The sequence below is a fragment of the Pseudomyxococcus flavus genome (assembly GCF_050038885.1).
GTDB lineage: Bacteria > Myxococcota > Myxococcia > Myxococcales > Myxococcaceae > Myxococcus > Myxococcus flavus.
In genome coordinates, this window is sequence record NZ_CP143624.1 from 6,095,853 (window position 1) to 6,211,195 (window position 115,343).

At 69.3% G+C, this 115,343-nt stretch carries 86 protein-coding genes and 1 pseudogene (1 of these 87 only partly in view); 42 read left to right on the forward strand and 45 right to left on the reverse strand.

Annotation, left to right across the window (positions count from 1 at the left end):
• The first annotated feature begins 165 nt into the window (after positions 1 to 165).
• Both VZL07_RS25745 and VZL07_RS25750 read left to right on the forward strand, forming a co-directional pair.
• Positions 166 to 465 (forward strand): hypothetical protein, encoded by a 300-nt coding sequence (locus tag VZL07_RS25745; RefSeq protein ID WP_426750326.1) that lies wholly within the window; start codon positions 166 to 168, stop codon positions 463 to 465.
• 69 nt (positions 466 to 534) lie between these two features.
• Positions 535 to 1,664, forward strand: a protein-coding gene (locus tag VZL07_RS25750) for an IS3 family transposase (RefSeq protein WP_426749735.1) whose coding sequence is annotated in 2 segments (ribosomal slippage) — positions 535 to 817 and positions 817 to 1,664 — 1,131 coding nt in all. Because the reading frame shifts where the segments join, the coding sequence is not laid out codon by codon here.
• A gap of 542 nt (positions 1,665 to 2,206) precedes the next feature.
• Here VZL07_RS25750 and VZL07_RS25755 read toward each other — a convergent pair.
• Positions 2,207 to 3,031, reverse strand: a complete 825-nt coding sequence (locus tag VZL07_RS25755) for a VWD domain-containing protein (protein WP_426750327.1) — start codon at positions 3,029 to 3,031, stop codon at positions 2,207 to 2,209.
• A 272-nt stretch (positions 3,032 to 3,303) separates the two neighbouring features.
• Between VZL07_RS25755 and VZL07_RS25760 the strand changes: the two genes are divergently transcribed.
• The 4 genes from VZL07_RS25760 (at position 3,304) to VZL07_RS25775 (ending at position 6,394) form a co-directional block, all read left to right on the forward strand.
• Complete coding sequence (locus tag VZL07_RS25760) at positions 3,304 to 3,480, forward strand: hypothetical protein (RefSeq protein ID WP_426750328.1); 177 nt, start codon at positions 3,304 to 3,306, stop codon at positions 3,478 to 3,480.
• Between the two features lie 533 nt (positions 3,481 to 4,013).
• Entirely contained in the window at positions 4,014 to 5,492 is a 1,479-nt protein-coding gene (locus VZL07_RS25765) for a PQQ-dependent sugar dehydrogenase (RefSeq protein ID WP_426750330.1), read from the forward strand.
• Complete coding sequence (locus tag VZL07_RS25770; RefSeq protein WP_426750332.1) at positions 5,489 to 5,821, forward strand: c-type cytochrome; 333 nt, start codon at positions 5,489 to 5,491, stop codon at positions 5,819 to 5,821. Before VZL07_RS25765 ends, VZL07_RS25770 begins: the two co-directional genes overlap by 4 nt.
• Before the next feature lie 168 nt (positions 5,822 to 5,989).
• Complete coding sequence (locus tag VZL07_RS25775) at positions 5,990 to 6,394, forward strand: hypothetical protein (RefSeq protein ID WP_426750333.1); 405 nt, start codon at positions 5,990 to 5,992, stop codon at positions 6,392 to 6,394.
• A 547-nt stretch (positions 6,395 to 6,941) separates the two neighbouring features.
• Here the strand turns inward: VZL07_RS25775 and VZL07_RS25780 are convergent.
• The 4 genes from VZL07_RS25780 to VZL07_RS25795 all read right to left on the reverse strand — a co-directional run bounded on the left by VZL07_RS25780 (position 6,942) and on the right by VZL07_RS25795 (position 10,764).
• Positions 6,942 to 8,984: a S9 family peptidase gene (locus VZL07_RS25780; protein WP_426750334.1), complete on the reverse strand. Its 2,043-nt coding sequence runs from the start codon at positions 8,982 to 8,984 to the stop codon at positions 6,942 to 6,944.
• 244 nt (positions 8,985 to 9,228) lie between these two features.
• Positions 9,229 to 9,750, reverse strand: coding sequence for a biotin transporter BioY (locus tag VZL07_RS25785; protein ID WP_426750335.1), 522 nt, complete (start codon positions 9,748 to 9,750; stop codon positions 9,229 to 9,231).
• A 252-nt stretch (positions 9,751 to 10,002) separates the two neighbouring features.
• The gene (locus tag VZL07_RS25790; protein ID WP_426750336.1) at positions 10,003 to 10,518 is read right to left on the reverse strand and encodes a hypothetical protein; all 516 of its coding nucleotides are present in this window, start codon (positions 10,516 to 10,518) and stop codon (positions 10,003 to 10,005) included.
• Positions 10,519 to 10,764, reverse strand: coding sequence for a hypothetical protein (locus tag VZL07_RS25795; protein WP_426750337.1), 246 nt, complete (start codon positions 10,762 to 10,764; stop codon positions 10,519 to 10,521).
• 172 nt (positions 10,765 to 10,936) lie between these two features.
• Here VZL07_RS25795 and VZL07_RS25800 point away from each other — a divergent pair, with 172 nt between their 5' ends.
• The 3 genes from VZL07_RS25800 to VZL07_RS25810 are packed head-to-tail and all read left to right on the forward strand — an operon-like array spanning position 10,937 to position 13,389.
• A complete protein-coding gene (locus VZL07_RS25800; protein WP_426750338.1) occupies positions 10,937 to 11,488 on the forward strand; it encodes a GNAT family N-acetyltransferase in 552 nt (183 codons plus the stop codon).
• Positions 11,472 to 11,861, forward strand: a complete 390-nt coding sequence (locus VZL07_RS25805) for a hypothetical protein (RefSeq protein ID WP_426750339.1) — start codon at positions 11,472 to 11,474, stop codon at positions 11,859 to 11,861. The genes VZL07_RS25800 and VZL07_RS25805 overlap by 17 nt, the downstream gene beginning before the upstream one ends.
• Position 11,862: 1 nt before the next feature.
• Positions 11,863 to 13,389 carry a hypothetical protein gene (locus VZL07_RS25810; protein ID WP_426750340.1) on the forward strand — a complete coding sequence of 509 codons (1,527 nt, stop codon included), beginning with the start codon at positions 11,863 to 11,865 and terminating at the stop codon, positions 13,387 to 13,389.
• 60 nt (positions 13,390 to 13,449) lie between these two features.
• Here the strand turns inward: VZL07_RS25810 and VZL07_RS25815 are convergent, their stop codons facing one another.
• On the reverse strand, positions 13,450 to 15,192 hold the full coding sequence (locus tag VZL07_RS25815; RefSeq protein WP_426750341.1) for an N-acyl-D-amino-acid deacylase family protein: 1,743 nt from the start codon (positions 15,190 to 15,192) through the stop codon (positions 13,450 to 13,452).
• A 211-nt stretch (positions 15,193 to 15,403) separates the two neighbouring features.
• On the opposite strand from VZL07_RS25815, the gene VZL07_RS25820 reads away from it, so the two are divergent.
• Positions 15,404 to 15,691 carry a hypothetical protein gene (locus tag VZL07_RS25820; protein ID WP_426750342.1) on the forward strand — a complete coding sequence of 96 codons (288 nt, stop codon included), beginning with the start codon at positions 15,404 to 15,406 and terminating at the stop codon, positions 15,689 to 15,691.
• Between the two features lie 53 nt (positions 15,692 to 15,744).
• Here the strand turns inward: VZL07_RS25820 and VZL07_RS25825 are convergent, their stop codons facing one another.
• The 4 genes from VZL07_RS25825 to VZL07_RS25840 form a co-directional block, all read right to left on the reverse strand.
• A complete protein-coding gene (locus tag VZL07_RS25825; protein WP_426750344.1) occupies positions 15,745 to 17,214 on the reverse strand; it encodes a S41 family peptidase in 1,470 nt (489 codons plus the stop codon).
• 82 nt (positions 17,215 to 17,296) lie between these two features.
• Positions 17,297 to 18,028 (reverse strand): glyoxalase, encoded by a 732-nt coding sequence (locus tag VZL07_RS25830; protein WP_426750345.1) that lies wholly within the window; start codon positions 18,026 to 18,028, stop codon positions 17,297 to 17,299.
• Between the two features lie 179 nt (positions 18,029 to 18,207).
• Positions 18,208 to 18,831 (reverse strand): TetR/AcrR family transcriptional regulator, encoded by a 624-nt coding sequence (locus VZL07_RS25835; RefSeq protein WP_426750346.1) that lies wholly within the window; start codon positions 18,829 to 18,831, stop codon positions 18,208 to 18,210.
• A complete protein-coding gene (locus VZL07_RS25840; protein ID WP_426750347.1) occupies positions 18,831 to 20,246 on the reverse strand; it encodes an amidase in 1,416 nt (471 codons plus the stop codon). The genes VZL07_RS25835 and VZL07_RS25840 overlap by 1 nt, the downstream gene beginning before the upstream one ends.
• 161 nt (positions 20,247 to 20,407) lie before the next feature.
• Here VZL07_RS25840 and VZL07_RS25845 point away from each other — a divergent pair, with 161 nt between their 5' ends.
• Complete coding sequence (locus tag VZL07_RS25845) at positions 20,408 to 23,095, forward strand: ADOP family duplicated permease (protein WP_426750348.1); 2,688 nt, start codon at positions 20,408 to 20,410, stop codon at positions 23,093 to 23,095.
• 44 nt (positions 23,096 to 23,139) lie between these two features.
• Positions 23,140 to 23,502 carry a PadR family transcriptional regulator gene (locus tag VZL07_RS25850; protein WP_426750349.1) on the forward strand — a complete coding sequence of 121 codons (363 nt, stop codon included), beginning with the start codon at positions 23,140 to 23,142 and terminating at the stop codon, positions 23,500 to 23,502.
• Positions 23,503 to 23,621: 119 nt separating this feature from the next.
• Here VZL07_RS25850 and VZL07_RS25855 read toward each other — a convergent pair whose 3' ends face one another.
• Together VZL07_RS25855 and folD are read right to left on the reverse strand one after the other, a co-directional pair.
• Positions 23,622 to 24,701, reverse strand: a complete 1,080-nt coding sequence (locus tag VZL07_RS25855) for an SGNH/GDSL hydrolase family protein (protein WP_426750350.1) — start codon at positions 24,699 to 24,701, stop codon at positions 23,622 to 23,624.
• A gap of 270 nt (positions 24,702 to 24,971) precedes the next feature.
• On the reverse strand, positions 24,972 to 25,856 hold the full coding sequence (gene folD / locus VZL07_RS25860; protein WP_426750351.1) for a bifunctional methylenetetrahydrofolate dehydrogenase/methenyltetrahydrofolate cyclohydrolase FolD: 885 nt from the start codon (positions 25,854 to 25,856) through the stop codon (positions 24,972 to 24,974).
• A gap of 218 nt (positions 25,857 to 26,074) precedes the next feature.
• Between folD and VZL07_RS25865 the strand changes: the two genes are divergently transcribed.
• The 3 genes from VZL07_RS25865 to VZL07_RS25875 all read left to right on the forward strand — a co-directional run bounded on the left by VZL07_RS25865 (position 26,075) and on the right by VZL07_RS25875 (position 27,998).
• Positions 26,075 to 26,881, forward strand: a complete 807-nt coding sequence (locus VZL07_RS25865) for a GNAT family N-acetyltransferase (RefSeq protein WP_426750352.1) — start codon at positions 26,075 to 26,077, stop codon at positions 26,879 to 26,881.
• Between the two features lie 79 nt (positions 26,882 to 26,960).
• A complete protein-coding gene (locus tag VZL07_RS25870) occupies positions 26,961 to 27,644 on the forward strand; it encodes an iron-containing redox enzyme family protein (protein ID WP_426750354.1) in 684 nt (227 codons plus the stop codon).
• A gap of 57 nt (positions 27,645 to 27,701) precedes the next feature.
• Positions 27,702 to 27,998, forward strand: a complete 297-nt coding sequence (locus VZL07_RS25875; protein ID WP_426750355.1) for a DUF3892 domain-containing protein — start codon at positions 27,702 to 27,704, stop codon at positions 27,996 to 27,998.
• A gap of 69 nt (positions 27,999 to 28,067) precedes the next feature.
• Here VZL07_RS25875 and VZL07_RS25880 read toward each other — a convergent pair whose 3' ends face one another.
• From VZL07_RS25880 to VZL07_RS25890, 3 genes are all read right to left on the reverse strand, one after another.
• Positions 28,068 to 29,150, reverse strand: a complete 1,083-nt coding sequence (locus VZL07_RS25880) for a response regulator transcription factor (protein WP_426750356.1) — start codon at positions 29,148 to 29,150, stop codon at positions 28,068 to 28,070.
• A gap of 177 nt (positions 29,151 to 29,327) precedes the next feature.
• Positions 29,328 to 31,220: a methyl-accepting chemotaxis protein gene (locus VZL07_RS25885; RefSeq protein WP_426750358.1), complete on the reverse strand. Its 1,893-nt coding sequence runs from the start codon at positions 31,218 to 31,220 to the stop codon at positions 29,328 to 29,330.
• 23 nt (positions 31,221 to 31,243) lie between these two features.
• A complete protein-coding gene (locus VZL07_RS25890) occupies positions 31,244 to 31,780 on the reverse strand; it encodes a PDC sensor domain-containing protein (protein WP_426750359.1) in 537 nt (178 codons plus the stop codon).
• 540 nt (positions 31,781 to 32,320) lie between these two features.
• On the opposite strand from VZL07_RS25890, the gene VZL07_RS25895 reads away from it, so the two are divergent.
• The gene (locus VZL07_RS25895) at positions 32,321 to 33,013 is read left to right on the forward strand and encodes a hypothetical protein (RefSeq protein WP_426750360.1); all 693 of its coding nucleotides are present in this window, start codon (positions 32,321 to 32,323) and stop codon (positions 33,011 to 33,013) included.
• 188 nt (positions 33,014 to 33,201) lie between these two features.
• Positions 33,202 to 34,230 carry a pirin family protein gene (locus tag VZL07_RS25900; protein WP_426750361.1) on the forward strand — a complete coding sequence of 343 codons (1,029 nt, stop codon included), beginning with the start codon at positions 33,202 to 33,204 and terminating at the stop codon, positions 34,228 to 34,230.
• Positions 34,231 to 34,482: 252 nt separating this feature from the next.
• On the opposite strand, the gene VZL07_RS25905 is transcribed toward VZL07_RS25900, so the two are convergent.
• The 3 genes from VZL07_RS25905 to VZL07_RS25915 form a co-directional block, all read right to left on the reverse strand.
• Positions 34,483 to 35,715, reverse strand: a complete 1,233-nt coding sequence (locus VZL07_RS25905) for an MFS transporter (protein ID WP_426750362.1) — start codon at positions 35,713 to 35,715, stop codon at positions 34,483 to 34,485.
• Between the two features lie 12 nt (positions 35,716 to 35,727).
• Entirely contained in the window at positions 35,728 to 36,267 is a 540-nt protein-coding gene (locus VZL07_RS25910; RefSeq protein WP_426750363.1) for a TetR/AcrR family transcriptional regulator, read from the reverse strand.
• Positions 36,268 to 36,366: 99 nt separating this feature from the next.
• Positions 36,367 to 37,179, reverse strand: a complete 813-nt coding sequence (locus tag VZL07_RS25915) for a DNA alkylation repair protein (protein WP_426750364.1) — start codon at positions 37,177 to 37,179, stop codon at positions 36,367 to 36,369.
• 141 nt (positions 37,180 to 37,320) lie between these two features.
• Between VZL07_RS25915 and VZL07_RS25920 the strand changes: the two genes are divergently transcribed.
• The 6 genes and pseudogenes from VZL07_RS25920 (at position 37,321) to VZL07_RS25945 (ending at position 45,624) form a co-directional block, all read left to right on the forward strand.
• A complete protein-coding gene (locus tag VZL07_RS25920; protein ID WP_426750365.1) occupies positions 37,321 to 38,094 on the forward strand; it encodes a sulfite exporter TauE/SafE family protein in 774 nt (257 codons plus the stop codon).
• Positions 38,095 to 38,220: 126 nt separating this feature from the next.
• Complete coding sequence (locus VZL07_RS25925; RefSeq protein ID WP_426750366.1) at positions 38,221 to 40,161, forward strand: bifunctional metallophosphatase/5'-nucleotidase; 1,941 nt, start codon at positions 38,221 to 38,223, stop codon at positions 40,159 to 40,161.
• A gap of 323 nt (positions 40,162 to 40,484) precedes the next feature.
• A complete protein-coding gene (locus VZL07_RS25930) occupies positions 40,485 to 41,465 on the forward strand; it encodes an NADP-dependent oxidoreductase (RefSeq protein ID WP_426750367.1) in 981 nt (326 codons plus the stop codon).
• Between the two features lie 139 nt (positions 41,466 to 41,604).
• The gene (locus VZL07_RS25935) at positions 41,605 to 44,070 is read left to right on the forward strand and encodes a helicase-related protein (protein ID WP_426750368.1); all 2,466 of its coding nucleotides are present in this window, start codon (positions 41,605 to 41,607) and stop codon (positions 44,068 to 44,070) included.
• 181 nt (positions 44,071 to 44,251) lie between these two features.
• A pseudogene (locus VZL07_RS25940) lies at positions 44,252 to 44,500 on the forward strand (nucleoside hydrolase-like domain-containing protein); the annotation flags it as partial.
• 119 nt (positions 44,501 to 44,619) lie between these two features.
• Positions 44,620 to 45,624: a LamG-like jellyroll fold domain-containing protein gene (locus VZL07_RS25945; RefSeq protein WP_426750370.1), complete on the forward strand. Its 1,005-nt coding sequence runs from the start codon at positions 44,620 to 44,622 to the stop codon at positions 45,622 to 45,624.
• 63 nt (positions 45,625 to 45,687) lie between these two features.
• On the opposite strand, the gene VZL07_RS25950 is transcribed toward VZL07_RS25945, so the two are convergent.
• Entirely contained in the window at positions 45,688 to 46,545 is an 858-nt protein-coding gene (locus VZL07_RS25950) for an SDR family oxidoreductase (RefSeq protein ID WP_426750371.1), read from the reverse strand.
• A 76-nt stretch (positions 46,546 to 46,621) separates the two neighbouring features.
• Here VZL07_RS25950 and VZL07_RS25955 point away from each other — a divergent pair, with 76 nt between their 5' ends.
• A complete protein-coding gene (locus tag VZL07_RS25955) occupies positions 46,622 to 47,476 on the forward strand; it encodes a LysR family transcriptional regulator (protein ID WP_426750372.1) in 855 nt (284 codons plus the stop codon).
• A gap of 98 nt (positions 47,477 to 47,574) precedes the next feature.
• Positions 47,575 to 49,002 carry an ISKra4 family transposase gene (locus VZL07_RS25960; RefSeq protein ID WP_426750373.1) on the forward strand — a complete coding sequence of 476 codons (1,428 nt, stop codon included), beginning with the start codon at positions 47,575 to 47,577 and terminating at the stop codon, positions 49,000 to 49,002.
• Positions 49,003 to 49,200: 198 nt separating this feature from the next.
• On the opposite strand, the gene VZL07_RS25965 is transcribed toward VZL07_RS25960, so the two are convergent.
• Positions 49,201 to 49,506 carry a hypothetical protein gene (locus tag VZL07_RS25965; protein ID WP_426750374.1) on the reverse strand — a complete coding sequence of 102 codons (306 nt, stop codon included), beginning with the start codon at positions 49,504 to 49,506 and terminating at the stop codon, positions 49,201 to 49,203.
• A 247-nt stretch (positions 49,507 to 49,753) separates the two neighbouring features.
• Positions 49,754 to 50,146 (reverse strand): peptidase inhibitor family I36 protein, encoded by a 393-nt coding sequence (locus tag VZL07_RS25970; RefSeq protein WP_426750376.1) that lies wholly within the window; start codon positions 50,144 to 50,146, stop codon positions 49,754 to 49,756.
• A gap of 375 nt (positions 50,147 to 50,521) precedes the next feature.
• Here VZL07_RS25970 and VZL07_RS25975 point away from each other — a divergent pair, with 375 nt between their 5' ends.
• Positions 50,522 to 51,196: an outer membrane beta-barrel protein gene (locus tag VZL07_RS25975; RefSeq protein WP_426750377.1), complete on the forward strand. Its 675-nt coding sequence runs from the start codon at positions 50,522 to 50,524 to the stop codon at positions 51,194 to 51,196.
• 11 nt (positions 51,197 to 51,207) lie between these two features.
• On the opposite strand, the gene VZL07_RS25980 is transcribed toward VZL07_RS25975, so the two are convergent.
• The 3 genes from VZL07_RS25980 to VZL07_RS25990 form a co-directional block, all read right to left on the reverse strand.
• On the reverse strand, positions 51,208 to 53,358 hold the full coding sequence (locus tag VZL07_RS25980; protein WP_426750378.1) for a methyl-accepting chemotaxis protein: 2,151 nt from the start codon (positions 53,356 to 53,358) through the stop codon (positions 51,208 to 51,210).
• Positions 53,359 to 53,605: 247 nt separating this feature from the next.
• Positions 53,606 to 54,769, reverse strand: coding sequence for a class I SAM-dependent methyltransferase (locus VZL07_RS25985; RefSeq protein ID WP_426750379.1), 1,164 nt, complete (start codon positions 54,767 to 54,769; stop codon positions 53,606 to 53,608).
• 96 nt (positions 54,770 to 54,865) lie between these two features.
• Positions 54,866 to 56,314 carry an FAD-binding oxidoreductase gene (locus VZL07_RS25990; protein ID WP_426750380.1) on the reverse strand — a complete coding sequence of 483 codons (1,449 nt, stop codon included), beginning with the start codon at positions 56,312 to 56,314 and terminating at the stop codon, positions 54,866 to 54,868.
• A 287-nt stretch (positions 56,315 to 56,601) separates the two neighbouring features.
• Here VZL07_RS25990 and VZL07_RS25995 point away from each other — a divergent pair, with 287 nt between their 5' ends.
• Positions 56,602 to 58,932: a TonB-dependent receptor domain-containing protein gene (locus tag VZL07_RS25995; protein ID WP_426750381.1), complete on the forward strand. Its 2,331-nt coding sequence runs from the start codon at positions 56,602 to 56,604 to the stop codon at positions 58,930 to 58,932.
• A gap of 266 nt (positions 58,933 to 59,198) precedes the next feature.
• Here the strand turns inward: VZL07_RS25995 and VZL07_RS26000 are convergent, their stop codons facing one another.
• Positions 59,199 to 59,531, reverse strand: coding sequence for a hypothetical protein (locus VZL07_RS26000; protein ID WP_426750382.1), 333 nt, complete (start codon positions 59,529 to 59,531; stop codon positions 59,199 to 59,201).
• 184 nt (positions 59,532 to 59,715) lie between these two features.
• Complete coding sequence (locus VZL07_RS26005; RefSeq protein ID WP_426750383.1) at positions 59,716 to 61,242, reverse strand: fibronectin type III domain-containing protein; 1,527 nt, start codon at positions 61,240 to 61,242, stop codon at positions 59,716 to 59,718.
• Between the two features lie 279 nt (positions 61,243 to 61,521).
• On the opposite strand from VZL07_RS26005, the gene VZL07_RS26010 reads away from it, so the two are divergent.
• Positions 61,522 to 63,516: a WD40 repeat domain-containing protein gene (locus VZL07_RS26010; RefSeq protein ID WP_426750384.1), complete on the forward strand. Its 1,995-nt coding sequence runs from the start codon at positions 61,522 to 61,524 to the stop codon at positions 63,514 to 63,516.
• A gap of 88 nt (positions 63,517 to 63,604) precedes the next feature.
• Complete coding sequence (locus VZL07_RS26015; RefSeq protein ID WP_426750385.1) at positions 63,605 to 64,207, forward strand: hypothetical protein; 603 nt, start codon at positions 63,605 to 63,607, stop codon at positions 64,205 to 64,207.
• 104 nt (positions 64,208 to 64,311) lie between these two features.
• Here VZL07_RS26015 and VZL07_RS26020 read toward each other — a convergent pair whose 3' ends face one another.
• The 3 genes from VZL07_RS26020 to VZL07_RS26030 all read right to left on the reverse strand — a co-directional run bounded on the left by VZL07_RS26020 (position 64,312) and on the right by VZL07_RS26030 (position 66,900).
• Positions 64,312 to 64,833, reverse strand: coding sequence for a hypothetical protein (locus tag VZL07_RS26020; RefSeq protein ID WP_426750386.1), 522 nt, complete (start codon positions 64,831 to 64,833; stop codon positions 64,312 to 64,314).
• 170 nt (positions 64,834 to 65,003) lie between these two features.
• Positions 65,004 to 65,924 (reverse strand): TolB family protein, encoded by a 921-nt coding sequence (locus tag VZL07_RS26025; protein WP_426750387.1) that lies wholly within the window; start codon positions 65,922 to 65,924, stop codon positions 65,004 to 65,006.
• 187 nt (positions 65,925 to 66,111) lie between these two features.
• The gene (locus VZL07_RS26030; RefSeq protein ID WP_426750389.1) at positions 66,112 to 66,900 is read right to left on the reverse strand and encodes a hypothetical protein; all 789 of its coding nucleotides are present in this window, start codon (positions 66,898 to 66,900) and stop codon (positions 66,112 to 66,114) included.
• A 399-nt stretch (positions 66,901 to 67,299) separates the two neighbouring features.
• Between VZL07_RS26030 and VZL07_RS26035 the strand changes: the two genes are divergently transcribed.
• The 5 genes from VZL07_RS26035 (at position 67,300) to VZL07_RS26055 (ending at position 74,406) form a co-directional block, all read left to right on the forward strand.
• On the forward strand, positions 67,300 to 69,978 hold the full coding sequence (locus VZL07_RS26035; protein WP_426750390.1) for a carboxypeptidase regulatory-like domain-containing protein: 2,679 nt from the start codon (positions 67,300 to 67,302) through the stop codon (positions 69,976 to 69,978).
• A 380-nt stretch (positions 69,979 to 70,358) separates the two neighbouring features.
• The gene (locus VZL07_RS26040) at positions 70,359 to 71,453 is read left to right on the forward strand and encodes a hypothetical protein (RefSeq protein WP_426757378.1); all 1,095 of its coding nucleotides are present in this window, start codon (positions 70,359 to 70,361) and stop codon (positions 71,451 to 71,453) included.
• A gap of 7 nt (positions 71,454 to 71,460) precedes the next feature.
• Positions 71,461 to 72,645 (forward strand): quaternary amine ABC transporter ATP-binding protein, encoded by a 1,185-nt coding sequence (locus VZL07_RS26045; RefSeq protein WP_426750391.1) that lies wholly within the window; start codon positions 71,461 to 71,463, stop codon positions 72,643 to 72,645.
• Between the two features lies 1 nt (position 72,646).
• Positions 72,647 to 73,480, forward strand: coding sequence for an ABC transporter permease (locus tag VZL07_RS26050; protein WP_426750392.1), 834 nt, complete (start codon positions 72,647 to 72,649; stop codon positions 73,478 to 73,480).
• Between the two features lie 14 nt (positions 73,481 to 73,494).
• The gene (locus VZL07_RS26055; RefSeq protein ID WP_426750394.1) at positions 73,495 to 74,406 is read left to right on the forward strand and encodes a glycine betaine ABC transporter substrate-binding protein; all 912 of its coding nucleotides are present in this window, start codon (positions 73,495 to 73,497) and stop codon (positions 74,404 to 74,406) included.
• 53 nt (positions 74,407 to 74,459) lie between these two features.
• On the opposite strand, the gene VZL07_RS26060 is transcribed toward VZL07_RS26055, so the two are convergent.
• From VZL07_RS26060 to VZL07_RS26070, 3 genes are all read right to left on the reverse strand, one after another.
• The gene (locus tag VZL07_RS26060; RefSeq protein WP_426750395.1) at positions 74,460 to 74,714 is read right to left on the reverse strand and encodes a hypothetical protein; all 255 of its coding nucleotides are present in this window, start codon (positions 74,712 to 74,714) and stop codon (positions 74,460 to 74,462) included.
• A gap of 90 nt (positions 74,715 to 74,804) precedes the next feature.
• Positions 74,805 to 75,872, reverse strand: a complete 1,068-nt coding sequence (locus VZL07_RS26065) for a phosphagen kinase (protein ID WP_426750397.1) — start codon at positions 75,870 to 75,872, stop codon at positions 74,805 to 74,807.
• A 121-nt stretch (positions 75,873 to 75,993) separates the two neighbouring features.
• On the reverse strand, positions 75,994 to 77,499 hold the full coding sequence (locus tag VZL07_RS26070; protein WP_426750399.1) for a poly-gamma-glutamate hydrolase family protein: 1,506 nt from the start codon (positions 77,497 to 77,499) through the stop codon (positions 75,994 to 75,996).
• Between the two features lie 284 nt (positions 77,500 to 77,783).
• Here VZL07_RS26070 and VZL07_RS26075 point away from each other — a divergent pair, with 284 nt between their 5' ends.
• A complete protein-coding gene (locus VZL07_RS26075) occupies positions 77,784 to 78,194 on the forward strand; it encodes a hypothetical protein (protein ID WP_426750400.1) in 411 nt (136 codons plus the stop codon).
• A gap of 57 nt (positions 78,195 to 78,251) precedes the next feature.
• On the opposite strand, the gene VZL07_RS26080 is transcribed toward VZL07_RS26075, so the two are convergent.
• The gene (locus VZL07_RS26080; protein ID WP_426750401.1) at positions 78,252 to 80,108 is read right to left on the reverse strand and encodes a S28 family serine protease; all 1,857 of its coding nucleotides are present in this window, start codon (positions 80,106 to 80,108) and stop codon (positions 78,252 to 78,254) included.
• A gap of 157 nt (positions 80,109 to 80,265) precedes the next feature.
• Here VZL07_RS26080 and VZL07_RS26085 point away from each other — a divergent pair, with 157 nt between their 5' ends.
• Positions 80,266 to 81,840: a DUF4419 domain-containing protein gene (locus VZL07_RS26085; protein WP_426750403.1), complete on the forward strand. Its 1,575-nt coding sequence runs from the start codon at positions 80,266 to 80,268 to the stop codon at positions 81,838 to 81,840.
• Positions 81,841 to 81,854: 14 nt separating this feature from the next.
• On the opposite strand, the gene VZL07_RS26090 is transcribed toward VZL07_RS26085, so the two are convergent.
• A complete protein-coding gene (locus tag VZL07_RS26090; RefSeq protein ID WP_426750404.1) occupies positions 81,855 to 83,264 on the reverse strand; it encodes a serine/threonine-protein kinase in 1,410 nt (469 codons plus the stop codon).
• 381 nt (positions 83,265 to 83,645) lie between these two features.
• On the opposite strand from VZL07_RS26090, the gene VZL07_RS26095 reads away from it, so the two are divergent.
• Together VZL07_RS26095 and VZL07_RS26100 are read left to right on the forward strand one after the other, a co-directional pair.
• Complete coding sequence (locus VZL07_RS26095; protein ID WP_426750405.1) at positions 83,646 to 85,943, forward strand: thioredoxin domain-containing protein; 2,298 nt, start codon at positions 83,646 to 83,648, stop codon at positions 85,941 to 85,943.
• Between the two features lie 2 nt (positions 85,944 to 85,945).
• A complete protein-coding gene (locus tag VZL07_RS26100) occupies positions 85,946 to 87,442 on the forward strand; it encodes an FHA domain-containing protein (RefSeq protein WP_426750406.1) in 1,497 nt (498 codons plus the stop codon).
• A gap of 817 nt (positions 87,443 to 88,259) precedes the next feature.
• Here the strand turns inward: VZL07_RS26100 and VZL07_RS26105 are convergent.
• Both VZL07_RS26105 and VZL07_RS26110 read right to left on the reverse strand, forming a co-directional pair.
• Positions 88,260 to 91,277, reverse strand: coding sequence for a DEAD/DEAH box helicase (locus VZL07_RS26105; RefSeq protein ID WP_426750408.1), 3,018 nt, complete (start codon positions 91,275 to 91,277; stop codon positions 88,260 to 88,262).
• A 92-nt stretch (positions 91,278 to 91,369) separates the two neighbouring features.
• Positions 91,370 to 93,031 carry a hypothetical protein gene (locus VZL07_RS26110; protein WP_426750409.1) on the reverse strand — a complete coding sequence of 554 codons (1,662 nt, stop codon included), beginning with the start codon at positions 93,029 to 93,031 and terminating at the stop codon, positions 91,370 to 91,372.
• 346 nt (positions 93,032 to 93,377) lie between these two features.
• On the opposite strand from VZL07_RS26110, the gene ybaL reads away from it, so the two are divergent.
• Together ybaL and VZL07_RS26120 are read left to right on the forward strand one after the other, a co-directional pair.
• Positions 93,378 to 95,126, forward strand: coding sequence for a YbaL family putative K(+) efflux transporter (gene ybaL / locus VZL07_RS26115; RefSeq protein WP_426750411.1), 1,749 nt, complete (start codon positions 93,378 to 93,380; stop codon positions 95,124 to 95,126).
• A 145-nt stretch (positions 95,127 to 95,271) separates the two neighbouring features.
• Positions 95,272 to 97,002: a DUF4215 domain-containing protein gene (locus VZL07_RS26120; RefSeq protein ID WP_426750412.1), complete on the forward strand. Its 1,731-nt coding sequence runs from the start codon at positions 95,272 to 95,274 to the stop codon at positions 97,000 to 97,002.
• A gap of 91 nt (positions 97,003 to 97,093) precedes the next feature.
• Here VZL07_RS26120 and VZL07_RS26125 read toward each other — a convergent pair whose 3' ends face one another.
• The 7 genes from VZL07_RS26125 to VZL07_RS26155 form a co-directional block, all read right to left on the reverse strand.
• Positions 97,094 to 100,561 carry a methylmalonyl-CoA mutase family protein gene (locus VZL07_RS26125; protein ID WP_426750413.1) on the reverse strand — a complete coding sequence of 1,156 codons (3,468 nt, stop codon included), beginning with the start codon at positions 100,559 to 100,561 and terminating at the stop codon, positions 97,094 to 97,096.
• A 76-nt stretch (positions 100,562 to 100,637) separates the two neighbouring features.
• Positions 100,638 to 101,621: a methylmalonyl Co-A mutase-associated GTPase MeaB gene (meaB, locus tag VZL07_RS26130; RefSeq protein WP_426750414.1), complete on the reverse strand. Its 984-nt coding sequence runs from the start codon at positions 101,619 to 101,621 to the stop codon at positions 100,638 to 100,640.
• On the reverse strand, positions 101,618 to 103,810 hold the full coding sequence (gene scpA, locus VZL07_RS26135; protein ID WP_426750416.1) for a methylmalonyl-CoA mutase: 2,193 nt from the start codon (positions 103,808 to 103,810) through the stop codon (positions 101,618 to 101,620). Before scpA ends, meaB begins: the two co-directional genes overlap by 4 nt.
• Positions 103,810 to 105,696 (reverse strand): methylmalonyl-CoA mutase family protein, encoded by a 1,887-nt coding sequence (locus VZL07_RS26140; protein ID WP_426750417.1) that lies wholly within the window; start codon positions 105,694 to 105,696, stop codon positions 103,810 to 103,812. Before VZL07_RS26140 ends, scpA begins: the two co-directional genes overlap by 1 nt.
• Positions 105,697 to 105,776: 80 nt before the next feature.
• Entirely contained in the window at positions 105,777 to 106,544 is a 768-nt protein-coding gene (locus VZL07_RS26145) for an RNase H family protein (RefSeq protein ID WP_426750418.1), read from the reverse strand.
• A 55-nt stretch (positions 106,545 to 106,599) separates the two neighbouring features.
• Entirely contained in the window at positions 106,600 to 107,241 is a 642-nt protein-coding gene (locus VZL07_RS26150) for a DsbA family oxidoreductase (RefSeq protein WP_426750419.1), read from the reverse strand.
• Between the two features lie 181 nt (positions 107,242 to 107,422).
• Positions 107,423 to 108,496 carry an NAD(P)H-dependent flavin oxidoreductase gene (locus tag VZL07_RS26155; protein ID WP_426750420.1) on the reverse strand — a complete coding sequence of 358 codons (1,074 nt, stop codon included), beginning with the start codon at positions 108,494 to 108,496 and terminating at the stop codon, positions 107,423 to 107,425.
• 194 nt (positions 108,497 to 108,690) lie between these two features.
• Between VZL07_RS26155 and VZL07_RS26160 the strand changes: the two genes are divergently transcribed.
• Positions 108,691 to 111,132, forward strand: a complete 2,442-nt coding sequence (locus VZL07_RS26160; RefSeq protein WP_426750422.1) for an ABC transporter permease — start codon at positions 108,691 to 108,693, stop codon at positions 111,130 to 111,132.
• Between the two features lie 186 nt (positions 111,133 to 111,318).
• Positions 111,319 to 111,771 (forward strand): hypothetical protein, encoded by a 453-nt coding sequence (locus VZL07_RS26165; protein WP_426750423.1) that lies wholly within the window; start codon positions 111,319 to 111,321, stop codon positions 111,769 to 111,771.
• Positions 111,772 to 111,881: 110 nt separating this feature from the next.
• On the opposite strand, the gene VZL07_RS26170 is transcribed toward VZL07_RS26165, so the two are convergent.
• Positions 111,882 to 112,262 (reverse strand): DUF488 domain-containing protein, encoded by a 381-nt coding sequence (locus VZL07_RS26170; RefSeq protein WP_426750424.1) that lies wholly within the window; start codon positions 112,260 to 112,262, stop codon positions 111,882 to 111,884.
• 1,172 nt (positions 112,263 to 113,434) lie between these two features.
• Positions 113,435 to 115,343, reverse strand: partial view of a hypothetical protein gene (locus tag VZL07_RS26175; protein WP_426750425.1) — the 3' portion only. It continues 395 nt past the right edge of the window; only the last 1,909 of its 2,304 coding nucleotides appear in the window; its start codon lies off the right edge, out of view; it ends in the stop codon at positions 113,435 to 113,437.

The window sequence follows — 115,343 nt, forward strand, 5'->3', positions numbered from 1 at the left end:
GTTCGATTCCCGCCGCCTCTACATTCTGTAGCCCAGTAATCTCAAGGGGTTGCTGAGCATGTGCCCGCAGTGTGCCCCTCCGGCATCTCCAGTCGGGAGGGTCGCGGTCGATTTCATGCAACGGTGTCGCCCGGCCTGTCTCTTCCCGTCAGGAGGGGGGCGTTCATGTCCCCCATATTTCTTCGGGAGGACGACATGAAGGCGACGACGCGGTACCTGGTGCTTCTCTCCATGCTGGTGGTGGGCTGTGGTGGCTCGAGCGAAGACGATGCGGACGGGGACACCAACTCGTTCCCGGAGACCCTTGAGTGTGGCGACATCAGCTGCAAGCGCGCCACTCAATACTGCGCGACCATCGTCACCGATGTGACGAGCCATCTATGTCTAGATAGGAAGGCGAGCTGCAAGGGTTGCGACTGCGTGAATCTGGACACAGACCTCACCGCCCAGACCGGACGCCAGTGAAGTGGACCCCGTTTTTTGGACCACCCCCATCTTTGCGTTTTGAGCCGACTCCCACGTAGGAGAACGGCCATGAAGCAGAGGAACAAGAAGCGGTTCGACCCGGAGTTCAAGGCGCGCGTAGCGCTGGAGGCGCTGCAGGAGAAGGAGAGCCTGGCGCAGCTGGGGCGCCGGCACGGGGTGCACCCGGTGCTGGTGGGCCAGTGGAAGAAGCAGCTGCTGGAGAAGGCGGCCACGGCCTTCACCACCGAGGCCGCGGGGCGGGACGCCGAGAAGGTGCAGGACGAACTGCTGCGGAAAATCGGCGAGCTGACGGTGGAGCGCGATTTTTTAGCGCGCGGGCTGCAGCGCTCCCGCTGAGCGAGAGGCGAGCGATGGTGCAGCCCGGACTCGACACGCTCTCGGTGCGCAAGCAGTGCGACCTGCTCCAGGTCTCGCGCTCGGGGCTCTACTACCAGCCCATCGAAGTGAACGCCGAGGAGCTCCAGCTCATGCGCCGCATCGACGAGCTGTACCTGGCGCGGCCCTTCTACGGCAGCCGCCGCATGACGGTGGTGCTCCAGCACGAGGGGTACGAGGTGAACCGCAAGCGCGTGCAGCGGCTCATGCGCCTCATGGGCCTGGAGGGGATGGCACCTGGGCCGCATACCAGCCGGCCCCACCCGGAGCATCCCGTCTACCCGTACCTGCTTCGAGGGCTGGCTATCGTGAAGCCGAACCAGGCCTGGGCGGCCGACATCACGTACGTGCCGCTGGCGTACGGGTGGGCGTACCTGGTGGCCATCATGGACTGGTTCAGCCGGGTGGTGCTGGCCTGGCGCGTGTCCAACACGCTCTCGACGGACTTCTGCATCGAGGCTCTCGAAGAGGCCCTGCGCCACCATGGACCTCCCAGCATCTTCAACACCGACCAGGGGGCGCAGTTCACGGACAAGGACTGGCTCGCGGTGCTCAAGGGGCAGCAGGTGCGCATCAGCATGGACGGCAAGGGCCGGTGCGTGGACAACATCTTCGTCGAGCGGCTCTGGCGCAGCCTCAAGTACGAGGAGGTCTATCTCAACGCCTACGCCGACGTGCGCCAGGCCTGGGCGGGCGTGGGCCGCTGGCTGCGCTTCTACAACCTTGAGCGCCCGCACCAGGCGCTCGGGTACCGCACGCCCATGCATGTCTACCGCACCGGCCTCATCGAGCACGCGGCGTGACTCCACAGGCCTCCACAGCTATCCACAGGTTACGAGTCTCCCCCCGCGCCCCCCTCGACACGACCACGACGACGACGTATCAACACACTCTCACCGTCGGCTCAGGCGCAAAGATGGATTGCCCCAAAGTGGTCCAGCCGATGGGGTCCACCTCACAGGACTGCACCGAAACCGCAGACGTCAATGTGTATTTCACATGCGCCTATTACGACGATGTGGACTACATCAAGACCTCCTGCACAGTACGCCCTCGCTGAGCGCATCAGACGGATAGGGGCTCTGAGTCTCCCCCCCGTTTTGGGGCTCTCCCTCAATTGCGGGGGGCAGAGGGCGCGAGGGGAAAGCTCGGCCGATGGCTGCTCCACCGTTCGATCTCCAAGGAGAGGTTTCTCGGGGTGGGGCGTAGGTGACGATGGGGGAGTAGGGCCAGATTCTCCTGCCGGAGGTGTCCTGCTGGCAGCTCGCCGTGCCTTCCTTTCGTCTTCGAGGGGCATCCCGTAAAGTGCGGGAGAGGCACCGAAGCGGGCGGCGCTCACACTTCCCTAGTTCGGATTGAACGTCGATACAGGCAGCTTGGTGGCATCTATCTGCGTAAATCCCTGCTGAAGCGCCTTGACCGGTGGACTTGCCAACTTGTCAGCAGCGGTCAACGGCACGAACTGGCAGCTGCCAGAGGCACATGTAAGCAGGTTGCTCGTCGACGAAATCTTGAATCGGCGACCAGCCTCGGCGGCATTGGTCACATCATCCGCTGGGTTTCCATTGCCATTCCCCAAGAGTCCGTCAACACCCTGCTTCTTGATGAGGGGCGTAATCGCAACGTTCACTTCGAGATGCTTTCCGTGCTGCCCAGTCCTCACGGTGACATCAACATAGGATTTGCGATCGGGCGTCAGGAACAGCCGATAGGAATTTTGATTTGCCGTGGCCTTGAACACCACGAGCGAGCTCACGTCGGAGGAGCCCCTCGCGACGACCAGCCTGTTCGTCTGAATGAAAAGGCGCACCAATGAAGTTCCATATGCTATGGCCACGCCATTGATGCATGACTCGGTTGGCTCCTGGCATAGAAACATCGAGGTTTGAATTTGAAGGCGTCCTGATTTTAGATGTGAAAAGGTTCCGGGAGTCTGCAGGTCGAATCGCGCACCATCGAGGGTCTTGATGTGTGCCGCATGCCCAGACGTTGACACCGCAGCGACGAGCAACGCCAGCAGAAGCGGCAGCGAAGCACTTCGGCGAGAGATGCTCGATCCATACCTCCACCCAGTGCCAAGTGCATGAGGAATGGAAGAGACAATGCTGATGGGGCGCCAGGAGGCACGTCGAGGCATCACTTCATGCGGATCCTGCTCCGTCGACACCATGCTGAATCCTTCCGTATTGATGAGGTGAAACAGGGCGGGTGCTGACAACTTGCACAGGCCGCGCCAACATGCCTCTGGCGGCATCAAGAGTGAGGGCACTTACGGAGTGTGGATGTTGACGTGTCAGCCGCAGAAACTGACGCGTCAACCGGCCTCGCTACACAGCAACACCCGGACTTAAACGGTTGAGCCTCGCCCAGAATCCGCACGCATCTACGTGGGGGCGCGCACTTCGCCGCTGGGCGTAACCCAAGCCGAAGGACCCTGGTAGCGTGAACAACGCACTGACGACGCTTGCCGGTGGGGGCGGGCACTATCCGCGCTTCGGTCGCTACCTGCTCGAAATTGACGTCATCCGAATGAAGGAGAGCGTCAAGGGTGACCTGGCCATCGCGGAGCTGAAGGCTCGCGAGCCCGCGCCTCTCGCGTGTGGAGAGCCTCCGACCTGACCGGGAAACACCGTCGGTTACGTCGAGAGCTCGGCCTCGGCATCAGTGAGGGCACGAAGACGCCGAAGGGGCTGCGCCTGGGGTACGGAGAGCTCGACGTCATCCTTGTTGCGCGCTGGCCGACGGGCGCCGCTGCGCACCCGGAGCAAGATGACCGCTGCACGCTCGATGTCTTTCTCCGTCAGGAGTCCGAAGCCTGCGGGATTCCGCGCCTGATTCTCCGGATGCTCGTCTCGAACGGGCGACGGCCGGGGGGGCCCTGGATGGTGCCACGAGGATGCCTTTGCTCTCGGCGGGGGGCAGGAAGCCAGGCTCCGCGCTGGCACCGCCCCGGGCCGTTGCTGCGGCACGAGGGCGCGGCCCTGGATGGCCCGCAGTGGCCCCTCGCGCCGGGAGAGTGACGGTCCGCGGACACTCCGCTCCGCGAGGTCGTCGCGAAAGCAACCGTCGCCACGCCCCCGCGTTGTCGCCGGGGCAGGCGACTCGTAGCGTCGAGCGCCTCGCCTTTCCCCTCTCGAGGCTCCTCGCCGCGTATGCGAATCCCGCTCCTCGCGCGTCCCCTGCTGGTGGCGTGCGCACCGCTGCTGCTCTCTGGCTGCTTCCACCTCTTCGGAGGCGGAGGCGGCGGAACGACGGACTTCAAGCCGCCCCGCCGCGTGGACCCGCTCGACGTGGCGGTGCCGGAGGGCTACCGCATCGAAGTCGTGGCCACCGGTCTGACGTACCCCACTGGCGTCACCTTCGACGGAGAGGGCACGCCCTACGTCACCGAGTCCGGCTACAGCTACGGCGAGGACTTCGCTCCGGGCCGGCTGCTTCGGGTGGAGAAGGACGGCCGCCTCACCGAGGTGGCGAAGGGCGAGCACCAGCCGTGGACGGGCGTCGTCTGGCACCAGGGCGCGTTCTATGTCGCCCAGGGAGGTGAACAGGGCGGTGGCCGCATCGTCCGCGTCACCCCGGAGGGGCCGATGACGCCGCTCGTCTCCGGTCTGCCCAGCCTCGGGGACCATCACACCAACGGCCCCGCTGTTGGGCCTGACGGCGCGCTCTACTTCGGGGTGGGCACGGCGACGAACTCCGGCGTGGTGGGCCCGGACAACGCGAGCATGGGCTGGCTGAAGCGCAACCCGGACTTCCACGACGTGCCCTGTCGCGACGTCACGCTGGCCGGCGTCAACTACCCCAGCGCCAACCCGCTCGCCGCGCAGTCGGGCCAGGTGCTCACGGGCGCCTTCGTTCCGTTCGGCACGGTGACGGAGCCGGGGCAGGTCATCAAGGGCGCTATGCCGTGCAGCGGAGCGGTGTTCCGGCTCGCCCCCGGGTCCACCACACCGGAGCTGGTGGCCTGGGGGTTCCGCAACCCGTTCGGCCTGGCCTTCGCGCCCAACGGCCGGCTGTACGTCACCGAGAATGGCTACGACGTGCGCGGCAGCCGGCCGCTCTTCGGCGTCGCGGACTGGCTGTGGGAGGTGGAGCCGGGCGGCTGGTATGGCTTCCCGGACTTCGCCGGTGGCAAGCCCGTGGACCAGGAGTGGTTCAAGGTGCCGGGGGGCGAGGTGCCCAAGCGCGTGCTGCAAGCGCCTCCAGGAACGCCGCCCCAGCCGGTGGCCGTCTTCGGCGTGCACTCGTCGTCCAACCGCTTCGACTTCTCGCGCAACCCGGACTTCGGCCACGTGGGCGAGGCCTTCGTCGCGCAGTTCGGAGACCAGGCCCCGGACACGGGCAAAACCATGGCGCCCGTGGGCTTCAAGGTCGTCCGGGTGGACGTGTCCAATGGCGTCATCGAGGACTTCGTCGCCAACAAGGACAAGGGCAGCGGAGGGCCGGCCTCGCGGCTGCGGAAGGCGGGCCTGGAGCGCCCCATCGACGCGCGCTTCGACCCCAGCGGCAGGGCGCTCTACATCGTCGATTTCGGCGTCATGCTGGTGAAGGGCAAGGGCGACTTCCGTCCCTTCCGGCAGACGGGCGTGCTGTGGCGCGTGACGCGCGTGGCCCCGGAGGCGAAGCCATGAGGACCACCATGCTCGCCGTGCTCGCCTTCACCACCCTGGCCTGTGGCCCCGCGCGCCGGGGGCCGCCCTTCGGCGCTCCCCGGCAGTTCACCGAGCAGGAGCAGGAGGGCCGGGTCCTCTTCATGCGCCACTGCAACCAGTGTCACCCCGGCGGCGCGGCCGGGCTGGGGCCGGCCATCAACAACAAGCCCCTGCCGTCGGTGGCCATGCGCACGCAGATACGCCAGGGTGTGGGCGCCATGCCTGCCTTCACCGATGAGATGCTCGACGACGCGCAGGTAGACGCCATCGTCGCGTTCCTCAACGAGCTGCAGGAGGAGAAGGACTGATGCGCTTCAGGGAGTGAGGTTGGGCGCGAGGCTGTTGCGTTCGCGAGGAGTCGTACTACCGCGCGAACTCCCGTGCCCTGGCTCATGCCTTCTTCGGTGACGCGGCCTCAGCGCGCCGGGAGCTGGCGAGCGTCGATTGGGCGGCGCTTCCCCCCCGTCATCCGAGCGATGGAGCGCGCAAGTGAGGCGAGCATCCTCATGCTGTGCGCGGACGTGCCCGCGCAGGGCCTCACGCTCGCGAAGGAGGCCCTTTCCATGATCGACCTTCCCAGTCCGGTCGTGGGTTCGGCTCAGGGGCGCGCCTATTTCGAGGTGTGCGTGAGCATTGGCGAGGTCCTCACCGGCACGGCCGCTCCTGCCTCGCTCCAGGTGCTGGAGCAGCATCATCAGAAGACGCCACTGGCCATGGTCCGGCTGCTGAGCGCCTGGGGGCTCCTGGTTGCGTATACGCGGGCAGGTGACACGGCGCGCGCCGAGGCGATGCGTGAGCTGCTCCAGCGCGAAGCCCCCCCACTGCGCTCCACTCCATCGAATCCCAGCAGGCTGCGAATGAGGGTCTGTGGCGCTTGGTGAAGGACCATGGAATTGAGCCAGATGCTACGAGTCACGCGTTGAGGTGGCCCAAAGGCTGACCTGGATGCGTTGGGGACCAGGCCTCTGTGGCATTCGCCCTGCCTTGTCAGGAGGGGGGAGGGGGCGTGATGCACGCTGCGTTAGGCGCATTGCCCGGTTCCCATGTCCTCCACAAAAAAGTTCCCTCGGTTTCGTCCGCAGCTACGTGCTGCCTGCCCTCTGGCTCTTTGCCCTGCCGCGGGTCGGGTTCTGGTCCTCCGGGCATGCCGCCGGCCGCTACGACGCGCAGGTGCTCGAGGCCGTCGAGCAACAGAGCTCGTCCCGCTCCGGCCCGCGCTCCTCAAAGGGCTGGGGTTCACGCTGTCTCAAATACCGACAGTGACGAGTACCTGGAGCTCAGCGACGCCTACAGCCAGAGGGCCAGCCCCGTGAGGGCCCGCCAGACGGTAGCGAGCCCCCATGCACCGCGCCGACATGACTGCCTGCGCGGTGCCTTTACACCTACCTCGCTGGCCGGGACCCGCGCGCGTCCGGGAGCCTGCCGCGGCTACTTCGCGCCCAGGCCGCCGTTCGGGGCGGGCGGCGTGCCCAGGTGCTTCTCGAAGAACATCAGCGCGGTCAACTGCGCGTAGTCGCGGTTGGCCTTCTTCTGGAAGCCGTGGCCCTCGTCGGTGGCCAGCATGTACCAGACGTCCGGGGCGCGCTGGCGCACCGCGCGGACAATCTGCTCGGCCTCCGATTGCGGCACGCGGGGGTCATTGGCGCCCTGCTGCACGTAGAGGGCGGCGCGAATCCGGTCCACCGCGCCCAGCGGGGAGATGCGCTCCTGCACCTGGCGCACCGCGGGGTCGCGCTCGTCGCCGTACTCGGCGCGGCGCAAATCTCTCCGGTAGGCCTGGGTGTTCTGCAGGAAGCTGGGCAGCGAGGAGATACCCACCACGTCCACAGCGGCGCGGACTCGCTCGGGGAAGAAGGCTACGGAGGCCAGCGTCATGTAGCCACCGTATGAGCCGCCGTAGACGCCCACGCGCGAGGCATCCAAATCCTTGCGCGAGGCGATGAAGTCCAGCGTGGCACCGATGTCCGCGAGGCTCTGCTCGCGCTTCACCCCGTCATCCATGGCGCGGTAGGTCTTGCCGTATCCGTCCGAGCCCCGCACGTTGGGGACCAACACCGCCATGCCCAGCTCGGTGACGAGGAACTGGGTGAAGTTGCTGAAGGTGGGCAGGCTCTGCGACTCCGGGCCGCCATGGAAGATGACGACGACGGGAACCTTCCCGGAGGCGCCCTTGGGCACGTAGAGGAAGGCGGGGACCTGGAGCCCGTCGGTGGACGGGTAGCGCACCAGCGTGGGCACCGTGAAGGTGTCCGTGTCCAGACCGCCCACCTCGGAGCGCGTCCAGCGCGTGGGCTTGCGCGTCTTCAGGTCCACCGTCCACACGTCCAGCGGGCTGCGCGCGTCGCCCCGCGTCAGGCCCAGCAGGTCCGGGCGCTTGAGCGGGAAGGTGAGCCCGAACGAGACGCCGCGAGGCAGCGTGTCCACCGCGGACAGGGCGCGCGTGCGCGGGTCCAGCAGGTAGAGCCGGGTGAAGCCGTCCTCGTTGACGGTCAGCGCGAGCTTGCGGCCATCCGGCGACAGCGCCAGGTCCGTGACATTCCACTTCACCGACTTCGTCAGCGACTCGGGAGGCTGGGTGGTGGGGGCCTTCTCCACGTCGAGCTTGTAGAGCTCGGCGAAGTCCGAGTACCGGTCCGTCACCAGGTAGACGCCCTTGCCGTCCTGGGTGAAGACGGCGCCATCGACGCTGCCCTTGCCCTCCTGGGGCGTGAGCTGACGGCGCGCGCCGGAGGCCACGTCCACGATGAACAGGTCCGAGTCATCCGCGGCGCGGAAGCGCATGACGAGCAGCTTGGTGCCGTCGCGGGAGAACTCGAGGGGATGCCACATGCCCTCCTCCTCCGTGAGGCGGCGAGCCTGGCGCGGCGCGGCGGTAGAGGCCAGGTGCACGTCGGTGTCCCTGCCGTTGCGGCCCGTTCCCGCATACGCAAGCCAGCGGCCATCCGGCGAGACGAGCAGGCCCTCGTGGCGGCTCTTGCCGTCCGTGAGCAGCTCCGAGCGGCCCGTGCGCCGGTCCAGCCGGAACACCTGGAAGAACTCACCGCCGCCCTTGTCCTGGAGGTAGTAGATGATTCGCGAGTCCCCGGGCTGGAAGCGCGCCTCGTTGATGGGCTCCCGGGAGAAGGTGAGCTGGGTGCGCGCGCCCAGGGGCATCTCGACCAGGTGGAGCTGGTTGGTGTCCGCGAAGCGCGTGGAGATGAGCATCTGCTTACCGTCGTCGCTGGTATCGACGAGCATGGCGCTGCGGGCCTCCAGATACTGGTCCATGCGCTGGCGCAGCGAGGCGGGTACCGGGGGCACGTTACTGACCCACATGTTGGGCTGGCCGGGCAGGGGCGCGATGCCGGGCACCTGCGAGGGCGCCGCGGAGCTCGCCGCGGCCACGGGCTTCGAGGTCTTCGGAGCGGAGGCCGCCACGGGCGCCTGCGCGGCGAGCAGCGACACGACGAGGGGAATCAGTCCTGGGTTCATGGTAGGCGCACGCTAGCAGCAGTGCTCGGGCGCCGCCCGCGCGTCCTGTGCCGCAGTGTCCACCGCCCAGGGACGTTGACGCTCAGCGTTGCCCGGGACCTCGCGGACTCGCGGTATCCGTCAGGGCGCCTCGCTTCATCATGCACGCGCGGACGCATTGCGCAGCCGCTCCTCAGCCCGGGAGGCGCTCTTGGCCCTGGCGGCTCACAGGGAAGGCGCTTCTACCTTTCCCCCTCCATATGGTTCACGCCTGGCGAGGGCCCACGAGTCGCCATGCCAGGGGCAACAGCACGCCGGCGATGGCGGCCTTGATGATGCCGCCGGGCACGAAGGGGATGAAGCCGACGCTCATGGCCTTGGCGACGTCAATCCGGGCCGCCAGGATGAGCCAGGGCACGCCCACGGCGAAGACCACCAGCTGCCCGGCGACGAAAAGGGGCAGCGCACTCCATGGCCTCCGGTCCAGGCCGCGCCGCGCCGCCAGTCCCACCAGGAATGCGGCTGGCACGAAGCCCACCAGGTAGCCGCCGGTCGCCCCGAGGATGCGGTCGAATCCGCTGGCGCCCTCCGAGAAGAACGGCAGGCCCACCGCGCCCAGGAGGAGATAGAGAGTCTGCGAGGCCATGCCTCGTAGGGGCCCCAGCGCCGCGGCTGCGACGATGACGCCCAGGGACTGGCTGGTGATGGGCACCGGGGAGCCGGGCACCGAGATGGAGACCTGCGCCAGCAGCGCGGTGAGGAGCGCGGCCCCGAGAACGAGCGCCACGTCGTGGAGCCGGGTGCGTGCGACCCTATCGGCCAGCACGAGCGGCCTGGGGTGGGTAACGGTGGCGGGCGTCAGACAGGGCCTCCGGAATCAGGCGCCGCCATGACACGGCGCGCTGCCGGGGTACACGCTTGCGTCACGTGGCGCAACGCTGACGGGGCGTCCGCGCTCCGGATGAAGGGGGAGGGGGCTCGAGCCTTCCGGGGCCTTTGTTTCAGAGCGCCTCCATGAGCCAGGGCCCCGTCACGGAAATCACGATGGTGCCCTGGTGCTCGCCTTCGCGAAGGCGGCGGCCCACTCCGCGATGGCCGCGTCCACGTCCGCGTAGGAGACCACGTGGATGAAGATGGCGAACGGGGAATAGGACCTGGAATGGGAGAGGAGCGCCGTGGCCCGGTCTCCCGACTTCCCAATCAGCACGGCGGTATTGCCGCGCTGCTCATAGGCCTCGGGTTGCCCCTCCGACAGCGGAGGAAAGAGGCGCGTGCCGTGGCCCGTGAGCGCAACGGCGCTTCGCTCGAGGACGTCAGGCCCTCGGGCCCAGTCCACGGTGAAGCCGTCATGTGGACCGGATCGCGTGCGGCTCTCCTCCGGGCTGCCTTTCGGACGCCACACGCTGATGGAGAGCGAGCCGTCGTAGTCACCCTCCTTCAGCCAGCGGCCCAGGTACTCGATGAGCGGATTCACGGATTTGAGGCTCGCGGTGATGACCTCGGGGCCGGCGCGGCGACACGACCAGCTGTCGTCGGAGGCCTCGCAGGGAAACAATCACCCTTGTTGCCTCATGAACTCGTAGTTGAGTCCCTTGATGCGGCCCTCGGAGAAGTCGGGGCTCCGAGGGTCCTCGGGGCGCATCATGATGGGGGCGATGCGCAGCCCCGGCGCGCCGGACAGGGGCACCCCATCCGCACGTCGCGTTCGTTGCGCCACGACGATGGGGCGACTGCCTTTTCCCTGCAGCACGATAAAGCCGTAGGCCCCCTGCTCCCGGAAGAGGTAATTCCCAGGACGCACCCAAGGCGCCTCATGGGCGCGAATCCTGTCGCGCTGACCCGCTCCGGCACAAATCATGGAGTCATCATGACGTCAGGAGGTGTCGCCAGCCCCCGGCAGGGGAGTGCGCGCCGTGTCGAATCCTGATGCGAATTCGCGAACGGCATCTGCAATAATTCTCGGGATGCCCGGCGTGGACCCGAGCGACGACATCCTGGTGGAGCCGGTGATGCCCCAGCACGCGGCGGCACTCCAGGTACTTGCGTCGGACCCCGCGGTCAGCGCGACCACCCACCTCCCGTCGCCCTATCCTCCTGGCCATGCGGAGGCGTGGATTCGTGGCGCGATGGAGGCACGCGCGAGGGGCACCGAGTTCCACTTCGCCGTCGTCCACCCCCTGGACGGAGTCGTGGGCTGCTGTTCCCTGGTGGCGCTGTCCCCGCGTGACCGGTCCGCGCAGCTCTCCTACTGGATTGGCCAGTCCTACTGGGGCCGCGGCCATGCGACGCGCGCCGCCCAGCGGGTGCTCGACTTCGCCTTCGGAACGCTGGCGCTCGAACGGGTGCGCACCTGCGTCCTGGAGAGCAACCCCGCGTCATTGCGGGTGCTCGAGAAGCTCGGCTTCCGACAGCTCTTGCGAGCGCCGAACCGCAACCCGAAGTTCTCGCTCGACGACTCGCTCTTGTTCTTCGAGCGAGCCCCTACCTCCCAGGCTTCGAGGAGTCCCGATGCTCAAGATTCGTGATGCCCAGATGCACGCACTCGCGGCGGCCCGCGACGAAAGCCGGGTCTCGGCCATCGTCGACCGGCTCTATCTGGAGCATCCAGGGCACGTCGTGGGGCAGGAGCGGTCGCTGGTGCGGCGCCGTGTTGCCTCGGCGCTCCGAAGGGCCAGGGGATTTGGCCTGCACGACGACCGTGACCTGCTCGCCTTCGCCTTTCTCTGCATCGTCATCTCGGACGTGTTCGACACCCATCCACCGTTTCAACGGCTGCTTGCGGACCCCACGGTCCCCGCCGGGGAGAAGATGACGCGCCTCTTCCAGAGCGCCACGGATGCGGATTGGCAGGCCGCCGCGGCCCTCCCTCCCGACCACATGCCGCGCGAGACACGCTGACATGGACTATCAGACCTTCGTCGTCCAGGACGTGAAGTCCATCCAGGAATTGCACTCGCGCATCGCGCCGGGGACGGCGTCGCCCCAGGTTCAGGCGTGCGACCCGAGCGCACCGGACCTCGTCTTCGCGGTCGAGAGCCTCTGGTTCATGAATCACATCCCCGTGGAGCACTATGTCTTCCCGCTTCCGGGAGACCCCGTCTATTGCCTCCCAGGAAATGCCTCCGCGCCCAACAACCTCCTGCCGCCCCAGGCTTTCCCCGCCAATGGAGAGCCGCACTGGCGTCCCGCGGACAACTCGCCACTTGGCCGGATACGCAGGCTCGTCGAGACGAGCTGGCCGGTGGCCTACGTGCGGACGGGCTCCTCGACGCCCACGCCGCCTCCCTGGCTGCGCGTCGAATTCAAGGCCAGTCCCGCGACGTCATCCGGGAAGATGTCGAAGCCGGGCAGCCGCTGGATGCGCGCGGTGGAGTACCGAGCCCATGGGATAGGGCTGTACACACCTCCCGTCCTGGTTCACTTCGACGAGTCGGGAAAAGGCGAGGCGGATTTCCCTCTCGTGGGCATTCCCAGCACGGTGACCATGCTCTCCGGGCTCGAGCTCACCTGGGAGCAGGCGGAGAGCGGCCGTGAGTTCACACCCATGGAGAAGAGGACGAAGCACACCCTCTTCATCGTGGATGCCGTGCCCAAACCGGGACGTTTCTACATGCATGCCTACCAAGGCGGCGCACTCCTGGATGCCTTGCACTTCGGCTGTACCTGGGCGGATGGCATGGCGGGCGCTCCCCAGGTGCTCGCAGCCATCTGGCGCCAGTTCGTTGGCACGCCGGATCCACATCCTTCGGGTCTGGGGTACTGGCTCACGACAAACCCGCTCCCAGAGGACGAGTTCTTCCGCGCCGCACGCCTGCGCCGGCTCGCCCTGAGCACGCCGCAAGCGGGGCAGAAGATCAACGCCAGCTGCACCTCCTTCGCGCAGCTCTTCATCAACTGCCTTGCCGTCCATGGCATCGAGAGCGCGGAGGTCAAGGTCTTTCCCGCGGTCAGCACGGCGTACTCGGCCAAGGCCCGCTTCGAATACAACGGCAAGGACTATGTGCTGGGCCCGACGTTTCTCGTGCCCCCCACGGCTCCCGCCCAGGGCAACAGGAACCTGCAACGCGTCGACTCTCCACATCATTGGGTGGTCTGCGTCCGGGAAGGCAACCAGTGGAGGCTCTACGAGACCTCCTTCGGCCTCGGCCCCTTCGCGCTCAAGCAAGCCCCCGGCTTCACCGAGCCCACGGACGGCTCGCCGAACTTCGCACCGCATCGGCAGACGTTCGTGCCAAAGAAGGACCACGAGTTCATCGCGCCCGCCGCCTACGAGCAGGCGACCGTGCTCGGCTACATGTGCACGTTCTTCGACCCCAGGGAGCCGGCCAATGTGCTCACCCAGATTCCCTCGGGCAATGACGACTTCCAGCCGAAGCGGCCCTATCTGCTCGCGAGAGTGCTGTGGACGAATGCCACGGGCACATGAGGCGCTGACTCCGGCGACTGTGGTGCGGACGCGGCGGACCGGGCCAGGGCTTCGTGCCGCTCAGGCGCGGGCGCGAAGCACGCTCCCGAAGCCGCGCTCACGTCCCAGCGCTGGGGATATGCCGCGCTCGGTCACGGCCTCGCGCCCGGAGATGAGCACCGCCTTCAACGCGGCGTCATTGCGGCGCACCAGCCGGACGAAGCCCCCGAAGTTCTCCATGGGCGCCTCCGCGATTTCATCGAGCTTCTCGTCCAGCCCGTCGGGCTGGATGACGACCAGGTCCGCGCGGCGACCTTCCGCGAGGACGCCCGCGTCCAATCCGAACCACCCGGCGAGCTCCCCGGTGAGGCGGTGGACCGCCCGTTCCACGCTCATGAAGGGCTCGCCGCGCTTCTCCGCCTCGCGGACCAGCCGCAGCAGGCGCAGCGGGAAGTTGTAGTGCGCCATGTTGCGCAGGTGCGCGCCCGCATCCGAGAAGCCCATCAGGATGTCCGGGTGCTGGCAGATGAACTCCAGCTCCTCTCGCCGGTCGTTGGCCATCACCGTGTACCAGCGCAGCGCGTCCCCGTGGGTGGAGACGAGGTCGAGGAATACGTCCACCGCGTCGCGTCCCTGCTCGCGCGCCACCTGGGCGAAGGACTTGCCCACCACGCTGGCGTCAGGGCACTCGAGGATGAGGGACTCGTTGAAGTCCCGGTGGAAGGCGCGGGGCAGGAAGCGGTTCGTCCATTCACGGCGGAAGCGCTCGCGGTACGCCGGGTCTCTCAGCAGTCCCGCGCGCGAGGCGGCGTCCTGGAGGTGGAGCGCCGCGGCGCCCGAGCCGAACTCCTCGAAGACGACCAGGTCGATGCCTTCCGCCCAGAGGTCGAAGACCTCGGGCAGGGCCTGCCACCGGAAGTCCGCGCCCAGCAACCGGTTGGCCACCTGGGACAACATCCCGATGAGACGATGGATGCCCCGGCTGGCACGCGGGTCCATCATCGAGATGACGGTCGTCTTGAGGGTGGGACGGAACAGTCCAATGCTCTCCAGGAAGAACAGCAGCACGTTCACCTTGGTGCTGATGTTGGGCACGCCCTGGAAGACGCGGCCCCGCTCACGCAGCAGCCGTGTGAGGCGGCGGTACTCGCTCCAGCGCGCGTAGGTGGACGGGAGGGGCCGGCTGCGGATGTCGCGCGTGCCTCCCATCTTGTCCCACTTGAGCGTCATCACCGACAGGCCCAGGTAGCCCAGCTCGAGCCCTTCACGGACGAGGCTCTCCATGCCACGCAGCTCGTCCTCGCGAGGACGCACGCCGGGCTCCAGGCTGCGGTGCAGGCCCATGGTGTGCGCGCGCAGGGCCGAGTGTCCCAGGAGCGAGGCGACGTTCGGTCCCAGGGGCAGTCCCTCCAGGTGCTCCAGGTAGCCGCCCAGCGTGTTCCACGTCTTGCGCTCTTCCAGCAGCGTCCGGACGGTGCCGTAGGGAATGGCCTCCACGCGGCAGAACATGTCCGCCAGGTCCTCGGGCGTGCCCACGGCGAGGCTGAGCGAGCAGCTCCCCATCAGCACGGTGGTGACGCCGTGGCGCACGGACTCGGACAGCGAGGGCGCCAGCTCGACCTCCGCGTCGTAGTGCGTGTGACAGTCGATGAAGCCGGGCGTCACCCAGTGGCCGGTGGCGTCGATGACGCGCGTATGGGGCGCTCGGGGAATTGGACCTTCGGAAAGCGACGCGACGGTATGGCCTTGAATGCCGACGTTCAGCTTGCGCGGCGGATTGCCCAGACCATCGAACACAAGCCCGTTCTCGACGATGAGGTCCATGGATAGAGCCTAGGTCTCGTCGATTGTCGGGTTCCATCCAGAAGCGGCAGCAACCGTTGTCTCCTTCACATGGCGATGCGCCGCGTCAGGGTGGATGCCATTGCCCGGGCGCGTCAGGGGAGCGCTCGGCCCCCGGGCAGCCTTGCCGCGGGTGCGTGACTACCTTCGCGTGTGGAGGGTGTGCACGCACAACGAGCCAGGGAGGCGCGCAATGCAAGGCAAGGGGTGGAAGTGGCTCACGCTGGTGGGGCTGGGGGCTGCGTTCGCGGCGTTCACGGGCTGCGACGAGCAGTCCGCTCGGGAGAACTCGCGGCAGGTGGGCCGTGAAGTCGGGGAGGCGACGAGGGAGGTCCAGGAGGGGGCCAAAGAGGCCGCGAAGAAAGCCGAGGACGCGGCGCGCGAGGCTGCCGAGGGCTTCAAGGATGGCAGAGGCGGCTCCGGGAATCCGGATGCGGGACTTCACCGTGACGAAGAGGGCCGGCCCGACGTCGACCGGTAGTGGAGGCTCCAGGCGGAGTGGCGGCGTCTCTCACTCGGCGCCTCCATTGCCGCTCAGGGGCACGCGCGGCGCGAAGGCTTCGTCCATGGCCGCTGGAGCGCCTGCACCGCGACGCGGTAGGCGGCATCGTTCTCGACCCGACGCTCGCCCACCGAGGGCTGGATGGGGCAGTGGGGCATGGCGCCACGGTGGGGCTGTGGTTCGGTCCAGACGAAGCGGAAGGCGAGGAGCGGAATGCCGAGCTCCATGCCCGAGTGGGGGAGGACCAGGTCCCACTTGTAGCCGCTGGTGTTTCCACCGTGGGTGCCACCCACCTCCTCTCCGACGAACAGCCCCCGCTCGGTGGCCCGGAGCATGGAAGCCAGCTCCGCGCCTCCCGAAAAGGTCGCGCCGCCAGCGAGGACCACCAGACGTCCGTTGAAGACGGGATGGGCGCGTGTCCACCGCGTCATCAGGCCCTCGGGCGGGGCATTGATGCGGAGCAGCTCGCCGTCAGGACCGGCCTGGACGGTGGCCAACTCCTCGGCGTCGTAGATTTCGTGCTCGAAGACGCGGCCCGTCGCGCTGGTCACGCGCAGCGTGTTGGGGCGCGAGCGGACCGAGGCGTACTTGCGAATCGGTTCGGCGACCAGGTGGGAGAAGAGGATGCTCTCATTGGGTTCCGAGCCGCCGCCGTTGTCACGCAGGTCCAGAATCAGGTCGCGTGCGCCTCGGGCTTCGAGCGTATGGAAGAGGGCTTTTATCGTTGGCTCGAACGCGGCGCCTGCCTCCCGGTATCGCCGGTTGCTGAAGGTCGGCACGTAGAGATAGGCCGTGTGGTCATCCACCCAGCTCAGCGTGGCGAGGGGGGACGGCTCGGGAGGGGGCGCCGGGCGCATGGCGGCGGGCACGGGCTCCAGGCGGCGGATTGTCTTGCCGTCCGGCAGTCGCAAGCGGACGTCGTAGCCGGATTCATCTCCGCGCATCCACCAGCGGACCCTGGCGTAGCCGGCGCCCCCACGGTCCCGCATCACCCCGGTCTCGATGGCTCCGTCGTGCGGGCTGGCCCCCATCATCTCCGCGAGGAGTGCCTTGCGTCCCTCTTCATTGATGGAGAGCAGCTGGGTCCCTGGAGGAATGTCGGAGGCGTCGCCGTGTCCGGCAGTGACGAACATGCCGTCGTCTCGCCAGAGGAGGTCCAGGGGAAAGAGCCGCGCGTTCTCGCGGTAGCGGCAGTTCATCCCCTCGCTGCGTGCGACAGAGAGGTGGCCTTCCCCGATTCCGGAGAGCAACGGGCGGAGGGCACGGAAGAGGGCCTCTTCCGTCCGTGCCCGCGAGGCGAGCGCGCGAGCCTTCGCCTTCCGCTGGGCCCAGTCCCGCGGGCTTTGCCGCCAGTAGAGGTCCGGCATGGCGGCTTCCACGGCGGAGATGGCCAGCTCCAGGTCCTCATGGGCCTGCTCCGGCTCCAGGCCACCGGAGGGGCAGGTCGCGGTGGGAGCCGCGCTCAAGATGGCGCAACAGGCGACGACGGCGGCGCTGAACATGCCGCCGACTCTAGCGCCGTCAACGTGACGGCCCCAGCGCCTGGAGCAGGAGCGCTGGCGTGGCCCCCAGGGGTTGGTTGGTTTACGCGCGCCGGCGCCGCTTCTTGGTAGGTTCCTGACCGGTGGTCGTGAGCCAATGTTCCAGTCGCTCCCCGGCCTTCAATTCATCGGCCAGGCGGGCGCGCTCCGCATCCGTGAGGGACACGGCTTGGAGTTGCTGCATCAGGGCTTGCGCTGACGTGGCCTCGTTCAGCGCAATCGCCAGCTCCAGGCGGGCGGCCAGTGCACGGGCCCGGTCCACAGCGGGCGCCTCTACTCCAAACTTGGCGAGCCCGATGTCGAGCGCGCGCGCAGCGGCTTTGTCGTCGTTCTTGAACTCCCTCAGGATGCGGGCGTTGTCGATGGCCTTCGCCAGTCCCGTGAGCTTCTTGGAGCCGCCATACTCGAGCTCTTCCGGCTCGTCTCGCTGGATGAAGATGATGTTGTTGCCACTGGGGTCCACCAGCGAGAAGCGGCTCTGGCCGGGGCGGAAGCGGGTGATACGAGGCCTTCCAGTGGCCAGCACCTTGCCGTACTTCGCTCGCAGCGCGTCGGTGAAGGCCCGGTGATAGGGCTCCACCGCGTCCACCATGACCAGGCAGCCCCCTGAGCTCTCTTCGCTCGGGTTCAAGCTCTTGGCGTTCATGCCGAAGTGCAGCTCGACGCTGCTCCAGCGAAACGCCAGATACAGGTACGGCCTGGTCATCTGGTAGGTCACCGCGAAGCCGAGTGCCTTGTAGAACTCCAGCGTCTCGTCAGGCGAAACGCAGGGCATCAATGGAATGGTCGTTTCCTTGCCATTGATGGCTGCTTGGTTCGATGCATGGGTTTGCATGCCGCGACGATAGGCGAACGGTGCATGCCTCGCTAGCGAGCTTCACGCTCTCGCTATCGCGGATGTGTCAGTAACGGCGTATGGCGGCGCTATCACGCGTACATGCGCCGGAATGGGAGTCAGGACTGTGAATTCACCCACGCGGCGAAGCCTTGGAGCCCCGGAATCTGATAGCTCCAGAATCCCTCGATGGCCGTTCGCAGTTCTCGCTCACGCGGGTGCTCAGCCAGGATGGAGGCCAGCATCCGCCGCGTGTTCTCGAAAATTTGCGTGAGCACGAAGCGTGCTGTCGTGCTGATGCGCACGCCCGGGTTGGCGGTGCGAATCTGCGCGAGCGAGGTGGAGACCAGCAGCTCGACGAAACGCTCGCCATAGTGGGCATAGGCCGTTCCGGCAGCACGGTCGAGCAGCACCACGACCGCGAGCCGGTGCTCCACCCAGAACCGGAGCATCTCGTCTCCGCGCTCGTCCACGCGCCCGGACGTCTCGCTCAGCGCCATGTGCGCGAGCGCACGCACGCGCTCCTCGAGCAACGCCTCGAAGCGCTCCGCCAGGGCCGGCGTCACCACGGCGTCGAACAACTCCTCCTTGCTCGCGTAGTAGCGATACAGGCTCGCCGTTCCCAATCCGGCACGCGAGGCGATGTCGCTCATCGTCGCGACGGCGTAACCACGGCTGGCGAACACCTCCAGCGCGGAGGTGAGGATTCGCTCACGGACTTCCTCTTTGAGTACCTGGGGCATCAGGCGTCGAACAGTCGGGGATACGAGTAGGGCGCCCACCGATGATGCCACGGGCGCGCCGCCTCGAGCTGATACGCGAGCCCGAGCAGCAGGGCCTCGGCCCCGGGCGCGGCGGCGAAGTGGGTGCCAATGGGGAGCCCGTCATCCGACCAATGGAGCGGGACCGACATCGCCGGACACCCCACGATGTTCTGGATGGGCGTGTAACCCACGGCGCGTGCCATGCGGCGCAGCAGCTCCTCTCGCGGGAGGACGGGAGAGAGATGCCCGATGCGCCACGGAGAGACAGCGAGCGTGGGCGTGAGCACGACGTCATATGCCCCCACGGCCGCGATGTAGCGCTCCGCGCTGTTCGCGAAGACCCGGCGCGCCTCGGCGAGTGCACCAGGCCCGCCGCGACGGAACACCTCCGCCAGGGCCCGGCTGAAGGGCTCCAGCTCGTCTGGCGCGACCGGTCTCCCGCGCAATTGCTCCATCAGCTGCGCGGCTCCGGCGACCGCGGAGCCTCCCATCAGGAAGAAGGCCTCTCCGAGCGTCACGCCATCCACGTCGGGAGGCGACATCGGCTCCACCGCGTGTCCGAGCTCCACGCAGAGCGCCACGGCCTCGTCATACGCGCGTCGCACGGCGGGCTCGGGCTCCTCGCCCGACATCGTGCGGGTCCATGTTCCGATGCGCAGGCGGCGGGAGAGGGCGGCCTGGACGTAGCCCACCGGCGGGAGCCCGGAGTCCCGGTCCTCGGTGAGGGAAAGCAGCAGCGCGCTGTCGCGCACCGAGCGGCTGATGCAGTGCTCGCTGACGAGCGCTCCAAACTCCGAGGGCCCCAGGTTGGCGGACACGCAGCGGCCGCGGCTCGGCTTGAACCCGAAGAGGCCACACACGGATGCGGGAATGCGCACGGAGCCACCGCCATCGCTGGCATGCGCGAGTGGCACGAGCCCGGCGGCCACCGCGGCCGCTGCGCCCCCGGACGAACCCGCCGCCGAGGTCGACAGCTCCCACGGGTTGTGCGTGATGCCATCCAGGAGTGTCTCGGTGCTGCCGAGCATGCCGAACTCGGAGGTCGCGCTCTTGCCCACCGTGACGAGCCCCGCCGCGTCCAGCCGCGCGCTGTAGGGCGTCCCCTGGTCGGTGATGTTGCCCGCGAAGAGCCGGGAGCCCAGCGACCAGCGCAGGCCCGGATAGGATGTGACGTCCTTGACCAGGAAGGGCACGCCCGCGAACGGGCCCGGAACGAGGGGGCGCGCTCGGGCGCGCTCGAAGTCCAGCACCGGCGCCGCATTCAGCAGCGGGTTCAGCGCCGCCATGCGCTCCGCACACGCGTCGAGCAGCTCCGCGGCGCTGACCTCGCCCCGTGCCACGAGTTCCGCCTGCGCCACGCCATCGAGGCGGGCGAGTGCAGCCAGCTTCGCCATGGGAACCTCCTCCTGCTGCGGGTTCAACCTGAATCGCGAATGGAGTATTCCCGTTTGAGGCGGGGGGCAAGCGGTGGCTATGGGCCGAGAGGGTGGGAAGGGGGTTCGGAGGCACACCCTCGCAATCGTCCTTTACCGGGGACGTATTCTACATTGTAGTAATGTCCCGGCAGTCAGACGAGGTGCGCGTGCCGCCGTTGGAGTCGGAGCGTGGTCGCTCCCAGGAGGTCCCGAGGCTGCCGCTGGCCCTGCTGCGGGCGTGGCTGCCCTACGCGGAGCGGGACGAGGTGATTGCCGAGCTCTCCGCCGAGTTCGTCTCCCGTACATCCCGTGAGGGGGACCGCGCCGCGCGTGCGTGGCTGTGGAGGCAGGTGCTCGGCTCGGTGCCGCCGCTGGTGCGGCGGACGTTCTCTCGCGGTTGGACGGGCTTCGAGCCGGCATCCAGCCGCCTACGCCCAGGAGGCCCCCCTTTGGAAACGCTCATCATGGACCTGCGGTACGCGGTCCGCCGCCTGCGCAAGCGGCCGGGATATGCACTGCTGGCCATCCTCACCCTGGCGCTGGGCGTGGGCGGGACAGCGGCGGCTTTCGGGCTCGTTCGTGGGTTGCTGCTGGCGCCGCTGCCCTATCCCGCGGAGGAGCGGCTCGGGCTGTTCTGGTCGCCGGGGGACTGGTCCGAGCGCGAGTTCCTCCACCTGTCATCCGACTGGTCCGGCTTCAGCGCCGTCGCGGCCTTCCGGACGAAGGAGCTGCCACTGCGCCGAGGCCCACAGGCTTCACCGGAGCTGGTGACGTCGGTGTCGACGACGGCCGCGCTGTTCGACGTCCTCGGCGTCCGCCCGGTGCTGGGCCGTGCCTTCGAGCCGGGAGAGGACCGTCCGGGCGCGGCTCCCGCGGTGGTCATCAGCGACGGCCTCTACACGGACCTCGGGGGACAGCCGACCCTGCTGGGGAGCACGGTGGAGCTCGACGGGACCCCGCACACGGTGGTGGGCGTCATGCCCACGGGCTTCTGGTTCCCCGACCCGACGGTGCGCGCGTGGGTGGTGGAGCCCCTGAACCCGGACGACGGCTCCGGCAACTACGCGCTGGTGGGGCGGCGCGCGCCTGGCGTGGACGGGCCCGCCGTCGATGTGGCGCTGAGGCGCTTCGGTGAGCGGCTCAAGGAGCGCTTCCAGTATCCGGCGGCCTGGGACAAGTCCCGCGCGCCCAGGCTGACGCCGCTGCGCGAGCACCTGCTGGGCCCGCTGGAGGCACCGCTGCTGGCGACGCTCGCGGCCATGGCGGTGTTGCTGCTCATGGCGTGCGCGAACGTCGCGGCGTTGATGCTCGGGCAGGTGGACAGCCGTGCGACAGAGCTGGCCGTGCGCGTGGCGCTGGGGGCGGACCGCCGGAGGATGATGCAGCAACTGCTCGTGGAGTCGCTCCTGCTGGGGATGGGGGCCGCGGGGGTCGGCGCCCTCATCGCGGCGCAGGGCTTCCGGCTGCTGAGCGAGGCCCTGCCGCTGGGGCCTCTCGCGCCACGAGGCGCCCTGGATTGGGGCCTGTTCTTCGCGGCGCTGGTGCTGGCGCTCGTGGCCGCCATGGGGGTGGCCCTGCTGCCGGCGCGCTCGCTGGGAAGGGCCGACCCGCAGCGGGCGCTCGTGAAGTCACGGACGGGCGGTGTGGGCGCGCGCGGCGGGCGGACGGAGGGAGCACTCGTCGTGGGGCAGGTGGCGCTCGCGGTGTTGCTCACCGCCGGAGCGGCGCTGCTGGTGCGCTCGGTCGCGAACCTGCGGGCCATCGACTCTGGCGTGGACACCGGGCGCGTGGCGGTGCTGGACGTGGTGATGGAGGGCAATGTCGAGCAGGAGGCCCGGCCACGGGTGCTGAAGGAGCTGGAGGCCGCCCTCGCGGTGCTTCCGGGTGTGCGCGCGGTGGGCAGCACGCAGAAGCTGCCGCTGCGAGGCGCGGGTGAGGATTGGGGCCTGGAGATCGAGGGCAAGCCGGACCTGCCCGCCTCGACCACCTACGTGCGGCTGGTCTCTCCCGGCTACTTCGAAGCCATTGGCATCCAGCTGGTCGAAGGGCGGCTGCTGCAGGAGAGCGACCGGGAGGACACCGAGCGCGCGGTGGTCATCAACCGTGCGCTCGCGCGGAAATACTTCGCCGGGGAGAACCCCATCGGCCAGCGTATCGACACGGGGCTGGGAGGACTGGAGCGCATCGTCGGCATCGTGGAGGACGTGGCGGAGGCGGGCCTCACCGATGGCGCCGTCCCCGCGCGCTACATGCTCCACGCGCAGGTCTCCAGCATGACGATGACGCGGCAGACCCTGGTGCTGCGCGCGCAGCCGGGGCATGACCCCGCGGCGCTGGTCGATGCGGCACGGAAGCAGATTGCCGTGGCCGCGCCGTCCGTGGCGGTCCAGCGCGGCACCACGCTGGAGGCCGTCTTCGCGCAGGCCATCGGCCCCGCGCGGCAGGTGATGTCGGTGCTCACGTTCCTCACGGCGCTCGCGGTGGTGCTGGGGGCGGTGGGCGTCTATGGCGTCACGTCCCACTTCGTCCGGCGGCGTCAGCGCGACCTGGGCATCTGCATCGCGCTGGGACTGAGGCCTTCGCGCGTGGTGGCGCAGGTGGTGGGGCGCGGCGGGAAGCTGGTGCTGCTCGGGAGCGGGGTGGGCATCCTCGCGGCGCTGGCGTTGGCGCGGCTGCTCTCGTCGTTCCTGTATGGCGTGAGCGCGGTGGACCCGCTGTCACTCGCCGCCGCCACCGTGGGGCTGCTGGCCGTGGGCGTCGTGGCGGCGCTGCTGCCCGCCTGGCGCGCCAGTCGATTGGACCCCGCCGTCGTGTTCCGCGAGGGATAGACTCTCACGCGTCCCCCTTCGTGACTTCGCAAGGAGCCGTGTTCGTGCCGTCCTCAGCCCGCTCGCCGTCCGATGCCCCCCTGGGGACCTTCGAGGAGCAGGTGCTGCTCGCCGTGGTGCGCACCGGGCGCGCTCCGGAGGCGGGAGGCGCCTACGGCATGGCCGTCCGCCGCGAGCTGGAGGAGGTCGCGGGCCGCGAAGTGGCGATTGGCGCGGTGTACGCCACGCTGGACCGGCTCGAAGCCAAGGGACTGGTCTCTTCCGAGCGGGGGCAGGGGGCCGCCAGCCCGTCACGGCGGCTCTTCGCCGTCACGCCCCAGGGCGCGCGCGCGTTGATGGACTCGCGCGAGATGCGCGAGCGGCTGTGGCGTGGCGTGGACCTGCGTCCGCTGCTCACAGGCCGGTGAGCGACGCCCACTCCACCCGAAAGAGCACAGCTTCGTCGGGGGGGGGCCGGGCTCCTGCTCCGTTGGGATGGGCACCTGGGCAAATGCCCGCGTGGGGCAGGGGGCGAATGGTCGCGCCCTCAGGGCTGCATGACGTCCCGGATGAACTGGCTCAGCGCATCGGCCATCTTCTGGTGCGTGGCGAAAGACGGGTGCCAGTCCTCACCGACGCCGTCGACCTCGGGAATCTGCACGGCCATCACGTGGCGGTAGACGCGGGCGTCTCCTTGCTGCTGGCGCTCCGTCACGAGCTCGGTGAGCCAGTCGCCGACATGGACCGAGGTCACCGTGCCGTTCTGCTCGAGCGCCTTGTAGCCGTCCGTCATGCTGCCCATCGTGCAGACAATGTGGGCGCGAGGATGCAGGGCCCGCAGGCGCAAAAGGAACGCACGGTAGGCGGACTTGAACGCCGCTTCATCCGGCAGGTAGGCGTCGGTGCCGCTGCCGGCGAAGGTGTCGTTGGTGCCGGCATTGACGACAATCACGTCGGGCGATTCCTGCGAGAAATCCCAGCTCACGGGATGGTCGGGGACCGCGCGCTCGTAGATCGCGGGGATGAGCCCGGACGTGCCCATGTCCAGGTTGCGGTACACGCCATGGCCCGAATAGCAGATGAGCGAGGGCTCCGCGCCCAGCTGCGCGGCCGTGAGCCAGCCGTAGCTCCGCCGGGGATTCTGGTTCTTCGACGTGTAGGTCGGCGCCACCCACGAGGGCGAGTCGGGGACGAGGGCGACGTCCGTTCCATAGGCGCAGGTGATGGAGTCGCCGACGAACTCCATCCGGAGTCCGGCACGTGCCGGCGGTTCCCGGAGCTCGCCATGGACCTCCAGCGCGACGAGCTCGCTGTGGCCCACCAGGGACTCGGTGCGCCGGGTGAGCTCCACCGTGTGAAGTCCCACTTCGAGCCCGGTGGCGAGCACCTGGGTGGACCGGCCGGCAGGCACGGCGAGCTGCCGCGGTGGCGCGCCGTCAATCACGACATCGAAGAAGTTGGTCCCGACCTCACCGCCCGAGCCCGCGTCGTGGAGCTGCACCCGCAGGGCGTCTCCCCAGAAGCGGGCGCGAATCGTCACGCCGGGATGGGAGAAGACGACGCCGGTGTCCGAGCGGTACGTCCGGCCGATGTACTGCACGCGCGCGTCCGTGGCGGGAACTGTCATCCAGGACAACGGCGCTTCACCGGGACCCGGGGAGGGGACGCCGCTGTCTCCCGCGGTGCCATCGGGTGTGTGTGAGGCTCCCTTGCATGCGCTCAGGGCCAGGCCCACTCCCAGGCAGGCCACCACGAGTCCTCGGCTCAAGACGGCCATGAATCCATGCGCGGCATGCAGGGGCGTCGTCATGGTTACCGTGGATATCGCAATTCGGTCGCCCTGGCTCCGGTGAAGCAAGCCTGTCGTTGGCGACGGACAGGCCCGGGGGGCACGGCCTCAGGGGCTGCGGGCGTGTGCCTGCCGCGCGGCCTGGAGCGTGTTCGCCAGCAGCATGGTGATGGTCATCGGTCCCACGCCGCCGGGCACCGGGGTGATGGCGCTGGCAATCGGCAGGAGGGCCTCGTAGTCCACGTCGCCGACCATCCGGTAGCCGCGCGGCGAGCGCTCGTCGGGGACGCGGTTCTGCCCCACGTCGATGACGACGACGCCCGGCTTCACCATGTCCGCGGTGATGAGGTTCTGCTTGCCCACCGCGACGATGAGGATGTCCGCCTGCCGGGTGAAGGAGGCCAGGTCCTGCGTGTGGCGGTGGGTGAGGGTGACGGTGGCGTCCGGGCCCGGGGCCATCAGCAGCGAGGCCAGCGGCTTGCTGACGATGAGGCTTCGCCCCACGATGACCACGTGCTTGCCGCGGGTGGCGATGCCCTCGCGCCGGAGCATCTCCATGATGCCGGCGGGCGTGCAGGGCACGAAGGCCCGCGGGTCGCCGACGAAGGCGAGCCCGGCGTTCACCGGGTGGAATCCGTCCACGTCCTTCTCGGGATGGATGTGCTCCAGCACGGCCTTGTACGGCAGGTGGGCGGGCAGCGGGAGCTGCACCAGGATGCCGTGGACGGACGGGTCGTTGTTCAGCCGGTCGATGACGGCGAACAGCTCCTCCTTCGAGACGTCCTCGGGCAGCGTCAGCGTCTGACCGCGCATCCCCAGGGCCTCGCACGCCCGCGTCTTGCTCGCGACATAGGCCTGGCTCGCGGGGTTGTTGCCCACCAGCACCACGGAGAGCCCCGGTGTCACGCCCTGGGCCTGGAGGGCCGCGACTTCCTGCGCCATCTCCGCCCGCATCACCCGGCTGATTTCGGTTCCATCAAGGGTCCGCGCCATGCGCGGCTTCTTACGCCAGATTCCCCAGGTTGGCGCACCGCTTCTTCAGGGCGCCCACCCAGGACGGGGGCTGGCCGCACGCTCCAGTCGTACCCCGGGGGCCCTGGATTCGCCGGGAGCGAAAATGCATGGGCGTGCGCGCACTCGGGGTTCCGGCGGCGAAAGAAAAGGCAAGGGACGGCGCAACGCCGCGCCTGCTTCGCATCCGGGAGAGACCCATGACGTCCATGCACTGTCGTGTTGCCACCACTCAGCGAGAGCTCGACGACGCGGTTCGCGTCCGCTGGGCCGTCTTCGGCGGAGAGCTGGGGTTGATGACCGGGTGGATTCCCCCGTCGCGGCGCGAGGTGAGCTGCTTCGACACGCTGGAGACCACCGTGCACCTCGTCGTCTACGCGGACCGGGAGCCGGTGGCCACCTTGCGGCTGCTGCTGCCGAACCCGGAGGTGGCGGACGCCATGGGCGGCCTTCTGGGCCTCGAGCTGGAGCAGAAGCTCGACCTGTCGGACGTGGTGCGCCCGGGCATGGTGCTCGCGGAGACGTCCCGCTTCTGTGTGCTGGACCGCTGGAGACACTCCGAGGCGGTGACCTGGCTGCACGCGGGCATCTACGAGGAGAGCCGTCGCCGCGGGGTGACGCACTGGATTGCCTCCGCGAACCTGGACACGGACTCGAAGGAGGACGCGCTCCTGTCGTGCCAGGTGGCGGCCTACCGGGGCTGGATGAGCACGCGCTGGCGCGTGGACGCACCCGACCCGGTGGAGGCGCCCGCCATCCCCAGCAGTCCTTTCTACACGCCCATGGAGCGGATGCGGGCGGAGCAGGGGCTGCTGGACGGGCTGCGGCTGCCGCGGGCGCCGACGCTCTTCGCCCGGAAGATGGGGGCCCGCTTCATCGCCGAGCCCCTCTACGACGCGAGCTTCCGCCGGTTCACCCTGCCGCTCATCGCCGCGCTGGATGAGATTCCCGCCAGCACCCTGGCCCGCTTCAACGCGCTGGCCACCCCCATGCGCTCCGCTGCCTAGGCCGCGAGCGCACCTTCCTTCCCTTCAACTTCAACTCGCAGCAACCGGGAACCGACAGGGCCCGGAACAGGAGACGTCCGTGTACACGCAAACGGAGCAGCAGGTGGGAATCGACTGGGTGTCGGTGCTAGAGCAGGAGGGCAAGGCGCTGGTGGCGGCGCTGGATGCACACCCCGACGCGAGGCGCCTCTTCGACGGCACCATCGACACCGAGGGCTATATCCACTACCTCATCCAGACCTACCACTACGCGCGCTGGAGCACCCCGATGCTGGCGGAGGCGGGGCACCGGCTGAAGCGGCAGGGGCGGCTCCCGCACCTGGCGGAGCTGCTCATCCAGAAGGCTGGCGAGGAGAAGGGCCACGAGAAGTGGCTGCTGTCGGACCTGAAGAACCTGGGCTGCTCCGAGGCGCGCGTCGAGGCCGCGGCGCGGACCCCCGCCGTGGATGCCTACACCGGTTGGAACTTCTTCACGTCCCGCTCCGGTGTGCCGACGGCCGTGCTCGGCACGGCGTACGTGCTGGAGTACCTGTCCCAGGCGCGCGCGAGCGGCGTGGTGGAGCGGCTGTTCGAGGTGGACGCCATTCCGAACATCCGCAAGTCCGTCACCTTCCTGCGCAGCCATGGCGCCCTGGATGGCGACCACGTGGCGGAGATGGAGAGCGTGCTGCGGACGCTGACGGACCGGGAGGACCAGGCGGCCGTCATCTTCTCCGCGCGGGCCACGCGCTGCATCTATCCGGGCATCTTCCGCGAGGCGTGAGCGACCGCATACCTCGCCGGTGGTAGAGACAGTCCCAAGCGCGCAGGCGATTCTCCCATGCGAACCAGGGGCCGCGAAGTGGGAGACGTCTTCATGCGCTACATCACCCAAATCCATCTCGAAGGCGGAGCGCTGCACGAACACATCGTCCGCCTTCGCTGGAAGGAGGGGAACACGGTGGGCGAAGCCAGCCGCGAGGAGCTGGTCCAGTGGGTCAGGAATGGCGGGGACGCACGGGTGGAGACCCGGCCGAGGGACGTGAAGGTCGAGGTCATCGACGCCCGGCCGCCGTACCTGCGGACGAAGGCCAACGGCATCCTCACGGACAACCTGCTGGAGCTGCCGCGCTTCTGAGCGGTGCGACGGGCTTCATCGGCGCGGATGGGCTCGCGGAGGTGGCGCACGAGCCCGTCCTGGCGCACGTCACACGGGCTTGTTGAGGTGGGCCGCCTGGTAGAGGAAGTCCGCTCGGCTATCGACCTTGAGCCGGGCGAAGATGTCCCGCACGTGGGTCTTCACCGTGTCCTCGGACAGCTTGAACTCGGCTGCGATGTCCTGGTTGGACCAGTTGCGGAGCATGCCCCGGGCGATCTCGACCTGACGCGGGGTGAGCTCGATGCGCATGACCTCGGGCAGGGGAATGGACACGGGAATCTCGTTCATCATGAGGGCCCACTGGCGTGGACCGTCCGCCTCGGGCAGCTCCACGAAGCGCACCACGCGGTAGGCGTCTCCATGGAGCGAAATCCAAGGGTTGAGCCCCAGCCTCGCGTCCTCGTTCCGGTGGAGCAGCTCCTCCAGGCGCTCGAGGAGCACGTTCGGGACGCCCGAGGAATGAAGGTCGCTGGGGGTGAACCACTGCTCCAGCAGGGTGGCGGCCCTCGGCGAGCGGAACACCTCGCGTGAGGGCGGAGTGAGGATGAGGAACGCGGAGCCGGGCCGGTTGTACAGCTCCTCCAGCAGGCGGGCCCCCGTCGACACCGTCTGCAGTTCTCGGCAGTTGCGGACCGCGTTGAGCAGGTGCGGCGTGAGGCTGGTCAGCAGGGCCGCGTCCTGCTCGGTGAAGGGCCGCCGGCGGTCCCGGTACAGCGTGAAGGCGCCGAAGTAGCCTGGCAGCACCGGCAGCAGGACGGCCATGACGTGCTCCAGGCTCAGGTCCAGCTCCTTGCTGCGCTGGTAGAGCGCGCTTTGCTCCAACTCCCGACGGGAGAGCATCTCCGAGTCACGGAGGACCACGTTGGGCCGGGCGAAGATGGGGGCCCGCACGAAGTCGGACTCGACCCATTTGGAATACTCATCCAGGAGGGCGAGGCGGTGACCGGGCACCAGCCATTGAAAGTCGACGATGGGGCCCAGGGTGATGAGACACAGGCCCACATAGTCCGCGGGGGTCAGCTCGAGCAGGGGCGCCCGGGCGGCTTCCAGGGCCTTGGGAAGGGACAAGGTGCTGTTGAGGGCCGCGATGACCCTGTCACGGAGGACGAATTCATGCGAGCTGAGGTTCATTGGCGCGAGCTTCCTTCCTGCCTGGTCAGGCAACCCTGCGGGTCCGTCTGTCTGTCAGGCCATTGAATAGGCTCGGGCTGAAAGTCTGTCCCTCACCCCCCGGTGGTAGGCCCCTCGCTTGACTCCAGGCTCCCTCTCCCGCCGGTTGTCTTGCAAGGGGTTGTCGCGAGGCGTTGGTCAGACGCGGTAGGTGCCCGCGGCGGCTTCCATATGCCGCGCCACGTCACGCAGCCTGTCGGTGCTCCGCTGTGTGCTCTGCATGCCCGCGAGCGTCTCTTCCATCATCCGGGACAGGTCCGTGACGGCGGTGAAGATCTGCGCCACGCCCGCGTTCTGCTGGGTCACTGCGGTGGCAATCTGCTGCGCGGCGTTGGCGTTGTCCTGGATGATGCTGGCCAGCTCGCGCAGGCTGTCGCCGCTGGCGCGCACCTGCGCCAGGCCCGACTCGGTGCGCCGCTGTCCCTCTTCCGACAAGGCGGCGGTGGCGCGGATGGCGCGCTGGACGTCCTCCAGGATTTCCCGGACGCGGCCGGTGGAGCTGATGGACTGGTCCGCCAGGCTGCGGATTTCACGGGCCACCACCCCGAAGCCCTTGCCGTGCTCCCCCGAGCGCGCCGACTCGATGGCCGCGTTGAGCGCCAGCATGTTGGACTGGTCCGCCAGGTCCTTCACCGTCTGCGTAATCCCGCCAATCTGGCGCGTGCGCTCCTCCAGCGCGGAGATGCTGGTGGCCACCCGCCCCACCTGCTCCCGGAGCTGCTCGAAGCCCTGGAGGCTGGCGCTGACCGTGGCCTCGCCCGCGGAGCCCACCTCGCGGGCGCGGGTGGTGACGCCGAGCACCTCCTGGGAGCGCTCCGCCGCCATCAGCGAGGTCTGCTTGATTTCCTGCGCCGTCACCTGCGTCTCCTGGAGGGCGGTGGCCTGGCGGGACAGGTTGCGCTCCTGCTGGGAGGTGGCCTGGGTCAGCTCCTCCACCGTCTGACCGAGCACGCGCGTTCCTTGCTGGAGGCTGGCGGTGGACTCCCTCAGGTGGCTCATCATGCTGGAGAAGGACGCGGCCAGCTTCCCGACCTCGTCCTGCCGGGCGGGCACCTCCACGTGCTGGGTCAGGTCGCCTTCGCGCACGATGCGGCCCACGACCTCGCTGAGCGTGGAGATGGGACGCGTCACGCTCCGGGCCAGCCACCAGGAGCCCACCATGCTCGCAAGGAGGGAGAGGGCCGTCAGGACGAAGGCGACGGTGGTCCCCCGGCGCAGCGGCGCGTAGGCCTCCTCGGGCGCGACGGTGGCCACGAAGCGCCAGCCGTCACCCACGTCGACCTCCGTCCTATCGTCCAGGGCCTCGATGCGCAGCGCGTTGGTGGCGCGCGGTGCGTTCTCCCCACGTGAGTCGAACAGCGGCGTGCCGTCCGCGGTGAGCACCTCCAGCGCGAAGCTCGGCTGGCCTCGGTTATGCGCGCGCGTCAGGGCGTCCGCGACCTCCGCGCCGACGTGGCCCCAGTCATAGGCGGCCAGCAGGACGCCGATGCGCGATTGGCTGATGGGGCTGATGACCGGCACCGCGAAGGGCAGCACCCGCTTCTGGAAGAAGGGGTCCACGCGCGCGAGGGAGTGTCCGTCCAGCCGATTCTCCAGCGCGCCCTGGAACCAGCTCGTCTCCCGCACCTCGGCGGCGCGGTCGAGGAAGGCCGCGCGCACCTCCGGGCTGCTGGCGGAGAGCACCCGCCCGTCCTCGGAGAAGAGCGCCAGTCCGGCGAAGGTCGCGTGCCGCTTCTGGAGCGAGGCCAGCACCGCGTCGCTCTTCTCGAAGGTGTCGAACAGCAGCGCGCCGCGCAGGATGGCGTCCTCCGCCCAGCTGCGCGCGTTGCCCTCGCGTTCGGTGAGCGCCGCCTCCACCAGCTCTCTCAGGCCCTCCGCCTCCGACCGGAGCGTGGCGTCAATCTGCTCGCGCAGGGCGTCTTCGGTGAAGACCTTCACGAAGAGGTTCATGGGCGCCAGGGCGCCGATGACCAGCAGGAACATGGCCAGGGTGAGGCGGGTGCGCAGCGTCATTCCGTCAAGGAAATGCATGGGAGATCGAGCCAGCAGGTGGTTCAGAGGGCCAGCAGGGAGACGCCGACGGAGAGCGCGCCAATGGTCCGGCCGCCGTCACGGACGGGGAAGGAAATCTGGAGGACGAAGGACTGCGAGGACTCGTCGAAGCTGGGCTTCTCTCGCAGCACCGTTCCGTTCTTGAAGGGCTCCGTGAACTTGGCCTCGTCACCTTGCCAGTAGTTGGACGTGCGGCGGGTGGAGCCCACCAGCGCTCCCTGGTTGTCCATCACGAAGGCCTCGGCGACGGCGCCCTTCAGTTCCTTCAGGTGTTGGTTCAGCACGCGGGAGCACGGGCTGCTCAGCACCTTCTCCTTGAAGGGGGTGAGGGCCGGGGTCGCCATCCAGGCCTTGTCCTGCTCCTCGATGGTGGCCCGGGACGCGCGGCGGGCGTTCTGCTCACGGACGGCCTGGATGACCCTGGGGTCCAGCGCCATCTGCTGGAGCTGGGGAATCAGCCGGTCCACCTTCTTCATCTGGGCGACGCCGTCCGCGGGCATCTGCGCCAGCAGCACGACCACCAATCCGAACCACGACATCCGCACCTCATCCCCCGACGCAGGGGCACCGGGCCGGGTGCCACCGCTTGCGCCGTGCTCGTGAAGGCACTGTGACACAGGCCTCGGCGTGAATACAAAACCGCTGATCCGTCTGGACCCGTCGACAGGACGCCTGGCCACACTCCCCGACGAAGTCAACGTTGACTCGCAAGGCAGCACATCGCCTTCTCAGGGCGGTGGGCATGCGGCATTGCCGAGTTGGAGTGTTTTCATTGTTTTGACTTGGAACGCCGCGAGGCGTGTCGCGCGACACGGATTCGCTGTGAGCCGCCCGTGACACCCTCAGGAATCTGAAAGGGTGGGGTGGCGAAGGCGGGGTTTTCAGGCATTTCGTTGGTGCTTCCCGGAACGCAGGGATTGGCATCCTCATTGCTCGAACGCGGAGCCTCATTCCAGGGGAACCGCTCATCGATGGATTCGAATCACTTGCGCCTGCTCTTCTCCCGGGCCCTGCGGGCCTCGCCCGGTGCGCCCCGCGCCCGTGTGAAGGGTTGTCTGTCTGTTGCGGAATTGTCACGCATGACGCCTCCGGGCCTCGTTCCGCCCGAGGCCGTCACCGGCCCCAACGACGTACCGTCGTCATCGCCGCTCTTCGCGCGAGGGGGCCACAATGCCTGTCAGCGCGCGCGCCGTGACGACCTCCTCGCCGCGACACGCGGTGATGCCGTGGAGGCCACGTCCATCCAGGCCCTGGTTCGGCTGCGTGACGCATTGGACCTGCACGGCGCGGACGCGTCGCTCGTGAGCGCGCTGGACGAGCTGATGCACACAGGCGGCAGTACCCGCCAGACGTGGCGGCACGGCGCGGCGCCCGGACTGCCGAAGGTGGAGCCGCTGCCGCCGCGCTCCCTGTTCGCGGTGGCGCTGGACAACGCCGTGGAGGGCTGCGTGCGCGAGACGTTCGGCGCGCTGGTGTCACGGCATCAGGCGCTTCATGCCCGGGATGGCGGGGTTCGCGCCTTCATGGCGCGCGTCGCCGAGGACGAGACGCGCCACGCGGAGCTGTTCTGGAAGGTGGACCACTGGGCGCAGGCGCGGCTCTCCGCGGGGGAGCGGGACGTGCTCCGGCTGGCGAAGCAGCGTGCGTCGGAGGCGCTGCGCGCGGAGGTCGCCGAGCCGGTGAGCCCCGTGTTCGTCTCCGAGGCGGGGCTGCCTCCACCCGAGGTCGCGGTGGCGCTGGTGGACACGCTTGCCCGCGAGCTGTGGGCCTGAGTCCCGGGCGGTGCGGGCCCCCTTGCGGAGCAGGCCGCCCGTCCGGCTGCCTGGAGTGACGGAGGCCCGGCTTCCGGGCATCCAGCCAACGGACCGGGCGAGGCCGTGGCCTCGCTGTTAGTGTCCGGGACGGGAGCGCCGCCGCGGTGAGATGAACACGGGGCTCCGGAAGGGAAGAAGAGCCGAAGATGAGTCAGCCGTCAGAAGCCGTCCTTCGCGTGGAGCCGCTCGGCGGAATGCCGTGGCGCACGCCAGACCCGTTCCTCTTCTGCGTCCACCACGACGACAAGTACCCCCTGGGGAACGAGCGGCTGGGGCCGGCCGCCTCGCTCGCGGGCCGCAACATCGGCCAGGACTTCGAGGGGCGGGACGGCTGGAACATGTACCACGGCTCCGTGGTGCCCGGCTTCCCGCAGCACCCGCATCGCGGGTTCGAGACCGTCACCGTGGTGCGCCGCGGGTTGCTGGACCACTCGGATTCCCTCGGCGCGGCGGCCCGCTTCGGCGGGGGCGACGTGCAGTGGCTGACCGCGGGCGCGGGCATCAATCACTCGGAGATGTTCCCGCTGCTGAAGCGTGACCAGCCCAACCCGGTGGAGCTGTTCCAGCTCTGGCTCAACCTGCCGCGAGCGAACAAGCTGGTGGAGCCGCACTTCTCCATGCTCTGGCGTCACGTCATCCCCCGGCACGTCGCGAAGGACGCGGAGGGCCGCACCACCGAGGTCACCGTGGTGGCGGGCGCGCTGGGGGACCTGAAGGCGCCTCCGCCTCCGCCGAAGTCCTGGGCGGCCCAGGCGGAGTCGGACGTGGCCATCTGGACGCTCAAGCTGGCCCCGGGCGCGCGGTGGACGCTGCCCGCGGCGGCGCATGGCAGCAACCGGATGCTGTACTTCTTCCTCGGCTCCGGCATTCGCGTGGCGGGCCACGCGATTCCGCCCTCGCACAGCATCGACCTGCGCGCGGACGTGGCGGTGGAGCTGGAGAACGGGGCGGACGAGGCGGAGCTGCTGCTCCTGCAAGGGCGGCCCATTGGCGAGCCCGTCGTCCAGTACGGCCCGTTCGTGATGAACTCACGGCAGGAAATCCAGCAGGCCTTCGCGGACTACCAGCGCACCGGCTTCGGTGGCTGGCCGTGGCCGAGCAACGACCCTGTCCACCCGCGCGAGGAGGGCCGCTTCGCCCGGCACGCGGATGGGCGCATCGAGCGGCCGGCCTGAACGCGGGTCCGGCCGCCCGGCCCATCAGGCGCCCCCGTCAGCGCAGTGGCCTGACGGGAGCGCGCCATGGGGGTCGCAGGCTCCGCCGTCCGCATCGAGCCAGGACGCGCACTGCAGCGCGGAGCCCGCCCCGCGGTAGGAGGTCTGCTTGACGTGGACGTGCGTGGCTGGCCGCGGGGCAGGCGCGCGGCTGGCTTGGGAGCCGCGTGGTTGAATGCGTGGGCCGTGTGGCACTCGCCGCCGTTGCTGACCTCAGAGGCGAGGCGGGCGGGCGCGGGCGGCGGACAACACCCCCGCCAGCAGCACCACGAGGGTGCCCGCGAGCGGCACCACGAGCAGTCCCACACGCAGGCCCAATGCATCAGCGACGAGCCCGACGATGGGTGGGGAGGCGAGGAACCCCAGGCGCATCAGCCAGCTGACCACGGTGAGGCCGGTGCCCGCGCGCAGGCCCGGTAGCTCGTCGGCGCCGTGCATGGCGGCGGGAACCAGGGTCGCCACGCCGAACCCGGCGCACGCGAAGCCGGCGATGGTTCCCGGCACTGACGGAAACAGCAGCGCCGCGCTCATGCCCAGCGCAGTGGTCGCCCCTCCGGCGCGGGCAACCGCCCGCTGGCCGAAGCGGTCGACGAGCCCATCGCCCAGCAGCCGCCCGATGAACTGCGCGCCCACCAGCGCCACGAAACCGAACGAGGCGACAGCGGCCTCCGCGCCCAGGGTGCCGGACAGGTAGACGGCGGCCCACGTCATCCCGGCGTCCTCGACCATGATCCCGCCACACGCAATCAGGACGAGCGCGCCGATGATGAGCCACACGTGCCCAGGGCCCGCCGCGCCTCGCTGGGCCGGCGTACGGTCCTTCTGCGCGTCAGCCTCGGCGGGCTCGCCCGGGGTGGTGGGCTCCGGCCCAGGAAGCGCGAAGCGCAGGGCCGTCAGCGCGACGGCGGCGAAGAGCAGGGCGGAGAGGCTCAGGTGGATGCCCCGTGGCAGGTCGAGCCCGGCGGCGAGTCCTCCCATGAGACCTCCCACGACGGCGCCGATGCTCCAGACGGCATGGAAGCCATTGAGGATGGACCGGCCATAGAGCCGCTGGACGCGCAGCCCGTGTGAGTTCTGCGCCACGTCGGTGATGGCGTCCAGGCCGCCCGCACAGAAGAGCGCGGCGGCGAGCATGCCCCAGGACTGCGCCAGCCCCGCGAGGAGCACGCCCAGGCTCGTGAGCAGCGTGCCGGCGACCGCGACGCGTGAGGAGCGGAACCGGCGGACGAGTGAGCCCGCGGAGAGCCCGGCCATCAGGGCCCCGCAGGGGAACGCCGCGACCGCGAGCCCGAACTCCGCATTGCTGAGGCCGAGGTCGGCCTTGAGCTGGGGGTAGCGTGGCAGCAGGTTGGCGAAGATGGCACCGTTGGTGAGGAACATCGCCGCGACGGCGGCGCGTGCCGCGCGGTACTGGGGGAGCACCTGCAGCGGGGAGGTGGTGGTCATCGGGGAGCTATGTCAGAGGGAGAGAAGGCGGCGTACGGCGTCGCGGGTGGCCGCGCGCCCGCGCGGGGTCGGGTCCAGGCTGACGTGAATGAACAGCCCTTCAATCAGGGCATCGAGCTCGTGCGCCATCCGGGCGCTCACGAGCCGTTCGAGCGCCGCGCGGCTCCGGTGCATCCAGTCGTGGGTGATGTGCCGGAACGCGGGCTGACGCGCGGCGAGCGTGTAGAGCTCCAGCGTGAGCACGAGGTCGTCCGGGCCGGCACTGAGGTCATCGTGCACGATGTGGACGACCGCGGAGACCAGCGCCTCGAGGTCGGCCGCCGCTTCGATTCGCGCGGTGAAGCGCTCGCTCATGCGCAGGGCGAAGCGGGTGAAGGCCTCACGCAGCAGCTCGTCCATGCTGGTGAAGTGATAGGTCATGGAGCCCAGCGGCACTCCGGCGCGCTCGGCGACGCGGCGGTGTGAGGTGCCAGCGACGCCGCCCTCGGCGATGACCGAGAGGGCCGCATCGATGATTCGGTCGCGTCGGTCGGGGTCGTGCCGGCGGGTCATGTGTACGAACGTACATATCGGCCGAACACAGGACAAGGCCCGGTCGATTCCCGTGGCCGTTGCCTCCTCGCCCGCTGGAACGGAGCGGCTGGTTGGGGCCTACGCGCGTTGCTTCGCCGCGGTGGCTCCGCCGCCGCGCGCCTTGGCGGGCTTCGGGGTGCTTGCCGCGGACGAGGAGGCTGCCCGTTTGACAGGTGCCCTGGCGTCCGCCTTCGCGAAGGCCCGAAGCGCATCCTTGCCGTTCCACCGGGCGGTGGCATCGCGGCTGTCGCCGAGCTTCGCCGCCAGCTCCCGGGCCGCGCCGCGCAGGGCGGGGCTGCGCCTGCTTCCAATGGCGCGCAGGGCCCAGTTCACCGCCTTCTTGGCGAAATTGCGCGCGTCGGTGGATTCGCGCTCGATGAGGGGAAGCGCCTCGAGGAAGCGCGCGTCCTCGGCTGCCTTGTCGTGCACCGCGAGCGAGGCGAGCAGCGCGAAGGCCGCGCGCTTGATGAACTCGTCGCGGTGGCTGGACCACGCGTGGACCCGGTTCCAGGCATGCGGGCTGCGGACCCAGAGCGCGAAGCAGAGCGTGTCGCAGACGGCCCAGTTGTCGAAGTCACGGCACCACCGGTTCATCTCGGTGAGGGTGACCTGGCTCGCCTCCCCGACATACGCGCAGAGCAGACGCGCCTCGTAGACGCCCGTCTTCCACAGGGCCGCGGTCAGCGGATGGTCTCTTCCGAGCTTGCGGGCGAGTGCCTGGACGTCCCGCATCGCCACGCCCAGCGCGTGGTCCGCTGGAATCCCGAACCGGGCGAGCCCCTGGCGCGTGGCGGGGTTCGCGAGGCGTCTGAGCTCCACCAGGGCCTCCTGCGCCCGGGCCTCGGCGTCCGCGGCAGGGGCACGGGGCGCGGCGGTCTTCTTCGTCGGCATGCGTATCTCCCACCGCGCGCCCTAACACACCTGGCCTCAGGCTGGGCCTGAGGCTGCACCGGACGATTCCGAATTTTCATTCACGTGTGTGCGCTCCACCATCGGCGCTTCGTTCCACACTTCGAATCCGGGCGCTGTCGCATGCCTACCGTCGACCTCGTCTCCTCCACCTCCATCCTGCTCTCGCTCCTGACCGCCGCCGTCTTCGTCCTGGCGGGAACCGTCAAAGGCGTGGTGGGGCTGGGACTGCCCACCATCGCCATGGCGCTGTTGGCCTTGCTGATGCCCCCAGCGGAGGCCGCGGCCTTGCTGGTCGTGCCCTCGCTGGCCACCAATGTCTGGCAGCTCCAGCCATGGCGGACACTGGGCCCGATGCTGCGGCGTCTGGCGCAGATGCAGTCCGGCACCTGCCTGGGCACGCTGGCGGGAGCATGGGCGCTGGGGGCGCCTGTCGGGGCATGGGCCATGGTGTCGCTCGGCGCGGCCCTGGTCGCCTACGCGGCCTGGGGACTCAGTGGGGCCCGGCTCGTGGTGGGCTCCCAGGCCGAGCGGCGCCTGGGGTTTCCAGTGGGCGTGGCCACGGGCTTCGTGACCGCGGCCACGGGCGTCTTCGTCGTCCCCGCGGTCCCGTATCTGCAAGCCCTGGGCTTCGAACGTGAGGAATTGCTCCAGGCCATGGGCATTTCGTTCACGGTGTCCACGGTGGCCCTGGCGGCGGGGCTCTACCTCAACGCTCGCTACTCTGGCGCCGCGCTGAGCCTGTCCTTCGTGATGCTGCTGCCGGCGTGGGGCGGGATGCAGTTGGGGCAGTGGCTTCGCCAGAAGCTCTCCCCCGTCGTGTTCCGCAGGTGCTTCCTGGCCAGCCTGGCCCTGCTCGGCGTCCACATGATGGCGCGTGAGCTCTTGCTGGGGTGAGGGCCCCCGTGCCACGGGCGCCGGGCAAACGCCATGAAAGTGTCACCGCCCGCACAGTGAGGCGTAACCGGGTTGTCATTCTCGGCCCACACCATGTCGGCTTCCGAGACACACCAGGGAGTGCTCATGCAATGGAAGTCCGAGAATGAAGTGCGCCGGGCGGGACGTTCGTGGCGGCGCGGGCGGTGGTTGCCGGTGGCGTGGCTTGCGGCCACCGCGCTGACCGCGTGCGGCGGGGACGACGACGAGGAAATCCCGGACCCGCCCGAGCAGGGGGCGCCGCTGGACCTGACCATCCTGCACATCAATGACCATCACTCCCACCTGGCGTCGGACAGCATCTCCCTGAACGTGACCAACGCCGCGGGTGAGACCGTGTCCGCCGACGTCGACGCCGCCGGGTTCGCGCGCGTCACCCGGGCGATGAGCGAGCTGGCCACCGGCAAGGCGAACGTCCTCAAGCTGCACGCGGGGGATGCCCTCACCGGCACGCTGTATTTCAACCGCGCGGGGGCGATTGGCGAGGCCGACGCCGCGATGATGAACACCGTGTGCTTCGACGCCTTCACGTTGGGCAACCACGAGTTCGACAAGGGCGACACCGAGCTGAAGAACTTCATCGACCGGCTGCACGCCGGCTCGTGCCAGACGCCCGTCATCAGCGCCAACGTCTCCTTCGGAGCGGACTCCGCGCTGAACCCCTCCCGGGCGCCGGGCTACGTCGAGCCCTTCACCGTGGTCGAGCGCGGGGGCCAGAAGATTGGAATCGTCGGGCTGACGATTGCCGGCAAGACGAAGGAGTCCTCCAGTCCCGACCCGGACACCACCTTCGAGGGCGAGGTCCCGGCCGCCCAGCGGGCCATCGACGCGCTGCGGGCCGAAGGCGTCAACAAGGTCATCGTGATGAGCCACATCGGCTACGAGCTCGACCGGACCATCATCCCGCAGCTGAGTGGCGTGGACGTGGTCATCGGCGGTGATTCTCACACCCTGCTGGGCCCGGCCGCCATGGAGGACCTCAACGTGGGTTCGCCCGCGGGGCCCTACGGCGAGCCGCTGCGCAACCGCGATGGCGAGACGGTCTGCATCGCCCAGGCGTGGCAGTACTCGCGGGTTGTCGGAGAGCTGAACGTCCGCTTCGATGCCGATGGCGTGGTGACGTCCTGCGGCGGTACGCCGCACGTGCTCATCGGCGACCAGTTCTCCATCGACGGTACTCCCGTCTCCGCCGAGGACAATGCCGCGATGCTCGCCAGCGCCACGGCCAGCGGCTTCCTGCGCGTGACTCAGCCCGATGCGACGGCTGCCCAGGTGCTGGCCCCGTTCCAGACGCGGGTCCAGGAGTACAGCCAGCAGGTCGTGGCGGTGGCCTCCGACGAGCTCTGCAACCGCCGCGTGCCCGGCAGTGTGGACCGCAGCCGTTCCAGTGTGAGCTGCAACGCCCTGGGCGAGGTCGATGCCCGCGGTGGTGACATCCAGCAGCTGGTCGCCCAGGCCTACCTGGAGGTGGCGAACGCGGACTACGGCGGTGCGGACATCACCCTCCAGAGCGGTGGTGGTGTGCGCCGTCCCCTGCATGGGCAGGTGACCGCGGCCGATGTCATCGAGGTGCTGCCCTTCGGCAACATGCTCTTCCGGCTGGACGTCACCGGAGCGGAGGTGAAGTCCATGATCGAGGACGGCCTGCACGCCACCTTCCGGGAAGGCGGGACCACGGGGCCCTATCCGTACACGGGCGGCCTGCGCTTCGACGTCAACGCGACCCAGCCTCGCGGCCAGCGCGCCAGCAACCTGGAGGTCCTGGACCAGACGACGGGCCAGTGGAACGCCGTCAACCCGACGGCGACCTACCGCCTGTTCGTGCTCAGCTTCAACGCCACGGGCGGTGACGGCTACGAGACGCTGGCCAATGTGCCGGCGGAGCGCCGCTCCGATATCGGCGTGCTCGATGCCGACGTCCTCCAGACGTACATCGACCGCGTGTCCGAGCGTGAGCCCGGCACGAACCTGCCCGTCCTCCGCAAGGTGGACGCGTCGCTCTACAGCACGAAGTCGTTCATCGAGTAGGACGCCACCCGTCTCCGCCGCGGCTACGTTGCCGCGGCGGCCGACGTTCGCGGAGCAACCAAGGTGCCGCGTCGTCACGGTGTGCTCGCCTGGTGCACGGGCGGGTGTCGCCGATGGCGCATGGCCCATTCACTTCGAGCGCTCCGCCGGTCTCTGGCTGGACATGCGGGCGCCATGACGGGGGACACGCTCGACCTGGCGGCGAGCATGAGGGCATGCCCTGGTCCGGGACTTCGAGCCCGCCTCTGCATTCTCGTTTCTGCGTGCTCAGCCTCCGGAGGAACCCTGTCCGGGCGGAGCCCACCGCCCGCGAGGAGCCCTCCATGAATACATCCATTCCATCGCAAATGAAGGCCGCCGCCATCGACCGTTTCGGTGGTCCCGAGGTCCTCGGCTTGAAGACGGTGACGGTGCCCCAGGTGGGGCCCGGCGAGGTCCTCATCAAGGTGGAGACGGCGGGCGTCGGCATCTGGGATTCCGCCGAGCGCGAGGGTGAGATGGAGGCGATGAAGCCACGCAAGTCGTCCTTCCCCTATGTGCTCGGCACGGATGGCGCGGGCACGGTGGTGGCCGTGGGGGAGGGCGTGAAGACGCGCAAGGTGGGCGACCGGGTCTATGCCTCCGGCTTCCTCAACGACAAAGGGGGCTTCTATGCCGAGTACGCCGTCGTGAAGGCGGAGGACACCGCGCCCGTCCCGAAGGGCCTGAGCGCGGAACAAGCGGGCGTCCTGGCCGCGGACGGCATCACGGCGCTCCAGGGCGTGGAGGACGCGCTCAAGGTCCGCGAGGGAATGACGCTGCTGGTGTACGGCGCGAGTGGTGGCGTGGGCCACCTGGCGGTGCAGCTCGCGCGGCGGCTGGGGGCTCGGGTGGTGGCGGTGGCCTCGGGCCCGGATGGCGTGGACCTGGTGAAGCGGCTAGGCGCGGAGAAGGTGGTGGACGGGCGTGGGGAGCCCAACGAGGTGGCGAAGGCCGTCCGGGACTTCGCGCCGGACGGGCTCGACGCGGCGCTCGTGCTGGCCGGGGGCGAGGGCGCCAACCAATCACTGGAGGCCGTGAAGAAGGGAGGCCACATCGCGTTCCCCAACGGGGTCGAGCCAGAGCCCCAGCGTCGGGATGGCGTCCAGGTGACGTCGTACAACGGCGAGTCGAGCGCAGACGTGCTGGCGCGCCTCAACACGCTCATCGAGGCGGGGCCCTTCCACGTCGAGGTGTTCCAGGTGTACCGGCTGGACGAGGCGCAACGCGCGCTGGAGGCCGTGAGCAAGCATCACCTCGGAAAGCTGGCGCTGCGCATCCATTGAGCCGCGGCGAGGTGCCGGGGGATGGGGCGCCCTGTCCAGTCCCGTTTCGGGCTGGACGGGAGCCGCCGGAGTTCGTGCCTGGCCTCCCGGCGGGCCATCCTTCCGGGCGCAGGGTGGGGTTCGGAGTTAGACTCCGCGGATGAACTCCAGCCCATCCAGCCGCTCGTCCGTCGTCGTGGCGGAGCTGGGGCCCACGAACACGGGAAAGACGTACCGGGCCATCGAACGCATGCTCGAGCACGGCTCGGGCATCATGGGGTTTCCACTTCGCCTGCTCGCCCGGGAAGTCTACGACCGGGTGACCGCACGGGTGGGCGAGGGCCGGGTCGCCTTGATGACGGGAGAGGAGAAGCGCCTCCCTCCGCGGCCCGACTACTGGATATGCACGGTCGAGGCGATGCCGACCGACCGCGTGGTCGACTTCGTGGCCGTGGACGAAATCCAGCTCGCCGCGCACCGCGAGCGGGGGCACGTCTTCACGGACCGGCTGCTCCACGCGCGGGGCCGCAAGGAGACCTGGTTCCTGGGCGCGGACACGATGCGGCCCATGGTCCAGTCGCTGATTCCCCACGCGACGGTGAAGCGCGCCACCCGCCTGTCCCAGCTCCGCTACGCCGGGCAGCGCTCGCTCAAGAGTCTGCCGCCGCGCTCGGCCGTGGTCGCCTTCTCCGCGGACCGCGTGTACGAGCTCGCGGAGTCGCTGCGCCGCCTTCGGGGCGGTGTCGCCGTTGTCCTCGGCGCGCTGTCACCCCGGACGCGCAACGCCCAGGTGGCGATGTACCAGTCCGGAGAGGTTCAGTACCTGGTGGCCACCGACGCCATTGGCATGGGGCTGAACCTGGACCTCAACCACGTGGCCTTCGCGGCGCTCTCCAAGTTCGACGGCGCGGAGCAGCGGGACCTCTTTCCGGACGAGCTGGCCCAGATTGCGGGCCGCGCCGGGCGTCACCTGAACGACGGCAGCTTCGGCACCCTGAACACGCTGCCGGAGTTGCCGCAGCGGGTCGTCTCCGCCATCGAGACGCACCGGTTTCCGGCGGTTCGCCGCCTCGTCTGGCGCAATGCCGCGCTCGACTTCTCCAGCCCCGAGGCCCTTCTGGATTCGCTGGTGCGTGCCCCGGGCCACGACGCCTTCAGCCGGGTGGAGCGCGCGGATGACTTCGACGCGCTCAAGGAGCTCTCGCGCGTTCCGGCCATCCAGGAACTGGCCACCGGACGGCCCATGGTCGAGCTGCTGTGGCAGGTCTGCCAGATTCCAGACTTCCGCAAGGGCCTCTTTGGCCAGCATGTCGCCTTGCTGCGCGAGACGTTCCTCCAGCTGACCGCGGGGGATGGGCGGCTGGACCCCGTCTGGCTCTCCCGGCAGGTCACTCCGCTCGATGACGTCTCGGGTGACATCCACACGTTGATGGACCGGCTGGCGGCCATCCGCATCTGGACGTACATCAGCCATCGACCGGGCTGGCTGCAGGACGCCGAGCACTGGCAGGAGCGGACCCGGAGCATCGAGGACGCGCTGGGGGATGCCCTGCACGAGCGGCTCGTCGAGCGCTTCGTGCAGCGGGCTGCGCGCAGGAGTGCGCGGCGCTTCGTGCGGGCCGTCGCGAAGTCGCCTTCCGGGTCGGACAGCCCCTTCGCCAAGCTGGGGCTCCTGCTGGGGGATGTGCCGGGCTCGGAGGGCGCCGCGCTGACGGAAGAGCAGTTCGTCCAGCAGGTGGTCGACGCGACACACGATGCCTTCGAGGTGGATGCGTTGGGAAACATCGCCTTCGATGGCCAACCCCTGGCCCGGCTCGTTCGCGGCAAGGACCGGCGCTCACCGCAGCTCGCGTTGGCGGAGCCAGAGGTCTGGACGGGCGGCGCCCGGCAGCGGCTCGAGCGGAGGTTGCTGGCGCTGGCGCGGGACCTCGTCGCCGAGGCGATGGGCGGCTTCCCCGCCGAGGCCGTGGCTGGCGCGGACCCCTCCGCGGCGACGCGTGGACTCGCCTACCGCCTGTCCGAGGGCCTGGGGGTGATTCCCCAGGGCGAGGCCCGTGAGCAGTGGCGGCTCCTGGGTGAGGAGGCGCGCGCGCGCATGAGCGCACAGGGGCTCTGTGAGGGGCACCGCTTCTTCTACGTCGCCGAGGCGCTCGCGCCGCAGGCCCTGGAGCGGCGCTGCATGCTGACGTCGTTGTTCCAGCAGCGTCCGGCCCCCAAGGGGGTACCTCGCGAGCCCGTCCTCCATGTGTCGGAGGTGGGGGGCCAGGATGCGCGGGCCTTTGGTTACGAGGTGCTCGGGAGCGTCGCCCTGCGCGCCGACATCGTGGAGCGGCTCTGTACCGCCTTGCATCACCCCCACGGAGCGCGGCAGGTGCACGCGCTGATGCAGGAGCTGCGGCTGGAGGGAGGCGTGCGCGCCAGGGTGCTGCGCGAGCTGGGCGGGCCAGCGGGCGGCGCCCCGCCGAAGCGGCGCAGGCGCCGTCGCGGCGGGAAGGCGACGGGCGCGGACAGGAACGCCTCCGGGAGGCCCGCGTCCCAGGCAGGCTCGCACCTGAACGCCCAGCGAAGCGCGGCGGCCGAGGGGGAGAGCCGCACTCCTGGCGGCGGGGCCGGACCGAGTCACTGAGCGCTCCGCATCTCGGGTGTGACGGTGAAGGAACGGAGGCGAAGCCGTATGCCATTGCGGACCAGGACAAGGGCACCAGTCCCCAGGGAACGGGCCAGTGGTTCCGCCAGAACTTCCCGACCCTGCGGTACGTGGAGGCGGGCCCCCGGAGACGAACAGCTTCACGTCGCTCTTCCGCGGGATGTATCAGAACGACTCGACGGGCGGCGGGCGTCCCGTCATCCAACTCGTCGAATCCGCCGTGGTGCCGCTGAACCAGTGGTCGTGGGTGAACACCCACGTGCGCACCAGTCACGGCGCACTGGGGGCTGGCTATCCCGTGGTGCCCCAGAACCCCTCCTCCACGCGCAATACGAGCGGGGTGAAGGAAGGCGACACCCCGAGCTGGTTCTACTTCCTGCCCAACGGCCTGCAGAACGCCGAGGAGCCGACCTGGGGGGCTGGGGCGGTCGCTTCCGACTGGACGCTGGCCAGCACTACATCGACGGGGAGGACACGCACTGGTCGTCGACGGGCAACTCCGACTTCAGCACGCGGCGCAAGTGGACGGTGGCTCGCTGGCGCGAGGCCTACCAGAACGACTTCGCGGCGCGCCTGGACTGGTGCGTGGCGACGACCTACGCCGCGGCGAACCACGCGCCGGTGGCTGCGTTCCGGAACGATACCAGCCGGCAGATGGTCCACCTCACCGCTGCGTCCGGCAGCACGGTGAGTCTGAGCGCCATTGGCTCTTCGGGCCCGGATGGTGACGTGCTGAGCTACCAGTGGTTCCAGTACCGCGAGGCGGGAACCCACGCAGGGGCGGTGAGCCTGAGCGGAAGCACGGCCCGGGATGCGAGCTTCGTCGCGCCAACGGTGAGTGCTCCGGCGACCGTGCACATCATCCTCGCCGTGCGAGACGACGGCAGCCCCCGGCTGACGAGCTACCGCCGCGTGGTGGTGACCGTCACGCCTTCCGGAGCCGGTGCGGGCCCCGTGGGGCACTGGGCGCTCGACGAGGGCAGTGGTGGCACCACCGCGGATGCCACGGCCCACGGCGTTACGGGCACGCTGGTCAATGGTCCGGTGTGGACGGCGGGCAAGCAGGGCAGCGCCGTCGAGCTCGACGGGACGGATGATCGCATCGACCTGGGCAACCCGAGCCACCTGCAGCTCACGGGGGCGATGACGGTGTCCGCCTGGGTCTGGGTGGATGCCTTCGCGGAGAACGGGCGCATCATCAACAAGCAGGGTGGGAGCACCAACCGGGGCTGGTCGTTGAACGTGGAGTCCGGCGGCTACGCCTCGTTCCAGGTCGCGAGCAGCGCCACCAGCCTGGTGCTCGTGGATGGCACCGCGCTGCCCACCGGCCAGTGGGTTCATCTGGCCGGGACCTATGAGCCTGGGGTCGCGCTGCGGCTCTACGTGAACGGCGTGCCCGGCTCGCAGCGGAACTCGACGCTGAACGTGGCCATCGGCAACCGTCCCGTGGGAGGTACGCCCTTCAACGGAAGGATTGACGAGGTCCGCGTCTACAACCGCGTGCTCACCCCCGCGGAGCTGCGGCAGCTCTGAGGTCCTCGTCTTCATCAAGGCGCGTCTCCCGCCACGAGACGGGGGACGCGCAGGAGCCCGGCTTCAGCGAGGGGCCTCACCGTCAGGGGCGGGCCTTGCGAGGAAGTGCTCTCGCATGAAGGCGAGGTAGGTGTCCTCGGACGTCTCTCGCCGCAGCTTCACCAGCGGTTTGATGCCGTCGGTCGCCACGTAGCGCAAGCGGTCGCTCGCGTCGGTGGCGGCGGTGTAGATGACCTCGGCGACGCTTTCGGAGGTGGCCTTGGAGCGGGCTTCGCGGAGCGAGGCGGAGACGCGCTCGGTCTCGCGCGCGAAGGCGGCATAGCGCGGCGGGATGGTGCCCTGGGCCGCTTCCTGGGCGCTACGCGAGACGAACTGGGAGTCCAGGACGCCACCGGGCTCGACAATCTTCATGCGCACGTTCTGCGAGGTGAGCTCGTACGCGAGCGCTTCCGAGAACCCCTCGAGCGCGAACTTGCTCGCGCAGTAGAGGGAAATCATCGGCAGGGTGAAGACCCCGGCGCCCGAGCTCACGTTCACGAACGTGCCTCCGCCGCGTCGCGCGAAGTGTGGCAGCGTGGCCCGAATCACATCCATGACGCCGAAAACGTTCACCTCGAACTGCTCGAGAATCTTCTCGCGTGGCGTCGACTCGAAGATGCCGTGGAGCCCGAAGCCCGCGTTGTTGACCACGACATCCAGGCCGCCAAAACGCTCGACGGCGGCCGTCAAGGCGGCGTCGATGCTCGCGCGCTCTTGAACGTCGAGCCGGGTCACGAGGACGCCGGGCCGCTTCGCGAGCTCCGCGCCCGCGGCAGGGGTGCGCATGGTGGCGACGACATTCCACCCCTGGGCCGCGAAGTGCAGCGCGGCGGCGCGCCCGAAACCCGAGGAGCAACCGGTGATGAGGACTGTTTTCTTCATGCGGCAAAAACTAGGAGCCTGCGGCCGCCGCCACAATGCGATGATTCCGAGATGAACTGATGCAGGAGGTTCATCAATGAAGGGCGGGGTGCAGGGGGCGGGGCTCACGGAGCTGAATGCGGTCGTCGCGGTCGCCGAGCACAGGAACTTCCGGGCGGCGGCCGTGGCGCTCGGCCTGTCACCGTCCGCCTTGAGCCATGCGATTGCGGCGCTCGAGGAGCGTCTGGGCGTCCGGCTCTTCCACCGGACCACGCGCAGCGTCGCGCTCACGGACGCGGGCGAGGAGTTCCTCTCCCGCGTGAAGCCCGCGCTGGCGGTGCTCGCGCAGGCCCTGGAGTCGGTGGACGCGCATCAGAAGACGCCCACGGGCACCTTGCGCATCAACACCTCGGCGCTCGTGGCGCGGCGAATCATCATGCCCGTCATCCTGGAGTATCTGCGGCGCTTCCCCGACATGCGCGTCGAGCTTGTCGCGGAAGACAAGCCCGTGGACATCGTCGCCGAGGGCTTCGACGCCGGTATCCGGCTGGCGGGGAGCATCCCGCGAGACATGGTGGCGGTGCCTTGCAGCGACGAGGTCCGGTTCATCGTCGTGGGCTCTCGCCAGTACCTGCGTGAGCACGGCGAGCCCGAAACACCCGCCGAGCTCGCCCGACACGAGTGCATTCGCTACCGGATGTCCAATGGCGCCATCTACCGCTGGGAGTTCAGCCGGCACGGCGAGGCACTGACGGTGGACGTGAAGGGCCGGCTGACGCTCGATGACGACGGCGCCGTCGTGGCCGCGGCCCTGGGCGGCGCCGGGCTGGCCTATGTGAGCGCGTGGAACGTCGACGAGGCCCTGCGGTCGCGGCGGCTCGTCCAGGTGCTCGGCGACTGGACGCCCGCCGAGCCTGGTGTCTGCCTCTACTGGGTGTGGCTCTGGAACTGAGCAACGAGTGAGCAGCCAGGTAGGGGGCTCACTGTGAGCCTGGTAGCCGGCAGAATGAGAGGTTTCTGGTGGGTTGTGCCACCGGAGGACATCAAACGATGCCGAAGGTCACCATCGAAGTGCCGGAAGGGTTCGAGGACAGCGTCAAGGAGTTGGAGGAGACGCTGAAGCGCGCCCACCGAGGCGTGGAGGGGGCGAGTAGAGGGGACCTGGCCGCGTTCGACGCCGCATGGCAGGAGGTGAATGCCGGAGCGGAGCGGACGGAGCGGTTGGTGAAGCGGAGGTTGCTTCGAGGGCTCGACCTCGACGCGGCACGAGTCCTCATCGACGGCCAGCCCTACGTCCGAGTCGGACGGTACGCGGCGACGTACAAAACGCGGCAAGGCCCCGTCGAAATAGAGAGAAGCCTCTACCGGCGGGTGGGTGAGCGCAATGGCCCCACAGTGGACACCATCAGCGTCCAAGCCGGGTGCGTCGCTGACGGCTGGTTGCCGGAGGCGGCGGTGCCCATGGCGTACCTGCTGGCCCGGGGCACCTCGCGGGAGGCGGAGGCGACGGCGCGCCAGGTGGGCGTGCTGCCCTATTGCCGTGCCTCCTTCGAGCGGGTGGGGCATGCGGTGGGAGCGCTGTATGGCGGCCAGCGGCCTCGGGTGGAGGCGGCGCAGGCCCGGGAGCTGCGAGTGCCCCGAGGCACCCGCGGCGTGAGCGTCAGCATGGACAGGGTGGCCGTGCCGATGGAGGAGCCGAAGAAGCGGCCAGTGGGCCGCCCTCGCAAGGGCGCCCCCACGCGCCCGGTGGACGTCGTCTGGCGCATGGCCTACGCGGCCTGCCTCTCCTTCCACGACGCCCACGGCGAAGCGCTGGGCACCCTCCGCTACGGGCGGATGCCGCGGGGCGAGGCCCGCGAGGTTGCCGAGCGCCTGGCCCGCGACGTCCAAACCCTGGTTTCCAGACGGCGCGACCTGTCCGTCGTCGTCCTCACCGATGGCGCTCCTGAGTTGCACGCCCTGCTGGACGAGGCGCTGGCCACCCACGCCCCCGGGGCCAAGAAGCTGGCGCGCCTGGTGGACTTCTGGCACCTGATGGAGAAGCTTGGGAGTGCGGCGCGCGTGGTGGCTGGGGAAGAGAAGGCCTCCGCGCTGCGTGAGAAGTGGAAGCTGTCCCTTCTCAACACGCCCGGGGCGGCGTGGACCATTGCCATCGCGTTGCACGCCAGCGGCAAACGGCATGTCGTCCTCGGCGACGGCCAACCGGTGCACGAGGCCCTCACCTACCTGGAGAACCACGGCGAGCGAATGCACTACGCGGAGGCGCGAGCGCGGGGGCTGCCCATTGGCAGCGGCAACGTGGAGGCCACCTGCAAGTCTCTCGTCACCCTGCGCATGAAGCGCCCTGGAGCCCGCTGGAAGGAGGCGTCCGGTCAGCACATCCTGGACTTGCGCGCCCTGGTGCTCTCGGAACGGTGGGACGCGGCCATGCGCCTCACGCTTGCGCCGCAGCGGGCCGAGGTGCGGCGCGCAGCATGATCAGGATGGGAGCCACACCCCCTCTACTATCCCGCGAACCGACACGCCCCCGCGAGCCTTCGCGCGCTGGTTGCACTCATCCGGGAGCGGCAGCGCCGCCAGCCGTAGGCTCAGGGGGACAGCGCAGGCTTTCACCCGTCACAGATGTGCCTGTGACGGGGGCCACGGCGGCGATGGCCCGTGAGGCGAGGGCCGCGACTACTTTTGCTGCTGACTTGCCTGCGTCCGCTGCTGGTGCTCCAGGAAGGCCTGGATGGTGGCGCCTCCGGCGATTGAGGAGGAGCCGCCATGCGGACCCGCGGTCTCGACCGCGTCGTGAGGCTCACAGACGCAGCCCGCGCTGTTCATGATGACCACGACGGCACCCAGCTTCATGTCGAGGTCGGTGCAGATGGTCCGGCACTCCGCGGCGCGCTCCTTGGGAACGGTCAGTGTCGCGGGCCTGGCAACGGTGCAGCCCGAGGTGGCGAGGATGGAGATGAACACCAGAAGTCGTTTGTGCATGGGCCGCCATTTATCAGATTCGCGATGGAGTCAGCGCGGCAAGTCAGCCGAGGGCACAGGGCTACCATTGGGCGGGGTCGGCGGCGACCGCGGCCTGCTTGGACGGCATGGAGCGGCGTTTCAAGGGCGTGGCGCCTGGAACGGAGGCGTGTCTGGCGATGCCGCCGTAAGCCGTCGAGGGGCGGGCCCTGCAATACTCCGGCTTGCAGCGCCCGGAAGCCGGTGTCTCGAAGCGCCGGAGTCCTGCTCAGTACACCCAGACGCTCCTGGGCGCGAAGCCCAGGGGGCTGACCCACTCACCAGGGCCAATGGGGTAGGGCCCTCCTTCACAATCCTCGTTCAGGAAGAGGGAGGCGGTATAGGGCCCGGTGTTGATGGCCGAGACGGCCCGGTCTCCCCAGCCGTGCTCGGGAAGGTTCACGCACGTCCCCGAACCGCCGGGCGGCCACGCCATGACGTTCCACATCTCACCGGTGAAGTCGGGGCCCTCGAACAGGCAGAGGGCGCCCGAATAGGGACACGGAGTGTCTTCCGAGGCGGAGGCCGGCGCCGGAGCCAGCAGCGCCGTGGCCGTGAGGCTCAGTGAGGCTGCCGTGCTCAGTCCGAGGAGGGTGGCGCGTCGGAACGCAAGCCAATGCATGAGGGTGTCTCCGTGTCCGGGGTTGGGTGTGCTGCCTGGCATATGGTGGCACGCTCCATGGAAGGCAGAGCGGGAGTTGCATGTGACGTTTGCGATTCATTGAATGGCAGACGCTCGGTTTCCACTGTCCTGGCGAATTTGCGTCGCGCCAGGATGGCGCGGGTGCCGCGGCCCCACTGGAACCCGCTCTGCACATGTCTGTGCAGCAGGGTGCACAGTCAGGCGCGGCGTCCCGTGAAAACCGCTCGGATTTCCTCGGGATTGCGGGTGGCCGCGGACTTGCAGTCGGGCGCCGCCGTCCATTGAGGACGGTCCGGGCGCTCGTGGCTGGCAATTCCGCCAGCGGCGACCCGGCCAGGGCACCTCCGCACTGCCATGAGCCTCTCGCTTCGATGTTCCGTCCCGCGGTTCCTGATTCCTGCCGCCGTCCTGCTGGCCATTCCCGCTGCCGCGCAAGGAGGGGACGCGCAAGCGGATGACACAGGCACGGGCGTCACCCTGGGGTTGCGCGCGAGCTACGGGATTCCGTCTGGCGATTTCTATGACGGCTTCTCCCTGGACGAGCGGTTCAGTGGCGTGTTCGCGCCGCAAGTCGACCTGGGCTACTTCATCAATCGCCATGTCTATCTTGGCATCTACGGCCAATTCGGGAGCGCGCGGATCCAGAGCGACGCTTGCCCCACGGGGGTGGATTGCAGTGGAAGGGTGCTGCGTTTCGGGGTGGACGTGAGCTACCACTTCATCCCGGACTCGGTCCTGAGCCCCTGGCTGGGCGCTGGACTCGGATATGAATTCACGCGCATTTCAGCCTCGGCGGCTGGCTCGACAGGGGCCGGAAATTACAAGGGGCTGGAGTTCGCTCACGTCGAGGCAGGCCTCGAAATCCGGGTGGCCGAGCACGTCTGGCTGGGGCCCTGCTTCATCGCCACCCTGGGGCAGTACTCCCGCGCCACGATGACCATCGATGGGCTCGAGCTCTCCGGGGAGATTGAAGACAAGTCCCCCCACTTCTGGCTCCAGCCGGGGGTGCGCCTCCAGGTCCGGCTGTAGGCTGGGACAGCTCAGTCGTCCAGGGTGCCTGAATCGAGCGCCAGGCGCGCCGTACCCGCCATGCGCTCCGCGAGCGTCTGCACCGAGCGCGTCACCTTCTGGGTCTCCTCGACGATGCGCAGCGTGTGCTGCATCTGCGAGGACAGGTCCTGGATGGCCTGGGCAATCTGGGACGTGCCCTCGTCCTGCTGCGCCACCGCGGCGGAAATCTGCCGCACGCTGCCACTGGTGTCATCGATGATGCCCGTGAGCCGTTGGAGCTGGGTGCCGGAGGCGCGCACGGCATCCAGGCTCGCCTTCACCCGCTGCTCGCCCTGCTCGCTCAGCTTCGCCGTCTCTCGCATGCTCGTGCTGACGCTGTCGAGCACGTCGCGGATGCGCTGCGTCGCCACGATGGACTGGTCGGCGAGCGCCCGCACCTCGCGCGACACCACGCCGAAGCCGCGGCCATGCTCTCCACTTCGCGCGGCCTCGATGGCGGCGTTGATGGCCAGCATGTTGGATTGGTCCGCCAGGGCCTTCACGGTGTCCACGATGCCGGAAATCTCCCGCGTGCGCGCATCGAGCGCGAGGATGCTCCGGGCCATCTCGGATACTTCCACGCGGATGGCTTCCAGATTGGTGAGCGTGCGGGAGAGGGCCGCGCCCCCATCGCGCCCCGCTTCCTCGGCGCTTTCGATGGACTGGGCGAGCAGCCGGGTCTTGTCCGCCGTCACCCGGGAGCCCTGGCGGATTTCCTGGACCGTCTGTTCGACCTCCCGGAGCGCCGCCGCTTGCCGGCCGAGCCCCGTTGTCTGCACCTCGCTCGAGGTGCGCAGTTGCTGTACCACCGTGGCCAGCTCGCCGGCGCCGCTCCCCATGCCCAGGGCCAGGCGCTTCACGTCCTCGCGCCGTTCCTCCAGTTGCCGCGTGTGCGCCGCGAGCGAGCGCACCACCTGCGACGAGCGGCGGCCGACGATGCCAACCAGCGACAGGGTGAGCGCCAGGAAGCCCCAGTGCATCCACGTGGTCGAGCCCTCCACCAGCCCGAACACGGGCAGGGTGCTGTGGACGAGGACGCCCGCGAGCAGCCCCAGGCCGATGGAGAAGATGCGGGCGTCGGCGTTGCCCTGCCATGCCGAGCGTACCGCGACGCCGACGCATACCAGCAGGCAGGGCACGGAGTAGACGACGAGGAGCCCGAGGTTCCGCTGCGCCGTGCCCAGGTCTACGAGCACCACGACGCATTGGATGACGGTGGGGACGGTGACGCCCCACGCGCCCCAGCGGAACCAGCGCATCCTGTCCTCCAGGATGCTGTCCGAGATGAACCAGGCGAGCCCGGGCAGGATGCAGTACGCGCCCAGCAACGTCAGCTGGCTGCCCAGCAAGTGTTTCCCCCAGAGGGCTGGGAGCAGTCCGCTCGTGCCCAGCAGCATCGCGCCGGAGCCTCCCGCGAACACCGTGAGCGCGATGAACATCTGCGCCCGGCGCCGCACGAGCGCACCTGCCAGGGCCACCGCCGCGATGGCGAGCAACAGCAGCCCCATGACGAAGGGGGCCAGGCCGTCACGCGTCACCGTGGCGAGCAACTGGTGGTGCGCGCCGACCCGGGCCATGCCGCTGAGGCCAATGGCCGGGCCGGTACCCTGGATGCGCAGCAGCAGCCGGTGTCCCTCCACCGAAGGCGGCAGGGGGAACAGGTGCCACGCGAGTGTCTCCGCCTTCTCCGTCCCGGAGGGGTTCAGCGTTCCGCTCGAGTGGATGCGCTGGCCGCCCGCGTAGAGCTCGAAGGCATTGGCCACCGCGCCCAGCTGGAGGGCGGGCTCCCGCCATGCGCCCGGGGGGACGGGGATGCTCAGCCAGAGGAACGTATTCGCGCCTCGGCCAGGCGGCTCCTGGAGCGCGGTCACCGGCAGCCAGCCCGATCCGTCTCCCGATTCGAGCGCCCAGGTCGGTACGCCCGTGGGGCCCAGCGGAGAGTCGCCCCAGCGGTAGCGCCACCCGTCGCGCAGGTCGATGCTCGACATGTCCTCACCTGCCCGGGCCGCGGAGGTCACGGTGAGCAGGAGCAGGATGAGCCACCTCGCGACATGAATCCTTGAGACAAATGAAACACTGTCACGGTGGCGGGCCGTCGGCGCACGAGTCGAGACGCGGGAGCGATGCATGAATGCATCCATCCTCGGGGGCGGGAGCGGCTCTGTAAATTGGGTCGGCTCGACCCCGCCCGCTTACTTGACCTCTGGTGGTGTGTGTCGTGTCGACAGGCGGTGAGGATTCAGCGCGGATTTTCTGGGATGTGATGTTTCACCGAGGTGAGGCCTGGGCGAAGTGCCCAACCAAGCCATTCATGGCGGCGCAGCCTGCGCTGCACTGCGTCGCCGGATGCCCGCCTCAGCGTGACCTGCGGGGCGGTACTTCAGTGCTTCAGCGCGAGCCGCGGCGGGTCCGCTCCAGCGACCATTGGACGAGCTTTCGTGCCTGCCGGTGGAGTGCCGTCTTCTTGAAGGCACTGTTGAGTTGATCGGCGAGCTGATACCGCAGTGGGGGCGTGGCCGCGCGCTGCTCCAATTCCCGGATGCGTTCAGTCTGCGCCGAACTCAGTGGCGGATTGACGAGATGTTGCAAGGGGGGCGGGCCGCTTCGACGGCCGATGAAGTCAGTGTTGTCCCCCTTGCGGAGGACGAAATTCAGCGTGTTTCGCGTGAAGGCCATAGGGACACGGGCGCCGCTTCTCTCCACGTAGACGCGCAGCAGTTCCTCGTCGAGCGTGACTGGGAACATCGAGAGGATCTCCGGTTCGAAGCCGGTTCCCACCAGCAGCGGCTCAATCTCGCCCAGGGCCAGCTCGACTTCGTGATGGCTGGCGCCCAATCCCCATCGTGTCAGGAGCATGGGGGCGTCCTCCGCCGACACCTGCGCCATGGCGCTCCGGAAGGCCGCCCGCGGCGAGCGTGAAGCGTAAGGCCACCCCAGCTCCGGCGGCAGCAGGTGGAAGAAGGGCATGAGCGAGGTGTGGCCGTCGTAGTAGACCAACCGGTTCGGTGTATCGACGACGACGAAGATCCCTCCGGGCCGGAGCAATTCCCATCCGACTCGGAGTGTCTCCAGGCGCTCAGTGGGCGTCTGGTGTTCGAGGACGGCATAGAGCACGAAAACGTCTGCTCCTTCGGGATGCTCCTTCTTCACCGTCTCCAGCAGTCGGGCGGGTTCCACGACACTCAGCTTGACGTTGCTCAGTCCCAGCGCGCGCATCCTGCTCCTGGCCGCGGCAACGGAGGGCGTGTGGATGTCGTAACCCGAGACGTGCCGGGAGACCTGGGCAAAGGCCGCTGTACTGGACCCCGTGCCACAGCCCACCTCGACGATGTCCGCCGCCTCCAACTTCATGTACCTTGCCAGCCAGGGCAGGACATGGTCGATGCACCGATTGTAGCGGCCGTCCACGTGGTCCGCGATATCCGACTGTCCAGCTTGGGTATTCAGGAAGCTGGGATCGAAATCCGCGAAGTAGGACTGGAGCAGCGCCTCACGAACACTCGCCACGAGCGCGGGGTCTGCCATCTTGTACGACTCGAAGCCCATTGCCATGCCTCTCTCCTCGTGGTCGGGGGGGGCCGAACCAAGGCGTGGGAGGGTACCAATGCCCGCAGCATCAGGCGAGCACTGGGAGGCGTGCTCTGTCGCCTAGTGATGCAGCGGTTTTCCGGCTCCGGGGCGGATGTTCTGGTTCACGTGGAAGAGGTTGTCGGGGTCGTAGCGCTCCTTCACCTCCACCAGCCGTTCGTAGTTGCCGCGATAGGTCGCCTGCACGCGCTCCTGGCCTTCGTCCATCATGAAGTTCACGTAGGCGCCGCCCGCGGAATAGGGGTGCAGCGCGGCCCAGTAATCCTTCGTCCAGGCGGTGATGTCCCGCGCCTTGTCCGGGGCAGGGTCGACGCCGACGATGACCTCGGCCCAGCGCGCGTCCCGAAAGCTGAAGGCCGTGTCGCCCGGCGCCACCCGGTGTGCCGCACCGTCGATGGGATAGAGATGCATGGTGGAGAGCATCGTGGGCAGCCGGTGGGCGAAGGCCACGTGCCGGGAGATGGCTTCGTCCCCGAGCTCTCTTACGAAGTCCGCGCGCCAGTACCACTGGAGCCCCGGCGGGTAGAGCGCGTCGAATGCGCTCTGCAAGGCGGGGAAGGGCATGGCCTGCACACCGAAGAGCGCCGGGGCCATGGCGCGCACGGGCTCGAACAGGGCATCCGCGAGCGCTGGCTCTCCGGTGTAGCACCAGACCACCGCGCACATCTTCTTCAGGTGAAGTGACGCGGGGAATGGGGGCCCTGGAGGGACGACCAGGAACGCAAAGAACCCGTTGAGGGTCTCCGGCGCGGAGGGAATGAACTCGCGGTACCAACGCATCACCTCCTCCGCGCGCTCCAGTGGCCAGAGGGTAGGGCCACCCAGGATGGTGCTCACCGGGTGGCCTCGGAAGAGGAACGAGGTGACGACGCCGAAGTTGCCGCCGCCGCCGCGCACGGCCCAGAACAGGTCCGGGTGGTCCTCGGCGCTCGCGGTGACGAAGCGCCCGTCCGCCAGCACCATGTCCACGGCGAGCAGGCTATCAATCGTCAGGCCGAAGCGACGCGTGAGATGACCCAGGCCGCCTCCCAGCGTGAGCCCGCCCACGCCCGTGGTGGAGATGATGCCCGAGGGAACGGCGAGCCCGAAGGCATGGGCGGCGTGGTCCACGTCTCCCCAGACGCTTCCTCCCGCGACGCGCACCGTGCGTGCGCTGGGGTCCACTCGGACGCCTCGCATGCGCGACAGGTCGATGACGAGTCCGTTGTCACAGGTGCCCAGTCCGCCGCCATTATGCCCGCCGCCGCGGACCGCGAGCGTGAGCCGATGCTCGCGAGCGAACGCCACCGCGGCAATGACGTCCGCCACGTCGGCGCAGCGGACGATGAGCGCCGGGTGCTTGTGAATCATGGCGTTGTAGACGCGGCAGCTCTCCTCGTAGTCGGCGTCTCCCGGGCGCACCAGCCCGCCACGCAAGCGGGCGCGTAGCTGCTCGACATCATCCAGGGGCAGCCCGGGCAGGGCGCTTCCCGTTGCCTGCGTGGGTTCACGCTGAGGATCCAGGGGCATGGCAATCTCCTCTTCGGGACCGGGATTCGTGTGAGCGGCCCCTACAGCCAAGCTAGGGATGACATGCGAGCGCCACGCACGGTTCAGGGCAGGAAGGCGTGAAGAGGCGCTCACGCACGCGCAGAAGGACGGACGCGGGCGGGGCGCTTGGCGGGTCCGTCGCCGTAGCGCTCTGACGGCACAAATGTCTGCCAAAGGGAGAAGATGGTTGCGATTTGGTGCCTATTTTCAAGAGCCGAGCCATGGGCAGACAGCCATGCCATGCTGGCTCCATGGGCTTGAGGGGGATGCTTCGACTCACGGGAGTCGTCCTGGCCGCTGTGCTGACCACAGGGGCTTCGTCACCATCACCACCGCCAGCGGTCATCGTGGGCACCGTCCTCGATGGGGAGAAGTCCAAGCCCCTTCAGGGGGTTGTTGTGACGGCAAACGCTCCCACGCTGAAGGAGGTGCTGAGGGCGGTGACCGATGCCTCCGGGGGCTATCGCATCGAGGGCGTTCCGCCGGGCCGTTACGTGCTTCACTTCGAACGGGACCGGTACCACGCTCATGTGCAGGCAGCGTTCGCCGTTGTGGAGGGGGCGACGGTGCGAGTCGACACGGCCCTGCAGCCCAAGGTCTATCTCCACTACCTCGTGGACTGCGAGCATGCCTCCGATGAATGGCTCCACCCGGCCACTCCGCACCTGGAGCCCCGGAGGCTCCAGAAGCTGGCGCTCAGCAGGCCCATGGGGCAGGCGGGTGGACTCCGCGCCGCGGAAAGACTGGCGGAGCTGGTTCCTGGCGTCCTGGACGTTCCATATGGCTTCTCCGTCCGGGGCGCGACGGCATTCGAGAATGGCTTCCTGCTGGAGGGGCTGTCCACGCGAGATGCCCTCTCCGGGCTGAACCTGCTTCCGCTCAGCCTGGAGCTCGTCAGAACCGTGACGGTCCACGCGGGTGGGGCCATGCCGGACCGGGGACGCGCGAGTGGTGGCATCCTCGAGACGCGCTTGAAGCCGGGATGTTCCTGCTTCTACGGCTCCGCATTCGCGTACTGGACGCCGGGGGGCCTGGAAGGAACGCGCAAGCCCAGGGGCGGCGCTGGCACGGGCTTCTCCACACGGGATGGGCTCGTGAACCTGGGAGACTTTGGCGTGACGCTGGGTGGCCCGCTCCTCCGGAACCGGCTCTCGTTCTTCGCGGGTGTTACTCCGGTGCTCAGCCGCATCGAGCAGCACGGCACCCAGGTGGAACAGCGCGGTGTCCAGGCGGTGGGTCGGCTGATGTACCAGCCCACTCCCGACCATGGCGTGTCTCTCTCCGTCCTCGGCACGCCGTCCGTACTGCGCGAGCTGGAGGCCTCACGGGTATCCAGGGAGAGTGACGTGGACACGGTCATGGCCATGGTCGATTACGCCGGCCAGGTACTGGACAAACGACTGCTGCTCAAGCTCACGGCAGGGTGGCTGAACCAGCAGGTCTCCCGTCACGCCTCGACTGGCGAGACGCGTCGCCAGCAGCGTCGCTTTCAAGCGAAGGCCCGAGGGCTGTATTTGCTGAACGTCGTGGGCACCCACCACCTGGAGGTGGGCCTGGACACGGAACACACGGTGCATGACCGGATGCTGCCGGTGGAGTCCCGGTCCGCAAGCACCGTGCTGGGCGGCTACGTGCAGGACCGGTGGAATGTGTCTCCTTACTTCGCAGTCAATGGCGGCCTCCGCTATGACGTGCAGTCCCTGCGGGCCGCGACGGGGGGACGCTCCGTGCTCACCCGCTACCAGCTTTCGCCTCGCGCGGGCATCGTCGTCACGCCGACCGCTCACTTCGGGACGGCGTTCGTTGCGCATTTCGCGAGGTACCATGACCAGGTGCCACTCGGTCTGGTGGACACGGGGCAGCCGCTGCCTGTCACCATCGACCCCGGTCTGCGCCCGACGTCCTTGAATGAGTTCCTTCTGGCGGCATCACGGGAGTTCTCTCCAATCAGGAATGGCAATCTCTCGTTGCAGGTGACTGCGCAGTACACCCGGCGCAACCTGGATGGTGCACTCGCGAGCATCCTCACGCCCGGCGAAGACGGAGTCCTGATTGGCAATCCAGGCTCCGGACTCACGGCGGCGCTCCCGAAGGCCGTGCGAAACCATGACGCCGTCACGTTGTCGCTGCATGCGTACCACCGCCAGTGGAAGTCCGAGCTCAGCTACACGCGCTCGAGACTCCACGGCAATCAGACGGACCCGCTCGGGGCCGAGGCAGGACGGCCCCTGCCTCGTCAGCAGCTGCTGCCAGCCGACCGCACGCATTCCATCAAATTCACCAGTACCCGGCCGTTCTACCTCTCGTACACGCATGCCATGTGGGCAGGCCTGACGTACCAGGGCGTCTCTGGCACGCCCTTGGAGGGAGGCGTGGGGCGCGCCCCGTGGATTCATGTGCTCGACGCCCACGTGAGCCTGGAGCAGTCCCTGCCAAGGCGGCAGTCGCTGTCGTTCAACCTCGACGCGCTCAATCTGCTCAACGCACAGCCCCCGGCGCGGATGGACGCGAGAATTCCCATGGAGATGGCGGGACCGAGTCCTCTGCGGCCCTTGTCGCCACGGCAGGTGCGGTTCGGGGTGCGCTATACCTTTTGAGTGGCCGGGCTCACTCGGGCCGCGATGTGACGTGCCCACTGGGCATGAATCGCGGCGTTGCGGCGACGTCCGCATGAGTGGGCGGCGCGTGGTGTCCGTATTCCGGCAACAAGGCGCCACCAATGTGCGTTGCTCGGCGTGCGGAACACCGGCGCGCGCACCGTGACGGTTCGGTGTCGCTCGCTGGAGTCCGCGTCTGCTCAGGCGCAGAACGACACGGGCCCTTCCGGCCGACGCCGGGAGGACCCGTGGTCCACCATCACCACTCAGCAGGTCTGGTCGATGAGCGCCTGGCAGTGCTCAATGGCCTCGGCGAGGGTGCAGCCCGTGGCCGTACAATGGGGCCGGCCCGTGTCGGGGTGACGGCAGTAGTCGAGCACCACCCAACAGGCGAGGTCGTTCTCGGACACGCTGACGTTGGCGGCGCCAACTTCCGGGGCCTGCTCGCCCGGAGCAGCGGTCCGCTGCTCGATGACCATCTCGCGGCCGTCAGCCGTGGATACCACCTGGCCGGTCTCCGACGGGTTGGCTGCTTCTTCCGCTCCGCATCCCACGAGTGGCATCGTCGCCAGGAACATTCCCAAGAGCAGCTTCTTCATGGTCATGCCTTCCATTGGAGGTGAGGACGCCGGGGGCGGCGCCACCGGATGAGAGGAGAATCGTCCGGCATGTCTTGTCTAGCAATGCAATCAATCAAGGACAAGCAATGCTGGACTGAGTGGTCAATGGCTGACATCGCCGCTCGGGCTCCAGCTGGCCATGAAGTCCCGGGTGGGGACGGGGCTACGGCGTGAAGCGCGTGGGATTGGGCACGGCAGGAACCGTGACGGTCTGGCCGTAGACCAAAGTGTTGCCGGTCACGGAGCCCGTGGCGTTCAGCCGGCTGGCATCGAGCAGCGTTCCCTGGATGCCATTGACGTTGAAGACGCACGTCGTGGAGCAGTCATACGCGACCAGCCGCGAGGCATTGCTGGAGTACACGGCTACATCCGTGGAGGTGCTGGTGCCCGAGCGCATGAAGAAGTGGGCGTCTCGCGGCTGGTAGCTGGACACCGACGCCACGCGGGGGCCCGGCGTCACCGAGTTCCAGAGGCGGAAGTTGCGCTTGCATTCGGCGGCGACGGTATCGCGGATGAGCATGTTCCGGACCTTGGTATCGATGCAGCCGTCCTGCGAGCCGCGGAAGTAGCTGTCCTCGACGACGACGTCGCTCGCAGTGCTCTCGCCATCGATGCCGTCGCCCTGGGTGTAGTCGGTCTTCTTGCCCACGACGTTGAGCACGGTGGCCCTGCGGATGACGACGTCACGCGTGGTGTCGTAGAGGGCGATGCCCACCGGGTAGTCGCTGCCCTGGCCGCCCATGCGCTCGGGCTGCATGTCAATATACGCGTCCTCGATGAGCGCTCCGGCCGTGCCCGAGGCCAGGAAGATGCCGCCACGGGTGAACATCAGAATCATGGCATCGCGCACGGTGAGGTCCGTGAAGGCCGCCGTCTTGGAGCGCTCGATGTCCACGCACGTGGCGACGTTCTCCGCCCGGAAGTGCTGGAGCGTCACGTTCGTGGTGGGGGTCACCGCCTTGAACCCGAAGCAGGTGCCGACGCGGTGGAAGTCCAGGTTCTCGAAGACGAGGTGGCTGGCGCGCACGTTGAACGCGACGGGGCCCGTCTTCGCTCGCGTGGTGGCGTCGAACGTGGACTGGAAGAGCGGTCGTCCGTTGAAGCCCCTGATGGTGACGGGTGCTTCCGCGGTACCACCCCGGGAGACGGTGTGTCCCGTGGAATAGGTGCCGCCGTGGATGCAGACCTGGCCGCCCGGCCCCACCGCTTCGATGAAGGCGTTCAAGTTGGACATCGTTCCCGCGTTCTGCGCCGTCAGTCCGTCGCGGCTGCCAGCCCCGGTGGGGGTGATGTGGCGGACGGCCGGTCCAGTGCAGTCCGCCAGCGTCGCGGTCGGCGTCGCGTACTGCGCGTTCGAGTAGTTGGAGGTCGTCTCCGATGTCGAGCCCTTGATGCGCACCCGGAACTCGTAGCGGGTGCCGTTGGTCAGTCCGTTGACGTCATAGGTCGTGGTGGCTCCGGCGCCTCGGTAGTTCCAGCTCCCACCCTCGACACGGTAGCGGACCTGGTACTGCTCCGTGCCGAGCGGCCCCGGGCTCCAGCGCAGCGTCACCTTCGCGTCGCCCGCGGTCGCGGAGAGCAGCGTCGGAGCCGTCAGGGCCGCTTCCACGCTGTCCAGGTCATCGATGGTGGACACGTCGCCGGCGTCGGGCAGGGGGCCGCAGCCCAGCGGCGACATCAAGGCGCTCATCAGCAGAAATGCACGGCTGTATCAAAGGGGGAGGGACATGGGGGGCTCTCGGGCGGCGGGGACCGCGATGGATGGAGTTGCATTCAAATCCTAGAATGCGGAGTGACCCTTCTCGCGAAACATCGAAGGCACATCGTGAGCGGGGCGGGCCGCGCCACGGGAGTTGTCCTCGGTGCCTGGGTCGGGCGATGAAGGCGCATGGTCCTTCGCATGGGGTGGTGCGTTCTCGTCCTGCTCGCGGTGTCTTGTGCCGCGCACCGTCGCGCCGACGAGGGCGGGGTGCGAGCCGTCAGGTCGGAGCTCTTCCGGGCGCGAGGTGACGCCGCTGTGGAGGCGAAGCAGTGGGGCCCGGCGGCGGGGTACTTCGCGGCCGCGCGGCAGCAGGAGGACTCACCGGCCGCGCGCTGGGGACAGGCGTGGGCGGAGGCGCGCGCTTCGTCCCTGCGGTGGACGCAGCGCTTCGAGGGCTCGGTCCTGGCACTGGCATTCTCGCCCGACGGGAAGCTGCTGGCGTCGGGTGGCTACGACGCTGTCGTACGCGTCTGGGACGTGAAGTCAGGAGCGCGGGTGGCGGAGCTGAAGGGCCATGAGGCGGAGGTCCATGCCGTCGCCTTCTCGCCCGACGGGCGGTGGTTGGCCGCCGCAGGACGGCCCGGGGCGTTGTGGCTCTGGGACTGGCAGCAGGGCCGCAGGGTGGCGCTGCTGGCCGGGCACACGGACGTCGTCCGGGGCCTGGCCTTCTCGCCCGATGGCGAGCGCCTGGCGTCCGCGGGCCTGGACCGGACGGTGCGCGTCTGGAACGTCCGGGATGGTGCGGAGCTGCTTCGCTTCTCCCACGACGACATCGCCACCGCCGTGGCCTTCTCCTCGGAGGGCGGCCGACTGGTCTCGACGAGCCTGGACCGGACCGCGAGGGTGTGGGACCTGGCGGCACGCCGCGAGCTGCATCGCCTGACGGGGCACGGCGACAAGGTGGAGTCCTGTGCCTTCTCGGCGGATGGGGAACGGGTGATGACGGCGGCGGCGGACCGGTCCATCCGCTTCTGGAGCGCCAGGACGGGGGCGCTGCTCGACGTGCAACGCCCCTCCGGCGAGCTCTCCGCGGTCGCCATCGATGGCCGCTTCGAGCAGCTCGTGCAGGCGGGTTGGGAAGGGCGGGTCCAGCGCGTGGACGTGCGCGATGGCGAGGTGGTGGAGCGGCTGGATGCGCATCGGACGTTCGTCATGTCCGTGGCCTTGTCACCGGATGGCCGCACGTACGCCTCCGGCGGCATGGACGGCGTCCTGAAAGTCTGGTCACGGCCGGAGGTTTCCCCGGACGTCCTGCTGCGAGACCTGCCCGTCTGGATGGAGACGCTGGCCTTCGTGGGGCCCGACACCTTCGTGTCGGGAGGGGAGTCCGGCCTTCACCCGTGGTCGCTTTCGTCCAGTGGTGAGGTTTCATCGCGGCCCGCGTCGCCGGACGCAGTGGGCGTCGTCGCCGCGAACGTGAAGCACGGGCGGGTGGCGGTGGGGACGTTGCAGGGCGAGGTGCGCGTGAGGGATGCGCGGTCAGGGCGCGAGGTCATGTCGGTCCCCGCCTCGCGTGAGTCCATCCGGGCGCTGGCTTTCAATCCGGAGGGCTCGCTGCTTGCCGCGGGCGTGGGGCACGACATCCTGGTCTGGGCGGTTCCCTCGGGGACCGAGGTGGCGCGGCTGGTGGGGCATCGCGGGAAGGCCTGGGCCCTGGCTTTCGACACGAGCGGGCGCCGGCTGGCGTCGGGGGCCGCGGACCACAGCGTGCGCGTCTGGGACGTGGAGCGCGGAACGCAGCTGCGCGTCCTGGAGGCGGGGGACCGGGTTCGTGCCGTGGCCTTCCTGTCGTCCGGTGCGCTGCTGACCGCCGGGATGCGCCAACCCATCCGACTCTGGGATGTCGACGACGGCCGTCTGCTGCTCGCCATGGACGAGCGCACGGTGGGTGTCTTCTCGCTGGCGGTGGCGCCCGGTGAGCGGTTCCTGGCCTCGGGCGGAATGGGTGGTGAGGTGAAGCTCTGGAGCCTCCCAGATGGCGCGCTGATGGGCGAGGTCCCCGGCCAGCAGGGCTTCGCCTCCGCCGTGGCCTTCTCGCCGGATGGCGCCTGGCTGGCGTCGTCTGCCTCGGACCGGACCCTGCGGCTGCTTCGTTTCAAAGCCCATGCATCGCCCCCGCCCGTGGGCACTGACGTGTCGCCCACCTTGCGGAGGCTGGGCGTGTCCTGGGACGCAGGCCAGCGCATCTTCACGCTGCATTGAGCATGCAGCCGCTCCCGGCTTCATGGTTTGCTCCCGCACGGGATGGAGGGGGAGGGGCCCGGGCTTCCCTGGCGAGGACATGGAGCAGGTGAAGACAGCCATCGCGACATGCCAGGCCCTGGCCGTGGTGTTGGCGTTGCTCGGACCTCTGGGCGCTGCCAAGGCGGATGAGGGGATTGCCCGGGAGCATGGCTGGAACGGCTTCTGGCTGGGGGCGCATGGCCTGGCGAGCTCGGGGTTCCGGAAGGACGTGACGGAGCCTGCCGAGGGCCGGGCCGATGAAGTGCGTTACGGAGCGGGCGCGGGGCTGGGGCTCCGCGCGGGTTATGACTATCGGGGCGTGCTGGGCGCCTTTCTCGCCGCCGAGCTCAGTGTCGGGCGAGAGGGCCCCTACCGTTCGCTGGGAGGCGGAGCGCGGGTGATGCTCCCCCTGGGCCACTCCTTCCGGCTGGGCACCACCGCGGGCGTGCGGTTCATCGACAGCGACCCGACATTGCCCTTCGTCACGGCGGGCGCCCTGATGGAGTGGCCGCTCTCCTCCCGGTTGGGCATGTCGCTGGAGGTGGACAAGGCGTGGCCCCTGGGCGGTGCCCGCTTTCGCGATGGCGGGGCGGGTACCCGGCAGCAGGTGGAGGCGCGAAGTGGCCCGTGGCGCGGCGTCCTCGCACTCACCTGGTACTTCAGGGACTGAGGCTTCACCCGCGAGCGCCGAGCTCGGTCCGGAGGAGGCGCCCGTGCAAGCCATTGCGTGTGACACCGGCGTGTGTCGCAAGCCTGGCCTGCACGGAGCGGGGGTCACCACTTCTCGACGGTGGTGACGGTCAGCGGGTACATGGGGCCCACGAAGTCGCCATTCGACGTGCATGGGCGCTCGGCGATGCTGAGGAGGCTCGCCGAGTAGTAGCCCCAGGTGGAGCTGTTGCCCTTCTCGTAGAACACATGTCCGTTGGGGAGCACGACCTTCCAGACGTGGTCGAGGTGCTCGTACCACTTGGGCGACGTGCGATTGGAGGTGATGCTCGTCACCGTGGTGCTCCACGTCCACGGCGCCGAGGCGAAGACCTCGATGGTCTGCTCGTTCTCCCAGTCGAACGGAACGAAGCTGTCGAGCCCGCCCCAGCCGTAGATGAGATACACGGACGTGCCCCAGGGCAGGTCGTAGTTCCGGTACGAGAGGTTCACCTGCGCTTCATAGGCGTAGCCATAGTCGCAGGCGTGCAGCACCGATCGCCCCTCGGCCCACATCTCCGCGGCGGACGCGGAAGAAGCCATGAAGAACACGAGGAGGGTGAGCGCTTTTCTGGAGATGGAGGTCATGGAGGGAACTCGGGGTTGGAGGTGAATTCAGCAGACACCGTCTCTACCATGAGGGTGAGCCAGGACACACGCAGTGTGCCTGGCGCATGTTTCACCGGGGACCCGGTGTCACACGTGAAACATCCCCGCAGGCGGAGCGCCTGGGAGGCTTTGTCGCGTGCCGGCGCTCGTCAGTCGCACGATCCGGCGTCGGACAGGAGGCGGCCGACGCGGACGTGGTAGAGGTCACCCGGCACGAAGGGCTCGTACTGGTGACGCACGAAGTAGAGCGTGTCGTGGTCGGGCGAGAGCGTGGGGTGGTACTCGTCCAGCTCGGTGTTCACCGTGGGGCCCAGGTTGCGGGCGGGCTGCCAGCCCCAGCGGCCCCGCTTCGCGACGTACAGGTCGCCTGAGCCGAAGCCCTCCGGCCGGTCGATGGATGCGAAGAGCAGCGTCCGTCCGTCCGGGGTGATGTTGGGGTTGAACTCCCACAGCCCGGTGTTGATGGCGGGCCCCAGGTTCTCCGCCGGGCCATAGGTGCCGTCGCGTTGCAGGCGCGAGCGCCACACGTCCCAGCCGCCGTAGCCGCCCTCGCGGTCCGAGCCGAAGTACAGTGTCCCCTCGGCGTCCACGCTCGGGTACAGCTCATCCGCGGTGCTGTGGACGGCCTCGCCCAGGTGGCGCGGCTCACCCCAGCTGCCGTCGCGCTTGCGCTCGACCACCCACAGCTCGACGTCATCGCGAGGCACGCCGTTGACGGGGCGGATGGAGGAGAAGAACAGGCGGCGCCCGTCGGGCGAGATGAACGGGTCGATGTCCGCGTACTCGCCGGAGAAGGGCGCCACGCGAGGCTCCGTCCAACGCCCGTGCCGCCACTCGGAGTAGACGATGGTGGCCTGCCGGTCGGCGGGGAAGAAGCCCGTGCTCACGCCCCAGTAGGCCGTGCGGCCGTCGGGGGAGAAGGCGATGCGGTATTCCTCCTGCTCCGGCAGGGAGATGAAGCCGGGAGAGAGCACCCGCGGGGTGCGCGGGGCGGAGGCGGACGCGGGGAAGGCGACGGAAAGCGCGAGCGCGGTGAGCAGCGTGGGGAGACGGCGCAACGGAGAAGGCATGACAGGCTCCTCTTGGAGGGAGGCAGGGACATCCCTGCCAGGGCTCCAGAGGTACGCGTGGCCCGCGGGCCTGTCTGTGATTCAGGGACGAAGCGAGCGCCGCCAGGGATGAACAGGCGCGGCGCTGGGACGACGCCAGGAATGGCCAGCAAGCGGACCTTGCTGGCGCGGCCGACGTGGCGCGGGGCTAGAGATCCTGAGCCTGCCGGAGCACCCGGTGCGTGTCCTCATCGGACAGCGTCTCCTTCAGGTGGGGCTTGAGGAAGCGGCTCAGGTACACGAGCGTGAGCTGCTGGCTGTCCGGCGTCCGCTGTCCAGACAGACGAAGCTCCGTCTGGGGATTCTTCCAGCCCTGCTCCAGGGCGTAGTCGAGCTGGGCCTGGAGGTTGTCCATCCGTGCCTCCTCCTCCCAGGCCCTGTCGCTGGGGTCCACGGGGTCGCGGTTCGAGCGCTCTTGCCGGGGCTTGTTCAGCTCCCGCAGGCGCGCGTTGCTCTCCGTGAGCCGGTTGTTGGATTCAATTCGTCGCAGCCGGGCCTCGGCGTCGGCGGCGGTGTCCCGTTCCAGGACCGGCTCGCCGTACTTCACCCGAAGCGCCCTCGCCAAGGCGCTGAACTCGTCGCGCAGCGGGCCGGAAGCCTTGAACACCACCGACACGGCGGCGAGCTTGTGCTGCACGAAGAGGAAGTCCAGCGTGGCTGGGCGCTCCGCCACCTCCTGGGTGACGCGCAGGTCGCCCTGCGGTGAGGTCGTCCACGCCTCGGGATACAGGGCCTTCACGTCCTCGGGAGACATGCCCCACCGCGTCTCCTGGAACCCGTCGCTGCTGCGGTAGTTGGCGAACGCCTCCTTCGCGAAGGCCGCATTCGAGTCGCGGATGGTCTCACGGCGCTCCAGCAAGGCCTGCTGTCGCGCGGAGGACCCGCAGGCCGTGGCGAGGAGGCAGAACGGGAGGAGTCGGGCGATGCGGCGGCACATGGCAGGCTCCGAGGGGGGCTCATGGCCGTGACGGCCCGGCTTCCTGGATATTCTAGAGCCGAGCGCCCCCGTCACGTGGAGGGCTCGGGTGGGCGGGTCTGACGGGGGATGCCCACGGCCATTGCTGAGCTTTCAAGGAGTCCCTGGACTGGCTGTCGGGCCTCCGCTGGAGGCAGGATGGTGCGCTTGGGAGGCCGCATGGCTCGAAAGCAGACCTTCGTGATGGCAATCGTCGCGGTTGTTCTGTGCGCTGCCCTCGCATGGCGGGTGCTGTCGCCGTCGGATGAGGCCCCCGCCTCGGCAAGGGTGGGGGACGCCGCGCCGCATACGGGCAGTGAGGCGGCTTCCGCGGCCCCGGCCGGAGCAGGCAGCGCGCCTCCTGGCCCGCCCGTGCAGGCCATGGCGGGGACCCCCCTGGTGGCCGAGCCGATGCGCGAGCAGGAGGGGCGACTCCAGGTCGAGGTCGTCGAAGCTTCAGGACCGAAGCCCGGGGCGCGTGTCACCTTGTACGTCCTCGGAGCCCGCGACATCCGAAGGGGCCGGGCGGCCTGGTTCATCGCGGGGCGTGGCACCACCGACGCCGAGGGGCGGGTGACGCTCCCCGCCCGGCCTGGGAATTACCTCGTCACCGCGAAGGCCGAAGGATTCGCGACCGCTCGCGCCGGCGTCGCCCGGCCGCGTGGCGAGGCCCTGACGCAGGTGCGCCTCACGCTCGGCGCGGGCGTGGTGCTGGAAGGCACGACGGTGGCGCGGGCGACGCGTGAGCCCGTCTCGCTCGCGCAGCTCACACTCACGCCGCGCACCCTCCTGGCGGTCCGCGCACCGGATGTTCCCGAGGAAGAGCAGCACACCCTCTCCAGTGATGCGCGCGGTGGCTTCCGCTTCGAGGGCCTGGCGCCGGGTGAGTACCGGCTCGAGGCCCTCGCGCCCGGGCATGCACCCCGGCACATCGAGCGCATCCACGTCCCCGCGTCGGGGCTCATCGTCGAGCTGGACGGCTCGGCTTTCATCGAGGGCTTCGTCGAGAACGCGGACGGCGCGCCCGTGGCGAGGGCGCTCGTCACGGCCTCTGGCATGGGCGCTCCCCTCAGCGCGGAGACCAGCGAGGGCGGCGGTTTCTCCCTGGAAGTCGTTCCCGGGGTCTACGAGGTCTCCGCCCGGCAGGGGGCGCTCACCGGGACGGCGCCGGGGCGCGTCGTGGTGGGCGCGGGCATGACGGTGCGCGACCTGCGCATCCGGCTGGGAAGCGCCGCGTCGATGACGGGATGGGTGCGGCGCAAGGGCGCGGGAGAGCCCATTGGCGGCGCGGCCGTGGCCATCACCCCGGGGGCGCTGACGCTCATTCCCAGCGCCGAGCCCGTGCCCGTCGCGAGCGCCGTCACCACGGCCGAGGGCCGCTTCGAGGTGGATGGGCTCGCGCCCGGGACGTACACCGTGCGCGTCCAGGCTCGAGGCTTCCAGGCAATGGAGCGCCGTGGCATCAGCGTGCTGGATGGCCAGCGCTTCGAGCTCGTGGCGGAGCTGGACGCGAACGGCCGCATCGAGGGAACGGTCGTGGACGAGGATGCCCAGCCCCTGGCAGGCATCCACGTGACGCCGGAGTGGCGCTGGGGCCGTCAGCCCCTCGGAGGCGTCCTGGGCGCGGTGACCGACGAAGCCGGCCAGTTCGCGTTGGAGGACGTCCCCGCGGTGGACGTGTACGTCGCCGCGCGGCGTGCGGATAGCCAGACGCAGGTCCGGGAGCGGGTGCCGGTGAAGGCGGGGGAGACGAGCCACGTCCGCATCCAGCTCTCCGGAGAGGGCGTGCTCGAAGGCACCGTCCGGATGGAGGACGGCCGCGTGCCGCCGCGCCCCGTCACCGTCTATGCCCTGCGCGTCGGGTTGATGCGCACGGAGGCGCTCCAGGTCCCCGCGGAGCGGGATGGCTCGTGGCGCATGCGCGTCCGCGCGGGGCGCTACCAGCTCATGGCGTGGCTCTCCGACACGGGCAACCAGAACGGCGACCAGGAGAAGGTCGTCGAGGTCGAGGTGGGCCAGACGCAGCAGGTGGAGCTCCAGGTGCGCGAGGCGAGCCATCCCATCCGTGTCACCGTGCTCGAACCGAATGGCGCGCCCAGCGTCGCGGCCACCGTCATGGCGAGCGATGTGGGCAGCAACGAGATTCTGCTCGAGGACCTCACGGATTCCGCGGGGCAGGTCACCCTGGTCGCGGACTCGGTCAGCACCCGCGCGATGCGCGTGTGGGCCACCAACGGCGGCCGCAGGGGGGAGCTCCCCTCGGTCCCCGTGTCGCAAGAGTCAGTGACGCTCCAGCTCTCCGCCGGGGGACGGCTGACGGGCACGGTGCGCTCGGCCGGCGGCAGGGCGGTGGAGGGCTTCCGGTTGGTGGTCTCCGCGACGCGCTCGGATGAGGACTACCTCACTCGCCAGGAGCTCGAGTTCGCGGGCGACCGCTTCAGCGTCGAGGACGTCCCCGCCGGGCCCATCAGCGTCTCCGCGACGCTGGCGGACGGCCGGGCTGGCGCCGTGGAGGCTGTCAGCACCGCTGGGGAGACGACGCAGGTCGAGGTGGTGGTGGAGGCCGGGGGCGGCGTCTCCGGGCGGCTGGTGGACGCCAGGGGCGCCCCCGTGGCCGAGGCGTTCGTGGACGTGGATGGCATCGCCTCGCCCCCGACCGGGCCTGACGGCCGCTTCTCCCTGACGGACCTCGCGCCCGGCTCACATCGACTCATCGCCTGGAGCCGGACGACGGCGCGCGCGGAGCGGCAGGTGAGCCTGGCCTCCGGGAAGGTGCTGGAGGTCGGCGACTGGAAGCTGGGGCCTCCGCGTGTCGAGCCCGGGCGGCTGGGCATCTCCTTCGGCATGGACGGCAAGGACGTCACCGTGAGCGCCCTGGTGGAGGACCTGCACCAGGGGGCCCTGCGCGTGGGCGACGTGGTGCGCGCCATCGACGGTGCGCCCGTCCTCAGCGTGGGCGACGCCCGTGAGCGCGAGCTGGGCACCCCGGGAAGCCCTGCCACCCTGCTCATCCGCAGGGCGTCACACACCTATCCCGTGACGGTGATGCGCGCACCTTGAGCGCCTCGCGCACCCGGTGGCGGCCCCATGCTCAGCGTGTAGGCGGCCATCTCGCAGTGCGCGAGTTTGTTTGAGCTCAAAAGTATAGACGGGCTCCACCTGACCTGTTAACGAATGACCGCATTGTTCCTCGGGTGGTCTGTCCCGCGCGCCAGCGTCCTTGCTGAGTGTGCACCGGGAGAGGGCCGCCCCATGTGCCAAGTCAGGCGCTCTGGACGCGCGTGGCCATTCGCGGCCCGCGTGCATCCGCCGCCTATTGCCAGGAGTTGCGGTTGTCCACCCGTCTTGCCCGATTCTCGCACGCGCTTTTCCTATCTGGATTGACCTGCCTCTTCGCGCCCGCCGCGTCCGCGGAGGACGACGTGGCCGAAGACGCAGACATGCTCAAGGTCGGCGGCGCGCTGCGCCTCAATGCCTTCGTCAAGACGTGGCCCGGAGAAGAAGACAACCGGCGCCGCGGTGGCGATGTCGCTTTCGACACCTTCCGGCTCAACGTCGACGCCAGGCTCTCCAAGGTGTTGATGTCCGCCGAGTACCGCCTCTATTCGGGGTACTCCATGCTCCACCACGGGTGGGTGGGCTACGAGTTCTCCAAGGCCACGCAGCTCCAGCTCGGCGTCCACCGCGTGCCGTTTGGTGTCCTGCCCTACGCCTCTCACAACTGGTTCTTCTCGCTGCCCTACTACATGGGCATGGAGGATGACTACGACCTGGGGCTCAAGCTCATCCACACCCAGGGCCCGTGGGACCTCCAGCTCGCCTTCTACAAGAACGACGAAGGCAGCTTCACCGGCCGGAGCACGGACAGCGCGCGCTACTCCTTCGACGTCGTGCAGGTGAGCAGCTCCAACGCCGGTGAGTCGTACCTGGGCGTGGAGAGCGCGAACCATGAGAGCAACAAGCTCAACGCGCGTCTGGCCTACACCTTCCAGCATGGGGATCTGGGGCGGACGGAGGTCGGCCTGTCCGCGCAGGCGGGGCAGATCTACAACAGCGTCACCCGGCGCAATGGCCTGAACCTGGCCGGCGCGCTGCACCTGGACGGCTACTACGGTCCCTTCAACCTCCGGATGGAGGTGCTCACCTACCGCTACGACCTGAAGAACCCGGAGGGCCAGGACGACGCCATCGTGACGATGGGCGCGTATGACGCCCCCTACAAGATGGCGGCCCAGGGCACCGTCTACGCGGCGGGGGTGTCCTACGACGTGCCCGTGTCGTGGGGGCCCATCTCCAAGCTCACCTTCTACGACGACTTCAGTCTCTTCGACAAAGCCGACGCCGCCTTCGAGACGTCCATGCAGAACGTGCTGGGCATGCTCGTCACCGCGGGCCCCGTCTTCACCTACGTCGACGTGGCGAGCGGAAAGAACCAGCCGTGGCTGGGGCCCAGCTATGGCCATGCGCTCGCCGAGGGTGACCCGAACGCGCCCTGGGAGACGCGCTTCAACATCAACGTCGGTTACTACTTCTGAGGCGCCCATGGAGAAGATTGAAGTCCGCGGCCTGCGGAAGATTTATGGCGGGCATCCGGAGCGGGCCATCGCCCTGCTGGAGAAGGGGCGGAGCAAGCAGGAGATCCTGGAGGAGACGGGCTGCACCGTCGCCATCCAGGAGGCCTCGTTCGACGTGAGGGCGGGCGAGATCTTCGTCATCATGGGGCTGTCCGGCAGCGGCAAGTCCACGGTGCTGCGCTGCCTCAACCGCCTCATCGAGCCCTCCGCCGGGAGCGTGCACGTGGACGGCGTGGACGTCACCCGGGCGGACCGGGCGGGGCTGCTCGACGTGCGGCGCCGGAAGATGGCCATGGTGTTCCAGAACTTCGGCCTGCTTCCGCACCGCAGCATCATCCGGAACGTGGAGTACGGGCTGGAGATGCAGGGCCTGGAGCGGCGGGAGTCGCGGCCCAAGGCGATGCAGGCGCTCGAGCTGGTGGGCCTGAAGGGTTACGAGGAGAAGTTCCCCCACGAGCTGAGCGGCGGCATGCAGCAGCGCGTGGGGCTGGCGCGCGCCATCGCCACCGACGCGGAAATCCTGCTCATGGACGAGGCCTTCAGCGCGCTGGACCCGCTCATCCGCCGGCAGATGCAGGACGAGCTGCTCGAGCTCCAGTCGCGGATGAACAAGACCATCGTGTTCATCACCCACGACCTGGACGAGGCGCTGAAGCTGGGCGGGCGCATCGTCATCATGAAGGACGGCCGCATCGCGCAGCTCGGCACTCCGGAGGAGATTCTCACGCGCCCCGCGGACGACTACGTGCGCGCCTTCGTGGAGCACGTGGACCGCACCAAGGTCATCACGGCACGGACCATCATGCGGCGGCCCGAGTCCGTGGTGCACCCCAAGGACGGGCCGGCGCTGGCCGTCAAGCGCATGCGCGAGTCGGGCACCTCCACGCTCTTCGTGACGAACCAGGCACGCAAGCTGGTGGGGCTGGTGCGTATCGAGGATGCGCTGCGGCTGATGGCGGAGGACAAGCACAGCCTCGAGAGCATCCTCGTCACCGACCTGCCGACCACGTCTCCGGACACGCCCCTGTCGAAGCTGGTGGCGGTGGCGGCCACCACCCAGATTCCCATCGCCGTCGTGGCCGAGGACCAGTCCTTCCTCGGCATCGTCAGCCGCGCCACCTTGCTGGCCAGCATCGCGGGGGAGAAGAGCTGACATGAGTGCACTGAAAATCGGAGAGGGCTTCGAGGAGCTCATCGACTGGCTGGGCGAGCGCGGCGCGCCCGTGTTCGACGCCATCCGTACCGTCCTCACGGCCTGCATCCAGGGCCTGGAGTACGTGCTGCTCCTGCCGCCGAGCTACGTCGTCATCGCGGTGTTGATGGGGCTGGCCTGGCGCCTGTCCGGCCTGGGGACGGCGGTGTTCACCGCGCTGGGCATGCTGCTCATCCAGGACATGGGCCTGTGGCAGGCCACCATGGAGACGCTGGCGCTGGTGCTCAGCTCGGCGCTGGTGGCGCTGGTGCTGGGGATTCCCCTGGGCATCTGGGCCTCCTACAGCCGCACCGTGGAGCGGGTGCTGCGTCCCGCCCTGGACCTGATGCAGACGATGCCCGCCTTCGTCTACCTCATCCCCGCGGTGCTGTTCTTCCGGCTGGGGAAGGTGCCCGGCGTGGTGGCCACGGTCATCTTCGCCATGCCGCCCGCGGTGCGCCTCACCAACCTGGGCATCCGGCAGGTGCCCACGGAGGTCGTCGAGGCCGCCATCGCCTTCGGCGCGACGCCGCGCCAGACGCTCATCAACGTCCAGCTCCCCATCGCCATCCCCACGCTGCTGGCCGGGGTGAATCAGACCATCATGCTGTCGCTCTCCATGGTGGTCATCTCCGCCATGATTGGCGCGGGTGGCCTGGGCGAGCAGGTCCTGAAAGGCATCACCCAGCTTCGCATCGGGCTGGGCTTCGAGAGCGGCATCGCGGTGGTCATCCTGGCCATCGTGCTGGACCGCCTGACTCACGCGCTGGGCAAGCCCCGGACGCGCTCATCATGAAGGAGACCCACCCCGTGAAGATTTCCTCTCTCAACCGCCTGCCCCTGATGCTCACGGCCGTGGCGGGGTTGCTCGTCGCCTCCGGCTGCAAGCAGGAGAACAAGGCGCCCGCTGGCGACACCGCCGAGGCGGCCGCTCCAGCCAAGAAGCCCGTGGTCCGGCTCGTCTACGTGAACTGGGCCGAGGGCGTGGCCATGACCCACCTGGTCCAGGCCGTCCTGGAGGACCGGATGGGCTACCAGGTGCAGACCACCATGGCGGACGTGGCTCCTGTGTTCGCCTCGCTCGCCAATGGCGACGCGGACGCGTTCCTGGACGGCTGGCTGCCCGTCACCCACAAGAGCTACATGGAGCGCTTCCAGGGCAAGGTGGTGGACCTGGGCACCAACTACGAGGGGGCCCGGATTGGCCTGGTGGTGCCGGCGGACCTGGACATCACCAGCATCGAGCAGCTCAACGGCAAGAAGCAGGCGCTGAACGAGACCATCGTCGGTATCGACTCGGGCGCGGGCATCATGACCACCACGGAGAAGGCCATCAAGGAGTACGGGCTGGAGCTGAAGCTGGTCCCCTCCAGCGGACCGGCGATGACCGCCGAGCTCAAGGACGCCGTCGCCAAGAAGCGTCCCGTGGTCGTCACCGGCTGGAAGCCGCACTGGAAGTTCGCGCGCTGGGACCTGAAGTTCCTCGAGGACCCGAAGGGCGTCTATGGCGCCGCGGAGTCCATCCACACGCTCACTCGCGTGGGATTGGAGAAGGACCTGCCTGACGTCGCGGCCCTGCTGCGCAACTTCAAGCTGGATGACCAGCAGCTCGGCAGCCTGATGGGCGCCGTCTCTGACGCCGAGGACGCGCCGGAGAAGGCCGTGCGTGAGTGGATGAAGCAGAACCAGGCGCTCGTGGACGGCTGGATTCCCAAGGCCTGAGCGGCCCTGCGCGGACCCCGGGGCCATGGGTGGGCCCCGGGACGCGCGAAGTCTCACCAGATGGTGCCGTCGCAGCCCCAGCCCGCGCCGTCACAGCTGATCCACCCGGGGGCGCCCGGGGCGTCGGGGCGGTAGTCGCACGCCCAGGTGCCGTGGCAGCTCAGCACCGCGCCGTTGTTACAGACGAGCTCCAGGAAGCAGGGCGCGTTGTCGAGCTCCGCGTCGGGCGTGTCCGCCACGGCCAGCGGTGGAATCACGGCGCCAAGCCCGACGACGACACCCAGGGTGACGGCAAGCCATTGCTTCATGAAAACCAACCTTTCGTGAGGGAAACGAAAGGCTAGCTGCGCGCGAATTGACGGGTCAATGTAGGGGCGGCTGCGTACCCTGCGCCGTGTTCACTCACCGCCCGCAGCGAGGTTCGAATTTTCACCTCGGGTTGCAAGGCGGGCGCGAGACTCCAGCGCAATGAGTTTCAGGACGCCGCTTCGCAGCTGCTGGTAGATGTCTCGCTCCGTCACGCCAAGGCGGACGGCATTGGAGATGTCATGGATGCCGTCGTGGGCCTCGGAGTGCTCGCCGTGCAAGCCGCGGATGGCGAGCCCCAGCTTCGAACAGAGCGCCCGGAAGTCCGGCCGTCGTGACAGGCACGGCAACCTGATGAGCACCGATGCGCGCATGGCCGTGCCCAGGTTGGTGGGGCACGTCGTGTGGTAACCGAGCCGTTCATCCCGGGCGAACTCCAGGCGTTCTTCGAGGACGTCGAGCGCCGCCTTGAGGCGATGGAAGACCTGCGCGAGCCCGGAGCCCGGCTGCATGCTGATGATGCGCAGGGCGTCCTCTTCTCCCACCCAGACGATGAAGCGCATGTCGGCGGAGTGGAAGATGCCGCGGTTGCGAGGCCAGTCCCGGTTGACGCCCGCGCTGTCGAGGAAGCGGTCCGCCGGCTTGAAGAGGACATGCTGCTCCACCAGCTCGCGCCGCCGCGCCTCGGAGAGGCTGGCCAGGGGATGGTATTCCCCCGCGAGCTCGCCACGCAGCTGGCCAAGGACCTGGACGACCTCGGCTTCCAGCGCGGCCCTCGCGCGAGCGCCTATCGCAGGAGGGAAGGCATACCGGGCGAGGTTCCGGCCCACGCGAATCCGCGTGGAGAGGATGAACTCGCCCGTGGGGTCCAGGTCGTCCTGGGGCAGACCTTCGAGCGAGAAGTCACTCGCGTGTCCCTCCAGGTCATAGCCGGCGTGCTCCTGGATGAGGGGGTGGAGCAGCGGCGAGAACAGGGCGTAGGACTCGCTGTCACCCGCGTAGACACCCACCTGGGAGTCTTCATGGTCGAGGCCGCTCTGGATGGCCTTCCGGAGCGTCCACCCGTTGCGGGTCGTGAGCCTCTCGAGCCTGGCTTTCAGTTCGGGCGTGAGGTGCTTGTGCAGCAGCATCGCGCCCCGCGTGAGCAGGGCGTGTGCCACCGGGGCCGCGGCTCGAATACGAGTGATTCTCCAGGCTTGGGCCGTGGCGGCGGCCGGCCTGTGCGGTCGTTGACGTGTCAACTATCGGCGTGACACGTCAGCACCGGAGCGTGGGCGAGGCTCAGGGCGCGTCGAAGCCGACGGTGACGGGCATGGGCGCGAAGCTGGCCGGGTCCCCGTAGAACCGCGCCCACGACACGGCCCGGTACTGGTCGGGGGGCGCGCCCGGAGCAGGGGCCTGGAGGGTCAGTGGCGCGTAGTCTGGATGCTGCTCGACGAGGCAGACGTTGCCGTTGGCGACGAGGTGGCCCCTGGCGCGCGTTCCTCCCACGCGGTGGTAGCGGCCCGAGGCGGCGGACCACTTGTAGAGGTCCGTGTACAGCTCGGTATGGGTGCAGTTGGCGCCCTTGCGTCCCACCAGCGACGTGTGCACCCACGCGGAGTAGGTCGTGCCCGCCGGACCGGGCTGCACGTTGACGTCGAGGGCGTACATGCGGCATCCCGTGGACGCGTAGGCCGTGCCGTCACTCGCGGCGGACTGCGACGTGCCAGCGAGGGTGAGGGCGTCCTCCGCCGGGGTGTCGATGAGGCACGTGTAGTGGGCCTTCACCGCCTCGGCCACCTTCTGCCAGTGCTGCGTGCGGGTGGTGTTGGACTGCTCGATTTGAATGCCCCGGCCGCCCAGCGCGAGCTCGTTGACGAAGTTGGAGGGCTCGGCGCCCGCGAACACGGGTGGGTCGTGGAGCACGCCCAGGCCCTGGCCTCGCAGGGCGTCGCGGATGGCCTCCGCCACGCCTTCCCGGAACACGGCGGCCTCTCCGCCACCCACCAGCACGCCCGCCGCCGGGTAGCTGGTGTCGGCGTAGCCATGGAACGACACGGCATATTTGAAGTCACGCCCCAGGACGGTGCCGAGCCCGGGGAAGCTGGTGCCGTCGATGTCCGTGGAGGTGATGTGCCAATGGTCCCTGGCGTTGAGGCTGCCCGCGTACCAGCCCTTCACCCGCCAGGTGGACACCTTCGAGGTGGCGGCCGGGGCAATCCACTCCACCTGCTCCGCGGTCTGCACCTCGATGTTGCCGCCGTGCGGCGCGGTGTAGATGAGCGTGTTGTTGAGACCGTTGTCGGCCACCCGCTCGATGATCTGGTTGGGCTTCGTCCCCTCCATGCCGTCGAGCTCGGCCTCGGTCTCCGTGCCCGGATGGTAGGTGACTCCGTCCCGGTCGGTCGCGCGGCCATGCATGGCCGTGAGCACCACGCTCGCGTTGGCGGCCATGTCCAGCCGGGCAATGCCCGTCGAGTGCATCTTCACCACGCCCGCACCCGGGTCGAGCGCCTGCTTGACGGTGCAGAGGCCTTCGTTGAACGAGGCGCCCGAGCCGGTGCGCACGCGGAGCTGCCGCCCCACGCCGCTGCCGAGCAGCGTCAGGACATCCTGCGGGACGTGGCAATACTCCTTGGCGGCGTAGCCGGAGATGCTGTTGTCCGCCGTCAATGTCAGCGCGCCCGAAACCAGGGCGGCCTGCGTCTGTGAAAACGCTTCAGGCGTTGCCAGGGGGGTTCCTCCCTCGCAGCCCACGAGTGACAATGCCAGACCACCGACCCAGACGATTCGTGCCGTATCCATGGCTCCTCCCGGTTTGGTCTGGAGCTGTGCAATCGCATTGCCACGGATTGACCTGCCAGACTTCGAGAGACAGAGGCGATGTTGCGCCAGGTCTTGCGTCGGGTGTCGCAAAGCCTGCTGGCAAGGATTGCCGTTCACCGGCGGCGCAGGCAGTTGTTGCGGGGAGAGGCCGGGGCTCGCTTCGCCCTCTCCAACGGAGGGTGGGTGGAAAAATACACTCCCGGTTGAATGTGGCGGCGATTTCAGTCAGCCTTCGAGACGTTCTCGATTCTGGGGGTTCCTGATTGGTTCGTTCCGCCGTGCTGTTCGCGTGTCTCGCGCTCTCACCCGTCCTGATGTCCTGTACGAGCGACCCCTGCACCTCCTTGTCGACATGCGCGGCGTGCGCGGGGGAGTACATCGCGGAAGGCTGCAAGTGGTGCCCCTCGGACAACACGTGCTCGGCCTACGGTGACGAGAGCAGTTGCTCGTACTCGGAGCTGACCGATGAGGTGGCGCAGTGTGCTGGAAACTCGTCCGCGTGTGACCGGCCATACTCAGGGCCGACGGCGGATCCGCAGTCCTCCAGCTTCTGCCAGGCGGCGTATCACTATGGCTGCCAGGGCCGGGATTCGGAGCGCAGCGCCAACTGCCAAATCTACGCTCAGTTCGAGGCGGACAACCCGGGGCTGACGCCGTGCCCCTATTGCCCCTGAGCTTCGGGGCGCGCCACCGCTCACCTGCAACAGCGCGGGTGAGCGGCGGGCGATGGACTAGCGGCCCGTGGGCGCCTGCAGCCGGGGCGGCAGGTGCGGACCGAACTCGATGATGCCGACCTCGGGCGGTGGCACGGGGGCGTACCTCAGCGACGAGACGCCGCCCCAACGCCGCACGGTCTCCTCGGCCTGGAGGCGCTCCTGGGGAGGCAGCTGGCTGATGGAGCTGCCGTGGTTGCCACCCGGAACGACGAACACCGGGGAGTCCTCGGCATTGCCAATGGGGAACGCCGCCGCCGTCCACGGGTCCAGGTCACCGTAGATGAACATCACCCGCTGGCCCTGGGTGACCAGCCAGTCCGCGATGTCCTGCATGGCCTGGGGCCGGAACACGACGGGCACGCCGGGCGTGGAGTACAGGGGGGCGATGTTCGTCCCCGGGAAGGCGATGCGGCTGCCCAGGTGGGCCTCATAGGGCTTGGGCCAGCCCAGCTCCAGGCTCGCCTGGTAGTAGTACGGATGGTACGGGCCAATGCCCGAGCTGCCATCGTCCGAGAAGGTGGCGAGGCCCACCGTCCAGTTCACCATGTCCAGCAGGTGCTGGCTCGTGGCCGAGGCATCCGGGAACTGGCCGCAGTTCCGCGGCGAGTCGTACTGCCAGAAGGCGAAGTACGTCTCGATGACGGCGTGCTCCAGGGCCCGCTCGAAGCCGAGTTGGTTGTAGGTCAGGCCGTGGTTCGCGGCGTACGCGCGCAGCAGGTCCAGCATCTCCTCACGCCGGTCGAGGACGGCGCGCTGGAAGGTACGGATGCGCTCGCGGCACCAGGCCTGCTCGGGGCCGCCCACGGCTTCCTGGAAGGCGGGGAAGCGTTCGTCTTCGCCGAGAACGAGCGGCGCCACGTAGGCCACGGTCGCGTACACGTCATCCGGGTAGAACCGGCGGTAGAACACCATCGTCTCGCCGCCCTTGCTGCCGCCGGTGGTGATCCACCGCGCGGAGTAGATGGGCTTGAGCGCCTCGACGACCCGGTGGAAGTCGGCGGCCGACTGCTGGATGGTGAGCAGGCTCCAGTCCGCCGGCTCCGGGCGGCTGGGCAGGAAGAAGCGGTGCTCGATGGACAGCTGGTTGGCGGCCAGCAGCGTCGTCAGCTCGCGGCGGCCCGTGGACATGGACACGTAGTAGCCGCTCGTGTGGAAGACCATGGGCGCCGCGTCGGAGTGGTGCAGCAGCGTCATGCGCTGCTTGAAGCGCTGGCACTCGGGGCGCACATGGTCCGCGGGCTGGTCGTACTCCATGACGAAGAAGCGATGGCCCGCGGGGACGCTGCTGCCATTGGGATTCTCCGCCACGGTGAGGCCTGGAATCGCCCGCAGCCGGTCCAGGATGTCCGCGTTCGGGTCCAGGACGACGGTCGGGTCGCCCGGCAACGGGCTGCCCGCGTCCGGCGGACCGAAGGGGCACGCGGGCGGCTCCGTGCCGGCATCGCCGCTGCCCGCGTCGACGGGGTCCGTCCCTCCGTCCGCTTCGCCCGTGCCCCCGTCCTCCTCGCCCGTTCCGCCATCGTCCGGCGGCGCTCCCGCGTCCACCTCGGTCCCCGCGTCCTCCGGCGGGGTGCCTGCGTCTTCGTCCGTGCCGGCGTCCTCCGGGAGGACTCCCGCGTCCTCGTCCGTGCCGGCGTCCTCCGGAGGCGTGCCTGCGTCATCCGTCCCGGCGTCACCTGGAGGGTTGCCTGCATCCTCGTCGGTGCCGGCGTCCTCCGGGGGGAAGCCCGCGTCGTTGCCCCCATCCATCGTCTGGAGGCCCGCGTCTGGAATCGGCTTCGGCGTATCGTCGCCACACGCCGTCTGGGTCAGCATCAGCAGCAGCGGGAGGACGAGAAGGGGTGTGTGGGACAGCCTTCTGGGATGGCGCATGAACCCCTCTGTGGATGACATGGTGGCGCGAGACTAACGCATCGAGGCGCGTACCCCGCACGGGATGAAGAGGCCAATACGCGTCGGCGCGCCGGTGGAAACATCCAGCCGTCAGATGGCTTGCCGCCATCCGCACAGGCGGGATGTAATGATGCGCATGCCCCACAGCGTGACCTTCGCCGTCGATGACGTGAAACCCGCCGTCCTGCCACTCGAGGAAATGCGGCTCGAGGAGGCCCTGAGGGGGCGCTTGGATGACAAGATTCTGGGGGCCTCCCACGCCGGGGCGCTCTTCGTCCGGCCGGAGGATACCCACCCCCTGCTGTCCGCGGTGCATCTGGCCTTCAGCGGGCACCGCCCGTTGGTGCTGACGCCAGACGTCCTGTGGATCACCATCGCCCAGGGGGTGGCCCTGCACGTCATCCGCAACGCGGAGGCGCTGCGGTTCGACCTGGTGCGCCACCGGGGGCGTATGCGTTTGACGGTGACGCGCGATGCCTCGCGGGGCGACGTCGCATCGGAGGACTTCTGGCCAGGCATCGTGGCGGAGTTCTCCGCGCAGATTCAAGGCCACTCGCCCGCGATGCATGACCTGATGGTGTGTGACTTCTCCACGACGGGACCGGTGGAGCGCGTGGTCAGCCAGGTGGTGCTGATGGATGCGATGCGCGAGTACTTCGACTACGCGGTGATGTGCATCTGCGGCATCCCCACCATCACGCTCGAAGGCTCGCCAGACGACTGGCGCAAGTTCCGGGACAAGGTGGAGCAGCTTCCCCGCTATGGCCTGGAGGGCTGGGCCCGGCACCTGAAGCCGCTGTGCGACGAGTTCATCCGGGCCTCCGAGGGGAAGGCGGACCGCGAGTTCTGGCGTGCCATCTACAAGCTGCACCACGCCTACGGCCGGGAAACGTTCAATGGCTGGATTGGCAAGCTGTTTCCCTTCCTCCGCAACCATGCGACGGGGGCCTATGACGTTCCCAACCCGATGTTGGAGCCCGAGGAGCTGGGCAAGCCCGACGGCATGGAGCGGAGCGTCTCCCTCTCGAGCAAAAAACTGCCCACGGGCCTGTCTCGCGTCCCCGTCCTCCTCGAGGTGGTGACCGACCAGGGGCTGGTGAAGGCGCGGATGGCCCTGTCAGCGGGCTTCATGGGGACCTGCCAGTCCGCCGACACGCTGGCGCTGCGGCCGGTGCCGGGCTGGGTCATCCACGAGGACCTGGGGTTGGATGCGATGCTCCGGCGCGTCGAGGATGAACATGCGGCGGAGCCTCCCATGTCCGAGGCGCGCTGGGACGAGTGGCGCGAGCTGTGGAGCGGCGGGGGGCTGCCGGGAGAAATCCAGCAACTCTATGCCGCGTTCAATGGGGCGTCGCTCTTCGGCAAGGGCGCCGAAGCGGTGTACCGCATCCGTTCAACGGAGGCGCTGGAGGTCTTCTTCCAGATGCGCTGGTGGAACGCCAGCCAGCCAGGGTCGGGCGGCCCCAGTACGCCGGCGGGTTGGACGCGGTTCTGTGATGTCGGTCCGCACGGGTTCCTGGTCTACCGCTTCAACGCCCGTCGGGCAGGGCCCCGCCCTGTCTACTGGGTGGAGCGGCCCCAGGACTCGCATGGTGTGTGCGTCGCCCCGTCTCTGGCGGAGTTCCTGCGCCAGGCGCTCAACTCGCGGGGACAGGTCTACTTCAAGGCAGCGGACTTCTCGCCGGGAGCGCGCGTCGACCTGACGGAGTGAAGGGGCTCGCCGGGCTACTCGCGCCGGAGCAGGACGGTGGCGGTGCCCGCCACAGCCTCGCGCGGTCTGCCCAGGGAGATGCCCTGGAGCGCCATGTTGATGCATCGAGCGAGTGCGGAAGGCTGGTACGGCTGCGCCCGTGCCCCCAGTACGACGCCCTGGGGGGAGTAGACCAGTGCGAAGGTGTCCTGCCGGCAGGCGGCGTCCTCGCCGTTCCTCGCGTAGCACTGGTCGAGCGCGGGCGCGCGCGCCTTGATGGATTCCGCAATCCAGCCTTCGCTGTACCCCAGGGACCCGGGCGCGCTGCCCGCTTCACCGGCCAGCCGTGGTGCTTCGACGACACGGACGATGGCGGGGTCATCCATATGCGTCATCCCGTAGGCTGTCAGGACGAGCCCTCCCGTGGCAGCGACGCCCACTCCCAGTGCGCTGGCGACCATGAGGACGGTCTGCAGCCGGACGCATGGGGGCGGCGCGGTCTCCGGTACCTGGGCCTCGTTCGCGGGGCCCGCGGGTGCGGCCGCGGCGGGCTCGGGCGCGGGGTGTGGTGGAGCCACGGTGTCGGCGGCGTGCGTCCATGGCTCGAGCGCCTGCGCCAGCTCCCGCGCGTCCGCGTAGCGCGCGTCCGGGTCCTTCTTCAGCGTGCGCTCCACCACCTGTGAGAAGTGTTCCGGCACATCCGCGCGCATGCCGCTGAGGGGCGTGGGCACCTTTTCGAGGATGGCGGAGAGCAGGGCGACGGTGTCCGCCACGTCGATGGGCCGCTGCCCCGTCACCATCTGATACAGGCAGGCTCCCAGCGAGTAGATGTCCGCGCGCCCGTCGACCGGACGGCAGCGGACCTGCTCCGGGGCCATGTAGGACGGCGTTCCCACCCAGGCGCCGGACTCGGTGCCCAGCGCGGTGGCGTCGTCCTCGTGCAGGAGCCGCGCGACGCCGAAGTCCAGCACCTTCACCTGGATGTCGGCCGACCCCGTGTCGACGAGGAAGATGTTGTCGGGCTTGATGTCGCGGTGGATGACGCCGGCCTGGTGCGCCGCAGCCAGTGCGGACGCCACCTGGTGGGCGATGGTCGCCGCGCGCGCCACGGGCAGCGGGCCTTCCTTCTTCAGCAGGGACTTCAGCGTCTGTCCGAGGAGCAGCTCCATTACCAAGTAGGGCGGCTCATCCGGTCCGTCATGGAAGTCCATCACCTCGACGATGTGCGGATGCCGCACGCCCGCGGTGGCCTGGGCCTCGCGGCGGAAGCGCGCGTGCACCGCCGGCTGCCCGAAGAGGTGCTGCTGGAGCACCTTGACCGCGACGAGGCGGCCTCCGTCGAGCTGCTCGGCCTCGTAGACGGTGCCCATCCCCCCCACGCCAATCCTCCGGCGCAGTTGATACTTCTGCCCCAGCACCGTCTCCACCAAGGATGAGCGACTCATGACGCGACGTGTATACCCGAGCCTGATGAAGAACGTTGGCGCCCATCCACCCGATGACGGATGCAGCCGCCGTTGATTTCGCGGAAGGCCCTACGCTCTGCGACCTGCCGGGATTGTAATTGTTTCAGGAGTTCCGCGGGGGTGTTTCACCCGGGGTGATGGTGACCCTTCTGCGCTGGAAGCGACTTGCGCGCCGGGTTGGGGGATGCGCGCGCACGCTTCTCAAGGGCTGGGCTTTTTCGCTTTCTGAGACGGGGCTCGCGAGCGGATTCCCGGAGTAGGCGGTGCTCGAAGGCCCTGTCCTCCCGCAGTGAACTGCAACGTTGACGCGGGGGCCCGCGCCCACTTCTATCGTCACCCGCACCTTGCAAGGGAGTTGGCGTGGCAGGTCTGACGGTCGAATTGACCCAGGAGAACTTCGAGCGTGTCACCCAGGGGCCTGGGGTGTGCGTGGTGGACTTCTGGGCGGAGTGGTGTGGCCCCTGCCGCGGCTTCGCGCCGACCTTCGAGGCCGCAGCGAAGCAGTTCCCGAACATCACCTTCGGCAAGCTCGACACGGAGGCGCAGGAGGAGGTGTCCGGCCGGATGGAGATTCGCTCCATTCCCACGCTGGTGGCCTTCAAGGATGGCGTCGAGGTCCGGCGTGTGTCGGGAGCGATGTCGGCCGCGGCGTTCGCGAGCTGGCTGGGCAAGCTGGACTCGGTGGACCTGGCCGTCGAGCAGCAGCGGGCCGTGAACCGGAAGCTGACGGAGGAGGGCAGGCCGCCGCCGGGTGTGCCGCCCGAAGCGGAATGGGATGACGGGGACCAGGAGTGGTGCTTCGGCGACACCGACGAGGACGGGGAGAAGCACGGCCCCTGGAAGTACTGGCGCGCCGACGGAACCCTCTGCAACGAGTGCAGCTTCGTCCACGGTAAGCCTCACGGGCCCTTCAAGCGCTTCCATGAGAGCGGCGAGGTGTCGCAGGACGGCGCCTTCGAGCAGGGCAAGCTTCATGGCCCGCGCACCTGGTACGCATCCGACCAGTTCACCACGGAGCGGATGCACGAGGACGGTGTCAGCGAGAAGGTTCGCAAGACGGTGATGCTCTACGCGCACGGCCGCGTGACGCAGGTGTTGCACTACAACGCCGCGGGTGAGCGCGTGGTGCCCTCCACGGGCGTGCCGTACCCCACGCGCCCCGCGAACCTGCCGGAGACTGCCGAGTACCGCGAAGACCAGGACCAGTGGGCGTCCGTGTCTCTCAACGCGGCGGGCGAGCGGCATGGCCTGTGCCGGTTCTGGGACCGGGAGGGACAGTTCCTCTGGGAGAGCGAGTTCCGCGAGGGCAGCCAACACGGGCGCTACCGCTCCCGCGCCGTGGACGCATACGCGGACCCTCGGGTTCGGTTCGATGAAGGGGAGATGGAGGACGGCTCCGCCTGCGGCACGTGGCGGCTGCTGGACGCGGAGGGCACGCCCGTCATCAGCCGGGATTTGGGCGTGGCCCAGGGCCCCGAGGCGCTGGATGGCTCGCCGGTGTTCTCGAACCTGCCGCGGAGTGCCACTGAGTGGCGTGCGTTCGCCGAGCAGGCGCGGGCGGACCGGCGGCACCGGGAGGCGCTGCTGGCCATGGCGCGGGCGAGCGCCATGTCACTGGATGTTGGACCGCTGAAGGCGTGGCTGGAAGCGCTCTCCTTGCCTCGCGCGGAGGCGAGCGCTCGCGAGCACGCCGAGCGGGTGGTGGACAGGGCGGGAGATGAGCGGGCGGCGCTGGCGGATGCGATGATTCGAGGCGCGGAGGGCGCCACCTTGCTCCGAGGCCTGGCGGTGCTTCACGACCAGCAGGACCGGCCCCGGGCGGCATTGGACTTCATCCTGGCCGCGATGCTGCTGGCGCCGGAGCGCTCGGCGTACCTGTTCACCCGGAGCCTCATCCTGGCGAACCTGGGGCTGGGCGAGCAGATGCAGAAGGACGCGGCGGCGTTGGTGCCGTCGGAGCCGGATTCGGGGAGTTTCCTGTCGGCTTACGGGCGGGTGTTGTTCCCACGCTTCGACTTCTGGCCGGGGCGGGAGTCTGCGCACTGCACGTTCGAGGAGGTGCCCGACGGGCCGGAGAAGGCGCTCGACGCGGTGCAGGTGGTGGTTCGCAAGTACGCCACGCGGCTCCAGTTGCTGCGCGCGGAGATTCTCTCCCGCTTCAAGCCCGGTGCGCACGTGCCCTGGCTGCCGCCCGATCTGTCGTCCCTGCTTCCGGACGGGCCCGTCGAACTGGAGCAGACAGAGGTCGAGGGGGAGGATGGCGATTCGGTGGTCATCGACGAGACGCTGTCCGTGAAGGGGATGGGGCTGCCGGCCCTGTCTCGCGTGGCTCGTGGGGACTGGAGCGCGCTGACCTGGCTCTTGTGGGCGAGCGGGGAGCAGTCGCTCCGGATGCCGGAGACGCTGGTGCCTCCGGCGGACTTCGGGCAGGCGGCGGGGCAGGCGACGCAGCGGCTGTGGCAGTGCCGTAACCGGCGGGCCCGTGGTGGGCTCGACCCGGATCTGCCAACGTTCGAATTCGAAGGGGTCGCCCTCCAGGAACTGCACCCCAACCTGGCAGGGATTGCCGAGGAGCAGTACGCGGAGACGCAGGCGATGTTCTTCTGGCTGACCGACGCGAACCACGTGTCGCCGTGGCAGGACAATCTGAGGGGGTAGTCATGAAGCGGATTCGTCAGACGATTGAGGTCTCCGAGCCCCTGTGGCGGGCGCTGGAGTTGATGAGCCGCGACATGGGCGTGGACCGGGATGCGCTGGTGGCGCAGGCCCTGTTTCAGCTCGCGCGCCAGAATGGCTACGTGGCCCCCACCGCGATTCCGCTGAGCGGGGAGCCGCAGGTGGCCGGTGGTGCCGTGACGGCCGCGCCGGGGGCGGAGCCCGTCGCCCAGGTGACGGGGGCTGTGCCGGCCGCGCCGGCCATTGCAATATTGGCGGCGCCGGGTGCTGAGTCCGTGGTCGAGGCGGCCGGTGCAATGACGGTGGCGCCGGGTGCTCTGCCCGTAGCCGAGACGGCTGCACCTGCGGCGGCGCATCCCTCTGTAGCGGCGACAGGCGTGGTTGCGCCTCCGGTTGTCGGCGCCGTGAAAACGGACGTGTCGCCCGCCGAGCCAGGGGCCGGTGCGCAGAAGACGGTGCCTGCCTCGGTGGATGGCCTGGGCGCGGCTGTGGCTGCTTCGGCCGTCGACACGTTCTCGGCAGACGACCCGGCGGAGGAGCCCGCGACGGAACCGCCTGGTGTCACGCCGGTGCCATTGGCCGTGGCACAGGTGAGCTCCACCGAGCTGGTACACGCGCGGATGCAGGAGATTCTCGCGGAGGTCGAGGCGTTCGTGCAGCCCTCGGAGGGGCTGGCCGCGGAAACGGATGACTCCGACGATGAGGATTCAGACGATGCCTCGGACGAGGATTTGGAAGACGGAGTGTTCGCTGACGATGCCTCGGCCGCGGAAGACGATGTAGCCGATGACGGTGCTTCGGACGCGGGCGTCGAAGACGGTGCGTCCGCTGAGGATGCCTCGGATGGCGATGTGTCCCATGCTGGCTCGGACGAGGAACCCTCGGGAGACTCAGACGAGTCGGAGCCCGGAGTTGCCGCGGACGATTCGGCCGATGACGCCGAGGCATCCGCGGGCAATGGCGTGAAGGGGGAGCTGTCCACTGACGACATTGCCGCGGAGCTCGCGGCGCTGGGCATCGTGGAGGACTCCACGGAGGCTGCTCAGGCGGAGGCCCCGGTCTCGACACCGATTGCGGCTCGTCCGCTGGTCGCGCGTCCAGTGCCGAAGGTGAGGCCTGCCGACGAAGCCGCGACGATTCTGGAGGACTCCTCGGCGGAGACCACCAACATCGTCAGCGCCCCGGCGCCGCTGGAGGTCTTCGTCCGGTGGGCGCAAGGCACGCCCGTGCCCGTCTCCACGGAGCGCTTCACGATTGGCCGGGGGCCTCGCTGCAACCTCGTCGTGAAGTCGGAGCGCGTCTCGCGCGAGCACGCCGTCGTGACGCGAGTGGGAGACGAGGTCTTCATCGAGGACCTCAACTCCTCGAACGGGACCTGGTTCAACAACGAGCGAATCACCCGGCATCAGGTCTCGGACGGTGACGAGTACATGCTCGGCACGGAGTCCGTGTCGTTCACCATGCGCTCACCAGGAGCCTGACTTGAGGATGAAAGGCAGGGCATGGGCTGCGGCCCGCTGCGAGGGTCCTCTGCGCGGGTCTGCCTCGAACGGCTTCCGGACGGCGAGCTTCTCCAGCCCTACTTCGAGTCCTGAGGGGCTTCAACGCGTACATCGCGAAAGACGTGTCCATGATTGGCCGCTCCATCGGAGGAGTCATTGCGCTCGTGTTCGTCGGTGGCTGCGTTGCGGCCGTTCTACGCCCCGTGGAACCGACGTACATAACGGCCGTTGGATTGCCGGATGGCGGTTCGTGCAGTGAGGACGTCGTCCCCCTTGACGTGGGGGCATGCTACTTCGATGAAACGAGGAGCAGCCCCGGCGAACGCCGCCAAAGTGGTCTGGTGCGCTGCGGCGAGATGATGACGGTGTGTGGTCGAGAGCGAGTCTGCGATTGCGCTCGAACGCAGGCGCTCTTCGCCTGAGGGCCCGACCGGACGATTCGGTTGCTGGCCGATGGCGGTATCGAACCCAGTTTCCCGATGAGCGCCGAGCAAGTGCCGTTGCCGCCGCTCGCTCCGGTTCAAGGGTAAGAACGAATTCGGCGGCTGCGAGTTCTCGATGTCTCCTCCGAGAATGGGGCGGTGCTTGAGCGGCGGGCTCAGCCCGTCTGGATCCCCCCACGAGGCCATTCAGATGGGGTTGGTGGTTCCCTATGGGGAGGAACGCCAGCTCTGTGGGGTCCGGTTGTCCTGCCGATGCAGCGAGTTCACGGAGCGGGAGTGACGGTCGAGATGCCGTGACCCGTCCAGACGCCTTCGCGAGCACCCACAGAACATCGATGGGCTCGTGGAGCCGGCTACTCCAGGAGCTGCATCAGGTCCGCACGCGTAATCGCCGTGGCGCCGGAGGCTCCGCCGAGCGCGGCCTCGAACAGCTCGCGCTTCTTCGCCTGCAGGGTGAGGATTTTCTCCTCCACCGTGCCCTGGGACACCAGCCGGTACACCATGACGGGGCGCTGCTGGCCAATGCGGTGCGCGCGGTCCGCGGCCTGGGCTTCCACGGAAGGGTTCCACCACGGGTCCACGAGGAAGACGTGGTCCGCCGCCGTGAGGTTGAGCCCCGTGGCGCCTGCCTTGAGCGAAATCAGCATCACCGGAGGGCCCTTCGGGTCCTGGAATGACGACGCCACCGCGCCGCGGTTGGCCGTACTCCCGTCCAGCCGGATGAACCCGATGCCCGCTTCCTGGAGCGCGGGCTCGATGAGGTCCAGCATGGACGTCCACTGCGAGAAGACGAGCGCCTTGTGCCCGTCCTCCACCGCCGTGCCCAGCGCCTCGACCAGGGCCTGAACCTTGGAAGAGGTTTTTGCCTGCTGGCCCGGCACGAGGGCGGGGTGGCATGCGGCCTGCCGGAGGCGAAGCAGGGCCTCCAGGGCCTTCAGCACGCTGCCGCCCGCTTCGAGCTGCGACACCACTTCCTCACGCGTCGCGGAGTAGACGGCGTCGTAGACAGCGCGCTCCCGCTCCGTGAGGGTGACATGGCGCACGGCGTCCGTACGGGGAGGCAGCTCCGGCGCCACGTCCCGCTTGAGCCTGCGCAGGATGAAGGGCCGGATGCGCGCGCGCAGCCGCTCCGCCGCGCCCTTGTGGTTGTCCGCCACGGGCCGCGCCCAGCGCTCCTCGAACTCCTTCCGTCCGCCGAGCAGGCCCTGGTTGGTGAAGTGCATCAGGCTCCAGAGCTCATCCAGCCGGTTCTCGATGGGCGTGCCACTCAGCGCCAGCTTGAAGTCCGCCTGCAAGCCATACGCGGCGCGCGCCACCTGGCTGTCCGGGTTCTTGATGGCCTGAGCCTCGTCCAGCACGACGGTGTTCCACTGCTTCGCGCCCAGCACCTCCGCGTCCAGCCGCATCAAGGCGTACGTCGTCAGCGTCACGTCGGCGGACTCATCCAGCGTGCGTCCGGGGCCGTGATACACGGAGACCTTCAGCGAGGGACGGAAGCGCTTCACCTCCGCCTCCCAGTTGGGCAGCACGCTCGTGGGCGCGACGACCAGCGTGCCCGGTCCCAGCGTGCAGATGGTCTGCAGCGTCTTGCCCAGGCCCATGTCGTCCGCGAGCACGCCGCCCAGCCCCGCCTGCCGCAGGAAGGTGAGCCAGCTCACACCCTGGAGCTGATACGGGCGGAGCGTCGCCGTGAGGTCTTCCGGCAGTTGCGGCTCGGGCAGCTTCTCGAAGCCCTTCACCAGGGGCGCGAGCCGCTCCAGGTCCGGCGGAGAGGGGTGCTCCAGCGCTTCACACAGGCTCGTGAGCTGGGGAATGGCGTGGTTGGCGAGTCGCCCATCCCGCCCCCGCGCGGCCAGCAGGTCCGCGACGCGCTGGCCGTGGGACTTCAGCCACTCCGCGGGCAGCGGCGCCCAGCCGCCGCCTTCCAGGGGCACGAGCCCGAGCCCTTCCTCCCACGCGCGGATGACCGCCGCCGCGTCCACGGAGCGGGGCGACTCCCGGTCCTCGCCCTCGACCTGGAAGTTGAAGGAGAAGCCCACGTGCGGGACGCCCGAGGTGGCCGCGCCCGAGTCCACCTGGAGCACGGGTCGGAGCTGCACGTTCGGGTTCGTCACCACGGCGGCCCCGTCGCCCGTGAGACCGCCGCGCCAGCGCCGCAGCTTGTCGGCGAGCTGGACGGCCTCCTTGCCCTGAACCGTCACGCGCCGGCCGGGCGCCATGTTCAGCTCGTCGCGGAGCTGGTGGATGAGCATCTGCTCGGCGGCCTCGTCGCGCACGGGGGCGGCGCCCTGCAGGTACACCATGCGCCCGCTGTCGATGCGGGCGGAGGGCGGGGAGCCATACACCAGCGTGGGCAGCACCGAGAGGCCCGTGTCGAGCTGGTTCAGCTCCAGGGAGATGCGCGGCTTCAGCGTGCGGTCGATGCGCGGCAGCCGCTGACTGCGCACATCCACTGGCATGCGGCGGGCGATGTCCGGCAGCACCTTGCCCGTCAGGTCCCCCATCTGGTGGGGCGCGAAGCTGCGCTCCTGCGGCAGCTTCTCCAGCCATGCCCCCGTGAGCGCCTGTTCGCCCAAGGGGCAGAGCGTGCCGCCGCACAGCGCGATGCCCGCGCTCACCACCTCGGTGACGCGCGGGTCCTTCGCCACCTTGAGCACCGTGTTCTCGCCGCGATCCTCCACGGTGACATGGGGCATGACGGGCTCGCTCGTCACCGAGACCAGGGCGCCGTCGAAGAGCACGGTGCGCGCCGGCTCCAGCGCGCGCAGGAGCGCGGCGAGCCGCTCGGGCGGGAGCGCGCCCCGGGTGGGCTTCATCAGGAGCTTGTCGGCGACCAGGTCGCACGGCTCCACCTGGATGCGCGCCGCTTCCACCGGGTTGGTCAGCAGCGATGCCAGGCTTCGCGCCAGCAGCCGCGCGGTGTTGTCCGGGCGTACCACGAGCCGCTCCAGCTGTAGGCCGCCGTCCACGCGCTTGAACCGGTACACCATGCGCTCCGGTTTCGGTGCCCCCCCCGCGGAAGCGCCGGGCCTGGCGACGGTGTTCGTTCCCGGGCGCGCGGCGGGAGCGGCCGTGCGCGGCGCGGGGGCTCGCCGCGTCGTCGACTGATGGAGGACCATCGCCGCCGCGACCACATGCTCGCAGGGGTCCACCCGGCCACGGCAGTCGCACTCCCAGATGGCTTCATCCAGGTAGAGCACCGTCTTGACGGGAGCGGGCCGGCCGGCGACGCGGACGCGCAGCACGGCCTCTTCCTCATCCACGGACTGCACCGAGACGGCGCCCGCGCGAGCGAGGCCCGCACCGGCAGACCAGGTGTCCGGGCGCGCTTCCTCCCGGACGGCATCGAGCAGCTCCGCGGTCGCAGACATACGAGGCCTGCTTCCCTATCCCCACGCGGCGTCACGCGCAACCCGCGCCGCGTCTCCGGAGGACCGCGAAGGAAGGGACGCGCCCCTTGCATTCAGGGCGCGGTCGTCGTCAGCGGAAAGTCCGCGCGCGCCCAGGCCACCTCGAAGGCCTCACGGGTGCGCGCGGCCTCATCCCGCCGTCCCTGGCCTTCGAGCGCCTGCGTCAGGCCGAAGAGGCCCCAGCCATTCTTCGGGTTGCGCCGGAGGTCCTCGCGGTAGACGGCCTCCGCCTCCGGGTAGCGTCCGGCGTCCAGCAGCGCGGCGCCCTGGTAGTGCCGCACCGGGTAGAACCAGTCCGCGGGCTCGGCGTAGGAGAGCTGGTCGGCGGCGGCGACGGCGTCCTTCCACAGTTCGTGCGCCTGGGGACTGCCCTCGGCCTGGGCGATGCGGGCCTTCAGGACGCGCACCGCCACGCCCAGCACGTCACGCGCGGTGTTGAGGTTCGCCGCCAGCGTCGGTGGCACCGTCTGGGCCAGTCGCTCCAGCTCCGCCAGCTCCGCGCGGGCCTGCGGAAGCTGGCCCGTGGCCGCCAGCGCCATGCCGTGCGCGTGGAGCCACAGGCCGGTTTGGACGGGGTACTTCGGGTCGGGCCGGGGTTCGGCGAGCAGGCCCTCCCAGTCTCCGAAGCGCACCATGGCGAAGAGCGGCTGCGCGGCGAAGAAGTCCATGCCGGGCATCGTCGCGAGCATCTCCGGAGGGAAGTGCTTCGCCGAGGCACGCGCGGCTTCCAGCGTCTCCTGTTTCCGTCCCTCCATCGACGCGGAGTAGGCGAGGAAGCCGAAGTTATGGGACGTGTACATCGGGTACACGTGGCTGCGGGGCTTCGCCTGCTTCACGTAGGCCAGGTCCGCCGCCGCGGCCCGCCGGTTGCTCTCGGACGCATCCGCGTACCGGCCCACGCGCTGATAGATGTGGGCAGGCATGTGCACGATGTGGCCCGCCTTGGGCGCCAGCTTGCCCAGCCGGTCCGCGGAGGGCTCCGCCTTCTCCGGGTGGCGTGAGGCCTCCACCGCGTGGATGTAGTAGTGGTTCGCCCCCAGGTGATTGGGGTCGCGGGCGAGCACCGACTCCAGGGTGGCGACAATCTGCTCCGTGCCAGGGGCCGGCTCGCCGTCGAGCGAATACAGCTTCCAGGGATTCCGGTCCATCAGGGCCTCGGCGTGGAGCGTCTGCACGTCCAGGTCGTCCGGGAAGCGCGCGGCCACGTCCGCCATGGCGCCCGCGTAGGCCTCGTTGAAGGGCGCCATCTTCTCGGGGGGCAACCCCTGGGGTCCGGGATAGCGCTTCTCGAGTGCCCCGATGAGGGCTTGCTCCACCGGCGCCGCGCGGGGGGCGAGCTGGCGGGCGCGCTGGAGCGCCTCCCAGGCGGCGGGCGCATTTTCCGCCAGCATCGGCAGGTTGTAGTTGGGCCCCAGGACCAGGGCGACGCCCCAGAAGCACATGGCGCAGGTGGGGTCCAGCTGCGCGGCCCGGGCGAACGAGCGGGCGGCCTCGTCGTGGTTGAAGCCATACGTCAGCCGCAGGCCCTGGTTGAAGTAGGCCTGGGCCTCGGGCGACGCGGTGGTGACCTTGCGCTCCTGCGTCCCCAGGCCGTCCAGCAGGACGGCGCCCTCCGCCAGGCCGTCCAGCGTGGGGGCCGAGTGCTCCGCCGCGGAGGCAGACGCGCCGGCAAGCGCCAGGGTCATCATCAAGACAAGGGGCAGGGGAGCACGCATGGGGGACCTCCGCGCGGATGTGCTCCCCCTGAAGCTGGGGACGCGGAGCGGCTCCGCCCATGGGGCGCGGGCGCCCGGTGTCCGCGCCTCGCGCGCTGGCATGCCGCGTTGCTCGCTCGAAGTGATGCTTGGCGAGCACATTGTTTATCCGCCGCCAATGAGGGTTGGGAACGAGGGCGCGGTGTAGTAGATTGCCGCCCGGCTGAGACTCGCTGCAGGACTGTGAGCGTCAGCTCCTGACCACTCATGACCGAAAGGTGTTCGAGGGTCCCGCCCAAGGGCTGGATTCCTCGCCGCGCCGCTTTTCCAAGACTGCTTCCGGGCCGCCCCCAGGGAGACACCCGCCGTGCCTCACGACACCACGCTCATTGCCACCATCGCTGTTGGACTCGGACTGGCCTTCGTCGGCGGGTTCGTTGCTCGATGGCTGAAGCTGCCACCTTTGGTGGGCTATCTATTGGCGGGCGTGGCCGTGGGGCCGTTCACTCCGGGCTTCGTCGCGGATGGGGGGCTGGCCGGTCAGCTGGCGGAGATTGGCGTCATCCTGCTGATGTTCGGCGTGGGGATTCACTTTTCCATCAAGGACCTGCTCGCCGTGCGCAACATCGCGGTGCCGGGCGCCATCGTGCAGATTGCGGCCGCCACGGTGATGGGGACCGTGGTGGCGTCCTGGTGGGGCTGGAGTCTCGGGGCGGGACTCGTGTTCGGCCTCGCGTTGTCGACGGCCAGCACCGTGGTGCTGCTGCGCGCGCTGGAGGAGCGGGGCATCCTGGACTCGGTGAATGGCCGCATCGCCGTGGGCTGGCTGATTGTCGAGGACCTGGCGATGGTGCTCGCCCTGGTCCTCCTTCCCGCGCTGGGCAGCGTCTTCGGGAGCACGGAGGCGCCGGAGTCCGCGGCTGTTTCTGGTAGCAGCCTCATGTGGACGCTGGCCGTCACCCTGGGGAAGGTCTGCCTCTTCGTGGCGCTGATGGTGGTCGCCGGCAAGCGCCTGGTGCCGTGGCTGCTGTCACAGGCGGCCAAGACGAACTCGCGCGAGCTGTTCACGCTGTCGGTGCTGGCGGTGGCGTTGGGCATCGCGTTCGGGGCCGCCGCGCTCTTCGGCGTCTCGTTCGCGCTGGGGGCCTTCTTCGCGGGCGTGGTGGTGAGTGAGTCGGACCTCAGCCACCGCGTGGCGGAGGACTCGCTGCCGCTCCAGGATGCGTTCGCGGTGCTGTTCTTCGTGTCCGTCGGCATGCTCTTCGACCCGATGGTGCTGGTGCGGCAGCCGCTCCAGGTCCTGGCCGTCCTGGCCATCATCGTCCTGGGGAAGTCGCTGGCCGCCTTCTTCATCGTGCTGATGTTCCGCTACCCGGTGAACACCGCGCTCACCGTGTCCGCGAGCCTGGCGCAGATTGGGGAGTTCTCGTTCATCCTGGTGGGGCTGGGCGTCGCGCTCGGACTGCTTCCGAAGGACGGACAGAGCCTGGTGCTGTGCGGCGCGCTGCTGTCCATCACCCTCAATCCGTTGGTTTTCAAGGCAATCGACCCGCTGCTGGGGTGGCTGCGTCGTAACCCCAGGTTCGCCACCCGCATGGACCCCGAGGAGGACGAGCTGTCCGACCTGCCGATTGGCATGGGCGAGGTGGAGCTGCGCGAGCACGCGGTGCTGATTGGTTATGGGCGCGTGGGCGGGGTGATTGGCCAGAGCCTGACCGAGCGGAAGATTCCCTTCGTGGTGGTGGAGCAGAACCGCGAGTACGTGGAGCGGCTCCGGGAGGAGGGGGTGCCCGCCATCTACGGGGATGCGGCGGTGCCCGGCATCCTGGAGCACGCGCGTCTCGACACGGCGTCCATTCTCATCGTCGCCACGCCGGACGCGCTGCAGGCCCGCGAAATCGTGGAGCAGGTGAAGGGCGTGAACCCCTCCCTTCCCGCGGTGGTCCGGACGCACGGCGACGAGGAGCGGGCCTACCTCGAGTCGCTGGGCGTGGACCGGGTTGTCATCGGGGAGCACGCGCTGGCGCGTAGCATGGTGGACTACGTCCTGGAGCGACTGTCCGCGCTGAAGGCGGGGCCCGTGGTGCCGACACCGGCGGATGCCCTGGTGCCTTGAGGCATTCCAGGCCTGGCGCCGTAGGGGGGCAGGAAACCGAGAAAGATGGGAGCGCTCCTCCCGGGAATGACCTGCCGCGCAGCGTCGGCTGTTGCCCGCCGGCTGTTGTTGACAGCGCGTGTGGGCTGCCTTCACCATCTGTTCCATGGTGAACAAGCTATGTGGGGTATCGGCTGCGAGGAGCATTCTCGCGGCCTTGGTCCTGGTCCTTTCCGCCTGCGGCGACGGTGACGAGCCATCGCCGGTCGATTCGGGGACGTTGCCGGATGCATCTGTTCCCTCGGATTCCGGTACGGAGGATGGAGGCCTTGTCGAGGACGCGGGGACGGAGCCTGATTCCGGCACGGCGCTGGACTCGGGCACGGATGTCGACGCGGGCTCCGAGCCGGATTCAGGCACGGACCCCGACGCGGGCTCGGCGGCTGACGCAGGTTCCAGCGCCTGCGGCGACGGGGTGGTGCAGGCGCCCGAGTCGTGTGACGACGGCAACACGGAGGGCGGTGACGGCTGCTCGGCGACCTGCGGCGACATCGAACCCGGATGGACTTGCCCGACTGCGGGCGGGCTCTGCGCCGCGGCCATGTGTGGCGATGGCCTCATCGCGGGCACCGAGGAGTGCGAAGACGGGAACGCCGCCAATGGTGATGGCTGCAATTCCTCATGCCGACTCGAGGAGGGCTGGCACTGCCCCACGGTGGGCGAGCATTGCGTGCGCACCGTCTGTGGTGATGGCGAGGTCCAGGGCACCGAGCAGTGCGACGACGGCAACACCCACTTTGGTGACGGGTGTCTACCCGACTGCCGCCGCGAGCCGCGTTGCCGCGATGGTCTCTGCGAGGACGTGTGCGGCGACGGGGTGATTCTGCCGGGCAGCACCGAGGCGTGCGACGACGGCAACCTCCGTGCGAATGATGGCTGCTCGCCGCAGTGCACGCTCGAGCCTGGCTTTGCCTGCGTGCTTGTCGAAGACGCGCCGTCCCAGCAGATATCCCTCCCCATCGTCTACCGGGACTTCCGAGGGGACGACCTGCCGGCCACGTCCAGTCTTCCGCGGGGGCACATCGACTTCCAGAACAAGAATGGCGCGGAGCGGGGCATCGTCCAGAGCACGCTGGGCAGCGACGGGAAGCCGGTCTACGCGAAGGAGGGACAGCCCTCTCTGACGACCCACGGACGGGCTGCGTTCGACCAGTGGTATCGCGATGTCCCGGGGGTGAACCAGACCATGGTCTCGTCCCTGACGCTGACGCGTATGGCCAGTGGGGCCTACCGGTTCGATGACCCGAGCTTCTTCCCGCTGGACGGGCTGGGGTGGGTCGCCGAGGGGGTAGAGCCGACCCGCCAGGGCACCGACTCGGCACCCCACAACTTCCACTTCACCAGCGAGACGCGCTCCTGGTTCGAATACAAGGGAACGGAAGTGCTTTCGTTCCTCGGCGATGATGACGTGTGGGTGTTCATCAACGGCCGGCTCGCGTTGGACCTGGGGGGCGTTCATGCCGCCGAGCCGGGGTCCGTCACGCTCTCCACCCGGGCCCAGGAACTGGGGCTGGTCCCTGGCAGAGTCTACGAGGTCGCCCTCTTCCAGGCGGAGCGCCACACGGCGGGCTCTTCCTACCAGCTCACGCTCAGCAGCTTCGGCACGCGCCGGACCGAGTGCGTCGCGCTCTGCGGCAATGGCGTCATCGACCTGGGCGAGGCGTGCGACGACGGCGTGAACAACAACGGGGCCTACGGCGGGTGCACCCGCACATGCCAGCTGGCGCCCCGTTGTGGCGACACCGTGGTCCAGGAGCATGAAGGGGAGGAGTGCGACGACGGCAACACCACCAGCCGCGACGGGTGCAGCGAGACCTGCAGGCTGGAGCTGCCCTGAGTCGTGACACGACAAGGCCGAGGCGCAAGGAGCGCCTCGGCCCGTGAGGCTCACCGCCGCGTCCGGCCAGTCGTGGGCGCGGCGGTCGGGACTACATGTTGCGCCGGTACTGCCCGCCCACCTCGTACAGCGCGCGGGAGAGCTGGCCGAGCGTGCAGACCTTACAGGCGTCCATCAGCGCGGCGAAGATGTTGCCATTGTCGAGCGCCGCGCGACGCACGGCCTCCAGCGCCTTGGGCGCCGTCTCCGCGTTCCGCTTCCAGAAGGCGTCACGCGAGGCGATGGCGTAGTCCTTCTCCTCCGTCGTGGCGCGGATGACCTCGGGCGGCGTCACCGTCGGCGAGCCCTTGGGGTCCAGGAAGGTATTCACGCCGATGATGGGCAGCGTCCCATCGTGCTTCAGCGTCTCGTAGTAGAGCGACTCTTCCTGAATCTTGGAGCGCTGGTACATGCGCTCCATGGCGCCCAGCACGCCGCCGCGCTCGGAGATGGCGCGGAACTCCGCCAGCACCGCCGCCTCCACCAGGTCGGTCAGCTCCTCGATGATGAACGAGCCCTGGTTGGGGTTCTCGTTCTTGGAGAGGCCGAACTCCTTGTTGATGACCAGCTGGATGGCGAGCGCGCGGCGCACGCTCTCCTCGGTGGGCGTGGTGATGGCCTCGTCGTAGGCGTTGGTGTGGAGTGAGTTGCAGTTGTCGTTGAGCGCGAGCAGCGCCTGCAACGTGGTCCGGATGTCGTTGAAGGCAATCTCCTGCGCGTGCAGGCTCCGGCCGGACGTCTGGATGTGGTACTTCAGCTTCTGCGAGCGGTCATTGCCGCCGTACTTGTCCCGGATGGCCTTGGCCCAGATGCGGCGCGCCACGCGGCCGAGCACCGTGTACTCGGGGTCCATCCCGTTCGAGAAGAAGAACGAGAGGTTGGGCGCGAAGTCGTCGATGTGCATGCCCCGCGACAGGTAGTACTCGACGAAGGTGAAGCCGTTGGCCAGCGTGAAGGCGAGCTGGGAGATGGGGTTCGCTCCGGCCTCCGCGATGTGGTAGCCGGAAATCGACACCGAGTAGAAGTTCCGGACCTTCTGGTCGATGAAGTACTGCTGGATGTCGCCCATCACCCGCAGGGCGAACTCCGTGGAGAAGATGCAGGTGTTCTGCGCCTGGTCCTCCTTCAGGATGTCCGCCTGCACGGTGCCGCGCACCGCCTGGAGCGTCTTCGCGCGGATGCGCTCGTAGACGTCGCGCGGGAGCACCTCGTCGCCGGAGACGCCCAGGAGCAGCAGCCCCAGGCCGTCATTGCCCTGCGGCAGCTCGCCCTGGTAGCGGGGCCGTGGCAGGCCGCGCTCCTGGTAGAGGGCGTCAATCTTCTTCTCGACCTCCTCGACCTTGCCGTTCTCGCGAATCCACTTCTCGCACTGCTGGTCCACCGCGGCGTTGAGGAAGAAGCCGAGCAGCATCGGCGCGGGGCCGTTGATGGTCATGGACACCGAGGTGGACGGGTCCGCCAGGTCGAAGCCGGAGTAGAGCTTCTTCGCGTCGTCCACGTTGGCGATGGACACGCCCGAGTTGCCCACCTTGCCGTAGATGTCCGGCCGGTGGTCGGGGTCCTCGCCGTACAACGTCACCGAGTCGAACGCGGTGGACAGGCGCTTGGCGGGCAGGCCGCGCGACACGTAGTGGAAGCGCTTGTTGGTGCGCTCCGGGCCGCCCTCGCCGGCGAACATGCGCGCCGGGTCCTCGCCCTCGCGCTTGAGCGGGAAGACGCCGGCGGTGAAGGGGAAGGCGCCCGGGGCGTTCTCCCGCAGCAGCCAGGTGAGGATGTCACCCCAGTCCTCGTAGCGGGGGAGGGCAATCTTGGGGACGCGCAGGTGCGACAGCGTCTCCGTGTAGAGGTCCAGCTCGATGACGCGGTCGCGCACCTGGAACTGGTACTTGGAGGCGGCGTAGCGGCGCTTCGTCGCGGGCCACTCGGCCAGCAGCCGCCGGCAGTCCGCGTGGAGCCGGGACTCCAGATCCTTGTACAGCTCCACCAGCTCGGTGAGATAGGCGGGCTCGCCCTCGACGCGCTCGGTGACCTGCACCGTGTCCGAGGCGTCCTTGGGCTCGACGATCTCCAGGCGCTTCTTGCCCACGTTGTTGCGCAGCGCCTCGATGGTGCCGTGGAGCTGGTACATGCGCCGGGCGATGGCCGCCTGGGCCCTCACGAAGGCGTCGTAGGACTCGCAGGTCTCCACGATTTCCGCCAGGTAGCGCGTGCGCTCGGGCGGGATGATCCACTTCTTCTCGCTCATCCCCGGCGTGAGCTCGAAGCTGGACTTCAGCGGCGCGCCCGTCTTGGAGGAGAGGGTATCCATGATGGCCCGGTAGAGCTGGTTCATCCCCGGGTCGTTGAACTGGGAGGCGATGGTGCCGTACACGGGCACGGCGTCATCGGGCGTGGAGAAGGCGTTGTGGTTGCGCTTCCACTGCTTGCGCACGTCGCGCAGCGCGTCCAGCGAGCCTCGCTTGTCGAACTTGTTGATGGCGATGACGTCCGCGAAGTCGAGCATGTCGATCTTCTCGAGCTGCGTCGCCGCGCCGTACTCGGCCGTCATCACGTAGAGCGCCACGTCCGAGTGCTCGGTGATTTCGGTGTCGGACTGGCCGATGCCGGAGGTCTCCACCACGATGAGGTCGAAGCCCGCGGCCTTGCAGATTTCGATGGAGTCGCCCACGTGCTTGGACAGGGCGAGGTTGCTCTGGCGGGTGGCCATCGAGCGCATGTACACGCGCGGGTTGTCGATGGCGTTCATCCGGATGCGGTCGCCGAGCAGCGCGCCGCCGGACTTGCGCTTGGACGGGTCCACGGAGAGCACGGCGAGCGTCTTGTCCGGGAAGTCCGCCAGGAAGCGCCGCACCAGCTCGTCCACGAGGCTGGACTTGCCCGCGCCGCCGGTGCCGGTGATGCCCAGCACGGGCACGCGCGGCCCCTTGGCCTGGATGTGCGACATGGCCTCGCGCAGGGCGGGGCCCTGGTCCGCGAAGTTCTCCGCGATGGTGATGAGCGGGGCAATCCGCGCGGGCTCGCGCAGCGAGGGCGCGTCGAGCAGGGGGGCGAAGTCGGCGGGCCGCTTCTCGAAGTCGCACTGGGAGATGAGGTCGTCAATCATCCCCTGCAGGCCCATGGCCCGGCCGTCGTCCGGCGAGTAGATGCGCGTGACGCCGTAGCGGTGGAGCTCTTCAATCTCCGAGGGGAGGATGGTGCCCCCGCCGCCGCCGAAGACCTTGATGTTGGCCTTCCGCTCGCGCAGCAGGTCAATCATGTACTTGAAGAACTCGACGTGACCGCCCTGGTAGGACGTGATGGCGATGCCCTGCACGTCCTCCTGGATGGCGCAGTCGACAATCTCCGCCACCGAGCGGTTGTGCCCCAGGTGGATGATTTCCGCGCCCGAGGCCTGCATGAGGCGGCGCATCACGTTGATGGCGGCGTCATGCCCGTCGAACAGGGAGGCGGCCGTCACGATGCGGACGTGGAAACGGGGCTTGTAAGGCTGAGGGATGGGAGTCTGCTGGACGTTTCGCACGGCGCGTACAGTAAGAGCGCCGTGAAGACCGAGGCAAGGGATTGGAGCGTGACTGACCGCTCCACGACGCGGCCTGTCAGGCCCTCGTTTCGGGGAGGAACGCGCCCAGCACGCGCAGTGCGGCCGAGGTGGGCGTGACGCGGCCTTCTCGCACGTCTGCCTCCAGCGTGGGTACCAGCGCGGACACCTCGGGGTGCGCACGCAAGGCCGCCCGGAGGCCGTCCTGCACCATGGTCCACATCCACTGCACCTGCTGCGCCTTGCGGCGGCGCTGCAGCGCGCCAGACGCGTCAGCGCGGCCCAGCTGCGTCTCCAGGGATGTCCACAGCTTCTCGATGCCGCTGCCCTCCAGGGCGCTGCACGTGGTGACCTCCGGCTCGGCGCCCGGACGCATCAGGTGCAACGCGGCGCGCAGCTCCGAGCGGGCCCGCTCCGCGCGCGGCTTGTTGTCGCCATCCGCCTTGTTGATGGCGAGCATGTCCGCCACCTCGAGGATGCCGCGCTTGATGCCCTGCAGCTCGTCCCCCGCGCCCGCCAGCATGAGCACCAGGTAGAAGTCCACCAGGTCGGCGACCACGGTCTCCGACTGGCCCACGCCCACCGTCTCCACCAGCACCACGTCGAAGCCCGCCGCTTCGCAGAGCAGCAGCGTCTCGCGCGTCTTGCGCGCCACGCCGCCCAGCGTGCCGCTGGAGGGGCTGGGCCGGATGTAGGCGGCGGACTCGCGCGACAGCCGCGCCATGCGCGTCTTGTCGCCCAGGATGCTGCCGCCGGACACGGTGCTGGACGGGTCGATGGCCAGCACCGCCACGCGCTTGCCCGCGTTCACCAGGTGCATGCCCAGCGCGTCGATGAAGGTGCTCTTGCCCACACCGGGCACGCCGCTGATGCCCACGCGCCGGCTGCCACCCGTGTGGGGGAGCAGCCGCGTGAGGACTTCCTGGGCCAGCGCGGCATGGCGCGGGTGCTCGCTCTCCACCAGGGTGATGGCGCGCGCGAGCATGGCCCGGTCGCCCGCGCGCACGCCGTCCACATACGCGTCCGCGGGCAGCAGCTTCACGCCTCTTCCTCCAGCGACGCGGCCAGCTTGTCGAGCAGCTCGATGGCCGCCTTGGAGATGACCGTGCCGGGGCCGAAGATGGCCGCGGCGCCCGCGGCGCGCAGGGCGTCGTAGTCCTGCGCGGGGATGACGCCGCCCACGACGACCATGATGTCCTCGCGGCCCAGCGCCTTGAGCGCCTCCTTGAGCTGCGGCACCAGCGTCAGGTGGCCGGCGGCGAGCGAGCTGGCGCCGACGACGTGCACGTCGTTCTCCACCGCCTGCCGCGCGGACTCCTCGGGCGTCTGGAACAGGGGGCCGATGTCCACGTCGAAGCCCAGGTCCGCGAACGCGGTGGCGATGACCTTCTGGCCGCGGTCGTGCCCGTCCTGGCCCATCTTCGCGATGAGGATGCGCGGCCGGCGTCCGAAGCGCGCCAGGAACGCGTCCGCCTTCGCGCGCGCCTCGGTGATGCCCTGGGCGTCCTTGCCCGCCTCGCTGGAGTACACACCCGTCACGCTGCGCACCGTGGCCTCGTAGCGCCCGAAGACCTTCTCGAGTGCGTCGCTGATTTCGCCCACCGTCGCCTTGGCGCGGGCCGCGTCGATGGCCAGCGCCAGCAGGTTGCCCTCGCCGCGACGGCCCGCCTCGGTGAGCGCGTGCAGCTTGCGGCGGACCTCGTCCGCGTTGCGCTCGGCGCGCAGCTCTCGCAGGCGCGCAATCTGGGCCTCGCGCACCGCGGAGTTGTCCACCTTGAGAATCTCGATGGAGTCCTCGCGCTCGGGCGGGTACTTGTTCACGCCGATGATGGCCTGGCGGCCCGAGTCGATGCGCGCCTGGGTGCGCGCCGCCGCCTCCTCGATGCGCAGCTTGGGCAGGCCGGCCTCGATGGCCTTCGTCATGCCGCCCAGCGCCTCCACCTCCTGGATGTGGGCCCAGGCCTTCCGGGCCAGCTCGTGGGTGAGGCGCTCCACGTAGTAGCTGCCGCCCCACGGGTCGATGACGCGCGTGGTGCCGCTCTCCAGCTGGAGGTAGAGCTGGGTGTTGCGGGCGATGCGCGCGCTGAAGTCGGTGGGCAGCGCGATGGCCTCGTCGAGCGAGTTGGTGTGCAGGCTCTGCGTGTGGCCCTGGGTTGCGGCCATGGCCTCCACGCAGGTGCGAACGACGTTGTTGAAGACGTCCTGCGCGGTGAGGCTCCAGCCGGAGGTCTGGCTGTGCGTGCGCAGCGCCAGGCTCTTGTCCGTCTTCGGGGAGAAGCCCTTGATGAGCTTCGCCCAGAGCAGCCGGGCGGCGCGCATCTTGGCCACTTCCATGAAGAAGTTCATGCCAATGGCCCAGAAGAAGGACAGGCGCGGCGCGAAGGCGTCCACGCCCAGCCCCGCCGCGAGCCCGGCGCGCACGTACTCCACGCCATCCGCCAGCGTGTAGCCCAGCTCCAGGTCCTGCGTCGCCCCGGCCTCCTGCATGTGGTAGCCGCTGATGCTGATGCTGTTGAAGCGCGGCATCTTCTCCGCCGTGAAGCGGAAGATGTCGCCGATGATGCGCATCGAGGGGCCGGGCGGGTAGATGTACGTGTTGCGGACCATGAACTCCTTGAGGATGTCGTTCTGGATGGTCCCGCTGAGCTGCTCGGGGCGCACGCCCTGCTCCTCGGCGGCGACGACGTAGAGCGCCAGCACCGGGAGCACCGCCCCGTTCATCGTCATGGACACGCTCATCTGGTCGAGCGGAATCCGGTCGAACAGGATGCGCATGTCCTTGATGGAGTCGATGGCCACGCCCGCCATGCCCACGTCACCCGCCACGCGGGGATGGTCGCTGTCGTAGCCCCGGTGCGTCGCGAGGTCGAACGCGATGGACAGGCCCTTCTGACCGGCCGCGAGGTTGCGGCGGTAGAAGGCGTTGGAGGCCTCGGCCGTGGAGAAGCCGGCGTACTGGCGCACCGTCCACGGCTGCTGCACGTACATGGTGGAGTAGGGGCCGCGCACGAAGGGCGGCAGGCCCGGCAGCGAGCCCAGGTGCTCCACGCCCTCCAGGTCCTCGGGCGTGTACACCGGCTTGACGGGGATGCCCTCGGGCGTGTCCCAGCGCTCGGCGTTGCGCGCGGCCTCGGCGGCCTGGCGGCGCTGCGCGTCCAGCGCGGGCGCGGCGGCGTGCGTTTCGGGGGCGTCGAAGTCGATGCCCGAGAAGTCCGGTACCTGGGTGCGCATCAGGCCACTCCGAGCTGCTGGTGCAGCGAGGACAGGAGCGCGAACAGGTCCGCTCCCGCGTAGAGGAAGAGGTCCACGCCCGCCGCGCGGAAGGCGGCCTCGTGGTCACCGGGACGGCCCGCCACGGCCACCGCCCGCGCGCCCTTCGCCTTCAGCGCAGCGGTGAGCGCCGGCACCCATTCGGGGTAGAGGGCGTCCGGCCCGGAGATGACGGCGAGCGGCGCGCCGGAGGCGGCGAAGCGCTCCGCCGCGTCCGCGATGTCCGCGAAGCCGTGCGCATCCACCGGCTCGATGCCGCCGGCCGCGAGGACGTTGGCGGTCCACGTGGAGCGCGTGGTGTGCTCGGCCACCGTGCCCAGGCTGGCCAGGAAGGCGCGGGGACGCGCGCCGGTCGCGGCGAGGTGACGGTCGCTCGCGTCGCGCAGGGACTCGAAGGCCTCCGCCACCCGCACCGGACGCAGGGGCAGGGGGCCGCTGGCCGGCGCTGCGTCGGACGGCGCGGGACGCGGCTCGCGGGACACGGGGGCTTCGCCCAGGTGGGGGAACTCGCTCACGCCGACAATGGGCAGCTTGCGGGTGCGCACGGCCTTGTCTCGCGCCGCGCGCGTCTCCGAGAGGCCCCGCGCCACGTCGCCCTCCGTCAGCGCCCTGGCCATGCCGCCAAGCGCCTCGATGCGCCGCAGCTCGGCCCACGCCGCGCGGGCGATGTCCTGGGTGAGCTGCTCCAGGTAGTAGCTGCCGCCCGCGGGGTCGGCGACGCGGTTGAGGCTCGACTCGTCGCGCAGGATGAGCTGCGTGTTGCGCGCCAGCCGGCGGGCGGACGCGTCGGGCGTGCCCAGGGCCTCGTCGAAGGGGGAGGTGCTGATGCTGTCCGCGCCACCGACGACGGCGGCGAAGGACTCCGCGGTGGCGCGGAGGATGTTCACCCACGGGTCGCGCTGCGTCTTCGTGGTGCTCGCGGTGCGCGCGTGCAGCGCCATGGCCTGGGCTTCGGGCGAGCCGCCACACGCCGCCACGGCCTTGGCCCACAAGAGCCGCGCCGCGCGCAGCCGGGCAATCTCCGGGAAGAACTGTCCACCCACGGACATCGCGAACTGGATGGAGCGCGCCGCGACGTCGGGGGACACGCCCGCGCGCTCCAGGCCGCGCAGGTACTCCACGCCGGTGGCGATGGCCCAGGCCAGCTCGTGCACCGACGTGGCGCCCGCGTCCGCGTAGGCGCGCGTGGACACCAGCAGCACCCGGAGGCCGGGCGAGGCTTCACGCAGCGAGGTGACCAGGGGCGCGGCCTGGGTCAGCGTCGCGTCCAGGCCCGCGGGCAGCGCGCCCGTGCGAGCGAGGATGCCGAGCGGGTCCACGCCGAGGCTGCCCTTCAGCGCCGCGCGGGCGACCCCCGTCTGCTCCGCGACGTGGAGCAGGTGGTTCGCGGCGGTGAGCGGGTCGGACTCGGGCTCCAGGTGGACCGGCGTCGTGTCCAGCGGCGCATGGGCGAGCAGCCGCCGCAGCGCCTGGGCATCCGGCACGCGGATGCCGCGCGTGTCGCCGAGGAGGAGCCACACGCCCCAGGCGCCCCGTTCGAGGTCCGTGCGGATGGCCTCGGCGGCCTGCGTCACGTCCGGCTCGCTGTACTCCTGGCACACCACCCACCCACCCTCGGTGAGGCCCAGGGCCTGGGTGCCGCGCACATAGGGCGCCACGCCAGGAGGCTCAGGCGGTGCGGCGGCGTCCTGCTGCGTGTACAGCGGCTGGAGCGACAGCCCGCCTTCCAGCTGTGACTGGAGCGCGGAGAAGGGCTTGCCCTTCAGGTCCTTGTCCACGAGCCGGCGCCAGTCCTCCACCGACGGGGCCGGGAACTCCGAGGCGATATGGAGAGGCTCTTGAGCCATGCTGCGTCCTCGCGGGATGGGAATGGCACCGACCCATAGGCGCAATGGACCGGCGGGGCAATGGGCTTGGAGGGGCCGACTCAGTCTTCCGACGGGATGTCCTGTCCCTTGAAGCCCCAATCCTCCAGCACTTTGGCTTCATCCAGCGCGTTCTTTGTCTTCTTGAAGCGGGCGCCGGACACCCCTTTCACCCGGCGCTCGCACGCGGCCCAGGTGGCGTGGCGCTTCACGGAGTTGCCCACCTGACTCAGGTAGGAGTAGGCCTTGGCCGAGGCCTCGCGCTGCTCCCTGGGCTTTTCCGGAGGCAAGGACATGTCCTCCGGCAGGTCGTGCACCGCCACGCCGTAGCCCTGGAGCGGGCCGGTGTAGAGCCGCGCGTCGCGCCCCTTCGAGAAGGCCACGGCGATGGCGTCCACGCGCTCGTTGCCGGGAACGCCCACGTGGCCCCGGATGTAGAACCAGGCCACGGCGGCGGCCTCGGCGGCGTGCTGCTCCTTGCGCTGCGCCAGGAGCGCCATCAGCCGCTTCCAGTAGATGGCGTTGGCGACCTCGCCGCCCTCGGCCGTCTTCCACCCGCGCCGGCTCCAGCCGAACGCCCACCTGGTGGCGCCCTGGATTACATACGTGGAGTCCGTGTGGATGTGGATGGGGCCCGGTATGCGCTCCAGGTGGCGCAGGGCCTTGCCCACGGCCGTCAGCTCCATCCGGTTGTTGGTGGTCTCCGGCTCGTGGCCACCCAGCTCCGTTACCAGGCCGTCGGGCGTGACGATGATGCTCCCCCAGCCGCCCGGGCCGGGGTTCCCCGAACAGGCGCCATCAGCGAAGACAAGGGTCGGACGGTGCTCCATGCCGGCACCCTATTCGGCGCGGAGTGCGCTCGCCAGGACGGCGATGGCTGCGCGCTCAGTGCATGGCACTCAGGGAGGGGCCCGGCCGGACGCGCGCGAAGGCCGCGCGAACGGCCTCCTCGGGCTGGGCGCCGCTCAGCAGCAGCACCGGGCCTTCGCCCGAGAGCCGCATGGCCGGAATGCCGACGATGCCCAGGCGGCGCGCCTCTTCCTCGTCGGCGAGCACCCGCGAGGTGTAGCGGCCGGCCTCCAGCGCGCGGATGAGGGACTCGCGGTCCAGTCCCGCGTCCTCCGCCAGGTCTCCCAGCACGCGCAGGTCGCCAATGTCCCGGCCGTCCTCGAAGAAGGCGCGGAAGAGGGCTTCGTGGAACGTGGAGAAGGACTCGGCGTCCTTGGCGAACTCGGCGGCTTCGAGCGCCAGCCGGCTCCTCGGCTGCACCGGGGGCGGCTTCAGCGTCAGGCCCCGCTGCCTGGCCAGCGGAGAGACAGTGCGGGCCCAGGCCGCCCGCGGGGGCTCGCTCACCGGGGCGAGCGGCCGCACGGGGGCTGGGTGCAGCTCGAACGCGCGCCAGTGGATGTCGAGCGCCGGGCCCAGCCGGGCATGCAAGTGCTGGAGGACGGGAAGCTCCAGGTAGCAGAAGGGGCAGGCGTAATCGCTCCAGATGTCGAGGCGGACCGGGGTGTCCGAGTGGGCCATGGGCGAGGCTCCTTGAAGTCCCGGGCAAGGGACATCTCCTCACGTTGGCCATGCCCGTGCGGGCGCGGGAGCGGTGGCGCCGGTCCTCCCGGATTCCGGTCGGGCGTGCGGGCCCGCTGCTGGGTGCCCGGATGCGCGCGGCTTTCGATGATGCAAGGTTGGGCGGATGGAGGGCGCCGCTTCAGTGGGCCGCGAGCTCCTTGATGAGGGATTCCATCAGGGCGGGCACGGTGCGGTGCCGCAGGTTGGGCGTGGCCTGACCCGCCCACAGTGACACGAGGTCGGTGCGGCCCGCCTTGACGGCCGCGGGCTTGAGCTTCGACAGGAACCAGCTCTGAATGGGGAAGGGCGCGAGCGTCGCCTGCTGAGCGGCCAGTTCCTCCGTCCAGCGACTGCGCATGCCTCTCGCCAGCCGGCCCGTGAAGGCCCGCGTCAAGGTGGTGCTCCGCGCCCGGTCGCTGAAGAGGAGCTCGCGGTGGGCGTCCGTCGCTCCCGACTCCTCACAGGCGAGGAACGCCGTGCCGAGTTGCGCGGCCTGGGCCCCCAGCGTGAGCACGGCTTGCACACCCCGGCCATCCGCGATGCCTCCCGCCGCGATGACGGGCGCCTTCACCCGGTCGGCGACGAGCGGCGTGAGGGCCAGCGTCCCCATCAGCGAGTCCTCTGCGCGCGCGAGGAAGGACGGCCGATGTCCGCCGGCCTCGAAGCCCGTGGCCACGATGAGGTCGACGCCCGCCGCGTCCAGGGCCTCTGCTTCGGCGAGCGTGGTGGCCGCTCCGCACGTGAGGATTCCCCTGCGCCGGCACTCCGCCAGCACCGGCGCGGGGGGCACGCCGAACACGAAGCTGAAGACGGGCGGACGGGCTTCGAGCAGCGCCTCCACCTGGTCCTCGAAGCGATGGTGGAAGCGCTCGGGCCTGGCCGGCTTCTCCACGCCGAGCTCGCGATAGTACGGCTCGAAGAGGCGGTAGACGCGGTCGAACGCCTCCGGGCTGAGCGAGTCCCCTCCCTCGTCATGGTCGGAGACCCAGAGGTTCAGCGCGAAGGGCTTGTCCGTGAGCGCGCGAATCCGGTCCGCCACGCGGCCAATCTCGTCGGGGGGAAGCTGATAGGCGCCGTAGGAGCCCAGCCCGCCGAGGTTGGACACCGACGCCGCGAGGCGCTCGGTGGAGCCTCCACCGCCGAAGGGGCCCTGGATGATGGGATGACGGATGCCCAGCTTCTGGAGGGCTTCGTTCGGTCGGTTCGGCTTCATCGCGGCTCCTTTGGATAGGAATGGCGGAGGGATAACCGCGGGCGCTGGACGGGGTGGAGGAAACGACACGCCTGCGTGCGCCAGATGTCCGGATGCGGGATGCGGATTCCCACGCCCGAGCAACCGGGCTTCTCGCTGCGTCCAGGTGTTCTGTACGGCGTGGGTGGCACGCGGCATGCTCGGGCGTCCTGGACATGACGATGACCCTGGCCCAGGACCTCCGTTTCGCGCTGCGCAGGCTTCGCGGCAGTCCCACCTTCACGCTGGTCGCGGTGGCCACGCTCGCGCTCGGGATTGGCGCCAACGTCTCCATCTTCAGCGTGGTGCACGCCGTGCTGCTGCGGCCGCTGCCCATGCACGACGATGCCCGGCTGGTGCGTGTGTACAGCCAGCGGCAGCAGGCGCCGGGGCCGGGCCCCATGTCCGTGCTGGACTTCATGGACGTGCGGGAGCAGAGCCGCACGCTGGAGCGGCTGTCCGCGGTGACCTCCGTGGCCGTGACGCTGGCGGCGGACAGCGCGGACACCTCGCCGGAGAAGATTCAGGCGGGACTGGTGACGGGCGACTTCTTCACGTTGCTGGGCGCTCGCGTGCAGTTGGGGCGCGCGCTGCAGCCGGAGGACGTCCGGCCCGGCGCGCCGAAGGTGGCGGTGATTTCCCATGGCCTGTGGCAGCGGCGCTTCGGCGGGAGCGACGCCGTGCTGGGGCGCTCGGTGGACCTGGGCGCTCCAGAGCCGTGGACGGTGGTGGGGGTGATGGCGCCGGGCTTCGACTTCCCCTCCCGCTCGGAGTTGTGGAGTCCGCTGCTCTGGGAGGAGGCCATGACGAAGCCGGAGGGGCGCGGGGCGCACTGGCTGGAGGTATACGGCCGGCTGGGCCCGGACGTGCAGCTGGCGTCAGCGCGCGCCGAGCTCACCGACATCGCCCGCCGTCTGGCGGAGCAGTACCCCCGGACGAATGAAGGAAAGTACGCGCGCGTGGAGCCGCTGCGCGACGTGCTGTTCGGGAACGTCCGTCTGTCCCTCCTGCTGATGCTGGGCGCGGTGGGGCTGGTGCTGCTCATCGCATGCGCGAACCTCACGCATCTGCTGCTGGCGCGCGCGGCCTCGCGCGAGGGGGACATCTCCGTGCGCATCGCCCTGGGCGCGAGCCGTGGCCGCATCGCACGCGAGCTGCTGGTGGAGTGCGGGGTGCTCGCGGGCCTGGGCGCGGCCGTGGGCCTGCTGCTGGCGATGTGGGCGCTGGATGCGATGGCGACGTGGGGGCCGCAGGACATTCCTCGGCTCGAGGAAGTGACGCTGGATGGCCCCGTGCTGGCCTTCACCGCGGGGTTGGCCGTGCTGACCATGCTGCTGTTCGGGCTGGTGCCCGCGCTCCAGGCCGGGCGCCTGGACCTGGTGCGTGGGTTGAAGCGGAGCGTGGGCGGTGGTGGCGGGAGCGCGCAGGGACACCGCACCCGCTCCGTGCTCGTCGTGGCGGAGACGGCGCTGGCGGTGCTGCTGCTGGTGTGCGCGGGGCTGCTGCTGCGCAGCTTCGTGTACCTGCAGCGCGCCGAACCCGGCTTCGACCCCGCGGGCGTGCTGACGGTGAGGGTGGACCTGCCGCCCCTGCACTATGGCTTCGGCACCGCCGCGCCCGCGACCTTCTACGACACGCTGCTCGAGCGGCTGCGAGCTTTGCCCGGAGTGGAGCGGGTGGGCGCCGTGAATGGCCTTCCGCTGGATGGGGCCCGGTGGACCGTGCCCGTGAAGGACCCGCTGCGGCCTGTCCCGGAGGGGACGGAGCCCTGGCAGGCGAGTGTCCGCATCGTGACGCCCGGGGCGCTGGAGTCGCTGCGCGTGAAGGTGCTTCGAGGCCGCGGAATCTCGGCGGCGGACCAGGGCGCGGGTGGGCGCGTGGTGCTGGTCAACGCGGAGGCGGCGCGCCGATTCTGGCCTGGCGAAGAGCCCCTGGGGCGCACGCTGGAATCCAGCTTGGACTGGGGCAGTGGTGCCATGGGTGGACGCGTGGTGGGTGTGGTGGACGACATGGCGCTGGAAGGGCTGGGCGCGCCGTCCCTTCCAGAGGTGTACGTGCCCTACGTGCAGGCGCGCACGACGGGCATGGTGCTGCTGCTGAGGACGAAGGGGGCACCGCTCGACCTGGCGCCCCTGGTTCGCGCGGAGGTTCGTGCGCTGGACGCGAGCCTGGCGCTGGGGAGCGTCCGCACGCTGGCCTCGGTGGTGGAGCGCACGGTGGCGCCGCTGCGCTTCTACCTGCTGCTGGCGGGGTCCTTCGCGGCGGTGGCGATGGTGCTGTCGGCGGTGGGACTCTATGGTGTCGTGGCGTACGCGGTGCTGCAGCGCACCCGTGAGCTGGGCATCCGCATGGCGCTGGGCGCGCGTGAGCAGCAGGTGGTGGGAATGGTCCTGGGGCGCTATCTGGGACTCACGCTCTGCGGGCTCGTCATCGGGCTGGGGCTGGCGGTGGCGGTCAGCCGCGGCCTTACGCACCTGCTCAACGGGGTGCGGCCCACGGATCCGCTGACGTACGTGCTGGTGGCGACGGTGCTCGCCGCGGTGGCGGCCCTGGCGGTGTTGCTGCCCGCGCGCCGTGCAGCGCGTGTCTCTCCCGCGGTGGCGCTCCGGGCGGACTGAGCGGGGAATGGGGACGCCGCGCTTCGCCACGGCGCGGGCGTCATCGTACCGAGAGGAGGGAGGGGCGAGCGTGGCGCCACGTCCGGGAGGCACGTCGCACCGGAGCACCGGCTGGCAACGCCGCGGGGCGTGGCCACGGTTGGTGCCGGAGGCGAGATGCATCCTCCTGGATGAAAGGGGTCGGTCATGAAGCTCAAGGTGATGGGAATGCTCGCGGGCCTGGCGTGGAGTGGCGCGGCACTGGCTCAGGGGTCGCAAGAGCCGTCGATGCCACAGGAGCCACCCACGCAGCAGGACTCATCGATGCAGCAGGATCCATCGATGCAGCAGCCATCCAGCGGTGGCTCGCAAATGTCCGGTGGCATGGGCGGCAGCCAGGCGCAGGGCCAGCAGGAGCTGAGCGGCTCCGTGGTGGCCATGCGGCGTGACAAGGTCTACATCAAGGACGAGAACGGCGCGGTGGTTCCGATTGGCGTGAACCACTCCACGCAAATCGATGGGAAGCCCATCGAGAAGCACCGGGACATCCACAGCCACCTCCGGCGTGAGCTCAAGGAGGGGGACCAGGTCCGGACCCGGTTCAACGTGGAGAAGACGACCGAGAACATGGCGTCTTCCATCGAGAAGATGAGCAAGTAGTCCACGACGCACGGGGACGGCCGCGGTCTGGAGCGTGACGGTGTTGTCCCACCGCCGCCCCGGCCGCGGCTTTCGCCTTTCCCGGGTTCCAGTGGTGGCGACGGAGCTGCTCAGGGAGTCCGGGCCGCTTCCGCTTCGATGAGCCCAGCCAAGAGGGTGCGGTGGCAGACCTGCTCGAGGATGCAGTCCTTTGAACAGAGGAGGGTCACCGTCTCGCCTCGACGCACTCGCGCGGCGAGCTCGGTGATGGCTTCTCGCTGGGACTCCATCTCCTGGAGATACCGTTCGCGATAGGCATCCAGGGTGATGGGCGTGCGGCCCTTTCCATAAAAGGCGTCGAAGAGCTCAGGGCTGGGCGCGAGGTTGCTTTGCCATGCGTCCCACGTCTCCTTGGCCTTGGGCAGGCCTCGGGGCCGGTAGCGGCACACGAGGACGCGGAAGCCGTCGTCAGGCTCCGAAGGAACACACCAACGTTTGGTTTTGAGCGGCATCGTCGGGCAACCCTGAATTGGAGGGACGGTATTCCATCCGGGGGACCGGAGTTCTTACCGGAGCAGGCCGGGCTCTGGCCCCGTGGACCCGGAGAGATGTCTCCAAGTGCCTGGAAACGCTGGCCTTGAGGATGGAAATGGCCGCGGCACGCGCCCTGCTATGGCGAGATGCAGCAGATTGATGGGGCAGTGCAGGGCGGCGGGTAGGGCGGGGCGGTACGGCGAAGTGCAGAGCGGCGGGTAGGGCGTGGCGGTACGGCCAAGTGCAGGGCGGGTAGGGCGTGGCGGTACGGCCAAGTGCAGGGCGGAGCAGTACGGGGCAGTGCAGGGCGGCGGGTAGGGCGGGGCGGTACGGGCGGCGGGCAGGACGGGGCAGTGCGCAGCAACGCAGGGCGGGGTGGCACGGGGCAGTGCAGGGCGGCGAGCAGGACGGGGCAGTGCGCAGCAACGCAGGATGGGGTGGAACGGGGCAGTGCAGGGCGGCGGGTCGGGCGAGGCAGTACGCAGCACCGTAGGGCAGGGTGGTACGGGGCAGTACGGGCGGCGGGTCGGGCGGAGCAGTGCGCAGCACTGTAGGACGGGGTGATACGGGGAAGTGCCGGGCGGCGGGCAGGACGGGGGCAGTAAAGGGCAGCAGGCGGTACAGGGCAGGACGGGGCAGTTCGCAGGGCCGAGTGGAGCTGGGCAGTACGGGCGGCGGGGAGGATGGGGCAGTACGAGCAGGACGGGGCAGCACGCAGCAGCGAAGCACAGGGCGGCGGGCAGGACGGGGCAGTACGCAGCAAGCAGCAGGACGGGGCAGCACGCAGCAGCGAAGCACAGGGCGGCGGGGAGGATGGGGCAGTACGAGCAGGACAGGGCAGCACGCAGCACAGCAGCACAGGGCGGCGGGTAGGACGGGGCAGTACGAGCAGGACAGGGCAGCACGCAGCACAGCAGCACAGGGCGGCGGGTAGGACGGGGCAGCACGCAGCGCAGCAGGACGGAGTGGTACGGGCGGCGGGTAGGGCGGGCGTGACGAATCAAAACGGGGCTGTACAGCCCGTTTCAGTCGGACGGCTCGGGCGTGTGGGATGGGAGAGTGGGAGCCGGTCCTCAGCGGAGGAGCTCATTCGCGAGGACCGGTTCGCCTCAACACCGTGCGGCGCCGTCATTCCACGGCGTCATGGCGCTCAGAGATTGAAGCCCACGTTACCGACAGAGATGCTCGGTCCGAAGATGAAGGACCACTTGCTCGACGGCACGACGGGGTCCAGCGCGGGGTCGCCTCCCGTGCGGCGCCGGATGTCGCCGCGGAACTCGTAGGCCAACCAGGCTTGCGCGCCCACGGCGGCGCCGGGGCCGATCGGCACACGCAGACCCAGGCCCAGGACCACCGCGAGCGTGGGCGGGAACTGGATGTCACCCGACTGCGGCACGAGCCCCAGTCCCATCAATCCCGCCTCGATACCCAGCAGCCGCTCCTGCCCTTCGTTGTTCAGCAGGGCCAGACGCGACACGACACCGAAGTTGATGGCCAGCTGCCCGGTGGGCTCGGTTGCGCGGTAGAGACCGGCGGGGATGGCGGCCGTGGTGTAGAGCCGGAAGAGGCCGCCGGTGACGATGGCGGTCCACTGCGCGGAGGGCAGGCCCGTGCGGTCCGTGGTGCTCAACGCGTAGCGCGACTCGTCCGCCACATGGGACACCTGGACGGTGATGCGGTCGTACTGCCCGAGGTTGCCCGGGACGGGAATGTCGCGCTGGTCTCCTTGCGGACGCAGGAACATGCGCTGCTCGACGTTGCTCTCGCCGCGCACCGAGCCATCCGGCCGGGTGACGCTGATGCGGAGGACGACCTCCTGATTGCCCTCCTCGGGCTTCAGGCGTTCCCGGTGCACGATGACGCGGCACGTGTTGCGCATCGCATAGGGAATCCGGTGGGGCCGGCTGGGCTCCAACTGCTGGTCCTTGCCCTCCGCGTCCGCGCAGACGAACTCCACCAGGTTCTCGATGCGCGTGGGCACGCTCGCCTCGCGCACCACCCGCTGGAAGCGCTCGTCCACCAGCACCAGGTCGGTGGTGGCCAGCTCCGCCGGCAGCGTGGGGAGCCGGTAGCCGAAGCGCAGCGCCACGAATGCGCCAGGGGCGGCCTCACCCTGGATGAAGGTGGCCGACTCGCGCATCGTGACGCTGTACGCGCCGGGGAGCGGCTCCAGCACGAAGCGCCCCAGGCCCGCGTTGGACGCCATTTCCACCTCCGCGGGCCGGTTGGTGGGGATGAAGTCGATGGAGCCATGCCCCGGGAGCTCGAGGCTGGCGCGAGGAACGGGGAGGGGCAGCGTCTTCGCCGTCTCCGACGCCACCACCGTTCCATCCTGCCGGGAGGTCAGCGCGGTGATGGTCACCTGCTGGTCGGAGGTGCCGCCGGTGCGCAGCAGCACATAGGTGCCCTCCGCCAGCTTCACCACGCGCTCCACGCGGACGCGCACGCCGTTGACCGTCCACAGCAGGGTGCGCGGGTCATGCGCGCAGACAGGATCGAGCCGGACCACGAGCGCGGAGTTCTCGGCGCCGCGCAACACCGAGCCCTCCACGGGCGTGAGCGGGCAGGCCAGCACGGACAGCGTGGTGGTGATGACCTGGTCCAGCACGTCGCCCCGGGAGAAGAAGACGCGGGGCACCAGGCGCGCGCGCAGCGTGACGGTCGCGTCCACGCCCGGGACGTTGCGGACGGAGATGAAGCCTTCGTCGGGCTCGCAGCGGGCGATGCCGCAGTCGGCGGTCGCAATCGCCTCGGAGTGGCTGACGGGGACGCTGCCGGGGCCCCGGGACACGTCGATGCCGTTGGACAGCACCAGGGGTTCGGTGAGGATGGTGCGGCCGGGCCGGATGCGGAGCGACTCGGGGTTCACCAGGTTGCCGTTGGCGTCGTAGGTCTTCACCTCCGGGCCGGTTCGGCCGTACGGCGGAATCCAGTAGAGCGCGGTGTCGGTGGGCAGTCCCTGCGGCACGGGGACCGCGCAGTCCGCGAGGCCCTTGGGCTTGGAGGGCGAAAGACAGATGTCCTGGCCCTCCATGAGCGGGCGCGCCGGCTCGCCGCGC

What these genes read in the sequence shown, in the direction of transcription:
- VZL07_RS25830 (WP_426750345.1), bottom strand. Translation starts at nt 18,028, where the DNA reads ATGCCCTGCGTTTCGCCTGACGAGACGCTGGAGTTCTACAAGGCACTC.
- VZL07_RS25950 (WP_426750371.1), bottom strand. Translation starts at nt 46,545, where the DNA reads ATGAAGAAAACAGTCCTCATCACCGGTTGCTCCTCGGGTTTCGGGCGC.
- VZL07_RS26160 (WP_426750422.1), top strand. Translation starts at nt 108,691, where the DNA reads ATGACGATGACCCTGGCCCAGGACCTCCGTTTCGCGCTGCGCAGGCTT.
- VZL07_RS26080 (WP_426750401.1), bottom strand. Translation starts at nt 80,108, where the DNA reads ATGCGCCATCCCAGAAGGCTGTCCCACACACCCCTTCTCGTCCTCCCG.
- VZL07_RS25770 (WP_426750332.1), top strand. Translation starts at nt 5,489, where the DNA reads ATGAGGACCACCATGCTCGCCGTGCTCGCCTTCACCACCCTGGCCTGT.
- VZL07_RS25925 (WP_426750366.1), top strand. Translation starts at nt 38,221, where the DNA reads ATGCAATGGAAGTCCGAGAATGAAGTGCGCCGGGCGGGACGTTCGTGG.
- VZL07_RS26155 (WP_426750420.1), bottom strand. Translation starts at nt 108,496, where the DNA reads ATGAAGCCGAACCGACCGAACGAAGCCCTCCAGAAGCTGGGCATCCGT.
- VZL07_RS26090 (WP_426750404.1), bottom strand. Translation starts at nt 83,264, where the DNA reads ATGAGTCGCTCATCCTTGGTGGAGACGGTGCTGGGGCAGAAGTATCAA.
- VZL07_RS25995 (WP_426750381.1), top strand. Translation starts at nt 56,602, where the DNA reads ATGCTTCGACTCACGGGAGTCGTCCTGGCCGCTGTGCTGACCACAGGG.
- VZL07_RS25900 (WP_426750361.1), top strand. Translation starts at nt 33,202, where the DNA reads ATGAGTCAGCCGTCAGAAGCCGTCCTTCGCGTGGAGCCGCTCGGCGGA.
- VZL07_RS26110 (WP_426750409.1), bottom strand. Translation starts at nt 93,031, where the DNA reads ATGCGTGCTCCCCTGCCCCTTGTCTTGATGATGACCCTGGCGCTTGCC.
- VZL07_RS25810 (WP_426750340.1), top strand. Translation starts at nt 11,863, where the DNA reads ATGGACTATCAGACCTTCGTCGTCCAGGACGTGAAGTCCATCCAGGAA.
- VZL07_RS25985 (WP_426750379.1), bottom strand. Translation starts at nt 54,769, where the DNA reads ATGGCAATGGGCTTCGAGTCGTACAAGATGGCAGACCCCGCGCTCGTG.
- VZL07_RS25970 (WP_426750376.1), bottom strand. Translation starts at nt 50,146, where the DNA reads ATGCATTGGCTTGCGTTCCGACGCGCCACCCTCCTCGGACTGAGCACG.
- VZL07_RS25775 (WP_426750333.1), top strand. Translation starts at nt 5,990, where the DNA reads ATGGAGCGCGCAAGTGAGGCGAGCATCCTCATGCTGTGCGCGGACGTG.
- VZL07_RS25975 (WP_426750377.1), top strand. Translation starts at nt 50,522, where the DNA reads ATGAGCCTCTCGCTTCGATGTTCCGTCCCGCGGTTCCTGATTCCTGCC.
- VZL07_RS26000 (WP_426750382.1), bottom strand. Translation starts at nt 59,531, where the DNA reads ATGAAGAAGCTGCTCTTGGGAATGTTCCTGGCGACGATGCCACTCGTG.
- VZL07_RS25820 (WP_426750342.1), top strand. Translation starts at nt 15,404, where the DNA reads ATGCAAGGCAAGGGGTGGAAGTGGCTCACGCTGGTGGGGCTGGGGGCT.
- VZL07_RS26165 (WP_426750423.1), top strand. Translation starts at nt 111,319, where the DNA reads ATGAAGCTCAAGGTGATGGGAATGCTCGCGGGCCTGGCGTGGAGTGGC.
- VZL07_RS26005 (WP_426750383.1), bottom strand. Translation starts at nt 61,242, where the DNA reads ATGAGCGCCTTGATGTCGCCGCTGGGCTGCGGCCCCCTGCCCGACGCC.
- VZL07_RS25965 (WP_426750374.1), bottom strand. Translation starts at nt 49,506, where the DNA reads ATGCACAAACGACTTCTGGTGTTCATCTCCATCCTCGCCACCTCGGGC.
- VZL07_RS26035 (WP_426750390.1), top strand. Translation starts at nt 67,300, where the DNA reads ATGGCGGGGACCCCCCTGGTGGCCGAGCCGATGCGCGAGCAGGAGGGG.
- VZL07_RS26145 (WP_426750418.1), bottom strand. Translation starts at nt 106,544, where the DNA reads ATGGAGCACCGTCCGACCCTTGTCTTCGCTGATGGCGCCTGTTCGGGG.
- folD (WP_426750351.1), bottom strand. Translation starts at nt 25,856, where the DNA reads ATGGCGCGGACCCTTGATGGAACCGAAATCAGCCGGGTGATGCGGGCG.
- VZL07_RS26045 (WP_426750391.1), top strand. Translation starts at nt 71,461, where the DNA reads ATGGAGAAGATTGAAGTCCGCGGCCTGCGGAAGATTTATGGCGGGCAT.
- VZL07_RS25890 (WP_426750359.1), bottom strand. Translation starts at nt 31,780, where the DNA reads ATGTCGTGGTTCGGATTGGTGGTCGTGCTGCTGGCGCAGATGCCCGCG.
- VZL07_RS25840 (WP_426750347.1), bottom strand. Translation starts at nt 20,246, where the DNA reads ATGGCGAAGCTGGCTGCACTCGCCCGCCTCGATGGCGTGGCGCAGGCG.
- VZL07_RS25780 (WP_426750334.1), bottom strand. Translation starts at nt 8,984, where the DNA reads ATGAACCCAGGACTGATTCCCCTCGTCGTGTCGCTGCTCGCCGCGCAG.
- VZL07_RS26050 (WP_426750392.1), top strand. Translation starts at nt 72,647, where the DNA reads ATGAGTGCACTGAAAATCGGAGAGGGCTTCGAGGAGCTCATCGACTGG.
- VZL07_RS25835 (WP_426750346.1), bottom strand. Translation starts at nt 18,831, where the DNA reads ATGCCCCAGGTACTCAAAGAGGAAGTCCGTGAGCGAATCCTCACCTCC.
- VZL07_RS25915 (WP_426750364.1), bottom strand. Translation starts at nt 37,179, where the DNA reads ATGCCGACGAAGAAGACCGCCGCGCCCCGTGCCCCTGCCGCGGACGCC.
- VZL07_RS25980 (WP_426750378.1), bottom strand. Translation starts at nt 53,358, where the DNA reads ATGGATGCATTCATGCATCGCTCCCGCGTCTCGACTCGTGCGCCGACG.
- VZL07_RS26170 (WP_426750424.1), bottom strand. Translation starts at nt 112,262, where the DNA reads ATGCCGCTCAAAACCAAACGTTGGTGTGTTCCTTCGGAGCCTGACGAC.
- VZL07_RS25755 (WP_426750327.1), bottom strand. Translation starts at nt 3,031, where the DNA reads ATGGTGTCGACGGAGCAGGATCCGCATGAAGTGATGCCTCGACGTGCC.
- VZL07_RS25875 (WP_426750355.1), top strand. Translation starts at nt 27,702, where the DNA reads ATGCGAACCAGGGGCCGCGAAGTGGGAGACGTCTTCATGCGCTACATC.
- VZL07_RS26030 (WP_426750389.1), bottom strand. Translation starts at nt 66,900, where the DNA reads ATGTGCCGCCGCATCGCCCGACTCCTCCCGTTCTGCCTCCTCGCCACG.
- VZL07_RS26105 (WP_426750408.1), bottom strand. Translation starts at nt 91,277, where the DNA reads ATGTCTGCGACCGCGGAGCTGCTCGATGCCGTCCGGGAGGAAGCGCGC.
- VZL07_RS25855 (WP_426750350.1), bottom strand. Translation starts at nt 24,701, where the DNA reads ATGACAGTTCCCGCCACGGACGCGCGCGTGCAGTACATCGGCCGGACG.
- VZL07_RS25845 (WP_426750348.1), top strand. Translation starts at nt 20,408, where the DNA reads ATGTCCCGGCAGTCAGACGAGGTGCGCGTGCCGCCGTTGGAGTCGGAG.
- VZL07_RS25990 (WP_426750380.1), bottom strand. Translation starts at nt 56,314, where the DNA reads ATGCCCCTGGATCCTCAGCGTGAACCCACGCAGGCAACGGGAAGCGCC.
- VZL07_RS25865 (WP_426750352.1), top strand. Translation starts at nt 26,075, where the DNA reads ATGACGTCCATGCACTGTCGTGTTGCCACCACTCAGCGAGAGCTCGAC.
- VZL07_RS26085 (WP_426750403.1), top strand. Translation starts at nt 80,266, where the DNA reads ATGCCCCACAGCGTGACCTTCGCCGTCGATGACGTGAAACCCGCCGTC.
- VZL07_RS25910 (WP_426750363.1), bottom strand. Translation starts at nt 36,267, where the DNA reads ATGACCCGCCGGCACGACCCCGACCGACGCGACCGAATCATCGATGCG.
- VZL07_RS26040 (WP_426757378.1), top strand. Translation starts at nt 70,359, where the DNA reads ATGCTCAAGGTCGGCGGCGCGCTGCGCCTCAATGCCTTCGTCAAGACG.
- VZL07_RS26140 (WP_426750417.1), bottom strand. Translation starts at nt 105,696, where the DNA reads ATGGCTCAAGAGCCTCTCCATATCGCCTCGGAGTTCCCGGCCCCGTCG.
- VZL07_RS25895 (WP_426750360.1), top strand. Translation starts at nt 32,321, where the DNA reads ATGACGCCTCCGGGCCTCGTTCCGCCCGAGGCCGTCACCGGCCCCAAC.
- VZL07_RS26060 (WP_426750395.1), bottom strand. Translation starts at nt 74,714, where the DNA reads ATGAAGCAATGGCTTGCCGTCACCCTGGGTGTCGTCGTCGGGCTTGGC.
- VZL07_RS26070 (WP_426750399.1), bottom strand. Translation starts at nt 77,499, where the DNA reads ATGGATACGGCACGAATCGTCTGGGTCGGTGGTCTGGCATTGTCACTC.
- VZL07_RS25955 (WP_426750372.1), top strand. Translation starts at nt 46,622, where the DNA reads ATGAAGGGCGGGGTGCAGGGGGCGGGGCTCACGGAGCTGAATGCGGTC.
- VZL07_RS26120 (WP_426750412.1), top strand. Translation starts at nt 95,272, where the DNA reads ATGGTGAACAAGCTATGTGGGGTATCGGCTGCGAGGAGCATTCTCGCG.
- VZL07_RS25885 (WP_426750358.1), bottom strand. Translation starts at nt 31,220, where the DNA reads ATGCATTTCCTTGACGGAATGACGCTGCGCACCCGCCTCACCCTGGCC.
- VZL07_RS25960 (WP_426750373.1), top strand. Translation starts at nt 47,575, where the DNA reads ATGCCGAAGGTCACCATCGAAGTGCCGGAAGGGTTCGAGGACAGCGTC.
- VZL07_RS26150 (WP_426750419.1), bottom strand. Translation starts at nt 107,241, where the DNA reads ATGGCCCACTCGGACACCCCGGTCCGCCTCGACATCTGGAGCGATTAC.
- VZL07_RS25880 (WP_426750356.1), bottom strand. Translation starts at nt 29,150, where the DNA reads ATGAACCTCAGCTCGCATGAATTCGTCCTCCGTGACAGGGTCATCGCG.
- VZL07_RS26100 (WP_426750406.1), top strand. Translation starts at nt 85,946, where the DNA reads ATGAAGCGGATTCGTCAGACGATTGAGGTCTCCGAGCCCCTGTGGCGG.
- VZL07_RS26025 (WP_426750387.1), bottom strand. Translation starts at nt 65,924, where the DNA reads ATGCCTTCTCCGTTGCGCCGTCTCCCCACGCTGCTCACCGCGCTCGCG.
- VZL07_RS25930 (WP_426750367.1), top strand. Translation starts at nt 40,485, where the DNA reads ATGAATACATCCATTCCATCGCAAATGAAGGCCGCCGCCATCGACCGT.
- VZL07_RS25765 (WP_426750330.1), top strand. Translation starts at nt 4,014, where the DNA reads ATGCGAATCCCGCTCCTCGCGCGTCCCCTGCTGGTGGCGTGCGCACCG.
- VZL07_RS26020 (WP_426750386.1), bottom strand. Translation starts at nt 64,833, where the DNA reads ATGACCTCCATCTCCAGAAAAGCGCTCACCCTCCTCGTGTTCTTCATG.
- VZL07_RS25745 (WP_426750326.1), top strand. Translation starts at nt 166, where the DNA reads ATGTCCCCCATATTTCTTCGGGAGGACGACATGAAGGCGACGACGCGG.
- VZL07_RS25825 (WP_426750344.1), bottom strand. Translation starts at nt 17,214, where the DNA reads ATGTTCAGCGCCGCCGTCGTCGCCTGTTGCGCCATCTTGAGCGCGGCT.
- VZL07_RS25815 (WP_426750341.1), bottom strand. Translation starts at nt 15,192, where the DNA reads ATGGACCTCATCGTCGAGAACGGGCTTGTGTTCGATGGTCTGGGCAAT.
- VZL07_RS25935 (WP_426750368.1), top strand. Translation starts at nt 41,605, where the DNA reads ATGAACTCCAGCCCATCCAGCCGCTCGTCCGTCGTCGTGGCGGAGCTG.
- scpA (WP_426750416.1), bottom strand. Translation starts at nt 103,810, where the DNA reads ATGCGCACCCAGGTACCGGACTTCTCGGGCATCGACTTCGACGCCCCC.
- VZL07_RS25920 (WP_426750365.1), top strand. Translation starts at nt 37,321, where the DNA reads ATGCCTACCGTCGACCTCGTCTCCTCCACCTCCATCCTGCTCTCGCTC.
- VZL07_RS25905 (WP_426750362.1), bottom strand. Translation starts at nt 35,715, where the DNA reads ATGACCACCACCTCCCCGCTGCAGGTGCTCCCCCAGTACCGCGCGGCA.
- VZL07_RS25805 (WP_426750339.1), top strand. Translation starts at nt 11,472, where the DNA reads ATGCTCAAGATTCGTGATGCCCAGATGCACGCACTCGCGGCGGCCCGC.